We start from the raw sequence: 114,864 nt of genomic DNA on the forward strand, positions 1-114,864 counted from the left end.
CCGCGTCGCCGAAATGGTTGCCGCAATAGGCGCTGTCGGCAAACACCTCGCCGGGATTGTCGGGTAGAGTATCAGGACCGGCCTTGCCGTCGTTGATGTTGGCGGGCGTGACGGCGATCTCCTCGACAAGACACCCGCGCACAGGTCTCATAAGTCGGGGGCTCACGTCAGTACTTTTGTTTTCTGCCAACGCGCCCTCTGTGCTTCTGCAATCCTTTGGCGGCCAGCATTGGAGGTTGGACCAGTAGAAAGTCCGCCATGAAATCTACAGCGTCGCATCCCTGGCACAACCTTGTTGCAGCACGGTGCGCCACGGCGAGTTCGAGCGTCGCAGGTTTTCCTGTCTGCATAAGGAGCAGGGGACCCACCGTCGTCTAGACCAAGCTCCGCAAGTCGTTTGCAGGTTGCAGCCTCACAGTTGCTGCACATGTGTTTCTGGCTGGGATGCCGAGCGGCGGTGAAAGGACACTGGCGGAACCGGGGCACCTGATGGCGCGTCATGTTCATCAGAAGCGGCCGCTCAAACTGCAAATTTGTCTTTCGTTTTGGAAGTGAGGTTTTGTCATGTTGCCTGTAATACCCCATGGAGAGTAGCTCGAGGCTTGGCGGCTCAGTTAATGCGACCGCCAAGTCGAGAAGTCGGGCGATGGAGCTCTTACAATTCGCGACTGCTTGCCAGTTTTTGTCGCGCCTTTTCGACGATGCTAGCTATCACTGTTATACGAGGCGTGTGCAGTTCCTCACAGCTCGGATCCTTGCCCCATACCCTGCAACATTCAGCGTAGAGCTCAGGATCTAGACTCACGTCGATCATGATCCCCAAATCACTTTTCGCCTTAGGGGGCGTATAGGGGGAATATTTACTTGGTATATAGGGAGCGCCATCTTGACGCTCGATCGAGCGCCGTTTTGGCGTTGATTTCTGCCGCCCGGTCGGGCGATTGGACTTACCCTGTTTTTCGGTTTTGGATGACAGCATAATCTCAATTGTCAAAAGATGCATCTTGGCGGGTTCAGTTGCGGTCCGCCGCCGAATTATCCCCGCAGCTTCGAGCTTGTTGATTGCCCGATCCATAGTGCGCAGGCTGGATGGTGTCCTCATTTTCCCAATAATCTGTTTCCGAGTCATGATTGTTGGCTTGTCGTCGTAGAGCTTCGCTATTGCCGTAAGCGCTTCTCTATTGTGGGGACTGAGGCCTCGGATGTTACTAGTGGCTCGAAGGGCATCACCAGACATTGTCGCCCTCCTGACTTTTGCAGAAGGAGGCCCCGCGCGGACGAGAATGGGTGGCAAAGCCAGCACGGCGAGGTGCAGCGTTGCAGAAGGTGATCAGCCGGGATAACCTGTCTCGGCTATAGCTTTGGACAGCAACTAGCTTGGGGCCACCGCAGTTCGTACCTGCGGAGGCCCCTTCAGTTTGGAGGGTCATGGCGACATGCCCTCCTTGATCGATTCAAGATACGCGTCCAGGTCTGCCCGGAGAATGAGCACTCGTTTCCCTGCCTTAAGGCGACGCAACAGCCCCTGAGTGAAAAGCTTGTAGAAGAAGCTCCGAGACAAGCCCGAATAGGCTTGTGCGGCCGGCAATGTCATCGCTGAACGATTGACCTCGCCTTCTCTAGTTGGTCTTTCCTGATTTTTTGATATGGCGCTAGCCATCCCCTGGTCTCCGTCAATTCTGTTTCTGACGGTGCCCATATGAGCTTGGTTGCGGACTGCGGGCTATGAGTGGAAAGTGAGGTGTTAATTCGCATAGAGGGGAGGTTGAAATCGTAACGAATCAACATTTCCAAATATGGGGTTTGCTTGTCATATTTCAGTAGGCGCAAAAAATAGTTCGCAGAGCTGACGAATTGGTCGCCAACTCGCGTGTCGTCCTCAAGTGCAGATGATCCCACCTTTCGCCTTGCCATTTCTTCGGCCAAGCCTCGATCGCTCACCTTCTCCCCCAGCGCAGCTTCCATGATTGCTCGTAGTCGGTTGGCTTGGATCCACCACTCATGCAGATCGGCCTCGATAGTCGGCTCCTCGCTAGGTGGACGTCCTTGGATTGCCTCCTGAACTCCCGCGGCAAAATACGGATGCTGTAGAGAAGCAGCTGCCACAGCTTTAATGATCCAAAACTCATGGTTCGTGTCGATGTCGTTTTGATGCGCAAAGCTCTCGAACATCATCTTTAGATTGAACGGCAGATCGCTCCGTTCCCGTCCATGCTCGAGCCAGCTGGCCCGCAGGTTCGCCGACAGACGCTCAGGCGCACTCTTCTTCGAAGCTGAGCCCCCGATGCCAATCGCGGTTTCTGGAAGCCCGAACACTTCTACTTCAATGCTGAGGCCGACTAACTCAATCAGGTCCATTTCGTCACGTGTCCAGGTCACCCGCTGCATCAGCTCCCTCCCTTTATAAAATTGGCCCAGTCCTGCATCAGCAGGCGCCTTTTCTCCAAGGCATCGGCTCGCCGATAGGCTCGCTCCGTTGCGTCACCGACCACGTGTGCCAGCGCGGCCTCAGCGGTCTCGCGAGCGTGTGCCGTTTCCTCGCCCGCCCAGTCGCGGAACGAGGATCGGAATCCGTGAACGGTAACGTCGGCCACTCGAAGCCGGCGGAGTAACATTTCCATTGCCATGGCTGACAAATGGCGCCCGGCCCTTTGACCGGCAAACACGAACTCTGATGTTCGTGCCTGGTCGAGCCCTCTAATGAGCTCTTGCGCTTGCTTCGATAGTGGCACTCGGTGGGGCCTACCGGCTTTCGTTCGTTCAGCAGGGATTTTCCAGATACCGGCCTCAAGGTCGAACTCTTCCCACCGCGCCCCAAGAACCTCGCCTGATCGAGCAGCGCAGCAGATCAAAAATTCCAATGCTCTTGCGGCCAACGCGTCCGAATGTTGCAGCCGTTCGACGAGCGCAGGAACCTGCCTATAGCCCATCGCCGCATGATGCCCTCGGCTAAGCTTTTGTCGCGGTGGCAGAATGCTTTTCAGATGGCCACGCCAGAGGGCGGGGTTCTCTCCAGTTCGCCAACCCCGCGCTTTGGCGAAGTCGAGCACGCGTTCGACACGCCCCCTGATACGCGAGGCTGTCTCTGGCTTGTTTATCCATATGGGGTTGAGAACCGCGAGGATGTCCTCCGTATTGATATGCGAAACGCGCTTGCCCAGGATGGCCGCGCAGTAGGCATCGCCGAGCGTCATTCGCCATTGCGCACGATGCTTGGCATTGCGCCATTGGGGCTCCATTGACTCCAGAAATTCTTCCGCGCATTCGGCAAAGCTGAGTTCCCTCTGTGGCGTGCGCAATGCCTTTGGATCAGAACCTTCGGCAACGGCCGATCGCAGTTCGATAGCTTTGATGCGCGCCGATGCCAGGCGAATTGCAGGGTAGGGGCCCAGACCCACCGCCTGCCTCTTCCCGCCTCTGGTGAACATGAAGATCCAGCTTTTTGCGCCGCCCGGCTTGACGTTGAGATACAGCCCGCCGCCATCGCTATGGCGGCCTGGTCCCAGCGCAGACTTTGCAAAGGTATCCGAGATTTTATTGAGCGCTCTTGCCATAGTGTGCGCTTCAGGTTGTAGATAACCAGAGCTTATGAAGCACAACTGCGCACACTAGAACGGCTGACGTGCCATAAAGTCAAGGGAATGCGCCATTGTCATGCATAGTGAAGCGCAGTCACGAACGGCAGTACGGCGGACTCCCTCTCCGCCACTAACTCGTTGGTCGATGGTTTATTGTCTCCGATACCACGGAGGCCTAAGCCCTTCAAAGGTCGCGCGTATTTGAGCAGGCTTGGAATGCGCAGTCACCTCGCGCATGACCTATGCCGACAACCTGCTCTGTTTGAGCGGCATGCAGCCCGACCTGAGGTAAGGATGCTGACGACGTAAGCCAGACCAAAAAAAGGCTCGCCGAAGCGAGCCTTGATACCTTGGCACGGTGCCAATATTGCTGAGGCTTTTGGCCCGCTCCGAAGCGAGCCCTCGCCTGAGGCCCTACTAGAGGAGCGTAAGGTTGACAGCAGATTCCTTGCCGTCACGGCCGCTCTCGATGTCGTAGGTAACCTTGTCGTTTTCGTACAGGCCCTGGAGACCCGACTGCTGAACGGCAGAAATGTGCACGAATGCATCCTTGCCGCCGCCTTCAGGCGAAATAAAGCCGAAGCCCTTGGTGGTGTTGAAAAACTTTACGGTGCCGGTAATGGTAGCCATTATATGGTCCTCTTTGTAGCTCGATGCCTTGGCGCGAGCGTTGCCCACTAGCAAAATGCCGTAGGGTAGAAACGTTTGCATTTTAGAGCAGTGAGCCGAAGACCGGAGATGACCGGCAGGGCAGCCGTCGTAGGCTGAAAACGTATGGCCAGTCTTATGCAGGTTTATGGCGTTCAATGCAAGGCTTCGTCCGCTCCTCGCAAAACAGTATCTGTCGGAGCCTCAACTCGAGCTTAGTCGAGTATGTTGATGCTGTGTCAGGGCGTCGTAGAAGTTGCTCCGTAATGTCGAGCATGTGTGCGGCTGTATGCTTGATGCCCTCCCGCAAATGATCGGCAACGAGGTCATCACCGCTGGACCTGGCATCCCTGCCCATGCTGCCCGCCCAATATCGCGAGGCTGGTGACCTCGCTTGGATCGTATGTCTATGCTGTGGCCGACTACGAAATCGCGGTCCACCTCTATTGTGCCAGCGAGGCGGGTCGAATTGGCCAATGGCGCAGGCGCAGGCATGCTGCAAGCCAAAGTCGAGTTCAGCGGATATCTCGGTGGCACTCGCTTTGCCTATTGCAGTACTGCCGATGGTCAGTCGATCGTCGTCGAACATCGCGGCGAGGAAGAACTCGATCATGGCCAAATCGTGCATCTGAAATGTCCGCAAAACCGGCTGTGCCTGTTTCTGAGGCGGGTGAAAGGATCCTCTGAGCCGGTAAGGGTGGACGGACTGTCCGGAACAAACAATGTCACGCTCCGTTCTGACGCTGTTTGAACAGATCGGTCATTGCAGATGTCTCGTCCCACCCAATTTGGCGCTGTTATCGTTGGTGATGGCACACGATTTTCTCTCTGGGCATCAGGGAGCAAGACGGCGGCGGTCGAAATCGAGGGCCATGGCAGCTTCCCTCTTGAACCAATAGGGGGCGGATATTTCGAGGCTCACCTGCGAGGAGTAGGGAAGGGAGCGCTATACTGGTTCCGCCTCGACGACGGCCCGCGGCTGCCCGATCTGGCATCGCGCTACCAGCCCAAGGGCAGCGACGGCCCTTCTGTGGTGGTCGCCAAGGACTTTGCCTGGACCGACGAAAACTGGCGCGGTGTCGAGCCGCGAGATGCCGTGCTCTACGAATTGCATATCGGCACCTTCACCCCTGAAGGCACTTGGTTAGCGGCCAAGGCTAAACTGCGTGAATTGCGGGACATTGGCGTTAGCGTTGTGCAGGTTATGCCAGTCGGCACCTTCAAGGGGCATTTTGGCTGGGGCTATGACACTATACTGCCCTATGCGCCCTTTGCGCCTTACGGCCTTCCCGAAGACATGCGCGCCTTCGTCGACAAAGCGCACGCACTCGGCATCGGCGTCATTCTCGATGTCGTCTACAACCACGCCGGGCTGGGCGATTACTATGGGTCGTATAGCGCACAATATCTCACGGACCGTTATGAGACTGAATGGGGCGCCACCTTCAACTATGATGGAGAGGGGGCAGACGCCGTGCGTCATTTCATCATTGGCAACGCTGTCTATTGGATCGAGGATTTTCATCTCGACGGTCTGCGGATAGACGCTGCCCAAGCCATGCACGACGCCAGTGACGAGCATATCATCGCCGAGCTCACACGCGCCGTGCGGGCGGCCGCTGGCAAGCGAAAAGTCTATGTGGTGGTGGAGAACCAGCCACAGGAACGCAAGATGATCGAGCCGCCCGAGCACGGCGGCTATGGTGTCGATTCGATGGTCAGCGATGATTTCCAGCACGCCGTGCGCGTGGCGGCCACGGGGCATAATGACTTCTACTACCGCGACTATCTGGGGACGCCACAGGAGCTGGTCTCGGCGCTGAAATATGGCTTCCTCTATCAGGGCCAGCGTTCGGACATGCGCAATAAGGCATATGGCACCTATAATCTGGATACGCCGCCGGAGCACTTCGTGCATTTCCTCGAGAACCACGACCAGGTGGCCAATTCGGCACGCGGGTTCCGGCTTTCGACACTTGCTACGCCAGCACGCCTGCGCGCGGTCACCGCACTTTTCCTGCTCGGCCCGCAGACACCCTGTCTGTTTCAGGGCCAGGAATTTGGTGCCACCAATCCATTCCTGTATTTTCGCGGACTGGAAGACGAAGAGGCCCGTGCTGTCGCCGCGGGGCGGCGGGCGTCTCTCACCAACTTCCCTAGCGTTGCAGACCCGGCAATGCAGGCCAGGTTGCCCGATCCTTCGGACGGTACGACGTTCGAAAACAGCAAGCTGGACTGGTCAGAGTCGGAGCGGCACTCGGGTATCCGCGCCTTGTATCGCGACCTCCTCGCCATGCGGCGTGAGGATGCATCTTTCTCGCAGTCCAGCGAACGCAGGATCGATGGGGCCGTTATTGGCGACGCGGCTCTTCTGATGCGCTATTTCACGCCTGATCCAGCGGGACACCGTCTGCTCTTGCTCAATCTCGGCCGTGATCTGCCCATCGGTGCTGTTGCAGAGCCCCTGCTGGCTCCGGCAGATGGACATCGCTGGACCCTTGCGTGGTCCAGCGAGCATCCGGATTATGATGGAGCGGGGCAACGTCCGATGGACCCAAAGGAGTTCTGGATCCTCCCGAGCGACTGCGCCATTGTGCTAAAGCCCGAGTCATAATCCCCCGCGCGCCGAGAGCTATAGCCGAAGACCTAGAACGCATTGCCGTATATCGCCTGGATATCCGAGACCGCCAAGGGGCGTGGATTGTTGTCGATAAGACGTTTGATGGCGAATGCCTCTTCTGCCCAGAGCGACAGATCCTGTCGCTGCGCACCATGTTGCGACAGGCTCATCTCTATGCCAAGGCCCTGGCAATAGGCGTGGCTGGCATCACGGACAGCTTGCTCGCCAGTGTCACCCGAAAGTCCCAGTGCCGACATGATCAAGGCTGTTTTTTCCGGCCGTACCGACGCGTTGAAAGCCAGCATATGGGGAAAAATGATGGCATTGGCCAGACCATGCGGAAGCTTTAGACGGGTGCCGAGCGGATAGGCTAGGGCATGGCCACCGGCGGTGTTTACTGGACCGAGGCAGATGCCGCCATAGTAGGAGGCGAGCATCATGCCGGCGCGGGCTTCGGTGTCGCTGCCGTCGGCAACGGCACGCGCAAGGTACTGGCCGACCAGCGAAATACCCATGCTGGCATAGCCGTCGATCAGTGGATGCGCCTTGATGCTGGTGAAGGCTTCGACGCAGTGGGCCAGTGCATCGACGCCGGTCGCGGCGGTGACCGCGGCGGGCACCGAATAGGTCAGTTCCGGATCGAGCACGGCGATATCGGCCAGCATGAACTGGCTTTCGACGGCCATCTTGGCCAGCGTTGCGGGATTGGTCACCAGCGAGCGAATGCCGGCTTCCGAGCCGGTGCCGGAGGTGGTCGGCACCTGGGCCAGCGCCGTACGGCGACCTTGCACCTTATTGACGCCGACGACGTCGGGCACGGACAGTTCACTGTCCCACAGCACGGCGACCAGCTTGGCGACATCCATCACCGAACCGCCGCCGAGGCCGATCACCAGATCGGGGCGGAAGGCACGAGCGGCGGCCAGTACGGCTTCGACGGCGGGCAGGTCGGGCTCAGGAGGGAGATCGATGAAGGTCTCGACGGTTCCGGACAGGCCGATGCGATCGACGAAGCCGGCGGTCGGGGTCATGGCGACGACAAAGACTCGCTGATAGCCGGCTGCCCATTCGGCGAGACGGGTGACAGCACCGCCGCCGATTTCAAGCCGGGCGGGCTGCAGCAGCGTGATCGGGCGCGCCATCGAGAGGGGGGACTCAGACATTTTCCTGGGCCTCGAGTTCGCTCATCTGGGCCCAGACCTTGTCGATCTCGGTCTGTCCCAGTTCGACCAGCGGCGGGCGGACGCGGGTCCAGCCGGGGTGGTTGCGGCGCTTGGCCAGCATGGCCTTGATGGTGGGGAGCTGGACATAGGCGTTGGAAAGGTCGCGCCAGGCGTTGATGCGGGCCTGGGCCTTGTCGACCAGTGCTGCATCTTCAGGGACATGGGCATGGTCGAAGACCACGCGCAGGTGCTTGCCGATGAGGTTGGAACTGGAGGTGATGCAACCGGCTCCGCCCGAGCGCAACAGCGGCAGCATGAACGGATCGGCGCCAGCAAGCACCGAGAAATCTGCGAAGCTGCTGGCGAAATGCTGCATGCTTTCGAGCTTGCCCGAGCTGTCCTTGATGCCGACGACGACGCCAGGGAAGGCTTCAAGCAACCGGCCGACCAGTTCGACGCTGAGGCCAACCTGGGCGATGGGCGGAATGTGATAGAGCACGACGCGCAGATCGTTGCTGCCGACGCCTTCGATGGCTTCGGCATAGAAGCGAAACAGGCCTTCGTCGCTGACGCCCTTGTAGTAGAATGGCGGCAGCACGACGGTAGCCTTGACGCCGGCGTCGACGGCATGGCGCATCAGCGTCACGGTATCGGCCACGTTGGTTTGCGACGTACCGGGCAACAGGCGCTTGGGATCGAGGCCGGCTGCAATGAGCTTGTCGAGCAGTTGCTGGCGCTGGGCGATGCTGAAGGAATTGGCTTCGCCGGTGGTGCCGAGCAGGGCAATACCGTCACAACCCTCATCGATCAGCGCCTTGGCATGGCTGGCAAACGTGGCGTGGTCCGGCGTGCCGTCTTCGAGAACCGGCGTTGCGGAGGCGCAGAAGACACCGTGGATAGGCAGCTTGGTTGCTGGATTCATGACTTCCTCCCGGCGGCCAGGCGGCGCGCATAGGCGATGGCTTCGTTCATATTGGTGTGGTTGGCCTTGCCGGTGCCGGCAATGTCGAACGCCGTGCCATGATCGACCGAAGTACGGTCGATCGGCAGGCCAAGCGAGACGTTGACCGCGGTGTCGAAGGCGACGAGCTTGATCGGGATGTGGCCCTGGTCGTGATATTGCGCGACGACCAGGTCGAAGGCGCCGTTATAGGCGCGGTAGTAGAGCGTGTCGGCCGAGATGGGGCCTTGCACGTCTATGCCTTCGGCGCGGGCCATGGCGACGGCGGGGACCACCTGCACATCGTCCTCGGTGCCGAACAGGCCGTTTTCGCCGCAATGGGGGTTGATGCCAGCAACGGCGATGCGCGGGTTGGCGTAGCCGATACGCTTCAGATGGTCATTACCGGCGCGGATGGTGGCGAGAATGCGCTCTGGCGTAGCGCGGTCAATGGCGGTCTTGAGTGACACATGAGTCGACACATGGATAACCTTGAGACGCTCGGATGCCAGCAACATGAAGGCCGACTTCTGTCCGGTGAGCGCCGTCAACATGCCGGTATGACCATCGTAATGATGGCCGGCGAGGTTGAGGGCTTCCTTGTTGATCGGCGCGGTGACGACGCAGCCGATGTTGCCTGCTTCTGCGTCACGCACGGCCTTTTCGATGAAACGGAAAGCGGCATCGCCGGCGCGGGGATCGAGCTTGCCCCAAGGCAAGGGACCGCCTTCGATGGGCAGGTCCACGACGAAACCATCGAGGTTGATGTCAGCGCCGGTGGCGGCGACGGCAAGGTCCAGCGTGGCGCGATTGCCATAGATGCGAGTGCGGGCGCGGTCTTCCGGGCTCATTTGCGCCAGGGCGCGAACCGCGATCTCGGGGCCGACGCCGGCCGGGTCGCCCATGGTGATGCCGATAATCTCGCTCAATTGCTCTCTCCGTCGATTGCTCTCTCCGTCGATCCATCCCTTGGGGAGACGGACATATTTGATGGCGCGCCGGAAGTAGGTGTAGGCGACATGGATCGCGCCATCCGGACCTTCCAGCAGGTAGGGGTAGGACAGTTCCTTGTTACGGCCATCGAGCGAATTGTTCGACATGCAGGTGCCGGGACTGTCGTCGATGATCTTGCGCAGCGGGAAGCTGACACCACCGTCGGTTGAAATGCAAAGGGACAGCGGCGCGCGCGGAACGCCCCAGATCGGCGCACAGCCGCCGCCGGCGTCGGGCCGGTCGTCACCCTCCTCGATTTCGTCATAGAGCGAGACGCGGCGGTCGGCGGAGGTGGCGCCCGAGGTCGGATTGCACACCATGGCCAGGCGACCATCGGCGAGGCGCACGACGTTGATCGACGAATTATTGTTGGGCACGTCGGTCGGTTCGGGTGCGGACCAGGTCACGCCGCCGTCGAGGCTTTCTGAGCGGTGCACGAAGTCGGACTGGCGGCGGCGATAGAAAGCTACCATGTGGTCGCCATCGAGCGGCACGATGGTCATGTGGACCGAGCCGATCGAGCCGGGCACTTCGGACAGCGACCAGGTGGCCCCATCGTCGTGGCTGATGGCGACGCCGGCGGTGTCGTGGCTGCCGTTCCAGCGCTGGCCGGGCCGCGAGATGCAGCGAAACACCGGCATCATCCAGGCGCCATCGGTCCGGCGCACGAAGCGGCCGCGCACGAAGGTACCGAGCGGCAGATTGAGCAGGCGCGGCGCGCCGGCGACGAGCGTGCCATGGCCAAGGTTGATGTCGCGGGCGCGCAGCAGGCATTCATCCTGATTGCCGGAAGGCTGCGCGGTATGGACCAGTTGCCAGTTGCCGGCGGCATTGCGCGTCAGCACGGGGTTCTGTTCGCTACGGTCGGGATCATCGCTGAGCCGCACCGAGGTGCTCCAACGATCTGCGCCGGGGGCGAGCGTGGCGCCATAGATCGAGATATCGGACTTGCCTTCGAGCGTGCCGCCAAACCACAGGCAGGCCAGGGAGCCATTATCGAGCAGTTCGATGATGGCGGCATGGTTCTGCACCATCGGTGACGGCAGGTAAGCCTCAAGCACGCCGCCAGTGGCCGCACCAAGCCGCCCTGTCATGCGCTCCGCAATCTCGTCAGGAGTCATGCTCCGCCCCTTCTTTAGTTGGGTGCAAACTTTACAATTACTACAAAGTTGTCAAGTTCTAAAATCCATTTCCGATGCGGCCCTACGGATAGGGAATGATATTTTAGCTATATAATTCAGTTATTTAAGTTTTTAGTTTTGCCGCAAACTCGTCCCGATCCGATTTTTGTTTGACAACTTAATGTTGTAACGAGATAGTGCAGGCCGGCTGGTTACCCATGGAGGGGTCGCCAGGAGGAATTGCATGGGCGCATCGCAGCGCCGCCCGTGCCTCACTGCAAAGCTGTACTGGGAGGCAGAATTGACCTTTAAACATCTTCTGATCGGCGCGCTGCTCGCGTCGACAATCGCCACGCCGGCTATGGCGCAGGCGAACACCGACATTACCGTCGTGCTGAGCGAAGAGCTCGACCTGGTCGAGCCCTGCATGGCGACACGCTCCAATATCGGCCGCGTGATCCTGCAGAACATCAGCGAGACGCTGACCGAGCTGGACGTGCGCGGCGACAAGGGCTTGATGCCCCGCCTGGCCGATAGCTGGGAAGACAAGGGTGACGGCACCTGGCAGTTCAAGCTGCATAGCGGCGTCAAGTTCTCCGACGGCACCACTTTCGACGCCGCTGACGTCAAGCACTCGTTCGACCGCGTCTTCTCCGACCAGCTGACCTGCGAGAGCAAGCGCTACTTCGCCGACACGACATTGACCTTCACAGTGGTCGACGACTTGACCATCGACGTCAAGGCCGAGCCGGCTCAGCCCGTGCTGCCACTGCTGATGAGCCTCGTCACCATGGTTCCCTCGGAAACACCGATGGAATTCGTGCGTGATCCGATCGGCACCGGCCCGTATGTGATGACTGAATGGACCGCCGGCCAGCAGATCGTGCTGGATCGTCGCGCCGACTATTGGGGCGCACAGCCCGAGGTGACCAAGGCCACCTACCTGTTCCGCTCCGAACCTGCCGTTCGTGCCGGCATGGTTGCTGCCGGCGAGGCCGATATTGCCCCGCAGATCACCGCGGAAGTGGCCGACAACAAGGCGACCGATTTCACCTACCTGAATTCGGAAACCGTCTATCTGCGTGTTGATGGCCAGGATGCGCCGACCAGCGATATCCGCATTCGCCAGGCATTGAACGCCGCCATCGATCGCGAGGCCTTTATCGGCACCGTGCTGCCAGCCGGAACCGAGCTTGCAGTAGCCATGGTGCCGCCGACTACCCTCGGTTGGAACCCCGACCTCACGCCTCCCGCCTATGATCCTGAACTGGCCAAGAAGCTGATTGCCGAAGCCAAGGCAGACGGCGTCGATGTCAGCCTGCCGATCGAAGTCGTGGCGCGTACCGAGAACTTCCCCAACGTAACCGAGGTCTCCGAGGCCCTGGTGCAGATGTTCAACGAAGTCGGCTTCACCGCCACGTTGCACATGGTCGAAGTTGCCGAGCACGAGCAGTATTACTCCAAGCCCTATCCCGAGAGCACTGGCACCCGCCTTGTCCTCGCGCAACATGACAACAGCCGCGGCGACCCCGTGTTCTCGATGTTCTTCAAGTATGACAGCAAGGGCACCCAGTCGGGAGTCAACGACCCCAAGGTCGATGAGATGATCGCTGCGGCTTCGGCTGCAACCGGTGACGAACGTGCGGCCCTGTGGTCCGAGCTGTTCAAGTATGTCCACGACGATATCGTCGCCGACGTCCTGCTGTTCCACATGGTTGGCCTCAGCCGGGTCGGCGAACGCCTCGACTTCACGCCGACCATTGCGACCAACCAGCAGCTGCAGTTGGCCGAAATCGGCTTCAAGTAAGACCCTCGCAGGTCCATAACAGGCGATGCCGGGGCGCTCCCCGGCATCGCATTTTTGAACAGATCGGACGATCGTCATGACCAAACTGATCAGCCAGCGCGTGATCGCGAGCCTGCTGTCCCTGCTGGGATTGTTGATCCTGGTGTTCTTCCTGTCTCGCCTCACCGGCGACCCCGCCGTGCTGTTCCTCCCGATCGATGCGACCGAGGAAATGAAGACGCAGTTCCGGGCATTGCATGGCCTCGATCTGCCCATTCTCGAGCAGTTCGGCCGCTATGTCTGGGATTTCGTGCATCTCGATTTCGGCGAGAGCCTGCGCAAGGCGCGGCCCGCCATCGATGTGGTGCTCGAGGCCTATGCCTGGACGCTGCCGCTCGCAGGCATCACCATGGGCCTCGTGGTCGTGGCTGCGATTGTGTTGGGTTCGCTGGCAGCCTTCAATGTCGGCGGGTTCTTTGACCGGCTGGTGTCGATCGTGTCGCTGATCGGTGCCTCGGCGCCCGACTTCTGGATCGCCATCGTCGCCATCGTGGTTTTCGCCATCAACCTGAGCTGGCTACCAACCTCAGGCGTCGGTACGCCCTGGCACTGGGTGTTGCCGATTGCCGTGCTGTTCATTCGTCCGTTCGGGCTGATCGTGCAGGTTGTGCGTGGCTCGATGCTGACGGCGCTGTCGGCGCAATATGTCAAGACGGCGCGGGCCAAGGGCGTCAAGAACCTGCCCATCATCTTCGTGCATACGCTGCGCAATGCCATGCTGCCGGTCATTACCGTGATCGGCGACCAGGCTGCGGCCATGCTCAATGGCGCGGTCATCGTCGAGACGATTTTCGGCTTTCCCGGCATCGGCAAGCTGATGATCGATTCTATCCTGCAGCGCGACTTCAACGTCGTGTTGGCCGCGATCATGGTCACGGCGCTCGCCATTTTCATCATGAACATCCTGATCGACCTGGCCTATGGCCTGCTCGATCCGCGGATCCGGAATTAGGAGCCCGCAATGACCGACGTAACCCTGGTCGCCAAACCCGTGTCGCAAGGCAAATCCGGCTTTTCTGCGCTGCTCTCGATGCTATGGCGCGACAAGCTGGCCTTCGTCTCGGCCGTGATATTGGTGCTGATCATTCTTTGCGCCGTGCTCGGGCCGGCCCTGCTCGGCGATATGGCCAATAGCCAAAACCTGCGCGGACGCAACAGCCCGCCGTTCGATCTGGCGCGCGGCTGGGCCTTTGTGCTCGGCGGCGACTCGCTGGGCCGCCCCATGCTGGCGCGGCTTGTGGTGGCCGCCCGTAGCACCATCATGGTTGCTTCGGGCGCGGTGCTGGTGTCGCTGGCCATCGGCGCGACGCTGGGCCTTGTGGCCGGCTACATGGGCAAAAACATCTCGCAGGTGATCATGCGCCTGGCCGACGTCATCATGTCGTTCCCGTCGCTGCTGATCGCCGTCGTGGTGCTGTATGTGCTGGGACCGTCGATCCCTAACATGATCCTAGTGCTGGCGATCACGCGCATCCCGATTTATCTGCGCACCACCCGCGCGGAGGTGCTCGAAGTGCGCGAGCGCATGTTCGTGCAGGCCGCGGTAGTGATGGGTGCCGGCCATTGGCGCATCATCGCGCGCCATATCCTGCCCGTGGTGGCGCCGACGCTGGTGACCATCGCGACGCTCGACTTCGCTTTTGTGATGCTAGCCGAGTCCTCGCTGTCATTCCTCGGTATCGGCATTCAGCCGCCCGATATCACCTGGGGCCTGATGGTCGCCCAAGGCCGGCCCTACCTGACTACCGCCTGGTGGCTGGCGCTGTGGCCAGGCCTGTTCATCGTCATCACCACACTGGCACTGAACCTGCTGTCTAACTGGATGCGCATTGCCCTTGACCCCACCCAGCGCTGGCGCCTCGAAGCCCGGAGCACCAAAGATGAGTAATGCCCTGCTCGAAGTGCGTAATCTCTCGGTGGATTTTCACACCGCGCGCGGCACCGTTCATGCCGTGAAGAACGTGTCGTGGAGCGTCAATCGCGGCGAAACGCTGGCCATTTTAGGCGAAAGCGGCTCGGGCAAGTCCGTTTCGGCTTCGGCCGTGATGAACATTCTCGACATGCCACCGGCCCATATTGTCGGTGGCGAGATATTCTATGACGGGCAGGATCTGCTCAAGGTCAGCTACGAGACCCATCGCGCCCTCAACGGCAAGAAGATCGCCATGATCTTCCAGGATCCGCTGAGCCACCTCAACCCGGTCTACACCGTGGGCTGGCAGATCGTGGAAATGATGACCGCGCATGGCCGACCGGCCGACATGGCGCGCGCGCGGGCGCTGGAGTTGATCAAGCGCGTCGGTATCGCCGATGCCGAAGCGGCTTTGCACAAATATCCGCACCAGTTTTCGGGCGGACAACGCCAGCGCCTGATGATTGCCATGGCGCTGATGCTCAAACCCGACATTCTGATCGCCGACGAGCCGACCACGGCTTTGGATGTGACCATCCAGGCCGACGTGCTGGCCCTGCTCAAGGAATTGCAGGCCGAAACCGGCATGGGCCTCGTGCTGATCACCCATGATCTGGGTGTCGTGGCCGAGATTGCTGACCGCGTGGTGGTGATGAGCAAAGGCGAGATCGTCGAAGCGGGTACGCCCCGCGATATCTATCACAATGCCCAGCACCCCTATACGCGCCAGCTGATCGGCGCGGCACCGGGAAAGGGCACGATCAAGCTGCTGGACGCCGACGCGCCGCTTCTGCTCGAGACCCGGAAGCTGTGCAAGACCTACGGCGAGTTCACAGCTCTCAAGGACGTGTCGCTTTCGCTGCATCGCGGACAGAGCCTCGCCGTCGTTGGCGAGAGCGGCTCGGGCAAATCGACATTGGCGCGTTCGATCCTGCGGCTCGAAGCCGCCGATAGCGGAGAGGCCCTGTGGAAGGGCCGCAATCTACTAACGATGAATGCCCGCGACCTGCTGGGCATGCGTCGTGAAATCCAGATGGTGTTTCAGGACCCGACGCAGTCGCTCAATCCGCGCATGTCGGTGTACCAGCTGATCTCTGAAGGCTGGGACATCCACAGGCTGATGCCGGACAAGGCCAAGCGCCAGGCCCGCGTTGCCGAACTGCTCGAACAGGTTGGCCTCGCGCCGGAGTATGCCGCGCGATATCCGCACCAGTTTTCGGGTGGCCAGCGGCAGCGTATCGCCATTGCGCGGGCGCTGGCGCTGGAGCCGGAACTGATCATCTGCGACGAGGCGGTTTCGGCGCTCGACGTGTCGATCCAGGCCCAGGTCATCGCGCTGCTCGACGACCTGCGTGCACGGCTTGGCATCTCCTTCCTGTTCATCGCGCATGATCTGGGCGTGGTGCGCGACTTTGCCGATACGGTGGTGGTGATGAAAGCGGGCGAGATCGTCGAACGTGGTCCAACGGCGCAGATCTTTGACGCGCCGCGGCATCCCTATACGCAGCGTCTTCTGGCCGCCAATCTCGATCCTGATCCCGATATGCAGGCGCAGCGCCGACTGGCAGGCGCGCCGGCATGACACGACTGGCCGTGGTTGCCGATGACCTGACCGGGGCGCTGGATGCCTCGGCGCCATTCGCGGCACGCGGCATTGCCACGGTGGTGGCGCTCGGCCTCGATGGTCTCGATGCAGCCTTGGCCAGCGGCGCCGATGTGGTCGGTGTTTCGACCGATAGCCGGGAAATTGCGCCCGATCTGGCCCGGCAGGCAGTTGCGGCCTGCGTCGCCGGGCTGCCGGTGGGCTTGCAGATTTTCAAGAAGGTCGACTCCCGGCTCAAGGGTAATATCGCGGCCGAACTGGACGCCATCGCCTTCGAACGCGCGCTGGTCATTCCCGCTATACCGGCGTTCGGGCGCTGGGTGCGGGACGGAAAACTCGGCGGGTTTGGCGTTGCCGAGCCAATCCATATTGCCGAGCGGCTGGCGCATCACGCCGGGGCCATGGTGGCGCCGGACGCAAGCTCGCAGGCGGACATCGAGAACGCCGTAGCGAACTTGGCACATGATCTGCCGATCGGCGCTCGAGGTCTGGCTGAGGCACTAGCGGCACGGATGGCGCCTGTGGCGAAGAATATCTCCGTATGGTCGATCGATGCGCCGGCGATCTGCATCATTGGCTCGACCGATCCGATCACGCTGGACCAGATCACGCGCCTGCGGGCGCATTGCCCGAAACTAGCCTATGTCGCCGCGCCAGACGGCCGGCTGCCCGATGACTTGCCGGCGGTAGCGCCGCTGACTTTGGTGCAGGCGGTGCTCGGTGAGGGTAATGCCGATCCGGCTGACGTAGCCGCTCGGCTGGGCGAGGGGCTGGTTCGACTGCAGCCACAACCCGGCACCACGCTGGTGATCTCCGGTGGCGCGACGGCACAAACGGTGCTGCGCAGCCTCCATATCGATATGCTGGAGCTTTTGGGGGAGGCACAGCCCGGCCTGCCTATTGCCCGGGCAGGGGGCTTCACGATAATCACAAAGTCCGGGGGGTTCGGTGCAGCCGACGCCCTGGTTGATCTGCTTGGTCACCTCGGTGGTCTGGAACGGGAGGGTAGCGCTTGATCATGTCGGAAACGCTCAATGTACGGCGCAGCCTTTCCGACGCGGTTTTCGACCGTATCCAGCGGGCCATCAAATCGGGCGCCTATGGCGTCGATGAGCGCCTGCCCACCGAACATGCCATGGCCGCCGAATTTCAGGTGTCGCGGCCGGTGGTGCGCGATGCGCTGCAGCGGCTGCGTGACCAGGGCCTGATCTATTCCCGCCGTGGCGCCGGAAGTTTCGTGCGCGAGCAGGGGCTGCGCGAGCCGCTGGGTTTCGGGCAGATGGAAAATCTGTCCGACCTGCAGCATTGCTACGATTTTCGCCTGACCATGGAACCGGAAGCGGCGGCGATGGCGGCGGTGCGTCGCTCGCCCGAGGCGCTGGCCAAGATAAAATCGGCGCTCGGCCTGTTGCGCGACGCCACCAACCGGCAGTCTCACCGCGCCGACGCAGATTTCATGTTTCACCTGAGCATTGCCCAAGCCTCGACCAACCCGTATTTCGCCACGGCGATGCAGGCGCTGGAAGATCACATCGCCGTCGGCATGCGCTTTCACGGCTTGTCGCTGCGCAGCACCAGCGATGGATTGCAGCATGTGTTCGTCGAGCACACCGCGGTTTATGAAGCGATTTCAGCCGGCGACGCCGACAGCGCCCGGAGCCTGATGAAAACCCACCTCACGGGATCGCGTGATCGCTTGTTCGAACCCAAACGACCTATAGGACCATAAAGGCCGTGGCACTTGGGTTCCTGACCGCCCGGCGGCCTAACAAACGGCTATCACCAGATTTTCTGATCGCACGGGATTTCGGGAATAAACTTGCTCTCGACACTCATATCGATAGACTACTAATCCACTAGACATTGTTGATTAAACCTCGGCCAGGAGTAGGCTCTTGGCATGCCGGATCCTAAGCGAGATCCCTGCCAAGAGGAACTTGACGTGTCTCTGATCCCATCGAATGCGCTACGGCGCAAAGTGCAATCGACCTTGGCAGCCGTGCTGCTGACCGGCGTATCGGCCATGGCCGTCGTGGCACAGGAGCGGCCCGTGCAGGGCGGCACGCTGGTCTATCTGGAACAACAGGCCCACACCAATCTCTATCCGCCCGCTGGTGGCTTCTATCCCAACAGCGGTATCCTGAACCAGATCACCGACAAGCTGACCTGGCAAAACCCCGAAACGCTGCAAAACGAACCCTGGATCGCCGAGAGCTGGGAGATCAACGCAGACGCCACCGAATATACCTTCAAGCTCCGCTCAGGCGTGACCTTCTCGGATGGCACGCCGCTCGACGCAGCGGCCGTGGCCAGGAATTTCGATACGTTTGGGCTTGGCAACAAGGAGCTTGGCTACCCGGTGGCCGAAGCTATCAACAATTATGACCACAGCGAAGTGGTCGATGCGCAAACCATCAAGTTCGTGTTCAAGAAGCCGGCTCCCGGCTTCCTGCAGGCCACGTCGGTTATCGGCTCGGGCATAGTTGCGCCAAGCGTGCTCGACCAGCCCTATGCCGAACTCGGTGATGCGACAAAAATCATCGGTTCGGGCGCCTTTGTCATCGAAAGCGAAGTGCTGGGGCAAAGCCTCAATCTCAAGGTGCGCGAAGACTATGCCTGGGGCCCGGCCAATGTCGACCACCAGGGCCGCGCTTATCTTGACGCCATTCAGTACATCGTGACTCCCGAAGACAGCGTGCGTATCGGCGCATTGCTCGCGGGACAGGCCGACATCATCCGCCAAATCCAGGCCTATGACGAGCCGCAGGTGGAAGCACAGAGTTATACAGTGCTCTCGGCCCCGACGCGTGGTGTCAATAATAACGTCTCGTTCCGTCCCGAAAATCCGTTGGTCAGGGACCTTAAGGTGCGCCAGGCGCTGACGGCTGCGACCAATAGTGCCGAGATCGTCTCGACGCTGTTCTCGTCGCATTATCCGCAGGCTACGTCGGTCATCGCGTCGACAGCCTCGGGTTATGTCGATCTTTCCGAGAAGCTGGCCTTCGACCTGGAAAAGGCCAAGGCCCTGCTCGACGAAGCCGGCTGGGTTCCCGGCGCCGATGGCATCCGCGAAAAGGACGGCGCCAAGCTCGAACTCAATGTATACGAATCGCTGCCCCAACCACAGAACCGCGCCACGCTGCAATTGCTGAGCCAGCAATGGGGTGTGGTTGGCGTCAAGCTCAACGTGCTCGCCGGCGATAGCGGTAGTGCCGCCACCGACAATCTCGATCCGCTCAAGACCCCGCTGCGTCCCGCAATGGTCGGTCGTGCCGATCCCGACGTGATCAAGTCCAACTTCTTCCCGACCAACCGGGACTCCCTGCTGCAAAAGGGCGGTTCCAACGCCAATGCAACCTGGGAAGACCCTGAGCTGAATGCGCTGCTGCTGTCGATTGCGTCAGAGCCCAACCCGGAAAAGCGAATCGCACTCACTGGCGACGTTCAGGCCTATCTGCTCGACCAGGCCTATGTGATCCCGATCTTTGAAGAGCCGCAGGTGTTTGCCAGTGCCCCCTACGTGCATGACGTGAGCTTCGATGCGGTGGCCCGCCCGAGCTTTTACAATACATGGCTGTCCGCCCGCTAAGGCGCGGCCATCAAGGCTGTCCGGCCCCCTGTGCCGGACAGCCTATTTTCGACAAGACTGGAGCCAGGCACGTGACACGACTTCTCGTGAGCAGAATAGGGCAGGCGGCCATTGTGCTGCTGCTGGCCTTCACCGCCTCGTTCCTGTTGCTGCAGGCGCTGCCGGGCGATGCCATTCTGATCAAATACCAAAACCCCGAAATGGGCCTGACGCCCGAACAGATCGCCGAAATCCGCGTGCTGTATGGCGCCGATGCCCCGATCTGGGTGCAGTATGGCAATACGCTGTGGAATTTCTTGCAGGGCAGTTTCGGCTATTCGGTGCAGGCCGGCGTGCCGGTCAATCCACTGCTTGCCACCAACCTGCCGCCGACCTTGCGGCTTGCCAGCCTCGGGCTGGTCGTCGCAGTGATCATCGCGGGCGCACTGGCTTTTGCAGCGACCCTGGCGCCGTTCGCCTGGCTGCGGAACCTGCTGCAATCGCTGCCGGCGCTGATGATTTCGGTGCCGGTGTTCTGGCTTGGCATCATGCTGATCCAGATTTTCTCGTTTCGCCTGCGCCTCGTGCCGATCATCAACCCGTCGGAATTCCAGGCGCTGATCCTGCCGGTCGTGACGCTGTCCCTGCCGATTGCGGCGCCACTGGCGCAGATTCTCATTCGCAGCCTCGATGAAGTGCAGACACAGCCCTTTGTCAGCGTCGCCCGCGCCAAAGGGGCGAGCCGGGCGTGGGTGCTGTGGCGCCATGTGCTGCGCAATGCGCTGCTGCCGGTTTTGACCATTGCCGGCGTGCTGTTCGGCGAGTTGCTGGCGGGTGCCGTCGTTACCGAAACGGTGTTTGGCATCAATGGGCTGGGCCGCATTACCGAACAGGCGGTCAGCAATCAGGATACCGCCGTGCTGCAGGCCATCGTCATCCTCGCCGCCGTGGGTTTCGTGCTCATCAACCTGCTGGTGGATCTGGTGGCGCCGCTGATCGATCCACGTCTCAACACCCCGATCGGAGCCAGCGCATGAGCAGTCTCGATCTTTTCACGACGCGCCGACCCGCACTCGGCCTCGGCCGGCTGCGCCAGCTCGATGTGACGCTGGTGCTGTCGTGGGCCATCATCATCGTCGCGATCGCCTGGGCGGTAGCGCCCGGGGCTTTCACGCCGCATAGCGGTACGGTGGGTATTGCCGGCAATCAGCTGCGGGCGCCCGATGTCGCCCATTGGCTCGGCACCGACGAAATCGGCCGCGATGTGCTGGCGCGCATTATCTATGGTTCGATCAATTCCCTGTTCGGCGCGGTGGTGGCCGTGATCGTCGGCTTCGTCGGTGGTACGGCCTTGGGTCTCGTAGCCGGCTCCGTGGGTGGACGGACCGACACGCTGATCATGCGCATCGTCGATGTGCTGCTCTCGGTGCCGGGCCTGCTGCTGCAGCTTTCGATCATCATCATTCTGGGTTTTGGCACGGTCAATGTCGCCATCGCGGTAGGTGTGACGACGGTCGCGAGCTTTGCCCGGCTAATGCGCTCGGAAGTTATCCGGGTGCGACGGGCCGACTATGTCGAGGCAGCGTTTGGCAGCGGCGGACGGTTTGCAGCGGTGCTGTGGCGACATGTGCTGCCAAATTCGCTGGGCACGGTCATCGCCTTTGCGGCGCTGCAGTTCGGCAGCGCCATCCTCGCCATTTCGACGCTGGGCTTTCTTGGCTATGGCGCGCCGCCGCCGACGCCGGAATGGGGCCTGCTGATTTCGGAAGGCCGCAAGTACCTGACCGGGGCCTGGTGGCTGACGGCCTTCCCCGGCATCACCGTCATCCTCATCGTGCTCGCCACCCACCGCATCAGCCAGTCCCTGCGGAGACCGTCATGACCACAATCGCTTTTCCCAATTCCCCACCTGTGCTTGCCGTCGAGGGGCTAAGCCTCTCCTATCGGCATGAAACCGGCTGGCGGCGCGTGGTTGAGGATGTGTCCTTCACCGTCGGTGCGGGCGAAGTCGTGGCGCTGGTCGGTGAATCGGGCTCCGGCAAGACGACGACGGCGCAATCGATCATCGGGCTGTTGCCTGACAACGGCCGGGTCGATGCAGGCAGCGTGCGGCTCAGCGGCACCGATATCGTCGGCTGGTCGAGCCGGCGCCTCGACGCCATTCGCGGCAGTTCGATCAGCCTCGTGCCGCAGGATCCCGGCAGCTCGCTTAATCCGGTGCTGACCATCGGTACGCAGGTCGGCGAAATCCTGCGCCTGCATGGCGAACGCGACGGGCGTCTGCGCAAGACGCGGGTGATCGAGCTGCTGACCCGCGTCGGGCTGAGCGAGCCTGCCTTGCGCTACGACCAGTATCCGCATGAACTTTCGGGCGGCATGAAACAGCGGGTGCTGATCGCTATCGCGGTGGCGCTGCGGCCGGCACTGATCATTGCCGATGAGCCGACCAGCGCGCTCGACGTTACGGTGCAACGGCGCATCCTCGACCTGATCGACGAACTGCGCAGCGAATTTGGCACATCGGTGCTGCTGGTGACCCATGATCTGGGCGTCGCCGCCGATCGTGCCGACCGTATCGTAGTGCTCAAGAGCGGACGCATCCAGGAGCAGGGGCCCGCCGCAAGCTTGCTGGCGCGCCCGAGCAGCGATTATACGCGGCAATTGCTGGCCGATGCACCGTCGCTGGCCCCGGTCAGCCTGCGGCAGGCCCCGGTCAATGGAGCGCCCAGCATTACGGTGTCGGGTCTGGTGCAGGACTTTTCGGTCGCCGGCAAACCGTTCCGGGCGGTTGACGACGTGTCGTTCACGGTCGCCGCCGGCACCACGCATGCGCTGGTTGGCGAATCCGGTTCCGGCAAGACCACGACGGCGCGCAGCGTGGTCGGTTTCCAGCGTCCGACTGCCGGCAAGATAACCATCGGAGGCACCGAGATTTCGGCGCTATCGGGCGAGCCATTGCGCCAGTTCCGGCGCAATGTGCAGCTGGTTTATCAGAACCCTTTCTCCTCACTCGATCCGCGCCAGAGCGTTGGGGACATCATTGGTGAGCCGCTGCGCAACTTCGAACCGATCGGCAAGGCGGAGCGCCTCGAGCGGGTCGCGGCAATCCTGGCCCAGGTTGGCCTGCCAGCCGATACGCAGGGCCGCAGTGCCCGTGCGCTATCGGGTGGGCAGCGCCAACGCGTGGCGATTGCGCGTGCGCTGATCCTCGAGCCACGCGTGCTGGTGCTCGACGAGGCGGTTTCGGCGCTCGATGTGACGGTACAGGCGCAAATCCTGCGGCTGCTCGATACGTTGCAGCAGCAGTTGGGGCTGACCTATCTGTTCGTGACCCACGATCTGGCCGTGGTGCGCCAGATTGCCCATACCGTGACCGTGATGCAGGCGGGCCGAGCCGTCGAAAACGGCGCCGTGGCGGAGGTGTTTACCCGCCCAGAGGCTGCCTACACCCGCGAACTCATCGCCGCCATTCCCTGTCGTCGCCTGCCTCGCAGCGTCCGAACCCTTGAATATGCCGGAGCTGCAGAATGACCGATAATCGCAAACGCCTTGGCTTTTTCACGCGCCTGCTGGACGACGTCGGTCCCGCCGAGCGCTATCGTCTCGCCGCCCAGCAGATCATCAAGGCCGAAGAGCAGGGCTTTGATTCCGCCTGGGTGGCGCAGCATCATTTCAGCCACGATGAAGGCGGCTTGCCGTCGCCCTTCGTATTCCTCAGCCACGTCGCGGCGCGCACGCACAGCATTCGGCTCGGCACCGGCATTGTGACGTTGCCGCTCGAAGCACCGTTGCGCGTGGCCGAAGACGCCGCGGTGTTCGATCTGCTGAGTGGCGGCCGGCTGGAACTTGGCGTCGGCAGCGGCGGCACGCCAAGCTCGTTTACCGCCTTCGGGCTCGACAGCGCCCAGCGCGGCTCGATCCATGGCGCCAATCTGGCGACGGTGCGGGAGGCTCTGGCCGGCGATGACGTGGGCGGCGGCAATCAGCTGTATCCCGAAGGCAAGTCGCTGTTGAACCGCATCTGGCAGGCCACTTTCTCAGTGGAGGGCGGCCACCGAGCCGGTGCGGCAGGCGATGGCCTGATGCTGTCGCGTACCCAGCCGCGCAGCAAGGACAATCCGCATGCGACGCTGGCCGAGCTGCAAAATCCGATCATCGATGCCTATCTGGCAGCGCTTCCTTCAGGCGTTGAGCCGCGCATCCTTGCCTCGCGCACGCTGTTTGTGGCCGATGACCGCGCAACGGCGCTGGAATGGGCCGATATTGGCCTGCGCCGCGTCGCCGGCAAGTTTGCCGCCTCTGGGCATGTGCTCACCGGCGACCGGTTGGACGACCTGATCCGCAATCTCGATACCCATGTCGGCGATGCGCAGGATGTCATCGCCAGCCTTGCCGAGGATTCAACCCTCGACCGGGTCAGCGACATCTCGTTCCAGGTGCATTCCGTCGATCCCCCGCATGCGCTGATCCTGCGCTCGCTCGAACTGATCGCCAGCGAGGTCGCTCCGGCATTGGGCTGGCGCGACAAACCAACCACTCCACGCATCGCTATTGCTCGCTAATCAACCAGAGGAGCGTCTCATGAGCGCCCAGCATACCGACCTTATCGACCAGGTTCTGTCCATCACTCCCGGCTCGCGTCTCGACGGATTGCGGCGTCACCGCGAAGTGGCACGGGACAATATCCAGAGCGCCTATCTCGCGCTGTTCGAGCCAAGGGATGTGACGCAGGTCACCCTGCTCGAACGTCTCGCCGTGGCGAGCTTCGTGGCTGGGCTGCATGGCCAGATCGTTCTTGCCGACCATTATGCCCATCGCCTGTCGCTGTCCCAAGGTGGTCCGGTGCTTGCAGCGCTGCTTGCGGCCGAGATCGACGCCGGCGAGGCCAAGGGCCCTTATGGGATCTATCCTGCAGGGCCGCTTTCGGCTGAAAACCAGGCCGGACCGCATTACCGGGTGGGTGCTGATAGCCGCAGGCTGATCGGCGCTAAACTCAGCGCGGCGCTCGAACACGCTCATCTTCTGGTGTTCCGCCCGCGTGACGCCAGCCGCGAAGCGCTGCAGGCCCTGCTTGATGCCGGCTGGAGCACTGCCGCAATCGTGACGCTGTCGCAGTTGGTGGCCTATCTGGCGTTCCAGGTCCGCATCGTGAGTGGCCTGGCCGCTTTGGCCAGTTCCAGCGAACAACCTGTCGCCGCCAATTCAGACGCCACATTTACCGCCGCGCTTGCCGCTGGCGTCAATTCGTGAGGATCCGTTCATGACCACGACGATTTCCTACCCCGAGAGTGTGCCGCCGGCTGTGTTTACCCAGGACGAACTGGCCTGGGCGCCATGGCTTGAGCCATTGACCGAGGCCGATCTCACGGATCGTCACTGGGCGGGTCTGGTCGATGCATCGCGTTCCAAGTCGCCTTATTTCATGCTGCTGGCGCATGACCCCGAAGTGCTTGAAGCCCGCACCAAGGCCGACAAGGATATCTTCTACAACCCAAATGGCGGCTTGCCGCGTGCCGAGCGGGAGCTTTCGGCAACCGCGACCTCGCGGCACAATGGCTGCATTTTCTGCGCCTCGGTGCACTCGCGTTTCGCCTCGACCCACTCCAGGCGCCGCGACGACGTGCAGCGCCTTCTCGAGGACGGTCTCAGCGCCGACCTCGGCCCGCGCTGGAATGCCGTGAAGGACGCGGCAGTCGCCCTGACTGATACACCAGCACAGTTCGGCCAGGACGAGATTGTCGCCTTGCGCGCGGCGGGTCTCAATGATTTCGAGATCACCGATGTCATTTCGACCTCGGCCTTCTTCAACTGGGCCAACCGCCTGATGCTATCCCTCGGCGAACCGGTCTCGGCAAAAGCCGCATAATCGAGCGACCGAAGTCAGATCAGTTGGCCCGTTCTCCTGCAGAGCGGGCCAACTTTTGTTCGGTATTCGTGGTGATCACGATGCGGCTGGTGCAGTGATGTCGCTGGGGTGGAACAGGGAGAGGGGGCGGATTTCGTAGGAGCCTACGCCCGGGTTGGCTTTGGCGAGGTCTTTGGCGAAGGCGAGGGCGTCGTCGAGGGTGTCGCAATCGGCGAGGTAGAAGCCGAGGAACTGTTCTTTGGTTTCGGCGAACGGGCCGTCGATGATCAGGGGTTCGCCCGAGGTCTTGCGCAGGGTAGTGGCGGTCGTGGTGGGCTGGAGCCGGACGACGGGGCCGAGCTTGCCCTTGGCCTTCATGCCGTTCTGAACCACCATGAGGCGGGCCATGCAGGCGTCGTCTTCCTCTTTGGTCCAGTTGGAGACGGCGTTTTCATCGTTGTAGCAGAGCAGGGCATACAGCATTTGGGTCAACTCCCGTTTGGGGCGAGTATGCCGCAAAACTGAGTTGAGTGAAGCGGTTTTAAGCCACCGGGGGCGGCATGTTGCGGGCGATGGTCACAGTGGCGCCCAGCGAGGCGAGGATGATGGCGATGATGCCGCCGAGCTGCCAGGGCGTCAGGCTTTCGTGCAGGATGAGGAAGCCGGAGAGGGCGCCGAGGGCAGGCTGGCCGCTCATCAGGATACCGAACAGGCGCGCGGGGATATGCGGCAAGGCCACCATGTCGAGCGCATAAGGGATGGCGCTGGAGAGCAGTGCGACGCCCAGCGCGATGGGCAGGATGGCGGGATTGAGCAAAGCGGTGCCGGCGGTCGCAATGCCAAACGGCAGTGCAATGACGGCGGCGATAGTGACGCCAAGGGCGGTGATATGGGGGCCGCCACCGGTGCCGGCGCGCTGGCCAAAGATGATGTAGCCGGCCCAGCAGGCGCCTGCGGCGAGAGCCAGCAACACGCCGGTGATGCCGATTTGGCCCGAGGATTGGCCGAGCGGCAGCAGCAGGGCAAGGCCGACGACTGCCAACAAAATCCAGGCAAAATCCAGCGGCTTGCGCGAACCGGCGAGGGCCACCGCCAGAGGTCCGGTGAATTCCAGCGCAACGGCAACGCCGAGCGGAATGGTCTGCAGCGCGGCATAGAAGAACAGGTTCATGGCACCCATGACGGCGCCATAGGCGAACACCGCGCGCCATTGGCGGCGGTCGAGCTTTTGCCGCCACGGCTGGAAGATGGCCAAGAGGACAATCGCCGCGAGGGTGAGGCGGAGCGTGGTGGCGCCGGCCGCGCCGACGGCAGGGAACAGGCCTTTGGCGAAGGAGGCGCCGGTCTGGGTGAAGACCATGCCGAGCGTAACGAGGGCGACGGAAAAGACAACGGATTGCGGCCGCACGGGAGGGCTTTCGAGGTGAGGCCGGTGCCGGTGCTGTAACAGGGTTCCGAGTGGTTTCCCACTACTGGAATGTTGGAGTCCTCCCGGACATCCTGCCCAAACCACCCCCACCCTTGATCCCTCCCCACAAGGGGGAGGGAGACGATGAACACGGACTGTTGCGCTAGCGCCTCCCTCCCCTTGATGGGGAGGGATTGAGGGTGGGGTGATGGCCGCAGGGCAACTAGATCGACCGCGGCATTGACCCGACTCTCAATGCGCTTTAGCCCTGTTGCGGCGAGAACAAAGGAGGAATGGCAAATGGAATATCGCTATCTGGGTCGGTCGGGCCTCAAGGTGTCGACGTTGACCATGGGCACCATGACCTTCGGCGGCTCGGAACAGGTCGGCAATACCGGCCAGGTCGATGCGACGCGGCAGATCGACATGTGTCTCGATGCGGGGATCAACCTGCTCGACACGGCCAATGTTTATAATGCGGGCGTGTCGGAAGAGATGATCGGCGTGGCGCTGTGCGAGAATGGCCGCCGACAAAGGGCGCTGGTGGCCACGAAAGTCCGGTTCAAGATGGGCGAGGGTCCCAACGAGATCGGACTAAGCCGGCATCACATCATCGAGCAGTGCAAGGCGAGCCTCAAGCGGCTGAAGACCGATGTGATCGATCTCTATCAGGTGCATGAATGGGACGGCATGACGCCCATCGAAGAGACGATGGAGGCGCTGGACACGTTGGTGCGGCATGGGCATGTGCGCTACATCGGCTGTTCCAATTATTCGGGCTGGCATATTTCGAAGGCCCTGGCGGCTGCCAAGGAGCGGGCCGGCGAGCGTTTCGTGAGCCAGCAGATCCACTACACGCTGCATTCGCGCGAAGCGGAATATGAATTGGTGCCGATCAGCCAGGACCAGGGACTGGGTATATTGATCTGGTCGCCGCTGGCGGGTGGATTGCTGTCGGGCAAGTATCGGCGGAACAGCGGGCCGGATTCGGGGCGGCATGTCGGTGGCTTCCGCGAGCCGCCGGTGCCGAACTGGGATCGGCTATACGACATCGTTGATGTGGTGGTGGAAATTGCCGAGGCGCGCGGTGTTTCCGGGGCGCAGGTGGCGCTGGCCTGGGCATTGGGTCGGCCGGGCGTGATATCGGTGATCATTGGCGGGCGCAGCGATGCGCAGTTCAAGGATAACCTGCTGGCGGCGGAGCTGCAGCTAAGCGATGACGAGCGTGCAAGGCTCGATGCGGTAAGTCAGCCGCCTTTGCTCTATCCTTATTGGCACCAGACCTTTACTGCCAATGACCTGCTGGGGCCGGTCGATCGTGATCTCCTCGCCCCCTATGTCGAGGAGTTCAAGCGTGGGTGATTATCTGTTCGAGCCGCATGCGCCGGTATCCATTCCGATTGCGCGCGGCGGGCTATTTGCGGTGCGCCGGGTATATTGCGTCGGCCGCAACTATGCCGAGCACATCAAGGAAATGGGCAATGACGTGCGCGATGCGCCGTTTTTCTTTGCCAAGCCGGCCGACGCCGTTGTGGTGGGTGGCGCGAGCATTCCCTACCCGCCGCAGACCAGTGATTTCCAACACGAGATCGAGCTGGTCGTAGCTATCGGCAAAGAGGGCAGCGATATCGCCGTCGGCGATGCGCTGGACCATGTGTATGGCTATGCAGCCGGGCTCGACATGACGCGGCGCGACCTGCAGGCGGTGGCCAAGAAGGCCGGACGTCCGTGGGAAATGTCGAAAAGTTTCGATCATTCCGCGCCGATCGGCACTATCGAGCCCGCCAGCACGATCGGTCATCCCGATAAGGGTGCTATTCGTTTCAGCGTCAATGGTACGGTGCGGCAGACCGGCAATCTCAACGAACAAATCTGGAGCGTGGCGGAATCCATCGCCTATCTCAGCCAGTTCGTGACGCTGAAAGCCGGCGACCTGATCATGACCGGCACGCCTGCGGGCGTCAGCGCGGTGATGCGCGGCGATGTGCTGGAAGGCAGTATCGAAGGCGTTGGCAGCGTAAAGACGACGATAATCTGATGCCAGTCTGGTCGCCCCAGCAGGACGCTGCGCTGATCGCTGTTTCGGCCTGGCTCAAGGACAAGAACGGACCGCAGGTGTTCCGCCTGTTCGGCTGGGCCGGCACCGGCAAATCGACGCTTGCAGTGCACCTGGCCCAGGATATCCGCAGCGTTAAATACGCGGCGTTTACCGGCAAGGCGGCGCTGGTGATGCGCAAGCGCGGCTGCAAGGGCGCCCAGACCATCCACAGCCTGATCTATACGCTGGTCAGCGAAAACGATGGCGAGCCGCGCTTTGTGCTGGATGACGAAAGCCCGGCGGCTGATGCGGACCTGATCGTGATCGACGAAGTGTCGATGGTGGACGAGCAGCTCGGCCGCGACCTGCTGAGCTTTGGCACCAAGGTGCTGGTGCTGGGCGATCCGTTCCAACTGCCGCCGGTGCAGGGCGCCGGGTTTTTTACCGCCGACGAGCCGGACATGATGCTGACAGAAATCCACCGGCAGGCGGCCGACAATCCGATCATCCACCTTTCGATGCAGGTGCGCGAGGGCGGGTTCCTGGAGCGCGGTACTTATGGCGAGTCCGTCGTGGTCGGGCGCGAGGACGTTGACCGCAATGCGGTGCTAGAGGCCGACCAGGTGCTGGTGGGCCGCAACAAGACGCGGCTGCAATATAATGACCGGCTGCGCGAGCTGAAGGGCCTGCCGTTCCACGAGCCAGTTCTGGGCGACCGCATGGTTTGTTTACGGAACAATCCGCGCAAGAAACTACTTAACGGGCAGATATGGATGGTCACCGAGGCCACGAGGCGCAGCAATGGCAAGTGGAGCCTGTTGCTGGGTGCCGACGAAGGCAAGGGCGAGGCGAAGGTTTTGACGCATAAGGCCTTCTTTGCAGGCGAGGAAGACGCGATGAGCTGGCCGGAACGGCGGCAGTTCGACGAGTTCACTTTTGGATATTGCCTTACCGTCCACAAGGCGCAGGGCAGCCAGTGGGACAATGTCTATCTGTTCGACGAGAGCTTCGTGTTCCGCGAGGAGCGGGCGCGCTGGCTGTATACAGGCATCACCCGCGCCGCTGAAAAGATCACGGTCGTATCGTGACCCTGCTCTCGGTGCGGCACGAGACCGTCTATCGCTATGAGCGCCCTGTGCAATTCGGCGATCATCGCATGCTGCTGCGGCCGCGCGACAGCATGGAACAAACGCTGGAGAGTTTTGGGCTGGCGATCCGGCCCAAGCCGGCAAGCCTGCGCTGGATCCACGATGTGTTCGGCAATGGTATCGCGATCGCCAGCTTTGACGAGCCGGGGGAAGAATTGCGCATTGTGGCGACCATGGTGCTGGACCATACGCCGGAGCTGACGCCGGCCTTCGAGATCGAGACACGCGCCAAGACCTATCCGTTCGACTATGGCGATGTAGACGCGATCGACCTGGCGCCAAACCTGCGGCGGCAGTTTCCCGAGCAGACCGAGGTCGATGCCTGGGCGAAACGCTTTCTCGATCCGCGCGGAGTGACGCAGACGGGGCACCTGCTGGCGACGATGACGCTGGGGATCAAGGAAAGTTTCAATTATCTGCGTCGGCCCGATCCCGGCACGCAGAAACCATCGATGACGCTATCGACGCGGGCCGGAACCTGCCGCGATTTTGCGCTGCTGATGATCGAAGCCGCGCGTTCGCTAGGTTTGGCGGCGCGGTTTGTGACGGGGTATTTGTATTCGCCGGCGCGCGACGGCAATCATCGCGGTGGCGGCGCGACGCATGCCTGGTGCCAGGTGTATCTGCCGGGTGCCGGGTGGGTGGAGTTCGATCCGACCAACGGGATTATCGGGACGCGGGATTTGATCCGCGTGGGCGTGGCAAGGGAACCAAGACAGGCGATCCCCATTTCGGGGACGTTCATCGGCAAGAAAGACGATTATCTCGGCATGGAGGTCGAGGTGGTGGTGGAGCGGGTTGTCTCACCGCAAGACAGTATGGGGTAGGTCCGGCCGATATTTTGCTGACGCTGGCCTGCGAATGCCGGTTTTCCGCGCTTCCTGTCCGGTTCTCGTGCCCCAGCATTTTCGTCTCAGCCTGAGCTGAATCTCGATCGGTCCTTGGTGCTTCAGCGCTCGCTCCCACGAACGAGCCGCGCCACACGTCAGTCCCGCGTGACGCTCACGGCGTCCGTGGTCCATTCTTCGGCTTTGTCGCCATTGATGGCTTCGCTCCAGACACGGATGGGGAGGGGCATAACTTGGCCATAGATGGTGGCGAAGGCGGTATCGGCGGCGTCGCGGCCGACGCCGATACGGACCATGCCGTCGAGCGCCGCCATGCGGGTGGCGTCGAACAGATACCAGCGGTCGCCGAGATAGGCTTCGAACACCGCGTGGAAATCCTGCGGTTTAAGCTGCCAAGCGTAGCAGGAAACGAAGCGGGCCGGGATGCCGAGGGCGCGGCAGAAGGTGATGCCGAGATGGGCGAAGTCGCGGCAGACACCAGCGCGCAGCGAGAAGGTGTCGGCGGCGGTGGTGGTAGTGTCGCTGGTGCCGAACAGATAATCGACTTCGCTATTGATCCAATTGCAAATTTCAACGACGCGGCCGAAGCCGGGCTCAATATTGCCGAACTGGCGGTTGGCAAAGCGCGCCAGCTGGTCGGACGGGCAATAGCGCGATGGATTGAGGAAGGGCAAAGTGTCCAGCGGCAGCGTGGCGATCGGTACTTCGTGGATCACCGCGGGAGCCCGGTGCAAGGCATCGAGCTCGATCTGGGCCTCGTAGCGCAACTGGACCACGCCCTGTGGCACGGTGAGGCGGAGGTAGCGGTTGCCGCTTTCCTCGGAGGTTTTCTCGTCGGCGGGCAGGTTGGGCGTGATGGTCAGGCGTTCGCTAACGACGCGCTGGCGGCCGCCTCGCATGGCTTCGATGTTGAAAATCAGCGTCGCCTGTTGGGCGACGTCATAGCCAATCTCGCAGCCTACGGAAAATATCATATGCGCCCCTTTAGTCCAGTCTGCCACAACCCCGCCATATGCGGTAAGTTCCGTTTACAGGACTAAGGACACAGCGCCATAACAAAGACAAACTTGGCCCGCCTTTGAGAAAATGAAGTGTTGCGGCCAACTTGGCCAACTTGGCCGAATTGCCGAGATTTTTGACCTGGCCGCTGCTTGCGCTTCACACGGCCGTGTATCAATCTTGGCGATTGCGATTTTTCGGCAAATCCTGTTCCAGCCCAAAGCGGAGGCAATATGCACCACGATACCCCCCTGATCACAACAATCGTCGCGGGTCTGGTGCTGGCCTATATTTTCGGCATGATCGCCAACCGGCTTCGGATGCCGCCGCTGGTTGGTTATCTGTTTGCCGGTATCCTGGTGGGGCCGAACACCCCCGGCTTTGTTGCCGACCAGGCGCTGGGCGCCGAACTGGCCGAGCTTGGCGTGATCCTGCTGATGTTCGGCGTGGGCCTGCATTTTTCCCTCAAGGACCTGATGAGCGTAAGGGCGCTGGCCATTCCGGGCGCCCTGGTGCAGATCGCATTTGCGACGCTGCTCGGGCTCGGGTTGGCGATGCTGCTCGGTTGGGGCCTTGGCGCTGGACTGTTGTTTGGCCTGGCGCTCTCGGTCGCATCGACCGTGGTGCTGCTCAAGGCGCTGCAGGATCGGCGCTTGATCGAGACCGAGCGCGGACGCATTGCCGTCGGCTGGCTGATCGTCGAAGACCTCGCCATGGTGTTGGCGCTGGTTTTGATCCCGGCTATTGCGAGCCTTAATGGCACCGATACAGGCATCCATGACCCGTTCGTGTCCTTCGTCGAGCGCATTCTAGGCGGTTCGGTGGGTATCTGGGGCGTGTTGGCACTGACGGTGGTCAAGCTGGCCGCCTTTGTCGGTTTCATGCTGATCGTCGGACGCCGCGTCATCCCCTGGGCGCTGCATGGAACGGCGCATACCGGGTCGCGCGAGTTGTTCCGCCTGGCGGTGCTGGCGATTGCGCTGGGCGTAGCGCTCGGCTCGTCAGTGCTGTTCGGCGTGTCGCTGGCGCTGGGTGCGTTCTTTGCCGGCATGATCCTTTCGGAAAGCGAGCTGTCTCATCGTGCGGCGCAGGAAACACTACCGCTGCGCGATGCTTTCGCGGTGCTGTTTTTCGTATCGGTCGGCATGCTATTTGACCCCAGCATTATCGTCACGAATCCGCTGCCGGTTATAGCGACCGTGTTCATCATCGTGGTGGGCAAGTCCCTGGCGGCCTTTGCCATCGTGCTGGTGTTCAAGCGACCGGTGGGGACGGCGCTGACAATCTCGGCTTCACTCGCGCAAATCGGCGAATTTTCCTTCATTCTCGCCAGCTTGGGCGTGTCGCTGGCCATACTGCCGCCCGAGGGGCAGGACCTGATCCTTGCCGGTGCGCTGATTTCTATCGTGCTAAATCCAGTAGTGTTCTTCGCGTTGGATTTGCTGAAACCTCGCTTCGAGGCCAAGGCGGCGCAGCGACGGGACGAGGTGCCGGTGGCTGATCGCGTGCGGATCGAGCCGGGTGAAATTAGCGCGGCGGCCAAGGGGCCTATCACCACAAATGTGCCCGGAGATGCGGCGATCGACACCGGTGCGCATGGGGCCGACGACGATGTGGATACGCCGAGCAAACTCACCGATCACACCGTGCTGGTGGGATATGGCCAGGTTGGCCGCGTGGTGGCCGATGGGCTCAAGGCCCAGGGCACGCCGCTGCTGGTAATCGAGGATTCCGATCATGACGTAAGGGCGGCGCGCGAGGCAGGGCTCGACGTGCTGTTCGGCAACGCGGCGAGTAGCAATGTGCTCAAGCTTGCGAACCTGACGCACGCGCGCTCGCTGATGGTGGCGATTTCCAACGGCTTCGAGGCTGGATCGGTATGCGAGAGCGGCCGCAAGCTCAACCCGTCGATCCGCATCATCACGCGCGCCTATTCGGAAGAAGAGGACACCTATCTGCGCGGGCTGGGCGCCAATATCGTGATCCGCGGCGAGCGCGAAATCGGCATGGGCATGCTGGCCTATGCGCTTGGCGAACGGATTGACGAGACCGCCGTGGAAGTCGCGCCGGTCGAGGCGAAGCTGCCGCAAGGCGAGAATTTGCTGGAGAAGGTGGCGGCTGCGCCGGTGGCTGAGGTTGTCACAGTGGCAACTGCCGTTGCGGTGAGCGATGCCTTGGTGGCTGAGCCGGAGGCGGTTGCGGTGTTTGAGCCGGTGGCGGTGGTTGAGGCTGAGCCAGTGGCGGAACCGGCTCCCGAAGCTATCGTGGCTGAGGTGCCCTCTAGTGAGTTGGTCGTGACCGAAGTGCCGGCCGAGCCGGCAGTCGGACTGGCGGCCGATCCGGTGGTCATTGAAGTAGTTGAGTCTACCGCTGCGCCCGAGACGGTCATTATATTGCCGCCGCCGAAAGTTGTGGTTGAAGATGCGGCCGGGCTTGAGAGTGTTGTGGCGACGCCGACCGTCGGCGAAGCGCCGGCCGAGATCGACGAGGTTGTGGTGACGCCAGTTGCCGCAGAGCCTGTCGAGACCGAGACCGAGACCGAGACCGAGACCGAGACCGAGACCGAGACCGAGACTGAGACTGAGACTGAGACTGAGACTGAGACTGAGACTGAGACTGACGAGCAGGAAGAGGCCGAGGTCAATGAAGGGGGCATTGCGCCCCCGGACGAGCTTGAGGTCGAGCCTGCTGCGGATGAGAAGCGGGTGGTGCCGCCTGTTGTGCCGGAGCCGAAGATCTAGCCCTTGTCAAAAATTTAGGGTCCGGTGCATAGAGTTTTCGCGGCTGCGCCAGAAGGGCGGCCGGGGGTAGACCAGGTCGATGATTTCGCAAAAAGCCAAATATGCGCTGCGGGCGCTGGTATCGCTGGCCCGGAGCGGGCGCGACCAGTCGATGATGATCGGCGAAATTTCCAAGCAGCAGGCCATCCCCAAGAAGTTCCTCGAGCAGATATTGCTAGAGCTGAAGCGGGCAGGTTTTGTGGCCAGCCGGCGCGGACGGGCGGGCGGCTATGTGCTGCTGAAGGCGCCGGAAGAAATCATTTTTGGCGAGGTGTTGCGGCTGATCGATGGGCCGATAGCGCCGCTGCCGTGCCTGTCCAAAATTGCCTATCGCAAATGCGAGGATTGCCGGGACGAGGCAAGTTGCGAAATCCGGCATGTGTTTGAGCGGGTGACGCTGGCAACGCGAGCGGTGCTGGATACGACGAGCCTGGCGGATTCGTTAAGGCTGGAGGATTTGCCGGTTTAAGGGTGGCGGTAGCTTCGCCGGGTTTTGCCAGCGGGTACCCCCACCCAGCCTCCCCCTGATAGGGGGAGGAATCTCATAGAGTTTCGGTACGATTTAGTCCAATTCGCCGGCCAGATCCCTCCCCCTTTTCAGGGGGAGGCTAGAAGGGGGTATTCTTCCTACCCAAACACCACAGTCTTCTTGCCATTCAACATCACCCGACTTTCCAGGTGCAATTTGACGGCCCTTGCCAGCACGCGGCTTTCGATGTCGCGGCCGGCAGCGACTAGGTCTTCGGCGCTCATGGCGTGGGTGACGCGGGCGGTTTCCTGCTCGATGATCGGGCCTTCGTCGAGGTCAGGGGTCACGTAGTGGGCGGTGGCGCCGATGATCTTGACGCCGCGTTCGTGGGCCTGGTGATAGGGCTTGGCGCCCTTGAAGCTGGGGAGGAACGAGTGATGGATGTTGATGACCTGGCCGAACAGGCGGGTCGACAGATTGTCGCTCAGCACCTGCATGTAGCGGGCCAGCACGACAAGATCGGCGCCGGTTTTTTGAACCAGCGCAAGGATTTGCTCTTCCTGTTGCGCCTTGGTGTCCTTGGTCACCGGCAGCAGGTGGAAGGGGATGCCGGCGTCCTCGGCAATTTTTTGCGTGTCCGAGTGGTTGGAAATGACGGCGGCGACCTCGGCGTCGAGCCAGCCGACGCGGATCTGATATAGCAGGTGCAGCAGCGTGTGGTCGAACTTGCTGACCAGGATGGCGATGCGGCGCTTGCGGCTTTCGTCGGTCAGGGCAGTCTTCATCGAGAAGCGCTCGATGGGGGACTTGAGAGCCCGTTCGATGGCGTCGCGGCTGACGCTTTCGGGCGCGGTGAAGGCCAGGCGCATGAAGAAGCGGCCGGTTTCCTTGTCCCAGAACTGGTTGGATTCGGCGATGTTGGCATTGAGCGCCGCCAGTTCAGTGGTGACGGCGGCCACAATGCCGGGCCGATCGACACAGGACAGGGTGAGGACGTAATTGGCCGGGGACATTCTCGGAACTCCAACGCTTTTGCTGCGCGTTTCCGAACCGGAAAACCGGTGCCCACTTTTCCTGGAAACGCTGCTCGCCCAGCGGTATCAATGGCTTGAGCGGCGGCGTCAAGGGCGCAACAAAAAGGGCCATCCCATGAGGACGGCCCTTCCTGAGTATTTCGACCTCGAGGGCCGGGGGAGGCGTGTGCTAGCCGAGATCACTCCCGCTCTGCACTACAAACCCAGGACCATCTTCGAGCGCCGTAATCTCATAAGACATTGGATCACCTCCTTTACATTGGTTGAACATGCCGATGATGGTGCGCTGATTTTTTCGGTCTGTCCAGAGTGCCGTGCGAGGTCGTGATGAACGGATTCTGAACGGCTAAGGCCTTGCTCTTTTTGGCTTGGAGCGCAGCTGGATCAGGGTGGCGATGAGGACGCCGGTAGCGACGATGGCGACGATGATGGTGGCGAGGGCGTTGACGTCTGGAGAGACGCCGAGCTTGACCTTGGAAAAGATCACCATGGGCAGGGTGGAGGAGCCGGGGCCGGAGACGAAGCTGGCGATGACCAGGTCGTCGAGCGACAGGGTGAAGCCGAGCAGCCAGCCCGAAACCAGCGCCGGGGCGATGATGGGCAGGGTGATGTCAAAGAAGGTGCGGAGCGGCGAGGCGCCGAGGTCCATCGCGGCTTCCTCGACGCTACGGTCGAAATCGGCAAGGCGGGACTGCACCACGACGCAAATGTAGGCCATGGCGAAGGTCGAGTGGGCGATGACGATGGTCAGCATGCCACGACCGGCGGGCCAGCCCAGGAGACTTTCCATGGCGACGAACAGCAGCAACATTGAAAGGCCGGTGATGACGTCTGGCATCACCATGGGCGCCGAGACCATGCCGGAGAACAGGGTGCGACCGCGGAAGCTGCGGAAGCGGACCAGCGCAACGGCGGCGAGGGTGCCGAGCACCAGCGCGATGGTGGCGCTGATGGCGGCGATCTGCAGGCTCAGCCAGGCGGCGCCCAGCATTTGCGGATCGTTGAACAGCTCGCCATACCATTTGGTCGAAAATCCTGACCAGACGGTGACCAGGCGGTTCTCGTTGAACGAGAACACCACCATGGAAATGATGGGTGCGTAGAGGAAGGAAAAGCCAAGGGTTGCCGCAATGGGCAGGAACCAGCCACGGCGCATGTTACTTCTCCACCATGGCGTTCTGGGCTTTTTGCAACAGCATGATCGGGACCACGACGACGGCCAGCATGGCCACCGCGACGGCGGAAGCGCGTGGCCAGTTGGTGGCGCCGAAGAACTCGTCCCAGAGCACTCGGCCGATCATCAGGGTTTCGGGGCCACCCAGCAGAGCCGGGATAACGTATTCGCCGACGGCGGGAATGAACACCAGCAGCGAGCCGGCGATAATGCCGGGCAGCGAAAGCGGCAGGGTGATCGACATGAAGGTCTGCCACGGACGCGAGCCGAGATCGGCCGAGGCCTCGATCAGCGCAACGTCGAGCTTTACCAGCGTGGTGTAGAGCGGCAAGATCATGAAAGGCAGGTAGCTGTAGATCAGGCCGACATAGACCGCGAAATCGGTCTGCATCATTACAAGGGGCTCGATGCCAAACAGCCCGAGAAACTGGTTGATCAGGCCATTGCCACGCATGAAGCCGGTCAGTGCATAGATGCGCAGCAGGAACGACGTAAAGAACGGCAGCACCACCAGCATCAGCAGTACATTGCGCCACGGATCGGGCGCGCGGGCGATGGCATAGGCCATGGGATAGCCGACGATCAGCGTGATGACCGTGGAGATGAAGGCGATGCGGATCGAGGACAGATATGCGGCGACATAGAGGTTGTCACTGAACAACTTGATATAGTTGCTGAGGTGCAGGGTCAGTTGCACCGTGCCATCCTCGGTGGTCAGCAGCGGCGAATATGGTGGGCGACCGAACTGCTTGGTGGCGAGGGAAATGCCGAACACCAGGGCCAGCGGAATGAGGAAGAAGACGAGCAGCCACAGCACCGGCGCGATCAGCACCAGCGCCTTGCCGGAAATGCCGACCTTGGCGAGACCGCGCTCGACGGCCTTCCACGGCTTGAGCCGGCGCGGTGGGGGGAAGGAGGGGTCCGAGCTAAAGTTAGCCATGTGACATTCCCAAAAATGGGCTTAGCCGCGCTTCGCCTCTGCCTTTGGGGGAGAGGTGAAGACGGTCATGGCCTGACATTGACGCGATCATACCGTCAGCACCGAGCCGGAGGTGTCGTTCCAGGTGACGTAGACCGGTTCATCCCAGGTGATGGCGTCGGGATTGCCGCGGACGGTGTTGGTCTGGGTGACGCGCAGGCGTTTGCCGCTGTCGAGCAGGACTTGATAGACGCTCATGTCGCCGAGATAGCCGATATCCTCGACTACGCCTTTGGTGACATTGGCGTCGAAGGGTGCGTCGGGCTTGTCGCGGCTGAGCATCACCTTTTCGGGGCGGATGGCCCAGGACAGGATCTGGTCGGGGGCGCACTCGACGCCGTGGCCGACATAGATGTCACAGCCCATCTCGGCCGAGCGGAGGCGCACATGGCCGGGCTCGTCTTCGGTGACGACGCCTTCGACCATGTTGACCGAGCCAATGAAGCCGGCAACGAATTTGGAATTGGGGAATTCATAAATGTCGGTGGGCTCGCCGATCATGGCGATTTCACCCTGGTTCATCACGCCGATGCGGGTGGCGAGCGACATGGCTTCTTCCTGGTCGTGGGTTACCACAATGAAGGTGACGCCGAGGGTTTCCTGGATCTTGACCAGTTCGAACTGGGTTTCCTCGCGCAGCTTCTTGTCCAAGGCGCCAAGCGGCTCGTCGAGCAGCAACAGCTTGGGGCGCTTGGCGAGCGCGCGGGCGAGCGCGACGCGCTGGCGCTGCCCGCCGGAGAGCTGGTGCGGCTTGCGGGCGCCGTAATCCTGCAGCTTGACCAGGGTCAGCAACTCGGCGACGCGGTCGGCGATTTCGGGTTTGGGCAGGCCGTCGCGCTTGAGGCCATAGGCGATGTTCTGCTCGACATTCATATGCGGGAACAGCGCATAAGACTGGAACATCATGTTGACCGGCCGGTTGTAGGGCGCGACGTGGGTCATGTCCTGGCCGTCGATCTCGATGGTGCCCGAGGTGGGCGTCTCGAAGCCAGCCAGCATACGCAGCAAGGTCGACTTGCCCGAGCCCGAGCCGCCGAGCAGGCAGAACAGTTCAGACTTGAATATATCGAGCGACACGTCATGCACCGCCGCGACGTCCCCGAATTTCTTGGTGATGTTGCGGATGCGGACGAAGGGCGTCGCGGACGGATCGCGCCAAGGACGGGTGTCAGCGGCTATCAAAGGCTTTTTTGCCATCAGATGTTCCTGGCGGGCACGTTGGGCGAGGAGGCACGATCGGTACCTCCCCCTTGACGGGGGAGGCTAGGAGGGGGTGTTGAGAGCCCCGATATCGGGACCAAACACCCCCCTCCCTGACCCTCCCCGCAAGGGGGAGGGTGTCGACTGCGGCATATGACATAGACTTTTACTGGCCGGTTTTGATGCGGGTCCAGGTGCGGGTCAAGACTTCTTCGAAATCTGGGCTGTGGGCCTTCATGGTGAAGGCGTTGGCCAGGGTTTCGGCGGTCGGGTAAATGCTGGGGTTGGACTTCACGGCTTCATCGACGAAGGCGAGGGAGGCCGGATTGGGGTTGGCGTAGAACACCGTGTTGGTGATAGCGGCGACCACTTCGGGCTGCAGGATGTAGTTGATGAACTTGTGGGCGTTATCCGGATGCGGTGCATCGGCGGGAATAGCGAGGAAGTCGAACAGCGTCGGGGCGCCTTCTGCGGGGATCAGATAGGCAACTTTGGTGCCTTCGGCGGCATTGTCGGCGGCGATGAACATGTCGCCCGAATAGCCCATGGCGAGGCAGATTTCGCCGTTGCCGAGGTCGTCGATATACTGGCTGGAGTGGAAGTAGCGGATCGAGGGCTTGATGGAATTCATCAATTCCTCGGCCTTTGCGAGGTCTTCTTCGCTTTCGGAATTGGGGTCGAGGCCAAGATAATGTAGCGCCGCGCCGATGACTTCGGAGGGACTATCCATCACGGCGACGCCGCAGGAAGCCAGCTTGGCCACAGTTTCCGGGGCGAACAGCAGATCCCAGCTGGTGGGCGGAACATCGGTGCCGAGGGCTTCGGCGACCTTGGCGGTATTGTATCCGAGGCCGATGGTGTTGAGCATGTAGGGCACGCCATTGGCATTGTCTGGATCGACGATGGCCGCAGTCGCGAGGGCGGCCGGATCGAGATTGACCAGGTTAGTCAGTTTGGACTTGTCGAGCGGAAGGATCAGGCCGGCCATGATCTGGCGTTCGAGGAAATTGCCCGAGGGCACTACGATGTCATAGCCGGCGCTGCCGGCGAGCAGCTTGGCGTCGACGATCTCGTTATTGTCATAGACGTCGTAATTGACCTTGATGCCGGTCTCCGCCTCGAAATTGGCGATGGTGTCCTCGGCAATATAGTCGGACCAGTTATAGACGTTGAGCACGGCCTCTTCCTGGGCCAGCACGGGGCTGGCGACCAAGAGGGCGCCAATGGCAAGGGCGAGCGACTGCTTCATCTGATGGGCTCCTGTGCGGATGGTCTGGTGGTTTTTTAGTTGGCGCAACGCCGGGCGCTGCAATGAGATGCGTTATAGGCGTGGACGGTCAGGCGCTCATCTTGGAGTGCCCGTGGCGGGTCTGTCCTGAAATGCTGGTGCACAAAAGGAGCGCTCGGAAGCGCTGGGCAAATCAACTGAACTGGGCCCCGATCGGGGCGCGTATCGACCGGCGCAGAGCGCGCGATCAACAAGGGTAGTTTGCAGCGAAGTGCCCTTTCCACGCTGGCGTTACGAGGGCAACCTAGAGCCAAAATTCCGCACCGACAAGCGCTGTCGGCCAAGTTTTCTAAAGGGTTGACGCCCTGCGGCAACAAGGCGCAAAACCCGGGCCAACAGGGCCGGGACGGTCCGCAACCATATTGCATGAGCGAGTGATAAAATGAGCGCCAAGTCCTATCTTTCGATCAGCCCCGAGGTGAAGAAGGCGCTTGCCGAGGGCAAGCCGGTGGTGGCGCTGGAATCCACCATCATCACCCATGGCATGCCCTATCCGCAGAACCTGGAAATGGCGACCAATGTGGAACAGGTGATCCGCGACAATGGCGCGGTGCCGGCGACCATCGCCATCATGGATGGCCGCTTCTGCGTCGGCGTTTCGGGGGAAGATCTCGAGCGCCTGGCGCAGACCGGCGGCACGGCGGCCAAGGCAAGCCGGCGCGACGTTTCGGCGCTGCTGGTCAAGGGCGAAATTGCCGGCACGACGGTGGCGACGACGATGCAGATCGCGTCGCTGGCGGGCATTCATGTGTTTGCCACCGGCGGCATTGGTGGGGTGCATCGCGGCGCCGAGGATACGTTCGATATTTCGGCAGACCTCGAAGAACTGAGCCGGACACCGGTTTGCGTGGTTTGTGCCGGCGCCAAGTCGATCCTCGATATCGCCAAGACGCTCGAAGTGCTGGAGACCAATGGCGTACCAGTGCTGGGCTATGGCACTGACGATTTCCCGGCGTTCTGGGCGCGCCAAAGTGGCCATAAGGTGGACCACCGTTTCGATGACGTGGCCGATATTGCCAAGGTGGTCGCCATGCAGGCGGACCTCGGGATGGGCGGCGTGCTGGTGGCCAATCCCATCCCCGAAGCCGATGCGCTCGATCCCGCAGCGATCGAAGCACGCATCGCCGAGGCCATTCGTGGTGCCGAACAGGAAGGGATATCGCGCAAGGCGCTGACGCCGTTTTTGCTCAAGCGCATTTTCGAGCTGACCGACGGCAATTCGCTGGTGGCCAATATTGCGCTGGTGGAGAATAACGCCAAGGTGGCCGCAGGGATCGCCGTGGCTTTGGCCGCGCGCAATTCAGCCAAGCCCGCCACCTACCGCGCATGAGCGCAAGGGTTCTCGTCGTCGGCGACGTGATGACCGATGTCATCGTGATGCCGGAAGGGCCAATCGTCAAAGGCAGCGACCGGCGGGCAAAAGTGCGCAGCCGGCCCGGCGGCTCGGGCGCCAACCAGGCGGTGTGGCTTGGCGCCATGCAGGCCGAGGTGGTGTTTGCGGCCAGGGTCGGCGCCGACGACCTGCATATGTATGAGAACTATTTCCGCGGGCTCGGGGTGATTCCGATGCTGGCGGGCGACCGCGAACTGCCGTCGGGCGTGCTGGTGACCATTGTCGATCCGGACGGCGAGCGGAGCTTCCTGACCGACAGGGGTGCCAATCTCAATCTCAGCTCGGCGGACCTGCCGGGCAGTCTGCTCGACGGGATCGGCATGGTGATGGCGTCGGGCTACAGTTTCTTTGCGCCGGGCCCACGGGCCGCGGTGCAGGCACTGTTTGCCGAGGCGCGGGCGCGCGGCATTGCGGTGGCGGTCGATCCGGCGTCGGTGGGGTTTCTGGTCGAGGTCGGGCCAGCGGCGTTTCTCGACTGGACGGCTGGTGCGACGGCGATTTTTTCCAACGAGAGCGAGGCCGAGGCGCTGACCGGCGTGGTTGGCTACGCGGCGCAGATGCGGGCGCTGGGCAAGCGGTTCGAGACGGTGCTGATCAAGCGCGGAGCGCTAGGGGCAGCGATCGGCGGGCGGGATGGAGTGCGGGTCGAGTTGCCGGCGCCGCGTGTCGATGTGGTGGATACGACCGGGGCGGGGGATGCGTTTGCCGCCGGGTTTATTGCGGCGCAACTGGCAGGGGCGGATGAAGCGGGGGCCCTGGCGCGCGGGATCGCGGCGGGCGCCAAGGCAGTGCAGTCAATCGGCGGACAGCCGGGGTAGAGTCTGCCGCATCCCTGCTGCAATCTGGTTTATTCTGGGCGATCTGAGGAGAACCGCCATGAACCGATTTATTGCCGCCAGCGCGCTTTGTCTTGGTCTTGCCACGCCGGCCCTCGCCGATGGCAAGGTCTATGTGCAACTGCCGGACCTGTCGTCCTATGCCAACAAAGAGGCTGAGGACTTCCTCCACCAAGTGGTGCTGGCCAATGTGGTGTCTTCCAATTGTCCGGGTTTTGAGGTGACGGATGCGGAATGGTCGCTGCTGACGGATTCGGCGGACCTGTTGGCCTATGGCCAGCTCAAGCTCAGCGTCGATGATTTCGACAACCTGTTCTACAAGCCGGCATTTGGTGCACTGGATGATGCAACAACCTGCAAGACGGAAGGGCCTGCGGTGGAGACCATTCTCGCCGAGCTGGTGGCTCAGGGCGGTTCGCGCGAGCCTTTGGCTGACCAGGAGGCCGCCTACACGGAGTGGCGGGCGCTGATGGATAGTTTACAGTCTGGTCCAGCGGCGGACGAGAGCGTCGCGCCAACCGGAAAGACCAAGACCAAGTGAACCTGATCGCCAGCATTCTCATCGGCCTCGTGGCGCTGCTCCACGTCTACATCATGATTCTTGAGATGTTCCTGTGGACCGGGCCGCGCGGCCAGAAAGCGTTTGGGCTGACGCCGGAATTTGCATCGTCGACCAAGGTGCTGGCGGCAAACCAGGGGCTGTATAATGGATTCCTGGCGGCGGGGCTGTTCTGGTCGGTGCTGCATCCGAACCCGGAATTTGCCTGGCAGATTGCGGTGTTTTTTCTGGTCTGCGTCGCCGTCGCTGGCATTTATGGCGCTGCGACGTCGAGCCGGAAGATATTGTTGATCCAGACCGTGCCGGCGGTGATTGCGCTGCTGGCGGTGATTTTTCTGTAACAGTCAAAGCTACCGACCATCACCCTCGGGTCAGGCCCAAGGGTGACGATTTGTCGGTGAGGCGCGACTGCTACGCCGCCAATGCCGCGAGCACCCGCACCCAGCTGCGGATGCCGCGGTGGTAGCTGGCTAGGTCGTATTTCTCGTTGGGGCTGTGGATCTGGTCGTCTAGCTGGGCGAAGCCGATCAGCAGCGTGTCGAGGCCGAGGATACGCTTGAAATCGCCGGCGACGGGGATCGAGCCGCCCGAGCCGGTGATGACGGCGGGCCTGCCCCATTCGGCTGAGAGGCCGCTCAAAGCCTGGCGCAGATGGACACCGTCGTCGGGCACTGTGATAGCCGGCGAGCCGCCGTGGGGGTGGAAGGTGACCGAGCAATCGGCCGGGATCAGCGCCTCGACATGCTTGCGGAAGGCGGCGCGGATCTTGTCGGGCTGCATGCCAGACACGAGGCGGAATGAGATCTTGGCGCTGGCTTTGGCGGGAATAACGGTCTTGAAGCCGTCGCCGGTGTAGCCGCCGATCATCCCGTTAATTTCGCAGGTCGGGCGGGCCCACAGCATTTCGAGCACCGAACGAGATTGTTCGCCAGCCGGCACCGAAAGACCCGCCTCGCCGAGGAATTCGGCCTCATCGAAGCCGAGGCCGGCCCATTGGGCCTTCAGCGCCGGGCTGATTTCGGCAACGTCGTCGTAAAATCCCGGCAGGGTGACCGAGCCATCGGGGGCGCGCAGGCTGGCGATGATTTCGGCCAGCAGCTGGTTGGGATTGCGTGCGGCATTGCCGAACATGCCGGAATGCAGGTCCTTGTCGGCGCAAGTGATGGTGATTTCTTCGGCGACGAGGCCGCGCAGCATGGTGGTGATCGACGGCGTCTCGCGGTCCCACATGTCGGTGTCGCAAACCAAAGCAATATCGGCCGCAGCGAGTTCGGCGCGGTTGGCCTCCATGAAGGGGGGCAGGTTCTTGCCGCCGCTTTCTTCCTCGCCTTCGAGCATGAAGGAGACCTTGATGGGGAGCGAGCCGGTGACGCTCTGCCAGGCGCGGCAGGCCTCGATGAAGGTCAGCATCTGGCCTTTGTCGTCGGACGCGCCGCGGGCGACGATGATCTTGCGGCCCTTGTCATCGGTCTTGATCTGGGGATCGAACGGATCGGAATGCCACAGCTCGATCGGATCGACCGGCTGCACGTCGTAATGCGCGTAGAACAGCACATGCGGGCCGGCCCGGTCGGGGCCATGAGCGACAACCACCGGATGACCCGGCGTGGGGCGAGCGGCGGCGTCGAAGCCGAGAGCCTGTAGCTCGGCGACGATCCAGTCGGCGGCCCTTTGACACTCGGCGGCATAGGTCGGGTCGGTCGAGATGGACTTGATGCGCAGCAGTTCGTAAAGGCGCTCGAGGCTCTGGTCGAGCCTGGCATCGACGCTGGCAAGCACGGCGTCGATCTGGGAGGCAATTTCGGTCATGGGGATGATTCCTTTTGGCGGCTAACCTCGCCAATGACAGTGCCGGTGTCCAGCGTCGCGACGGCCGGCGTTATTGTAATACTTATGGTGCCATGCTTAGGTCTGGCCGCATCAGCAGGGGGCGAGCGCATTGGCGGTACGGCAGGATCAGGACAGTACGACCGTGGATCTGATTGCCTCGATCGCCGGGCGCGTGCCGTCGCGTAACCTGCATTCGCTGGTGCTATGGCAATTGGGCGTGGCCATCGTGCGCGGAGATTTTGCCGAGGGCGCCATTTTGCCATCGGATATGGAATTGCTGGCCAAGTTCTCGGTGTCGCGCACCGTGTTGCGCGAGGCGCTGAAGACGCTGGCGGCCAAGGGCATGATCGAGGCGCGGGCGCGGATCGGAACGCGGGTATTGCCAAGGGCGCGCTGGAACCTGTTCGACGCCGACGTGCTGGCCTGGCATTTCGAAGCCGGTCCAAATGTGGATTTCCTGCGTAGCGTGGCCGAAGTGCGTATCGGCATCGAACTTGAATCGGCAGCTCTGGCAGCTGAGCGGCGTAGCGATGAGCAGGCCGCGCAACTGGTGGCGCTGGCGGGCGCCATGGGTGACGCGACGACCGCCGAAGAGTTTGCCCGGGCCGACCTCGCCTTTCATCGCGCGGTGGCTGAAGCCTCCAACAACCCCTTCATGGCCTCGATCAGCACCCTGGTCGAAGTGGCGCTGACGGCGGTGTTCACCATCAGCTCGCCGGTGAGCGACAAGATGAAGCTTGCCGAAACCGCGGCAGCGCACGGCGCCATCGCCGAAGCGATCCGGGTGCGGGATGCCGCCGCGGCGCGCGACACCATGCGCGCGGTGATCAGTGACGGCTTTGCACGGTCGGCCGAGCGGATGGGCGCCAAGTAGCGTGCGTCAGTCTCCCGGAACGATTACCACCTTGCCGAAGACGCCGCGGGCTTCGGCCAGTTCCATGGCTGCCTGTGCCTGATACAGCGGGAAGGTGGCGGCAATGATCGGCTTGATCGCGCCGGACGCCATCAGGTCGAGCACTTTCGCCAGATCCTCACGGCGCCGGCTTCTGGAACCTGCCTTGTCGACCAGCATGCCGCCCCAGAAATCGTAGAATGAGGCGCCCTTGCCGTTGGGCAAGGCGTTCCACAGCACGACGCGGCCGAGAAGGCCGATGAAGACCGGCACCAGCGCGGTGGACTTGTCCAAGTCTACGGCAATGCCGTAGACAACCAGCGCCCCGCCGGGAGCGAGCAGTGCAAAACTCTTTTTGGCGCTATCGGGGCCGAGGTGGTCGAACACTGCATCGACGCCACGCGGCGAGAGTTGGCGCACTCGCGCCGACAGGTCGGGATCGGCATAGTCGATCGGCTCGACGCCCATGGCGCGCAGGGCCGCGTGATGCCGGGGCGAAGCCGTGCCGATGACCCGGATGCCATCGTTGATGGCGATCTGCGCCAGCGTAGTGCCGACGCCGCCGCTGACGCCCAGCACCAGAATGGTCTGTCCCGACCTGGCCCGGGCCTTGCGATACAGCATTTGCCAGGCGGTGACGCCGTTGACGATGACGGTTTCCGCATCGGCGGCAGAGACGCCGGCTGGGACAGGCACGACCTCATCAGCGGGCGCCAGCAGGTGCGTAGCCCAGCCACCGATCTTGAGGCTAGCGGCGACGCGCTGGCCGATCAGGGCGCGATCGACGCCGTCGCCTGCGGCGATTACCGTGCCCACGGCATCATAGCCGGGGGTGAAGGGGAATTTGGGCTGACCGGGATAGCGGCCGCGGCGCATGGATTTCTCGGCAAAAGAGACGCCGGTTGCCTCCATGCGCAACAAGACTTGGTCGGCGCCGGGGACGGGTTGGGGAACCTGGCGAAGCTGCAGGCCGGATGGCTCGACAATTCCGGGGAGGACGATTTCAGTGGTGAGGTTCATGGTCATGGCTATAGCTTTCATGTTGAGTGAGTAGTCCCTCACTTTTGAGGTGTATAGATGTGCGGTGGCGACGAAAAGCGAACTACGGGTGGCGGATACCGGCGGTGATGAGGCTGGCCCAATCGGGGGGATTATGGTCGAGGCCGGTGACGACGATGAGGTGGCATAGCTGGCCATAGGCGATGAAGCGCTGGACTGCCTCGTCACAGGCATTGGAGCGGGATTTAGCGAGCAGCGTCGTTGCCCGTAGGCCTTTGCGGAGTGCGGCGCCGATCTCCGGCACGGAGGCGGCAGACTGGGCGTGTACCTGCAGCATGAGCAGCGAACGATCGCCAATCAACTCGGCATAGGCGCCGCCCATCGCATACAGCATGGCGTCCGGCGACTGGTCCGGGCTGGCCGCAGCGCCCCGCTCCAGCGCCGCAAGCACCAGGTCAAAGCAATGCTCCAGCGTGGTAACAAACAGCAGTTCCTTGCTGGGAAACAGCTTGAACACATAGGCCTGCGAAATCCCGGCATGCTCGGCAATAGCCGCCACCGAAGTGCCCAAATAGCCGCTGCCGGCAAACATGGTGACGGCGCTTGCGACAACGGCTTCACGGCGGACATCGGCGGTGGAGAGTTTGGTGGTATTCATGTGAGTGACTATACACTCACCATCTGTAGTGTCAACTCGAAGGGTTGGGCTGAAAGAGCAGCCACCATGACAAAGTAAATCCTGCAGGCCGGTCGAAGGCCGAGAGCTGCCATCAAGCGGGAAGGCCAAGCGACCGCTACTGACCTGCAGATGGCAATGATGGGGTGGGATGGTGACGGTCTGCTCATGGGTTATCCGGTTGAATCGTTTGGCATCGGCGACGGCATCGTAAGGTCTGCAACGGTGCCCCTTACGACCTCAATGGACTCGTTATCGTCCCCATTGATGAGATGTCGGGCCAAGACCCCCGCCCCAGTCGAAGCCCTAACCCTGATGGCCTTGATAACCATGGCGTTGCCGTCCTAGCAGTGCTTAAGCATCGTTGCGGGCCTGGGCGATATCGGCAGCGAGGCCGGCATCGGCGCCGGTGCCGATGCGCGCCTCGATCTGGTTGATATGGCGGCGAAGGCCGGCAACGCAGACGCGGCCTTCTTCCGACAACGGCTCTGGCATGCCCGAATATGCCCGCAAGGCTCGGCGCAGGAGTTCGGATACCGTGATGCCCTTGTCCAGAGCCATTGTCTCGGCGGCATCCTTTTCCCGAGCGGGAAGGCGCATCTCGAACCTTTTGTCACACGAACGCATCGTCCACCTGCCTCGCCTTTGGGGTGCATGGGGCCAAGCCCCTGCCAAGCTGCTGCCGGACCGGCAGCATGACTGGCTCCCCGCTCTTGAGTAGCACCCATAGTAAATGGGGTATTATAATACCACAATAGCTGCGTACGTACAAATCGACAAATCCGTGCGCCAGCACTCCATCGGCAGGTCAATCCTGCCGGCGGGGCGTGGGCCAGGAGCAGTCATCAAGCGGAAGGCCAGCGGCCCTGCCTACGATGCCGCAGGTGGCGATGATGGACGCCAACTCACGCTCCAATGCCGGCCTTTCGACTGGACAATTACCGCTAAAAAGCCGGCAAGCGTGGCTACCGTAGGGCTTCGACTATGCACCTGTGCAGATGAGCCTCATATTGGTCGCGTTGCAAGGCTCACGCCTATGCGGGCCGCGCTATGTCATCGGTTCGCGGCCTTGATGATCGAAGAAGCAGCGCACCCACCGCTGCCGATAGGATCGACCCCAACAGCACGCCGATCTTGACCTCATGCTGAAGGGTGACCGATTCAGGAAAGGCTAGGAGCCCGATGAAGAGCGACATGGTGAAACCGATACCGCACAGTAGGGCAACGCCGTAGAGCTGCCGCCAGGACGCATACATCGGCAGCTCAGCCCACCCCGCCCGAATGACCAGCACCGATGCCGCGAACACGCCGACCTGCTTTCCGATAAAAAGGCCGGCGGCGATGCCCAGCGGGACGGGATCGGTGAGCTGGCCGATCGACATGCCAGCAAAGGACACCCCGGCATTGGCGAACCCAAAGATCGGAATGATCAGGAACGTCACCCATGGCTGGATAGCATGTTCCAGCTTGTGCAGCGGCGACGCCATGTTATCGGGCTGGGTCGGGCTCTTCTTGAGCGGGATCGTCAACGCCAGGATCACGCCGGCCAGCGTGGCATGGACGCCCGATTGCAGCACCAGGAACCAGAGTATCGCACCAAGGACGAGATACGGAACGAGGTTGCGGACGCCAAACCTATTCATAGCCACCAGCGCCACGATGACGGCTGCGGCGCCTGCCAAGGCCATGGCGTTGATCGAGCTGGTGTAGAAGAGCGCGATGATCACCACGGCACCAAGGTCATCGATGATTGCCAAGGCAGTGAGGAACACCTTGAGCGACATTGGCACCCGGGAACCGAGCAGCGACAGCACGCCCAGCGCAAAAGCGATGTCGGTCGCCGCTGGGATGGCCCAGCCGTTCGGATGCCCGCCGTCGCCCATGTTGAAGGCCAGGAAGACCAAAGCCGGACCGATCATGCCGCCAAGTGCTGCACTGCCGGGAAGGATGCGACGGGACCAGGTGGACAGCTGGCCATCGACGACCTCGCGCTTGATCTCGAGGCCCACCATCAGAAAGAACACGGCCATCAGGCCATCGTTGATCCAGTGCAGCACAGATAGGCCGCCGACATAGGCGTGAAGCGTATCCGCATAGATGGTCCCAAGCGGCGAGTTGGCGACGACCAGCGCCAAGGCTGCCGAGAACATGAGGACGATGCCGCCGGAAGAGGCATTGTCGAGGAAGGCACGGATGACGGACGTGGGTCGACCCTGGGTCGAGTGAGACGAAGACATGCTTCGGCCTCCTTGTGAGAGGTTACAACATTCTCCGTGGTTTTAGGGGTTATCCCATGGCGCACGCAGCACGCGCCTGTGCCACGATCATAGCCGATCATGCGCTATTGTGAACCCTTTCGCGCCCGTTTTCGGGTACTGCATGGCTCGTTCCCGCCAGCTTTGCCTTGCCATGCAGGCCATTTTCAGCCAAAGAGCCGTTATTCAAATGGACCCGGTGAAACCCCGGGTGGCTCTTCTGGCCGCCAATCCGCCAGACACTCCAGAAAAACGCACCATGTCTCCGTCCGCACCGAGTGGACCGCAACATCCTGTCGTCTGGACCTCAATGACAACAATAGAAAAACTTCGCCTTGACTGGCTCTCCAACGTTCGCGGCGATCTCCTCGCCGGCATCGTCGTCGCCCTTGCCCTCATTCCCGAGGCCATAGGCTTCTCCATAATCGCCGGGGTCGACCCCAAAGTAGGGCTCTACGCCTCCGTGATCATCGCCATGGTCATCGCCATTACCGGCGGTCGCCCGGCCATGATCTCGGCTGCCACTGCTGCCACTGCCGTACTCTTCGGCTCCCTGGTCCGCGAGCACGGCATCGAATACCTCCTGGCGGCCACGATCCTCGCCGGCGTCATCCAGGTCGCTGCCGGTTTCGCCCGCGTCGGCTACATCATGCGGTTCGTCAGTCGATCGGTTATGACCGGCTTCGTCAACGCGCTCGGCATCCTGATCTTCATGGCGCAGCTGCCGGAAATCATCGGCGTCTCCTGGCAGTCGTATGCCATGATCGCCGCTGGCCTTGCGATCATCTACCTATTCCCCCGCGTCACCCGCGTTATCCCCTCACCGCTGGTCTGCATCCTGGTTTTGACGGTGGCGGCCATGATCTTCAACCTCGACACCCGCATCGTCGGCGATCTTGGCGAACTGCCAAATGCGTTGCCGTCTCTGCTGATGCCCAACATTCCGTTCACCCTTGATACGTTGTGGATCATCTTGCCGACGTCCATCGCGGTTGCGGCGGTCGGTTTACTTGAAAGCCTGCTCACTGCCTCGATCGTCGACCAGATGACTGACACTGGCAGCGACAAGAACCGTGAGTCCATCGGCCAGGGGATCGCCAACATCGCCTCCGGCTTCTTCGGCGGCATGGCAGGCTGCGCGATGATCGGTCAGTCGGTCATCAACGTAAAGTCCGGCGGGCGCACACGCCTCTCCACTTTCGCCGCAGGTGCCATCCTGCTGTTCATGCTGCTGGTGCTGGGCGACTGGGTTGGACTGATCCCGATGCCGGCGCTCGTCGCCATCATGATCATGGTCTCGATCGGCACCTTCAGCTGGTCGTCGCTGCGCGATCTCGTCCATCATCCCCGCCGCTCCAGCATCGTCATGCTCGCCACCGTGCTGACCGTGGTCGGCACGCACAACCTGGCGCTGGGCGTCGGGGTCGGTGTCCTGCTGTCCGGCATTTTCTTCGCCTGGAAGGTCTCCCAGATATTCCGCGTCACCTCATCGTTGGAAGATGAGGTCCGCACCTATCGCGTTGAAGGGCAGCTGTTCTTCGCCAGCGCCGAGGACTTCCTCAAGGCAATGGTTTTCGAGGAGCGCGTTTCGCGTGTTCGCCTTGATCTCAGCACTGCCCACCTTTGGGACCTGACCGGCGTCAACGCCATCGACATGGCAGTTCTCAAGTTCCGTCGCGCCGGCGCCGAGGTTGAGGTGATCGGCATGAACGAAGCCAGCGCCACGATAATGGACAAGCTGGCCGTGCATGATCAGCCAGGGGCGATGGAGCGCGTGCTGGGGCACTGACGCTAATATGTCGGCACTGCTTCACGCGGTGCCGGCAGGCTTGTCCGTCGCGTCGGACACTCTGACCTAGGCCCTTTGAGGCACTAACGTTGCTGTGGAAATGGGTACGCACCGTGGGTACGCTATTGGGTACGCAAAATTCTAAGCCCCATCTCTAAACCATTGAGGCATATCTAAATATATCTCTGAACATCGGAATGGTGGAGCTGAGCGGGAAATCCACCGGCTCTTTCGAAGCCCCATAAAACCTAGGTATTTCCGGTTGTGTTACCAACAATGTGTAGCAGAAATGTGTGACACTCGAAAGAGAAATTACGCATGGGCTTAGAGAGATGCCGCCGAACCAAAGAGCTCCACCTTGAAAACGGCGGGGGAATTGATGGGGCTTCGTACGCGTATCATTCCAGGTGACCTTCTCGCGGAAACAAGAGACCGGGCAGCAGCTTTGATCATTTTCTCAACTGTGGCGCTGCGCGGCTTGGGACGTGATCCGGCAATCGCCGCACTCACATAGAGATGGGGGGTATGGTTTTGAATGCGCACTACATCGTCCGCAGTTGGAAGCATGGCGCTTCCTATGGTCCATGGTGCGATAATCGATAGAGGCGAAGGTTCAAGCATTCCATCCCAGACTTTCTCATGATGAGCCGTGACGGAACCGTGATGGGGTATTTTGAATAGATTGGCCTTCGACCTGGGGCGGCCACTCGCCGTGAGAGCCGCAGACCAACCTGTTTCAGGGTTACCTTCTTCTTCTAGGTCCGCCCCCAACAACACCACGACGCCGCCAACGGTGAGATGAAGGGCTACAGAAAGATCGTTGTTCAGCCGGCGCACTGCAACTCGCCGGGTCTCAACGCTTGCAGCGTCCGGAAATTGGCCTGCTGCCCACATTAGAAAATTGTCCACCTCAAATTGTGCGGGCGACAACGACCACAGTTCGAAGTTCCTACAGTGGGACATTGCTATGTCCTCGGGCGAAAAGATGCGTGTGGACTGATCTACTCGCCGTACGGTCCTTTTGGAATTCCCAAGTTCATTTAGAACCTCAGCGATTTCCTCCACCCCGGATTTGTTCTTGCCCGGGAACGGCTCGTTGTAAGCCTTCACGTAGGCGATAAATTCATCTCGACCGAGTGCTCCAGACATGCAAAATTTTGCGTTTTCGCAACGTCTTACTATGGAGCTCAACCCATTGATGTGGTCATTGTCCCAATGAGTGGCAATTACCGCCACGACGTCGTCGGGAGCTGCAGAAATATCTTCTAGATACTGCAGAGAAGCAGGTTCAGTTCTTTGAGGAAATCGGCAACTGTCTATCAGTACCCATTTTCCGTCGCCGATGTGTGCAGCGACCGCCTCGCCATAACCTGGTCCGAAGAGAACGAGCTCAAACTCATCGGCCCGTGGACCGGTTAGATATTCACTCCCATCGAATAGAGTTGGCAAGCTCACGTGCCTCTATTTTATTGCGAGCTAATGTCGCCTTGCGCCACGCGGGAAGCCGCCGAAATATTAAGCTGGAGGACTTTTCCGTTCGTCCGGTAGAAAATGTCCGATACCCAAGTACCCAGCGGAACACCCCACCGACGCGAACAAGTTCGTAGTCGTCGCTGGCAACATCCGTCAAATCAAACTCTCCGACTTCAAAACTGTCATCGGGGTTCGTTTTGTCAGTTAGTCGGGCCGTGAAGGTATCATTACCTTCCACGATTTTTTCAACGTAACCTTCCCACTCTTGGAGAGCGACAAACTGAGAAGATGGGCCTTTCTCTTCCCGATTAGCTCGCACATGCGCATACAAGGTGTGGGCTTTACGCCATGCCAGAGATTTGCCGACCGATGGCCGTGACAGGCCTGCTTCATCGATCCAAGTCGCGTTGACAATATTGTCCGATGCCTTCCAACTGGCGCCTTGCCAGGGGGTCGGAACCGATAGGTCAGTCTCGCTCACAGGTGCTTCCAAAAGTCTCTCATCATGGAGCCCATGCGAAATGTCTTCCAGATAGTCGTTCCACACAGAGGTGCCTTTTGCAGCTTCGCTAAATTGCATTAGGGTGCCACAATGCTGTTGGTAAACACGGCGGCGCGCTGCATAGATTTTTCCCAGTTCTCGTCGATTGTTTTAACTGCGGTTAACGCTGGAGGGACATTGCCTTTCGACGCCAAGTAATAGTGATCGTTTACACCGATCTTGGTGGAATAAGTGTCATCCTGAAGTGCTTCAGCAGTAACGCGGATGTAGCCCGGCATACCATCGGGTCGTACACTCAATTCCATGGTTATGGCACGGAGCCCGCCGGTTCTCTCGGACTTATTCTTTGATTGACTAAGAGAAAGCAGACTTTCCCACGGCCCTTTTGGCGCTAGCCGATCCCCGAGCTCATCCCACTGGGCCCTATTTGCTGCAAGATAAGTTACCTCGTAGTTGATGCCCAAGGCCGACACCGGTGTGTGCTCCAAAATAGTAAAGCTGCCAACGACGAAATCCTTCGCTCGAATTAGCGGATCCTCTTGTGCAGAAACTATCATACGCTGCGTCTCGATTACTACCCGCATCGAGCTGAGATTAATTATTGAGATATCAGGCGTCATCACTTCAATGCCGCTCTGAATTGCAGCATCAGCCTCCTGGGCACCAATTATTCCTTTTGATCGGAGCCACTCTGGGTGGAAGATCAGAGGATTAAAGTTGCCCAGCAACACAACCGTAGCGGAGGTCTGTCGCACTTGCATCAATGGCGCTCACTGCTTGGAATGCGTTCAACTGGTTCGTAGCGCATTATCATGGGTATGTCTTTACGGTTGATGCTAGCAATCCGGTGGGGGCGGCCGGATCACCGCCATCGTCTGATCGAAAGCAGACCGAGTTTGCCTATGCCTGACAGAGGGCTACGCATACCGCCGCAGCACGAAATCCCAGACTTGTTCCACCTTGCTATCCCACAATGCCTGCGGATACGGATTTTCAGGCAACTCATTGAGACGCTGCCTGATCTCAGTCCAGACCGTTCCTCGCGTTTCCTGCCCACGAACCCAGTCTATTGCGCCAGTGAGGTCGTCCAACTTCCCCAATAGGGATCGCGCCACACGCTTGACTTCCATCTCTTCTGCTTTGGTGAGCTTCGGTTCCGGGTTAGTCAGAAGATCGAAGATCGCCAACTCCTCCTCCGTCAACTCTTCGCGTGCCGCGCGCTGCTCCTCCGCATCCATTTCTCCGATAAGCGATTTCAGCGCCTCAAAGAACTGTTCAGCATCGACCGAGCCGGTGTTGTACTCGGCAACCAGCTTTTCCAGCCGTTCCACTAAATGTTGCCGAGTGGGATTGGCTGCCGCAAGTTCGCGGGCCTTTCTCTCTGCGCCATCCCGCAATTTCTCAGTGGTGACTTTGGGGCTGGTGGCAAAAAGATCGGCAAGCTTGTCGAAGTCGATACCAGAAAGGTCCACGCGACCTTTAGCGGTGTCGCCTTCTACTATGGGCGTAAGGATGGCAACGCCTTCCAGCTTCTCGTCAAGCAGTTCGGCGATGCGGGCAGAGATCGCGGATATATCGACCGGACCAAGCCTTGCCTTCACCGCGTCAGACAAGGTGTGGAACACGGCAACAGGCTTAAGGTAGGGCGCGGCACGCTCATCAGGGAGCAGAGCCTTATAGGCTTTGGTCACGGCAGCGGTCAGTCGCACGAACTCGCGGCGGCGATCATCAGGCGAAATTAGGACTTCAATGGCCTGATTTATAAGTCGAAGCCGTTCGAAATCGCGGACCGCCGTGATGGCATCTGCGTTCACGCCCAGCGGTTGGACGAAGGCCCGTGCCGAAATTAGGGCCTTTTCAAGAGTGGCGACAAGCGCTTCCTTGTCCTTGATCGGGCTTTCCTCGCCCCCATCGCCCGCATAGATGGCGAGTGCCTTCTGGAGGTTCTGGAACACGCCGACATAATCTACGATGACGCCGGATGTCTTGCCTTCCGCCCTGCGATTGGCGCGGGCAATGGTCTGCATCAGCGTGTGGTTCTTCATCGGCTTGTCGAGATAAACGGTGCCGATAGTGGGCACGTCAAAGCCAGTAATCCACATGGCGCAGACAAACACCAACCGAAGTGGATCGTTGGGGTCTTTAAACTTGGCCTCAAGGTCTTCACGGTGCATCCGCTCGCGGTGCCGCAGGATGTCGAGGCCCTTCTTGCGCAAGTCATCGATCTCGTTCTGGCCTTGGCTCACCACCACCGCGATGTCGAGCTCGCGCAACCACATCAGTCGTTCGGCAATGGTCGCGCCTTCCGCCTCATAGGCAGATTTTAGGCGCTCCTCATCTTGTGCGATCAGGCGCGCGATGGCGGCCTTTACCCTATCATGCATGGCCACGGCGGTCGCCTTGTCGATGGCGACGAACATCGCCTTTCCACGATACCCGCGCATGGCAAAGTGCAGCGCCAAATCTTCTGCCACCTTGTTCAGCCGGTCTGGCGCTGTGATGAGCGTATATTGCCGCCCAAACTGTTGGGTGAGTTTCTTTTCCTGCTCTTCGTCCAGCATAGCGTCATCAAGTAGGGCATCCAACTCTTCGCGCAATTCATCGACGTTGAGCTGCAATTCGGGCCTTCTGGCCTCGTAAAAGAGTGGGACCGTCGCGCCATCTCGCACGGACTGGGCGAAGTCGTAGACTGAGACGTAGTCGCCGAACACTTCGCGGGTGCGGCTTTCTTCGCCATGTATCAGTGGCGTTCCAGTAAAGCCGATGAAGGACGCATTGGGCAGCGCGGCGCGCATGTTGGCGGCAAGCTGGTCATATTGGCTCCGGTGAGCTTCGTCGGTCATCACGATAATGTCCGAGCGCTCGGACAACACCGGCATGGGTTCACGGTCCGCCGTGCTGAATTTCTGGATTAGCGTGAACACATAGCGCTCATTGCCCGCCAGAAGCTCTTTTAGATGAATGCGGCTTCCCGCCTGCGCCTGCTGAATATCCTTGGTCAGCGCACCAGCAGAGGCGAACTGCCCCGCAATCTGACCATCCAGCTCTGTGCGGTCTGTTACCACGACGAAGGTGTAATTCCCGCCCAGCCGCCGCAAGACCTTTTCCGCGAACATCACCATAGAAAGGCTTTTGCCCGATCCCTGCGTATGCCAGAACACGCCTAGCCGACCACGATTGCTTTCGATGTGGCGAACGGCCTCAATGGCGCGGTTGACCCCCAGCACCTGATGATATTTACCGACCACCTTGCGCAACCCGCCGCGCGCCTCGTCGAACAGCACAAAACTTTCGATCAGGTCGAGAAACCGGGCAGGTTCACATGTCGCGCGCAAAAGCGTTTCAAGGCTAGGATCATCGGGCAAATCTTCTTCCAACCGTTTCCATGGTGCAAAGATCTCATAGGGGGCACCCGCCGGCCCCATCACTGCCTCCAGGCCGTTGGACAGGATCACAAAACCATTGGCCGGAAACAATTGCGGGATGGTGTCAAGGTAATCTCGCAAATTATTGTCATAGGCTTCAGCCAACGGGCACGCAGGGGCTTTCCATTCGGCCAGCAGCAGGGGCAGGCCATTGACGAAGCCGATTGTGTCGGGTCGCCGCCGGTGCAGCACCCCGTTGATCCAAACCTGACTGGCGACAAGAAAATCATTCGCGGCAATATCCCGCCAGTCGATCACTCGCACCAGAAAATCGGTGATTTTTCCATCATCGCGGCGCATCTGCACCGGCACACCGTTGCGGATCAACGATAGCACTTCTCGGTTTGCGGCAACCGGAAGCATGGCCGAACGGTCGCGGGTGACTTCCATCTCTGCATGTAACAGCGCTTCGGGGGGCAAGTCTGAGTTTAGCTTGCGTAGAGCAGCCCTTAGACGCGCGGGCAGAAACGCCTGCTGGAAGCTGGTGCGCCCCGTTGGATTGCCAGGCCCCGGCACTTCACCATGCAGATTGACATGCTGCCATCCCAACGTCTGCAACAAGGCCAACGCAGGTTTTTCCACGATGCCGTCCTCTGAAGCAACTAGACCCGTGATCGACGGCGCCATGTTAAGCTGCCTCTTTTAACGTGCGTTCCACTTCGTCCATGGAGAGCTGACCGGAGATCAGGCGTGGCAAAAGGAGATCGCGCGCGGCAGCGAGGTTGGCAATCTGTTGCGCATATGTGTGCGAAGTTAAGCCGAGCAAGAACCCTATCTGCTTCCGATAGTTGGCTGTCTCAAAGGGCAAAATACCGTCGCGGACAAAAAGAGTAGTTTGAAAGTTCGCGATACCGTTAGCGGCCACGACCTGGTAGCGAACAATTTCGCCGCTGGCATGGAGATTGCGACACCACATATGGAAAACGGCGGCGTCCTCTGGGCGCGCAAACTGAAAAACGCGGCAGAAGCTAGCGGCAATAACGCTGCCACCCAGGGCCTCGATTAGTCCGTGAGTGGCAACTATTGTCGACCCCGCAGCCCGCGTTTTGGCATTGATGGAGTTTTCCAGAAGCACATCGTATGGCTTCAGCAACCGCTTATCAGCACTGGACCGTGTTATGAAGCGCGTCGGGCACGAGCCAAAATCGCCACTTTGTAGCCTTGAAAAGTCGGTTCCACGAACCACCCGAACTTCAACTGTGTGATCTGCGTCAGGTTCGTCTAATCCCCAGTCACCTCCGAGGGTTTTTACGACAAGTTCGCTAAGTGGCAAATCGCCATGAGGGTTCGTCTGGCTGTCGTGCATCAATTCTTGGAATAGCCCCTGCGCCATCGCTTCCAGCACCGTGATCCGCCGCCGGTTGACCTCGATCAGATCGTCATATGCTCCAAGGATCGAAGAGATGCGGCGCTGGTTGGGGAGCGGAGGAGCGTCAATCTCGACATCAGAGAAGGCTGTTTTGTTTATGATTGGCGTGGCCGCGCCTCCGGCACGGGCCATCAGTTCATCAGCTTTTGTTCGCAACGCGTAGTAGACGAACCCTGTGTCAAAACGTGCTTGATCTACGATCACACTGTTAACTTGCTGATTGGTCTGAGAGGGTGTGCTCGACATGCAAATTTTGCCGATGGTCGCGCCAATGCAGACGACGCATACTGAGCCTTCAGGTAGCAACGTACGCTTTCTTCTATCCCAATCAGTTGAAACGAAACGGTCAGTCGAGATATGCCTGCAGTCGAAGGACATATTGCTCGGGGTGATGAAGGGAATAGTCCCATCGAACAACTCCGGCGATGATGATGGAGGCGTTTTGCCCGTAACAACACGCCCGAGATCGGCAATCCGGTATGTTTGCCACCCGGTCACGCTAGCACCTCGGCGACATTCGCCGCGACTACGCCCTGCAAGCGCAACGCTTCGGCGTTGAGCACTTCCAGTTCCTCCTGCAAGGCCTCTAACCGCTCGCGGAAATCCCCGTCCTCTACCTGTTCGCCCAGAGCGACACCCACATAGCGACCGGGGTTCAGGCTCCAGTCTTGCACAGCGATCTGAGCGCGGGTGGCGACTTTGCACAGGCCGGGTACGTCCTTGTAACCAACGTCCCCGAAGGTTGCGGTCGTCTTCGGGCCGCTGCCAGCCGCTACCTCACTCGCTTCGCCACGCCACCGACGTACAATATTGCCGATAAACTCAATCTGGTCCGGCGAGAAATCCCGTTGAGCGCGGCTGACTTGACGGAAAATTTGGCGCGCGTCGATGAACAGCACCTCGTCCGCCCGCGGGCCCCTCGTCTTGCCCTTGTCCAGGAACCAAAGGGCTACCGGGAGGGTGACAGTGAAGAACATGTTGGGTGAGGTGCTGACGATCACATCCACCACGCCCGTTTCGATCAGCTTGCGGCGCATCTCGCGTTCTGACCCGCCCGCGCCGGACGCGGAATTTGCCATTACAAAGCCCGCGCGCCCTTTTTCATTGAGCGCGGCGTTGAACAGGCCTATCCACAGATAATTGGCATTGTTTACCGTTGGGACGCCTAGCGAAAAGCGCGCCTCTACATGCCCGGCATCGTTGACTATCCGCGAACGATCGACTTCTGACTGATTGAACGGCGGGTTGGCCATCACAAAATCAAACGCACCCACCATACTGTGTGGGTCTTCATAATAGCTGTTGGCGACCTGAACATCGCCCGACAGCCCATGCACCGCCAAATTGAGGCGGCACAGCTTCTGCGTGTCCTCCATCTTTTCAGCCCCATAAATGCTGATCTCACGGCTGGGATTTTTATGGTGCCGCTTCACGAATTCAGCGGAATGGACAAACATGCCACCGGAGCCGCAGGCGGGATCGAATATCTTGCCGTGATAGGGTTCGATCACCTCAACGATTAGCTTTACGATGGAACTGGGTGTGAAATATTCACCGCCCTTCTGCATAAAGGCCGAGGCGAATTCGCCCATAAAATATTCAAAGATTAGCCCATAAGCATCGCCCTCAATCTTGAGCGGAGCCAACAGTCGCAGAATTTCCCGCAGCACGCTGTTGGGCAATGCGCCATATCCCCGTGGCAGGACGCCAGCAAGATCAGGATTGTGCTCGGTGATGGTCTCCATCGCCTCATTCAGCGCGTGAGCCAGATTTTCCGTTTCCGGCAGGCTTAGGAGGTGAGAAAAACGCGCATGGTCGGGTAGGAACACCGCGCCATGCCCGTGATAATCCTGGGGCGTGGGTTTCAAGCGACCGGTGAAGGTTTTTAACAATTCAGCGTGAACCACGTCAAACCGCGTTTCCATCTGACGCAGGGCAATAAGGGCAAGGACGGGCTGGGCATATTGGTCGGGCCGCAATGTGGTATTGGTCCAAAGCTGATCAGCTGTTTTGAACAGACGCTTTGAGAGGTCCTGAAGATCGACTGACAATATGTGCCCCAGACATTTAGCAAAAGTACCACTGGCCTTGTTATGTCTTCGCCAGATGCTGCTTGTCGAGACATATCGGGGTGGTGGTCATTCCCTTGCCACCTGTAATGCCTGGTATCCGGTCCATAATGCTCAAAGATGACCCGTGATAATAGAAGATTATCACGGGTTAGAATTATTCTTGAAGATAAATAAGCTTGGTCCAAGCGTCTTCCGATCCGTTTCCATCAGATCGAAACAGCCTTGCGAGTACAAACTCGCTGTCGACGTCAGAACGACCGATGACAAGTAACTTGTCCCCCTTATCAATTAGCCAGCAGCTGTCGCGTTGGTAGGTGCCTAAGGCATTGGCCTCTAGAAGCTTATATTTGGCGATTGCGTCTACGAGCTGGCCGCAGACGATCGCTTCCCGAGCGGCGTAAACTGGTCCGTCCATTAGCTGTTCAGGAGGAGACTGGTTAGCCGCTACGCTTGGGACGACGCGGGCAGGGATTAGGCTGGTCAAGAAAATCAGTCCAATAAAACCGCATAGAATGGTGCCTACGACCCACGCCAGTTTTCTTTGAGATTTGGCTCGCACCAAGCGCCCCTTTTGCCAATCTTCTGACGTAAGGGGTTGTCCGCACTTTGGGCACGTTGTCGCGCTGGGCGAAATTGGTTGCTGGCAGTTTGGGCATGGTTCAATGGCCATTCGTGGTCCTCCAATAAGATAAATATCCGATTTTTGGATAATCGGAAATTCGAAATACGCAGTGCTGGTCAGGACCAGTTATGCGAAAATCCATTCGTTCAAAGCGCCATGAGATGGTGGCTCAAGCCATCGGCGAGCAGCGGATACGCGCTGGTTTTACCCAGTATGAGGTAGCTAGACGGCTAGACCGACACCAACCTTTTATGGCGAACATCGAAAGTGGCGATCGCCGTATCGACGTGGTTGAATTGCTAGATATTGCGGAGATTATTGATCTCGACGTTCCGGCCCTTATCGGGCGTTTGCGCGCAACTCGCTAAAGAACTGCGCCCGCCGCATTGCCGACCCACATTTCACCATCTCGGATATACCGCGCCAGCATGGCGTCTGAAGCATGTCCGGTCTGGCTTCTAATCTTCCAACTGGGAACACCGGCACGCGCCGCACTCGTTGCCAATCCGGCCCGTAGACTATGTCCCGAATATATTGAGGGCTCTAAACAAGCGGTGACGGCATGTTGACGGACAACTTCACAAACGGCTTCTCCAGACAGCCGGTGAGGTGAGATATTTCCGTGGCGATCTATTCGTCGGAAAGCGGGCCCGGTGCCATGTTCTAATAAAGCCTTCCAGGCCAGGAACGCTCTCACTGGACACAGCGTGGGGCGACCATATGGAATACCTATTTTGCGCCCCTCCCCGAACTGGTCGGTCTTGGAACGTCTGATGGTTATGATCAGGCCTTCCTCCACGAGGACAATATCCTCGTGGTCCAGTCCAACCAATTCAGAGCGGCGAAACCCACCAGCGAAGCCGATCAGCAACAACGCCTTGTCGCGCACCTGCTTAGGCCGATCCGTGAACGCCCCAGTCATTGCGAGCAGGTTGGCGCGTGTGATTGGCGTAGCTCGTCGCTGATCGCTCCCATATGTGCGCCGAATGCCGCGCATTGTCGCTCGAACAAGCTCACTAGAAGTAGGACTATCGTAACCTCCTATGCGGTGAGCTTTTGATATTGACGCAGTCCAGCGAGCCAAAGTAGCCGGCTTATGGGTTGTTGCGTGTGCGGCCAGAAAGTCAGCGATTATACCTGCTGTTGCAGGGACCGTCCCACCCCAGGCGAAGAACTGATCAAGATCAGAGCGAAATGCGCGCTGAGATGCCTCTGCCATTGAACTTCTGACAAAATCTTGGGTGGTCCGCGCGACCACAGGGATTTGGTCTTGCAATTGTGGAGCTAGGATGGACATTTTACCGGTTACAGGCATTGAAACGCACCTCCTGGAAGGACTTGAAATCGGCCTTGAGAAGCCGAAGTGGTTCACTTGCATCCGCGCAGTCGCCGCCATTTCCACCAAGTTCTGCAAGTGATTTCAGCAAGTCACCGGTTGCCCATCGCAGGCGGCGGTCAACTGCACCGCCTTCTACGCGAAAGAGAAGATTGCCAAGAAACGACAGCCGATCACCTTCAGCGATCTCCTCTCTTATCCATCGGGCTATGTCGGTAGAGCCACCTAGGAACGACCGAAGAGCTGCCTTTCCCTCCCGAGAGTACTGGTCAAAGGCCCATGCAGGAACACCACTAATCAGCTGCTCGTCTGCAAGCTCGTCGGGAACGATCGTGGAGACTTGGTTGGCTATGTCCCTGGACAGCAGCAGCACGAAGGGGGCCAATACCTCTCCAGTCCGTTTGAAGCCCACCCTACATACTTCGACTAGCGTGTTTGGCCAACCAGCCTCGAATAGGGTGTTGAAGACTGCGTCCGGGTTACCACGTTGATAGGTAAGGTGTTTCGACGGTCGGCGGTCTGTCCCGAGCGCGTACCACATCGCCAACGCTCGAATTTGAACTGGGTCCGTGCCAATCACCACGTCTAGCAACTGGGGTATCGACAACTCTACCAGCACGGTACGAACCTGGATAAATTCGGGGTGAGTGTCGGCGGTCATCAGCAGGTCATCAGCAGCGCGGCATTTAACCGATTGGCAGAGCTGCTCCACCAGATAGCTTGCCACCTGCCACTCGCCACCGAATGTTTGACGGACACGCTTGCCAGCCATGGCGGCGGTCACAAGTGGCAACAGCGAGAGATTTCCAAGACCAATATCTTCGAAAGCTGCGCCACCCAAACGTCGCCAGAGTTTATCGGGAGCGTCTCGTAAGAGGGTCGCGGCAGCGGCAAGCGCAAAATCTGTGCGGCCTCTACGAATGGCCTTGTGAAGTAGGCTCATTGCGATCCAAGGCGATACTGCTGTTGGACTGGGTATGGGTACCGTTCGCATAAGCGTCTGGTCTGCAAGGTCGCGGTAGATGTGTTGGAATATTTCGGGCGTGTTCATCGACAACTCCTAGTTGTGGGAGCCGCAGAACTTCTTGCCTCTTATAGAATAGCCCAGACACCGGCGCAGTAAAGAGAATTAGCATTTATACCGGAGGTTTGCGTCGATTTGACCATCTCAAATACTTCCCCGCCTCTTACGACCTCAGTTACTGAATGCGCTGCGTTTATTCACGCGTTCTCGTCGCCAATTTTCCACCAATTTTTTCCGTGCTAGGCAGCGTTTTCAATGGCCCAATGCGGAGCCGGAAACAGAATTCACACGGCAATTCCTGGTCATCAAAAATGGTCTGCGTTACGCATCGAGCATGACGGGTGCAATGCCGGGTACCTCTTGAAATGGAGCATTCTACTATCCCCCGCGAACCTGGTGGGGAGGTGGGCTATGGCAGCATCTCTTGGAGCTTTGATAGTGCAACCGAGTTGCATCACGTGTGTCCCCACCACTGTCCCTAAGACCCGATGGGACACTTTTTTGTCTCTACGGCAGTAATAACTCTGAGCCGTCAAGGTAGGCAGCCCACCCCGACCAGTTGCTAGAGAGGGACCACCAGCCGGGCGGGTTGGCTGCCAGTTGCTTCTTGTACTTTGGGCGTGCCGTACCCGCTTCTAGCAGCATCAGCGCGCCTTGAACCCCGCGCACCTGACAACTGTCCATGAACATATCCCACTTGCGTTGCTCCACGCCGGGCGGCGGCCCGCAGCGAGTGGAAATTGTGACTGCGGGGAACGGGTCATCCATGTCATATAGCGCTGAGATTGGAAGCCCATTCAATTTATTCATGCGCCGTTCGATGCGAACTGTTGGCGGGTCATTCCATATATGTCCTTTGGCGACACGCTCGTTGCCCTTGTCGTAAATGATGCTGCGGTTCGTTTTGCCTGTTCCGAAAGTCAGCGTCTCCAGATTTGAGCCTCTGCCAAACTCCCGCATCCAGGACAGATTAGTCGGGAAAGTAAGGAAATCGCTCATCGTTACTCCTTGAACGTCAATGGCGATGTCCACACGGGTCAGATGGCCATTTTTTAGGGCATACTCCCACCCCTCCATCATAGTGCCCACCCACGACTTGAGTTCGGTCAGGCCACTCGCCCCGAGGTGGGTTGGATTGAACTCTAGGCGCAGTCTAACAGCCTCGTTTCCCGAAAACCGATATGAGAACCGGGGGCTGTCTTGTTCAAAGCCACTGATGTTCAGCCACTTTGACACCTGGAAGCCCATCGTGTTGGTTTTTGCAGTTTGAAACTCGGGTTGGTCGAACGCCGAGCATATGCCCTTATGCATTGCCAGGGCATCACCCTTGGTATGAGGCTTCACAATGAGCGTGAGTTTGTCGATGAAGGGATTGGATGCTGTGATTAGCTTAGGCTGACTGACGGAGCTTGGAGAGGGGATGTCATCAAAATTAGGGGCTTTAGGGGACTTGTTAGAACCAAGCGGGATTTTAATGAGCATTGCTCTACCTGCTATCGGGCCTTACGACCGTGAAACCGGGACATTTCTATCCAAATGTGGACTTGCTCGCTGCGGTAGAAAAACTGCCGGTGACGCCAGTAACGAGGTGGTAGCAGGCCCTTAGCTTGGTCACGACGCAGCGTCTTGACGTTCACACCTGCTAGGTCGGCGAATTCTTCTATGGTGATGAACTCAACCCCCCTGGCGCGGAGCACCGCCATACTGCCTTCGACAAATGATATGGGCAGGTCGCAAAGAGACTTGATGTGCACGATGTCCATCCTCGGAACTTAATGGCATTCGTTTGGATCAAATGGCGGAAAGTCAGTCGGAAGTGCTACTGTGCCGGTTGTGCGCCGCCCACTCGATGAGCTCCACCTCGCCATAAATCACTCGACGCCCCAACTTTATGAACTTCGGTCCCCCACCGCGGACGCGGAGCTTGTTCAGCCAACTCGCGCTTACGCCCAGACGAGCTGCTGCATCGTTGACGTTCAGGAACTGAATGGGAATGGAAGAATTCATGGTTGCCTCGTGGTATCGGCGCTGACCAGCGCGGGTGAACGAGGCTCTTATAAATAGCCATAAATGGCCGGCGTAAACCAGATTTTGGCGCACCTAATTCGGCTATTTGGTATGCTTCTTTTTCTGGAAAAGCAGCTTTTTGCCGGCGCGCCGGTAGGCCTTCTCTACCGAAGCGTCAGATACCCCTCGCTGCTGCGCTACTAGGTAGATTGCGGTCTTGCGGTTCTTACCGGCGGCTTCCCAACCCCTGACAGCGTTGCGAACAGCCAGGTCTTCCTCAAGACGAGAGAATGCCGGTAGGCGTGGTTTACCCGCGCCAGCGCGAGACACAACCTCGAGACGATAAGGGTGCATCGACGAATACGATTTATCCTCATCGAGCAAGTCGCGGAGGAGAACAACGTCCTGCGGCCCCAGGAACTGCACATCATTAAGAAGTTTTAACGCGGCCGCACGATCTCCTTGGTCAATGGCCTCGACTACAGCAACAAATTTGCTCGACTGTACTACCGTTCCACTCTCCTCAAATTCTTCATCGGCATCATCAGCCATTCAATTCGACCTAATAGTGACGCTACAAAACCGTCGATTTCGGTGACTTCGGGTACAGCTTGGTCAAATCGACGCCAGGGTAGGAAACCTGATCAATCCATTTGGACTGGTAGTCTGGATTGGTTCTGTCCCCGTAGTCGCTGCTGGTTTCCGAATGATCTGCCCAGCCTCCCAACGCGCGAAGGGTATCGTTTGGGGCGTCGATCTGTCGGAGAGCGTCTCTGAAAGAATGGCGAAGACTATAGAGGGCCTGGTCTTCTGCGAGTTCCATGGCGTCGGGCAGAAACCGCTCGTTGAAGCGCCTGGCGGGATAAGTTGCGTAGTTTCCGTATGCCTTGGGTGCGAGAGTAGGGAACAGCTGCAAGTCACCAGCCTTGCGTCTATCTTCGACCAACTCCAGCAGACCCATTTTAATCAGGACAGGATGCACCGGCACCTTCCGGATGCTGTTGCGCGTTTTCACGCTTTTTTGCGCCAACTGATCCGCGTTGTCGCCGCTCTCTTCACTGGTCACGTCAATATACTGGACACCGTTCTTCGTGGCCTTGAAGTCCGCCAGGCGCAGTTGGCACACTTCGTTCGGACGCATGCCGGCGAACAGCATGATTAGCGGCAGCCAGAAACGCCAACCGCCGTTGGTGTCACCACGGTATGGCACTGGCAGCGTCGCACAGTGCAAGTAGAAGGCCCCGGAGAAAAGCTGCCTTATTTGATCGGGAGAGAATGGTTTACGGCGATCGCCATCGCTGACGGTGTCTGCCTTCAATGGCTTTAAGTCATTCGCAAAATTGTGACTGATGATCCGCTTCTTGACCGCCAAATCCAGGATTAATCGAAGCTGAGACGCATAGTCATATTGTGAGAGATAGGAGAGGCGAGCCTTGTTGGCCTTCCGAGCCAGCTCAATCGCTTGGTCGATGGATTTGCCAGGAAAGAGCTTGTTTCGATTAGCGGGGAGGCGGTCTAGCGTGAGCTGAAAGCCTTTCACTGTATCGAACGAAATGGCATCCACACGCGTATCGCCGCCAATCATTTCTATGACGGTGGCGACCAGCGCTGCCTTCTTCTCTGAGGTGTGGCGGCGGCGGTTGTTAGCTTCCGCCTCATCGGCGTCGTACTTTAGGTACAAGTCTGCGACTTGTTTGAATGTTGTCTGGTGTTCCAAAACTGGGCCAAACGCCGGATCGAAATAGGGTCGGGCATATCCGTGATGGATACGGTCGAGCTTTCGATTTCTGATCTCGATAAGTGCACGCTGCACAAGGTCGGCAGCCCTTGGATGCGGCTGCGTTAATCCCGTGGCGGTAGGATAAGCTCTGCTGATCAGCTCCTGCCCGAACGGATCATCGGTAGTTGCAAGGTTCTGGATCTCAATCTCGATGTTCTCAATGGCGTCGCCCCGTTCCTGCTCGGTATAGTCAGACACAAACTCATCGTTTGCTTTAGCGTCCCGCATCATCACGAACTCCCGGACCCGAGCTCGAACTTCAGCTTCTAGGATACCAGTTTCGGCACTGGTCGGCGCTGGGGTCGGTTGCTCATTAGCCCGTGCGGCGTCGACGCGCGCATGAAACATGATGTCCTGGAGTGCTCGCTTGCCTTCCGCCTCTTTAAGACTGCGGGTTTCTAAAGACACCTGATACATGCCACCGCCAAACGCCTCTTGGGCGAAAGACGGAACGCGGCGCTTGTAGTAATAAACGCCCTTTCGGACGATCAAATGGAGGGTCTTTGACATGTCGGCCATCCTCAAAGTGTAACATTGATGTGTGACACCGGGAAGATCCTAAGCACCTGCAAAATATGAAGCTTATAAAATTTAAGCCCTTAGATCGGCTAATGGTGGAGCTGAGCGGGATCGAACCGCTGACCTCGTCATTGCGAACGACGCGCTCTCCCGACTGAGCTACAGCCCCCCGTTCCGGTACTTTAGATATGGCGATATCCGGGGGCTGCAGCAAGGGGCCGGATCAGACCAGTTTGTGCTCGACGAGGCTATGGCCGGTAGCGATGGCGGCGTCGCTGGCAGTGATGAGGGGGCGACCGAGGCGCTCTGCGCCGCGGTGGCCGTCGAGCCGTTTCATGGCGCCCATTTCGTGCATGTTGTCGCGCACATCGCGGTCGAACAGAGCAACGACCCGCAGCAGCAGGGTGGGAAGTTCAGCGGTGGGGATGCGGCGATGCGGGAAGGCCGGGCGCAGCATGCGGCCCATGTCGCTCATCCAATAGGTCCCCTCCGAAGCGATGCAGCGCTGGCCGGCTGCGGCGGAGTTGGTCATGGCGTCGACCTGGAGGGCCGCGACATCGCGGACATCGACCACCGACATTGCCAGCTTGGGAACGGCGGGCAACTTGCCGTCAAGCAGGCGCCGGACCAGCATCGAGGAAGTACCGGGATCCTCGTCGAGCAAGGGGCCGAAGATGCCTGCGGGGTTGATGACGGCAAGGTCGTCGTGGCGACCCGCCTGGTCCACCAGCCGCCAGGCTTCGTGCTCGGCGAGCGTCTTGGATCTGGGGTAGGCGCCGGTAGAGGGGCTGTCGAGATTGGTCCAGTCGGCCTCTGTCAGCGCCCGGGAATAATCGGCATGGCCATATTGGATGGCGGCAATCGAGGAGGTCAGCACGATCCGCTCGACCTGGCTGGCCAGCGCCGCAGTGATGGCGCGACGGGTGCCGTCGACGGCGGGGCGGATGAAATCATCGGGATCCTTGGGCGTTTCGAGGGCGAAAGGAGAAGCGGTATGCTGCAGATAACGCACGCCGTCCATTGCTTCGGACCAGCCGGCGTCGTCGAGCAGGTCGAGGGCAACGAATTCGACGCGGGAAATGTCTGCGCCAGCCTTGCCAAGCGTGTCGCGAACCTTGTCGGCCTTGCCGAGGTTGCGCACACTACCGCGAACGGTGTAGCCAGCACTGAGCAATTGCAGGGCGACGTGGCCGCCGAGAAAGCCGGATATTCCGGTGACGAGGACGCGGTCGGACACGGTGATCTCCTTTACGAATTGAACGATAGATATTATATTCGTTCAACTGCTTCAAGGTGGATTGAAAATTTGAGCGACACAGCCGACGACAGGACCCGTGAAAAGCGGCGGCGCATTGTCGAGGCAGCGCGTTTTCTCGTGCTGCGCAATGGTTTGCGCGGCACCACGATGGAAGCTATCGCCCGCGAAGCGCGGATCGCCAAGCCAACGCTCTATGCCCAGTTCCCCGATAAGGATGCCATTTTTGTCGGCATCGTCGATGCCATGATGGACGATTTGCTTGCCGCTTACGATAGCGGCATGCGCGGGGACGGAAATATCTCCGAGCGTGTCGGCAATGCCCTGGCCGGGCAATATGCGGTGCTGGCGCAGACCCTGGCGGGATCGCCGCATGCCACCGAGCTGATGAGCGAGCACAAGCGGGTCGGAGCGCGGTTCCGCGAGAAGGACCTGCGGGCGGAAACCGAGATTGCCGCGGAGTTGCGGGCATCCGGCGTTGCAGAGCCCGAGGCGCTGACCAAGGTTATCTGCGCGGCAGCCTATGGCGTGGCGCTCAAGATCACCGATGAGGCGGAGATGGTGGCGGGCGTCAGATTGCTGTGCCGGCGGATGATTGAGTCTGAGATCAAATAGGTCGCACCACTAACGCGCCCTTTCTCGAAGTCATGCCCCGCGAAAGCGCAAACCCCGGCCTTGGGGAGCGAGGGGGCGCCTTGCGGCGTGGCTGAGATGCAGGCGCTGCCTCTCAGTGTGGTTGTTCCACGTCGGCGACGCCGTGGAGCCAGTAGCCGGCGGCTCGGATGTAGTCAGGGTTGAAGCTGCGGGTTTCGATGAGGTGGGCTTTGACGGCTTTGCTCATGGAGCTTTCGCCCGCGATGTAGGCGTGGGCGACGCCTGCGGGGAAGCTGGCGGATTTGATGGCGTCGAGGATGAGGCTGGTGGTGCCGGCGGGGCGACCGTCGCGGTAGAGGTAGGTCAGCGACAGGTTGGCTTTGGTCTCGAAAGCTTGTCCCTCGGCGAAGCTGTCGACTTCGATGATGGCCAGGACTTTGCTGCCGGCGGGGAGTTCCTCGATGCGGCGGCCGAGGGCGGGCAGGGCGGTTTCGTCGCCGGCCAGCAGATACCAGTCATAGGTGGGTGGGACGACGAGCGAGCCGCGCGGGCCGGCGATGAGGAGCTTTTGGCCGGCGGCGGCCTGCGCGGCCCAGCTTGAGGCGGGGCCATCGCCGTGCAGCACGAAGTCGAGGTCGATCCAGCCTTCGGCGATGCTCCAGAAGCGGGGCGTGTAGTCGCGCATTTCGGGGCGTTCGCCATCGGTAAATTCGGCGCCGCGCTCGCCGATGGGGACGATTTTCGGCTCGACGTTGTCGGGGAAGATGAAGACCTTGATGTGATCGGCGTGGCCGACGGAGGCGAAGCCCTCCATGTCGCCCTTGAGGCGGATGCGGCGCATCAGGGGGGTGATGTCGGTGACCGAGATGACCTGGAGCAGGCGCATGCGGGTTTCGTGACGGACGCGTTGCGCGGCGCGGGGATCGAGGGTTTCGGACATGGCTGGGTATTCCTGATTGGTTTGATCAGGAATTAATGCGGCTGGGGGAAGATTGCAAGTTACGGGGTGGTAAGGTCGCCAACTGATGAAACACACAAACGCAAAGTCATTCCGGAGAAGGCCGGAATCCATTTTGAGAGGACTGGGCTGTCAGTGTCGTGGGGTCTATCTCAGGATGGGTTCCGGCCTTCGCCGGGATGACATCGTGAGCGGGTGAGTATCGCGCCCTACACCACCAGGCCGAGCATTTTGTCCTGCTCGCGCCTGATGGCCCAGAGGCGGGTGGAGGTGTCGGGTTGGCTGTTGGCTGTGGTGAGGAGCTCGCCCTTTTTGATCGGACCGGTCACCTTGCCGCCTTCGAGCAGGCCGACGGGGACGGCGTGGGCGGCGCGGCTGTCCACAATGGTCATGGTGTAGCTGCGATAGCAGGTTTCGCCGATGGCATCGAAGGTTTCGCCGGGGAGCATGTCGCGCTTGGCGACGGCGCAGACTTCGGCGACGGGGCGCGGCAGCGGCACCATGTCGGGCTTGCCATAGAGCATGATGCGCGCGGCGGTCAGCGGCACTTCGAGGCTGGTGAGGTGGTAGGGGCGGAAAAAGCTATAATAGGGGCCGTGGCCGATATGGAGGTCATCCATGCGCTCGATGATGCGCGGGTGTTCGGCCTTGACGATGACGAAGACGCCGGGGGCGACGCCCTTGCCGACGGTGAAATCGACGACGCCCATCTTGTTGAGGATGCCGCCGTCTTGCTTGGGGATGAGGATCTTGGCCATGTCGTCGCGGTCGGCCTTGGGGCCGTGCATGCCGGGCACGTCGGGGACGAGGCCGGTGGCATTGGCGATGGCGCACATTTCGACCATTGTCTTGGACCCGTCGACGAACTCGACGAGCATGCGCGGGTTCATGTTGCGGCGCGTGGCTTCCTCGCGATAGTCGTCGGGGACGGCGTCGTGCCAGAGCGGGTTGTTCTTGCCTTTGCCGGCGGCAACGATGGGCAGGCCGAGGGCCGAGACGAACTCGATCAGTTCCATGCAGGAGCTTGGCTCGTCGCCAGCGCCGACGGAATAGATCACGCCAAGCCGGTCGGCCTGGGCCTTGAGATAGGGGCCGATCGTGACGTCGGCTTCGACATTCATCATCACCACGTGCTTGCCATGCTCCATGGCGGTAAGCACGAAATCGGCGGCCACGCCGGGCTTGCCGGTGGCGTCGATGACGACGTCGATATTAGGCGTGGTGACCAGGGTTTCGGCAGAGGTGATGGCGATCCTGCCGGCTTCGATAGCGGCGGTGGCCTGACCAGGCGTATGGGCTTCGCGACCGTGGCTGTCGTCGCCATAGGCGATGGTCATGGCGGCGAGCGCGGTCTGGGGCCGGCGGGTGGCGATGGCGGCCATTTCAATGCCAGCCATCAGCGACATCTGCGTCACCAGATCGGTGCCCATTTCGCCCGAGCCGATGACCCCGACGCGGATCGGCTTGCCGCTTTCGGCGCGGGCAGCGAGGTCGCGGGCGATGCCGGTCAGGGCGATGGAAGGGGGCATGGATGGGTCCGATCAAATATGCTCAATGGGGGTTATCCCTCCCCCCGCCTATCCTGCAAGAGGGCAAGCGCCAGATCGTTCCAGCTAAAAAAGAAAAGCTTCGAAGTCATGCAACGCGAAGTATTGCAGAAGCTGATCAAGGTTAGCACTTCTTAAACCGTTCCCATGGAGACTGGCGCCTGGAGAAAACTCCGGGGGCACGCATTCGTCATGGTCACCAAGACCAAGAAATCAGTCGCACTACCAGCGATCATCGATCTCGACTCACTAGACAATATTCGCGACAGCCTGATCGACTTGGTCGAGGAAGGCCCGGTCACCGTGACTGCGGATGCCGTGGAGCGCGTGTCGACCAATGCGCTGTTCATGCTGATCAGCGCTGCCGATAGCGCCCGGAAAAACCAATTTGAATTTGCTATCGAGCAGCCGAGCGCGGCGATGACGTCGGCGATCGAGCGACTGGGTCTGGCCGCCCAGTTTTCGGGGATGATGAGAGGATGACGATCTTGCGGGTTCTGACGGTGGACGATTCGAGGACCATCCTCGCCATGCTGCACCACACGTTGAGCAATGCCGGATTCGAGGTGCTGCAGGCCGAGGACGGCAAGCAGGGGCTCGAGGTGCTCAAGACCGAGCATGTCGATGTGGTGATCACCGACATCAACATGCCGGTGATGGACGGTATCGAATTCATCAAGAATGTGCGGGCAACCGGTAATCACCAGAGCCTGCCGATCCTGATCCTGACCACCGAAACCAGCCAGGACAAGCGCGACCAAGGCAAGGCCGCTGGTGGCACGGGCTGGATCGTCAAGCCATTCGACCCCGAAAAACTGATCTCCGTCATCCACCGGGTCGTGCATTAAGCCTCAGTAAGCCCAGAAGGGTTAGACGTGTCCGCATGAGCGATCTCGACGATTTCAAAGCTACCTATTTCGACGAGTGCTCCGAGCTTCTCAACGAGCTGGAAGAACAGTTCGCGGCGATCGAGGCGGGCGAGCGCGATGCGGACCGGCTCAATGCCGTGTTCCGCGCCATCCATTCGGTCAAGGGCGGCGCCGGTGCCTTCGGGTTCTCGGCGCTGGTCGGCTTTGCCCATGCCTATGAGACGCTGCTCGACTATGTGCGCGACGGGCGCATCGAGATGAGCGACGACGTGGTCAACCTGTGCATCCGCGCCAACGATATCGTGGCCGATCACGTCAAGGCGGCCCAGACGGGCGACGCCCTGCCGGCCGATTATGGCATGGAAGAAAAAGACCGCTTCGACGCGCTGGCCCGTGGCGAGCGTGACGACTCCGACGACGACGAAGGCGGCGACCCGATCGACGATTTCGATATCGAATTCGTGCCGGTGATGGTCAATCTGGGTGGGTACCAGCCCGCTGCAGAGACCTCAAGCGGCGTAGAGGCCGACGATGTGTTCGACGCGCTGCCGATGCAGGTGGAGCCCGGGCACTGGGAAATCCGTTTCACGCCGCACCGGGCGCTGTATGCCCGTGCGAATGACCCGTTGCTGCTGTTCCGCGAACTGGCGGTGCTGGGCGACATGCATGTGCGCGCCGTGCTCGAAGAAATCCCGGCCCTGGTCGACTTCGAGCCTTTCGCGGTTTATTGCTCTTGGGAAATTACGTTGGTTTCGCCTTCGATCACCGAGGCGATGATCCGCGAAGTGTTCGAATTCGTCGATGGCGACTGCGATATCGCAATTGCCCAGCTCGGCAATTCGATCGCCTTTGACATTCCTGCCCCGGCACCGGCCGTTGCCAAGCCTGCGCCGAAGCCGGCAAAGCTGACCGCCGAATCCGATCGGGCTGACCTGCTTGCCCTGGCCGATGACGAAGTGGCCGATTTGCTCGACTTCAGCCGTGATAGCGACGTGGCCGTGGTGCCTGCATTGACTGCAGAAAAGCCCAGCTTCACACCCGAGCCGGAAGCGCCGGCCATTACCGTGCAGGACACGTTCGACGAGGCGCCGAGCCTGAGTTTTGCCGAACTGGCCGAAACCATTGCGCCAAGCCCGATCCCGAAGCGCGCGGCATCAACCGCGGTGACGCCATTGCGCGCCCCAGCGCCGGCCGCGTCGAGTGACGGCGAAGAGAGCAGCAGCGGTGGCAACCGCAGCGTTGGCGTGCAGTCGATCCGCGTCGATCTCGACAAGGTGGACCGAGTGGTCAACATGGTGGGCGAGCTGGTGATTACCCAGTCGATGCTCACCCAGCAGATGGATGAGACGCTGCGCGCCCGCTACACCGAACTGGTGCGCGGCCTCGAAGTGCTGGCGCAGACCACGCGCGGACTGCAGGATTCGGTGATGGCGATCCGCGCCCAACCGGTCAAGACTGTATTCTCCAGATTGCCGCGCCTGGTGCGCGAACTGGCGACCAAGACCGGCAAGAAGATCAAGCTCGAAACCGTGGGCGAGAACACCGAAATCGACAAGACGGTGATCGAGCAATTGTCCGACCCGCTGACCCACATGGTCCGCAACTCGGCCGATCACGGCATCGAAAGCCCGGAAACGCGCCTGGCGCGTGGCAAGCCGGAAATCGGCACTATTCGTTTGTCGGCCGAACAGGCAGGCGGCAATATCCTGATCATCGTCGAGGATGATGGCGGTGGCATCAACCGCGAGCGCGTGCTGCAGGTAGCGCGCGACAAGGGCGTGGTAGCGCCGGACGTCAATCCGACCGACGAGCAGATCGACCAGTTGATCTTTGCGCCGGGCTTTTCGACGGCTTCGGAAGTCAGCGACATTTCCGGCCGCGGCGTTGGCATGGACGTGGTGCTGAGCAACATCAAGAAGATCGGCGGCTCGGTGCATGTCCGTTCTTGGACCGGCAAGGGCACGCGCATGACCTTGCGCCTGCCACTGACGCTGGCAGTGCTGGACGTCATGCTGGTGAAGGTTGGTGTGTCGCCCTATGTGGTGCCGCTTTCTTCGATCGTCGAGACCATCCAGTGTTCGCGCGCCAGCTTCGAGCGGGTGCCGAGCGGTGGCCAGGTACTGCAGGTGCGTGGCGAATATGTGCAGGTCATCGACTTGGCACAGCGCTTCGAAATGGTCAGCGAGACCGAGCCGGAAAACCGCTTCGTGGTGCTGTGCGAGGCCGAAGGCTCGGCCAAGGTGGCGTTGATCGTCGATGACATTATTGGCCAGCAGCAGGTCGTGATCAAATCGCTGGAAGAGAATTTCGAACGTGTCGAAGGCATTGCCGGCGGTACGATCCTGGGCGACGGCAATGTCGCGCTGATCGTCGACGTGCAGAGCCTCAAGACCACGATCGTCCATAAAAACGCGGCCTGAACGTTGCGTGCTTAAGAATGCCGCGTCGCGGCCTGTAGTTTTGCGTAGCCGCCCAGAACAGGCGGAAAGAAAGGCATAGAATGGAAGCGCTCGGTTTTCGCGACGATATGGCCGACAAGTCCGCCGTCGCCGCCCAGAATTCACTGCAGTTGATCGCTTTTTCGATCGGCGAGCAGACTTATGGGGTGGAGATCACCACAGTGCGCGAAATCCGCGCCTGGAACGGTGCGACGCCGCTGCCCAACACCCGCGAGTTCGTGCGCGGCGTGATCAACCTGCGCGGCACCATCGTGCCGATCTTTGACCTGCGCGCCCGTTTCGGCGATGGCCCGACCTCGCCCACCAAGAACCACGTCGTGGTGGTGATGAGCGTGGGCGACAAATGGGTTGGAATCCTGGTCGATGCGGTGAGCGACATTCTAACGGTGTCGCGCGACGACATCCACAATGTACCGGAAGGCAATTCGATCGATACCGAACTGCTCAACGGCATCGTGACCCACGAAAGTCGCATGGTCGGGCTGATTGACCTGCATGCCGTAGTTTCCGGCGCGAAAATGGACTCCTAAGGACCGACCAGCCGATATCAACTGATGTTGGGATGCAATGCCTGTCTTCTGCGTACGCTCCGGCTCGTGAAGCCAAGCATTTTCGTCTCAGCCCGCGTTGAATCTCGACCGGTCTGGAGCACTGCAATATTTCAAGTCAAGGGCGCCGCGAGGCGCCTTTTTATTTGCCGAGGTCTCGTTGCAACCGGATGGGCTCCGACGCATTTTGCCAGGCGGCCTTGCATGTACCTGCCCCGCCATTGGACGATGCAGTGGTCGATGACGTTGTCTTTGACGTGAACCAGACGCCGCGCGCCGATTGGGTGCGTAAATAAAAAAGACGCCCTGTGGCGCCTTTGGGTCGTTCATCGGTCGAGACATTAGAATAGGTCGACGTCGCCGTGGCTTTGGTGGGCTGCGATGCCGGACAACGATGGGACGCGGAGTTCGTCGAGCGTCAAGCTGGACCAGATTTCGTCATAGACACTGTCTGGTGCCGAATGGGGCAGCAAGGCAAACTGGCGGACAGCGAGTGCCATATTGTGGCAGCGCTGCTCGATGCGATCCTGGCCCTGCAGGGCTGTCACGATCATCTGCACGGCTTCGCGGATGGTCGGGTCCTTGCTCAGATTTCTTTCGGCCAGGATTTGAAGCGCTTCCGTGATGCCTTCTAGCATCGAAGATGTTTGGCGCGCCGTCTCATCGAGTTCTCTCGCGAGTTTCTGCAGTGACATTTAGTATGAAATCCTAGTCCCGTTCAAAACACCCTATCTGACTATTTCTAAAGCTCTTCTTGCTGTTTCCGGACCGTGTAACGTCCCTCGCGCATCGTGGTTAGCAATTGGCTAACGAGTTCTCCGATACCCTCTGGTTTAGTGGCGCTCCAGAGTTCGAGACTATTGATGGGACTGCAGAATTCTCTACCGCCCGAGTTTGATCGCGGAGTGGTTACAACCGTGCATCAAGGTGACTGCCACGTTTCCAACGAAAGCGACCTGACGTATTCGACAGTGCTCGGATCGTGCGTCTCGGCCTGCGTCCGCGACCGGGTGGCCAATGTAGGCGGCATGAACCATTTCCTGCTCGCCGAACAGTCAGGTTCCGCCAAGGATCGCTATGGTGCATCGGCGCGCTATGGCGCCTTCGCCATGGAGCAGTTGATCAACAAGGTGCTGACCAAGGGCACCGGCAAGAAATCCAACCTCGAAATCAAGGTGTTTGGCGGCGGCAAGATCAATTCGGCTCTCGACGATGTGGGCCTCAAGAATATCGAGTTCGTCCGGCAGTTCCTGGCTGATGAAGGCTATGTCGCCACCAGCGAAGACCTGGGCGGCAACTATGCGCGGCGCGTGCTGTTCAAGCCGCATTCCGGGCGTGCCTTCGTCAAGCGCCTGGATAGCGATGTCGGTGCCAATGTGGCGCGTGACGAAGCCGCCTTTGCCAAGCGCCGCGTCGTAATACCAGCGCCAATCGACGATATCGAACTCTTCTAGAATTTGCTTCGGTGATCGTCGTGGGCTGGCCTGCAAGCCGGCATTGCTCTCTGCTCCGATGCTCACCTGCATTGGCAGGCTGCGCTTCGGTGCTCGAGCGCTACTGCCTTTCGACTCAGCTCATGACGACCACCTTCGCAAATTGCGGTGGTCTCAAAAGATAGGCGGCTGCGTTAAATGTTGTTCCAGATGGGGACTGTTGTTCATTATTTGACAACAAGGCTTATCAAAGTCTTACCCGACTCTCGCCGTTTATAGATTTGGTTAACCATTGTCGGGCAGTGTTCCGGTTATGTTGAACTCTCTCCTGCTGATTTGCGGATCAGGCGCTCCATGCCCAATCTGCGGCTAGCACTGATCGCCGCTATTCCCTGGCTTGGCGCCGTCGCGCTGGCGGCCGGCCTGCTGCCCGCCCTCGGTTCGGGCATGGTCTGGCTGGCAAGCGTTGCCGCGCTGATGCTGATCGCGCTGTCGGTCATGTTGGCGATGGCAGTCCGACGCAGCCGGCAGGACGGCGAAATGCTGGCCGCGCTGGCCCTGGCAGCCGGATTGAGCGAGCGGGCCGGGGAAGCGCTGACCATCGACGCCATTATCATCCGGCTCGAAAGACGGCTGGAAAAGGCGCATCTTTTCAAAAGTACCATAGCGAGCCTGAACCAGCCGGCGCTGCTGGTGGATGGGCAGGGCAGCATTTTGGCCGTGAGCCAGGGCGCGACCACGCTTGCCAAGGGCGCGGTCGAAGGCGCGACGCTCGATGCATTGTTTGGTCCCGGCTATCTCAGTAGCGGCGGCGGGGCGGCCAAGGAAACGATGATGACACTGGGCGATGCCCGTTTCATCGTGAAACGCCAGGACGTAGCACAGGGTCGCTACCTGCTCGAACTGGTGCCGGCGGGGATGTATATCGAGGATGACGATCTCGATGCTTTTGCCGCGGCCTTGGCGGGTGGGCAGACGGGTTTCCGTTTTACGACGGCGCTTGCAGCGACGCGTCCGGTGCTGGCTGCGCTCAACAAGGGCATGGCATCGATCGACCAGGGGTTGCGCCAGCTCGAGGGCGTGGCGGCGGGCGATGGCGATTTGCCCGACGCACTGGATGGGCCGCTGGGCGCGCTGGCTGTGCGGCTCGATGACTTTACGCGCGCTATGGCCGAACAGCTGGAAGACGAGCGCGACCTGCGCGGCAGTCTTGAGCAGCGGCTGGGCAAGGTTGGGCAACTGCTGGACAATTTCGAGCAGCGGGCGGCGCATTTCGGATCCCAGAGCGATGCCAATCGCGCTGACGCAGGCATGACCGGAAAGGCGCTGGCGGATGGCACCGGACGGCTGCGTCAGACCCGGGTGATCGGACGCGCGGCGCAGGACCTCGCGGGCGAGCTGGATCTGGCGGCGCGACGTACCCACACATTGGTAGACGAAATCGACCGGATGACCCAGGAAATCGACCAGATGGTGCAGGCCATCGAGGATGTTTCCTTCCGCACCAATCTGTTGGCGCTGAATGCTGCAGTTGAGGCGGCGCGGGCCGGCGAGAAGGGGGCAGGCTTTGCCGTGGTGGCCGATGAAGTGCGCCAACTGGCACAGATTACCAACCGTTCGGCTAAGGATATCCGTGCCGTCGTCAAGCGCGGACGGGCGCAGTCCGAGACCGGCGCAGTGGAAGCAATGATGCTGCAAAAAATGATTGCGGGTCTCGACAGTCATTTACGCAATCTAAGCAATGAAACCGATACCATTGCTTTGACACTGGACGAAGGTGAAGTAGCGCTGCGGCGTCTCACCGGGCGGATGGCGTCGTTCGGCGATGTGGTGGAGCGCAAACCAGCTCCCCTGACGAAGCGTGCGACGGCCTGATTCCCAGTCTTCGGAGCAGTTGGGAATTGGGGTGCATCGTATGGAACAGGGAGAAATTTCCCTCAGCGACCGCGAGTTTTCGCGGATCAAGAGCCGGGTCTACACTGTAGCCGGCATTTCGCTGAGCGATGCAAAACGAACATTGGTGATTTCGCGTCTGAGCAAGATCGTGCGGGCCCTCGGCCTGCCGGGCTTTGACGCCTATGTCGATTATCTCGAGCGCGGCGGCAGTGCCAGCGACGGGCAGGACTTCGTCAACGCGCTGACCACCAACCTGACGCGTTTTTATCGCGAAGATCATCATTTCGAGCATCTGCGCAGCTATGTCGGCGCGCTGATGGTCGAAAAACCGCGGGGCACCCGCCTGCGCATCTGGTCGGCGGGTTGCTCGACGGGGCAGGAGCCCTATACGATCGGCATGGACCTGCTGGCCGCATTTCCAGAACTCAAGCGCTGGGACTTCAAGATCCTGGCGACCGATATCGATACGGCGGTGATCGCCAAGGCGTCAGCTGGTGTCTACACCGAAAATGAACTCAATGGGCTGAGTGCCGACCGGGCGCGGCGGCTCGAAAAGGCCGACGACGGCTCGATCCGCATTCCCACGGCGGTGCGCGAACTGGTGTCGTTCAAGCCATTGAACCTGATCGGGCCTAGCTGGCCAATGAAGGGTCCGTTCGACGCCGTGTTCTGTCGCAATGTGGCAATCTATTTCGACAAGCCCACGCAGGGCGAGGTGTTCTCGCGGCTTGGCAAGATGCTGGCGCCGGAAGCCTTTCTCTATATCGGGCATTCCGAAAATCTCGGCGCTGGCGGTGACGGATTCCGCCTGGTCGGCAAGACGGTCTACCAATCCAAGCAGAAACTGAACAAACGGGAAGCAGCATGAGCATCAAGGTCCTGGTGGTCGACGATTCGGCGCTGATCCGAGAAGTCCTGTCACGCATGCTGACGCGAGACGGCGATATCGATGTGGTGGGCACGGCCAAAGATCCGATAGATGCGCGCGAGAAGATCAAGACGCTGAACCCCGATGTCGTGACGCTCGACATCGAAATGCCCAATATGAACGGGCTGCAATTCCTTGAGAAGCTGATGCGGCTGCGGCCCACGCCGGTGGTGATGGTGTCGACGCTGACCAAGAAGGGCGCCAGCGAAACGCTCCTGGCACTCGAACTGGGCGCGGTTGATTTCGTGGCCAAGCCGAGCGCGGAATTCGAAGGCGGACTCGATGGTTTCGGCGCAAACCTGCGCGACAAGATCCGCGCGGCGGCCAAGTCTGACGTGCGTGGCCGCTCGGCCGGGCGCGCCGATGCACCCAAGGTGCCGCTGAAGACGGCGGCCGCACCAAGCGGTGCGCTGATTGCGATCGGCGCTTCGACCGGCGGGGTCGAGGCGATCCGCACCGTGCTGAGCCTGATGCCGACAGATTGCCCGCCGATCGTCATCGCGCAGCATATGCCGCCGGGCTTTACCGCGCGCTTTGCCGCGCGCCTCGATGAGGTGTGTGACCTGACAGTGGTAGAAGCGGACGACCGCATGGTGCTGTTGCCGGGACATGCCTATGTTGCCAAGGGCGATTATCACCTGCGGGTGGAGCGCTCCTCGGGCCAGCTCAAGACCCGGCTGACCCATGACGAACTGGAAAGCGGACATCGTCCCAGCGTCGATGTGTTGTTTGAATCGGTCGCCAGGACAGTCGGTGCGATGGCCGTCGGGGCGATTCTGACCGGCATGGGGCGCGACGGTGCGCGCGGTCTCAAGATGATGCGCGATGCCGGTGCCTACACGGTTGGACAGAGCCAGGGCTCGGCCCTGGTGTATGGAATGCCGCGCGTTGCCTTCGAAGAGGGGGCCGTGGTGGAACAGGCGCCCATCGAAGCCATCGCAGGCCGCCTGGCCAATGCGTTGGTCCGCCTTAAATCTGCGGCCTGAAGCACGGTCACAGACAATGCAGGGCAGCAGGTTGAGAGATTTGTAACCCTTGCCCGCTTAGTGTTCCAGCGAAGTCCGTGGTCAGAAGACCTCGAGCGCCAAGAAGGTAAATACGACATGCCAAAAGCCAGCGCTGTCAGCGTCCTCATCGTTGATGACCAGCAGTCCATGCGTGGTATCTGCAAGTACATCCTGACCCAGCTTGGATTCAAGGACATCATCGAAGCCAAGAGTGGCCGCGATGCACTCGGGAAGCTGGAAAAGGCCAATGTCGATCTGATCATTTCCGACTGGAACATGGAAGATATCGACGGGTTGACCCTGCTCAAGGTGATCCGCAAGCACCCGCGCACCCAGGCCATGCCGTTCATAATGGCGACCGGCCGTTCCGACAAGGAACAGGTCAAGGAAGCCATTTCCTTCGGCGTTAACAACTACATCATCAAGCCGTTCGACGCTTCCACCATGAAGAAGCGTATCGAGGCGGTGATTGGCGCGCTGAGCTAAAGCAAGCGACGCCAAGCAGTTTCAAAAGGGCCACTTTCGAGTGGCCCTTTTTGTTTGTGGCGACGAAAATATTACAGCCGGCATTCATCCGTAAGGAGTAGTTAATCGGCCGGATGTATCGTTTGCACTGCTGGTTCATTCCGGCAGCTTGGGAGGGCGATCGCTGCGAGCCGCGCTGTAAAGAGCGCGGCGTTCTCATGCCGTCGACAGATGGCATCGCGGCGATCCGGGAAGGTTGGAGGACCTTATGGTATTTCGGTTGAAGATTGCTCAGAAGCTGCCTTTGGCGCTGGTGGGCTCGGCGCTGCTTGTCAGCGCGGGCGTGGGCATTGCCAGCTACCTGATCGGGTTGAGTACCGTGCAGGAGCAGCGCAACCAGTCGATGGCCGCCTCCCTCACTACTGCCGTGGCTCTGGTCAGCGACTATTACTCCAGCGCAGAGGTCGATCTCAGGCTGTTCGTGCAGCGCTCCGATACCGTGACCGCCATGAAGAACTTGACGCGATCGCTTGACGAGCTGCGGATGGGACTGGCCGAGCGCGCCGCGCTGCAACTGCAAACAGCCTATGTGACGGAAAATCCCGATCAGACAGATCGTGCGGCGCTCGACAGCGCCAATGGCAAGGGCGCGACCTATGACGCGCCGCACAAGCGGTTCCATCCCGGTTTCCGTACGCTGGTGCAGGAACGCCATTATTCGGACGTGCTGTTGATCAGCACCGCCGGCGACGTCGTCTATTCGGTGGCCAAGAACTCTGACTTTGCGACCAATGTCATGACCGATGCGACAGCGGCATCGGGCGGGCTGGGCCAGGCCTTTGCCGCAGCCAAGGACCTGCCGGAAGGGCAGGCCGTGTTCATCGACTATTCCAGCTACGCACCCACTGGCATTGCCGAAAGCTTCATGGCCATGCCGGTGTTTGAAAAGGAAGAAAGCACCGGCGTGATGGTGCTTTCCATTCCCACCGACGTGCTTAGTGCCCGGGTTTCGGCGCTGTCTGGCCTCGGGCTGACGGGTGAAGTGGTGGTGGTGGGCTCCGATGGCCTGCTGCGCACTGAATCGCCGCGCACCGAGGCGCCCGATGTGTTGCAGTCCACACTGACCTCGGACGTACTGACGCGCGCCTTTGCCGGCGAGACCGGCGAGGGCATCAGTACCGACTATCGGGCTGCGCCCATGGTGGTGCGCGCTGGCCCGGTCAGCGTCGGTGGCGTCAACTGGGCAGTCGCGGCCGTGCAGCCGGAAGCCGAAGTCTTCGCGCCGGTCAACAATATGCGCAACATGACGCTGCTGGTTGGTGGGGCATTGCTCGCCGTCGCGGCCGTGGCCGGGTATTTCTTTGCCCGCTCGGTGAGCCGCCCGATCAGCCGCCTGACGTCGACGATGGAAGCGTTGGCCGATGGCGATCTAGATGTCGAGGTGCGCGGCGCCGATGGCAGGGACGAACTTGGTGCCATGGCGCGCGCCGTCGAAGTGTTCCGCGAAAACGGTCTCAAGGTGGCGCAGATGACCGAAGCGGAAGCGGCCCAGATCATCCGCAACCAGGGCGAACGCGCCGCCATGATGCAGGATTTGCAGCGGGCATTCGGTGCGGTGGTCGATGCGGCGATTGCCGGCGATTTCAGCCGCCGAGTCGAAGCCGAATTTCCCGATGATGAACTCAACACGCTGGCCCGCTCGGTCAATAACCTCGTGGCGACGGTGGATCGCGGCGTCAGCGACACGGGCACGGTGCTAGCCTCGCTGGCCGATACCGACCTGACCAAGCGCATGGAAGGCCAGTATCACGGTGCCTTCGCCCAGCTGCAGGCCGACACCAATGCGGTGGCCGAAAAGTTGACCGATATCGTCGGACAGCTCAAGGATACCTCCGGTACGCTGAAGACCGCGACGGGAGAAATTCTCAGCGGCGCCAACGATCTGAGCGAGCGCACTACCAAGCAGGCGGCGACGATCGAAGAGACCTCAGCAGCGATGGAGCAGCTTGCTTCGACGGTGCTGCAGAATGCCGAACGCGCGAGGGAAGCTAGTGCGGCTGCCTCGACGGTGACGCGAACGGCGGAAGAGGGCGGGCAGGTGATGCTGCAGGCGACGGAAGCCATGGAGCGCATTACCCAGTCTTCGGGCAAGATCTCCAATATCATCGGGCTGATCGACGATATCGCCTTCCAGACCAACCTGCTGGCACTGAATGCCTCGGTCGAGGCGGCCCGGGCTGGCGATGCAGGCAAGGGCTTTGCCGTGGTGGCTGTCGAAGTGCGGCGGCTGGCACAGTCGGCCGCCAATGCCTCTTCGGAGGTCAAGGTGCTGATCGAGCAGTCGGCGGGCGAGGTCAAGGGCGGCTCGCGCCTGGTGCTCGATGCGGCGGCCAAACTTGAATCCATGGTTGCGGCCGCGCGCTCGTCGAACGAGTTAATGAACGGCATTGCCAAGGAGAGCCGTGAGCAGGCCGGGGCCATCGAAGAGGTCAATACGGCCGTTCGCACCATGGACGAAATGACCCAGCACAATGCGGCGCTGGTCGAGGAGATCAATGCGGCGATCGAGCAGACTGAAGCCCAGGCGACCGAGCTCGACCGCATCGTCGATATCTTTGCTATTGGCGGCGGCCCGACAGCTGCACGCCAACCCCGCCTAATCGCATTGGCGCCCGTCAAGGCGGTTGGGGCGCGCGGCCTGCAAAGCAAGCTCCAGACAGTCGCTAAATCCTATCTCAGCCGGGGCAATGCCGCGGTGGATAAGGACTGGAGCGAATTCTAGTCGCACTCGTCGTCTCGAACATCAGAGGACGCCTTTTGGCGTCCTTTTCTCCATCAGTTCAAAATAGCCGCAGTCATGCCGTTAATCGCTCGTGCGGGCGATTTCGATGCCGTCATGCACAAGAGTCGGTTAACTGCTCTACCGTAAATTCTTCCCGAATAGTCCAATGGCGCGCGCTGAGTCAGTGCGCCCGGACTTCTGGGGGAACAATTCATGCACAAGCTCGCCGCCGTCTTCGGCAATATCAGAATGACCACGTCGATTGCCGCGCTGGTCCTGGTTTCCATTATCGGGTCCATCGCCGCCGTGTCCGGCGCGATCTACATGAACCTGCATGCCCGCTCGATGGCGGACAGCACAGTGCAGCAGGGAACCAACCTGGCAGTTGCGGCGACGATCCTCGAACGCCGCATTTCCGGTTCGGTACTGAACTGGACTCCCGAGGGCACTATGGATGCCTTCCAGAGCTGGGCGGTGCCGCCCTTCTACGATACCGAAATAATCGACTCGGTGACCCGGGTTACCAAGCAGGATGCGACGATCTATGTGCTGGACAATGCCACCCAGACGCTGGTGGGCAAGACCACCAGTATCGCCGCGGCAGACGGGACCCGAGTAGCGGACCTGGCGATCGATGCCAGCAGCCCGGTGTTTGAGTCGCTGATGGAGGGCGAAGCCTATATGGGATCGCTGCCGATCAATGGCGTCGACTATTTCGGGGCGTTCCAGCCGATCGAGAAGATGAGCGGCGAAGTCATGGGCGCCATTTTCGTCGGCACGCCCATGGCCGACATCGAGGCCGCAGCTAATGGCGTGGTCGGACTGATCCTGGTGGTGGGTGGTGCCGTGGTTGTGGCGCTGGGCCTCGTGGGCCTGTTTCTGTCGCGGCTTATTACCAAGCCGATCCCAAAGCTTGCTCATTCGATGGAGACGATTTCCGAGGGCAATTTCGATACCGAAGTGCCCTATACCAGCCTCGGCAATGAAGTGGGCGGCATGGCGCGCGCCGTGGAAGTGTTCCGCCAGAACGGGCTGCGTGTCAGCCAGATGACCGAGGCGGAGGCGGCGCGCATCATCGGCGATCAGGAAGATCGCCAGAAGATGATGAGCGAGTTGCAGTCGGCATTCGGCGAAGTGGTCGATGCGGCGGTGGCTGGCGACTTCACCAAGCAGGTGATGGTAGAATTCCCCGACCCCGAGCTGAATGCCCTGGCGGCCGGCATCAACAACCTGGTCTCGACGTTTAACCGCGGCGTGACCGAAATCGGCCAGGTGCTGGGCGCAATGGCCGACACCGACCTGACGCAGCGCATGGAAGGCGACTATGAAGGGGCTTTCGCGACGCTCAAATCCGACATCAATGCGGTTGCTGATAAGCTGACCGAAGTGATCGGCCAGTTGCGCCATACTTCGGGCTCGCTGAAGACCGCGACCGGGGAAATCTTGTCGGGCGCCAACGATCTTTCCGAGCGCACCACCAAGCAAGCCGCGACCATCGAAGAGACATCGGCGGCCATGGAACAACTGGCTTCGACCGTGCTGCAGAACGCCCAGCGCGCCAAGGATGCCAGCGTTGGCGCCATGCAGGTGACCCGAACTGCAGAAGAGGGCGGGCAGGTGATGGATGCTGCAACGGCGGCGATGGAGCGGATCACACAGTCATCCGCCAAGATATCCAACATCATCGGCATGATCGACGACATCGCCTTCCAGACTAACCTCCTGGCACTGAACGCTTCGGTCGAAGCGGCGCGTGCTGGCGATGCAGGCAAGGGCTTTGCCGTGGTTGCCGTCGAAGTGCGGCGCCTGGCTCAATCGGCGGCGCAGGCATCAAGTGAAGTGAAGGTGCTGATCGAGCAGTCGGCCGTCGAGGTCAAGACCGGCTCCAAGCTGGTTGGCGACGCCGCCGGCAAGCTCAAGGTGATGCTGGAGGCGGCGCGCGGCAATAACGGCCTGCTCGAATCCATCGCCAATGACAGCCGCGAACAGTCGTCGGCGATCGATGAAGTCACCATTGCCGTGCGCACCATGGACGAAATGACCCAGCATAATGCGGCGCTGGTGGAACAGACCAACGCGGCCATCGAGCAGACCGAAGCACAGGCCAGCGAGCTTGACCGCATCGTCGAAGTGTTCCGCATCAATCAGCAGGAGGCGCCGGCCCGCTTCGAACGGGCGCCCGTGCGCCCGGCGACCGCACGCGGCTTGCAGCAAAGGTTGGCCTCGGCGACCGCCAGTCGGACCCATGGCAATGCCGCCGTGGCAGTAGACTGGAATGAATTTTAGCGGCCAATAGGCCGCTTGCTCGCGGCCGACTGGTTTGAATTCAGGCATTCGCAGGTAAATACTAGAAGTAAAAGGGCGCCGGGCGGCGCCCTTTTTTATTTGTAGTCAGCAGTTTAGTATTTTACCGCAGATTAACCAACATCGGACAATGTCCATCTCGGACGCATCAGTAAATACGTTGGCCACGCCGGGAATCGGGGTCGTTCGGGGGTGTCGTGTCGTCCATCAATCCATTCTTCTGGCTATTCATGGCCGCGGAGCGGGGCAGTCCTTGCCTGCCGCAACGTCTGTTGCGCGCGTGCCATCTTTGTCAGATCAACTCGAAGCGTCGTTTGGAGCTCTGCCGTGACTAACCTTTTCACCGGCAGCATAGCCCGGCGCCTCTATGCATTGATCGTCATCTTCGCCATCGGCTTTGCCAGCGTGCTGGCCTTTCAGCTGTATACTCTGCGCGAGAACCTCGACAGCTTCAAGCGTACGGAACTGCAGAGCGTGGTGCAGGCCGCGACCAGCATCGTGCAGAACTACTATGAGCGCTCTCAGGCAGGCGAGTTCACCGAGGAACACGCAAAGTCGCTGTCGCTGGAATCGCTGCGGGGCCTCCGCTACCAAGGCGGCGAATATGTGTTCATCGACACCTATGACATGATCAATCTGATGCATCCGACCAAGCCGGAAAAACAGGGCAGCGACCGTGGGGTCGAGGCGGACGGCCGCGGCAAATTCTACATCAAGGAAATGGTCACCAATGCCAGGGCGAATGGATCGACTTTCGTCCAATATCTGTTCAAGACGCCGGATGGTGGCGACTTCGACAAGATCAGCTATGCGCAGGCCTTCGAGCCATGGGGCTGGACTATCGCTTCGGGTGTCTTGACCACGCAGGTGGACGCGATCTTTGCAAAGGCTGCCATGATCAGCGGCGCGATTGCTTTCGGCGTGACGCTGCTGCTGCTGCTCGTCGGCGTGCTTATCGCACGCTCGATCAGCAAGCCGATTGCCAAGCTGAACAATGACATGGACCGCATCGCGGCCAATGACTTCGACGTGGTGCCGCAGGGCATGGCGCGTCGCGACGAAATCGGCGACATGGCACGCTCGGTGGAAGTTTTCCGCGAGAACGGGCTCAAGGTCAGCCAGATGACCGAGGCGGAAGCCGCTCGCATCATCGCCGATCAGGCCGCTCGCCAGCAGATGATGAGTGAATTGCAGGGTGCGTTCGGGCAGGTGGTGGATGCGGCGATTGCCGGTGACTTTACCCGCCGGGTGGAGACCGAATTCCCTGATGCCGAACTCAACGGCTTGGCGCAGAGCGTCAATAGCCTCGTGGCTACCGTGGATCGTGGTCTCGATGAAACCGGCCGGGTACTGACCGCGCTGGCGAACACCGACCTGACCAAGCGCATGGAGGGCGAGTATCACGGTGCCTTCGCCGGCCTCCAGGCCAATACCAATGCGGTGGGTAACAAACTGAGCGAAGTGGTGACGCAGTTGCGCGACACGTCGCGTTCGTTGCGGCTCGCAACCGGCGAAATTCTGGCTGGAGCCAATGACCTGAGCGAACGCACGACCAAGCAGGCCGCGACGATCGAAGAGACATCGGCGACCATGGAACAACTGGCGACTACCGTGCTGCAGAACTCGCAGCGCGCCAAGGATGCCAGCGTCAATGCGGCCCAAGTTACCCGCACCGCCGAAGAAGGTGGCCAGGTGATGGAAAAGGCCAATGCTGCGATGGCCGCGATCGAAATGAGCTCGGGCAAGATTTCCAATATCATTGGCATGATCGACGATATCGCATTCCAGACCAATCTGCTGGCACTGAACGCTTCGGTGGAAGCGGCGCGGGCTGGCGATGCCGGCAAGGGCTTTGCCGTGGTGGCCGTGGAAGTGCGGCGCCTGGCGCAGTCGGCGGCGTCGGCATCGGCAGACGTCAAGGTCCTGATCGAGCAGTCGGCTGGCGAAGTGGGCCTTGGCTCGCGTCTGGTGTCGGATGCGGCGGCACGCCTTGCCGCCATGCTCGACGCCGCTCGTGCCAATAACCAGTTGATGGACGGCATTGCCCGCGAAAGCCAGGAGCAGGCCTCGGCTATCGAAGAGGTCAATATCGCGGTCCGACAGATGGACGAGATGACCCAGCATAACGCGGCTCTGGTCGAGGAAATGAATGCCTCCATCGAACAGACCGAGGCTCAGGCCGGCGCGCTGGACGACATCGTGACCGTGTTCAATACCGGCAGCCAGCGCGTTGTCGCCCCATCCCGCGCCAGCCATGTCGCTTCGGCGCCCAAGCCGGCCGTGAAACGCGCGGCGCAGGCCTATCTCAGCCACGGCAATGCCGCGGTTTCGACCGACTGGAACGAGTTCTAAGCTGAAATTACGTTCGGGGGCCCGCTTCGGTGGGCCGCTGTTACTTCCTCTAGAGCGTCGGAAGCGGTTCATTAACCATATGCTTTCTATGCTGGCTGCGCACATGACCGCGGAACAGGGGCTGCGGGCATGCCTTGTCAAAAGGCTGTAGTGCCTCAACTCCGAAAGCCGAGCATGACCAGCCAGCTCAAACTTGCCTTCAAACTGCCAGCCATGGTGGTCGCAATTGCGCTGGTCACTGGGGCGAGCCTGGCGCTTGCAGCCTATTTCGCCAGCAGCAGCATCGTTACCCGACAGGCCGAACAGCGGCTGACCGCAGCGGCGGCCAATGCCACCTCAACGTTGAATGCCTATCTCGGCGAGGTCGCCGAAGACCTGACGCTATTTGCCGGGCGCTCTGAAATCGCCAGCGCAATCGGCGTCTTGTCGGTCGCAATGCGCTCGATGAAGGAGCAGGGCGATCCGACTGAGCTGATGCAGGACGCCTATATCACGCAAAATCCGAATCCGGCCGGCGAGCGCTTGTTGCTCGATACGTCCGACAAGTTGCCGGCGTATGACCTGCACCACCGGACATTGCACGCGGACTTCCGGGACCTGTTGATGAAGCGCGGCTATTACGACATCTTCCTGTTCGATGCCGATTTCAACAATGTCTACACGGTGTTCAAGGAAGCCGATTTCGCAACCAATTTTGCCCAAGGCGGCGGGCCGTGGGCCGATACCGACCTCGGCAAGGTGGTGCGTTCGGCCATGGCGGCGAAAGAGGGGGAGCTGTTTCTGTCCGACTTTGCCGCCTATGGCCCGAGCGCCGGCGCTCCGGCTAGTTTCATTGCCGCACCAGTTTATGACCAAGGCCTCGTGATCGGCGTGCTGGCCTTCCAGATGCCGACGGCACTAATCGGGGAAGTGCTCGACCGGACCCAGGGGCTGGGCGACAGCGGCGAAACCTATCTGGTGGGCCAGGATGGCCTCGTTCGCAATGACTCCCCCAAAACCTCCGACAATGACGTGCTGAACCTGTCGCTGCAGGGCGAGGCCGTGACGGCGGCGCTGGCCGGCACTGCCGGGCTTGATCGCCTGTCTCATCACGACGGCGAGGACTACGTCGCCGCTAGTGAACCGCTGTCGTTTGGCGGTGTCGACTGGGCCGTGGTTGCCCTCGAAAGCGAAGCTGATATCTCCGCGCCTTCAGCCGGCCTACGCAATACTTTGCTGATCATCGGCGCCATCTTGCTGGCTTTGGCGGCAGTGGTCAGCGTGCTGATCGCGCGGACCATTACGCGGCCAATTTCGCGGCTGACCGATGCTATGGCCGAAATTGCCGGCGACCGGCTCGACCTGACTGTGCCGGGCCTAGAGCGCTCGGATGAGCTGGGGTACATGGCTGAAGCCGTGGAAGTGTTCCGCAGCAATGGGCTGAAGATGCGTGATCTGCGCGCCGCCGAGCTCGACATGAGTGCCGAGCGCGCCAGCCAGGTCAGCGTGATCGAGGGGTTGCAGAGGGACATCGGCAGTGTGGTTGGGGCCGCTATCGAAGGCGACTTCACGGGCCGGGTCGGGACCAACCTCCACGATCCCGAATTGCGCCATCTGGCGCAGAACGTCAACGACCTGGTGGAATCGGTCGATCGCGGGTTGACCGAGACCGGCAGCGTGCTGGCGGCACTGGCGCGGGCCGATCTCAGCCAGCGCATGCAGGGTGACTACAAGGGTGCCTTTGCCCAGCTCAAAGCCAATACCAATAGCGTGGCCGAGCAGCTCGGGCAGATCGTGACGCAGTTGCGCGGCACCTCGGGTGCGTTGAAGACCGCAACCAGCGAAATTCTCTCCGGCGCCAACGATCTCAGCGAACGCACGACGCGACAGGCGGCGACGATCGAGCAGACCAGCGCGGCCATCGAGCAGCTCAGCCGCACCGTCGTCGAAAATGCCGGTCATGCCGAGCAGGCCAGCCAGAAGGCGCGTGCGGTATCAACCGAGGCTGAGGCCAGTGGCGCGGTGATGGTCGAGGCGACGGCTGCGATGGACCGGATCACCGCGTCGTCGTCCAAGATTTCCAACATCATCGGGCTGATCGACGATATCGCCTTCCAGACCAACCTGCTGGCGCTGAACGCCTCGGTGGAAGCCGCGCGGGCTGGCGATGCCGGCAAGGGCTTTGCCGTCGTTGCTGTCGAAGTCCGGCGCCTGGCGCAATCGGCGGCTTCGGCTTCGGCCGATGTGAAGGCGCTGGTCGAGCAGAGCGCCAATGAAGTACAGGGCGGCACGCGGCTGGTGGCCGACGCCGCCGAGCGTATCGCTGGCGTGCAGACGGCAATCCGGGGCAATGCCAGCATGCTGGATGGCATTGCCCGGGCCAGCCGCGAGCAGGCGGCCTCGATCGACGAGGTGACTGTCGCGGTGCGCCAGATGGATGAGATGACCCAGCACAATGCGGCGCTGGTCGAACAGACCAATGCCGCCATCGAGCAGACCGAGGCACAAGCCAGTGAACTCGACCGGGTGATTGGCGTGTTCACGCTCGGCTCGTTCGAGGCGATGGCGACGGATCGGGCGACGGGTGAACGCGGCATGATCGACGGGTTGCGGTCGATGGCAGGCGCTTATTTGAAGCGGGCCTAAAGCGGCGGTGAATTAACTGCGCGTTCACCATGCTTCGGTCTCGGTGCGCGTAGTTTGATCCATGTCGCGGCCCGGCTATCGGGAGAGTGGTCAACACCCTTTCCGCCTGTAGCCGTGGGCGTCCTTATGTCCCCGCCGAATTCCGCCGATCTGCAATCGCGCCTCGATTTCATCGGCCTCGACGACACTGCACGGCAGCGGCAGGCGCGGCTGAAGGGCCATGTCGACAAGCATCTGGGCAAGAAGGCAGCTTCCCCAGAAGATGTCCTGGCGGCGGCTGACGAGATGGCGCTGGCGCTCGGCAGCCTGATCAAATCGACCTTGCTCGACATCGATATTGGCGTTTCGGCCTAGTTCGACAAGCTGACATCCGATCCCAAGGCGGCCGATGAGGTGGCCAAGGAGAAGATTACCCGTGCGGTGACGCTGACCGGCGACGTGCTCAAGGAAATGGCAGACGGCAATCTCACCAGCCGGATCACTGCGGAGTTTGAGCCGGAATTCGACCAGATCAAGCGGGATACCAATGCGGTGGCGGATCGGCTGAACGGCATTATCGGCCAGTTGCGGCAGACGTCGCGCTCGCTCAAGACGGCGACGGGAGAAATCCTTGCCGGTGCCAATGACCTGGCCGATCGCACCACAAGGCAGGCGGCGACCATCGAGCAGACGTCGGCTTCGGTCGAGCAGTTGGCGACGACCGTGGTCGAGAATGCGCAGCGCGCGGCGACGGCCAGCGGCAAGGCAAACAGCGTGGCGCAGAGTGCCATGCAGGGCGGCATGGTGATGGCAGAGGCCAATGAAGCGATGTCAGAGGCCAATGAAGCGATGTCAGCCATCCAGACCAGCTCGGCCAAGATTTCCAATATTATCGGGCTGATCGACGATATCGGGTTCCAGACCAACCTGTTGGCGCTCAACGCCTCGGTGGAAGCGGCGCGGGCGGGAGACGCCGGCAAGGGCTTTGCCGTGGTGGCAGTGGAAGTGCTGCGGCTGGCGCAGTCGGCGGCGCAGGCCTCGAGCGAGGTCAAGGTGCTGATTGAAGCCAGTGCCAATGAGGTCACGGCGGGCTCGCGGCTGGTCGGGCAGGTGGCCAGCAGGCTGCAGGATATTTTGGCCGGTGCGCAGGAGAGTTCGACGCTGATTGAGGCGATTGCGCAGGCCAACAGGGAATCCTCGTCGTCGCTCGAAGAGGTATCGGTCGCGGTGCGATTGATGGACGAGATGACCCAGCACAATGGGGCGCTGGTGGAGCAAACCAATGCGGCCATCGAGCAGACCGAGGCGCAGGCGAGCGAGCTCGATCATATCGTCGACATCTTCAAGATCGAGGCGGCGGTTGCAGTATCGGTTGCCAAGCGACGGGCCGTGCCGCCAAAGCCAAGGCGGCCGGCACTGCGGGCGGTTAGCAGCGCCGCGGTGGCGCAGGACTGGGCAGAGTTCTAGGGCGGATGGCTTCCCCTGACCGGTTCGGGCAAGAGGTTCCTCCCCTCGCTGTCCGGAGCATGCGGGTTCTCCTGACTCCTCCTGTCAGCAGAACCGGAGATGGTGGCGCTGCGTAAAAGCGGGGCCACCATCATGCTCATTTCAGTCGTCGATCCAGTTTATTCTAAAACCTTCGCGGAGCTGATCGCGCCGTTTCCCCCGCCGGTGCGGGAGCTCACGGCGCGGCTGGTGGCCCTGGTCGCAGCGCATCCGGGCATTAGCGGCAAGGGGATGACCGGCTGGAAGTCGGTCAATTTCCGCCATGCCAGCGCCGGCCATGTCTGCTCGGTGTTTCCACAGCAGGACCGGGCCTTGCTATATTTCGAGCATGGGCTGCGGCTGGTGCATGGCGAAGGGCTGTTGCAGGGCGAAGGTCTCAAGCGGGGGCGCTACCTGCGGGTGCAGCCGGGCGACGATATTCCGCTTGATCGGATCGGCATGCTGTTGGGCGAGGCGATTGCCCTGTTTGCCTGACCATGCTTGAAAGCCATGGAGAACGGGGAGGGTAGCATGGCGCGCATCGGGCTGGTGGCTCACGACGACAAGAAGGACGAGCTGTGCATCTGGGCCGAGCACCACAAGCACAAGCTGGGCCAGCATGAACTCTGGGGTACTGGAACCACCGGCAGCCGGGTCATGGCTGCGACCGGCATGGAAGTGACGCGGCTCAAGAGCGGTCCGCTGGGCGGCGACCAGCAGCTGGGCGCGATGATCGCCGAGGGAAAGCTCGACGTGCTGATCTTCTTCATCGATCCGCTTTCGGCGCAGCCGCATGATGTGGACGTCAAGGCGCTGACCCGGCTGGCGACGCTTTATGACGTGCTCTTTGCCAACAACAAATCCACAGCTGACGCGGTGCTTGCCTACCTTTGACCGTGCCATTCTCAGCGCCGGTTGCCATTCGAGCGCAGCTCTCATGGCCTTCTCCCCTAAAATTGCTCCACCGGAGCAATTTGCGCCGAGGGGCGCCGGGTCGAAGAGTTGACCCTTGCGTCACCTTATGAGCAGATGCCTCAAAATAGCCCGGATAATGAACCGGGCATAAATGGCATTAGGAAACGGGACAGCTTTGGTCTCCTCTGACTTGGTTATCGACGTTCGCAACGTCAGCAAACGCTTTGGCGGTCTTACCGCCGTCAACAATTGCTCGCTCTCGGTGCGACGCGGCTCCGTCACGGGGTTGATCGGACCGAATGGCGCGGGCAAGTCCACGCTGTTCAACATCGTGGCCGGCAATATCGTGCCCGACGAGGGTGCGGTTATTTTCGACGGCAAGGACGTGACCGGCTTCAAGCCGCATCAACTGTTCCGCACAGGCATGCTGCGGACCTTCCAGATCGCGCATGAATTCTCCAACATGACGGCGCTGGAAAACCTGATGATGGTGCCGGGCGACCAGCCGGGCGAAGATCTCGGCAATGCCTGGTTTCGGCCCGGGCTGGCGAAATCGCGCGAGACCGAGGTGCGCAAGAAGGCGCTGGACGTCATCGACTTCCTGAAGCTCGGCCATGTGCGCAACGAGCTGGCCGGCAATCTTTCGGGCGGCCAGAAGAAGCTGCTCGAACTCGGCCGCACTATGATGGTCGATGCCAAGGTGGTGCTGCTCGACGAGGTGGCGGCGGGCGTCAACAAGACGCTGCTCAACGACCTGGCCTCCAATATCGAGCGGATGAACACCGAGCTGGGCTACACGTTCTTCGTCATCGAGCATGACATGGACCTGATCGGCCGGCTGTGCGATCCGGTTATTGTGATGGCGCAGGGGGAAAAGATCGCCGAAGGCTCGATGGAAGAAATCCGGGCCAATCCTCAAATCGTCGAAGCCTATTTCGGCACCCCGGTCGAGGTGGCTTAGATGCGGGTCTCCTTGTCCAAAAACCGGCTTCCACTTTTTGGGGAGACCCAATAATGGCGTTGCTTGAACTGAAACACGTCGTTGCCGGTTATGGCGGCGCACCGATCCTCAATGGCGTCAATATGGCCATTGACCAAAGCGATATCGGCGTCATCGTCGGGCCGAATGGCGCCGGCAAGTCGACGACGCTGAAGGCCATTTTCGGCCTGCTCAAGGTGACCGGCGGCACGGTGGAATTTCTTGGCGAAAGCATAGCCAATTCGCTGCCCGACAAGCTGGTACCCAAGGGCCTCAGCTTCGTACCGCAGGAAAAGAACGTCTTCACCTCGATGACCGTCGAGGAAAACCTGGAAATGGGTGCCTTCACGCGGCGCGATGATTTTTCCGAGACCATGCAATGGGTCTATGAAATGTTTCCCGTGCTGGCCGAGAAGCGCCGGCAGCCGACAGGTGAGCTTTCCGGCGGCCAGCGCCAGATGGTCGCTATGGGCCGCGCGCTGATGAGCAAGCCAAAGCTGCTGATGCTGGACGAGCCCTCAGCCGGCCTGTCGCCGCGCTATGTGATCGAGATTTTCGAGACCATCGTGCGTGTTAACCAGGAGGGCGTCGGTGTGCTCATGGTCGAGCAGAACGCACGCCAGGCGCTAGCGTTTGCCTCCAAGGGCTTTGTGCTTGCACAGGGCCAAAACCGCTTCACCGGCACGGGCGCCGAGCTCATCGCCGATCCCGAAGTCGCCAAAAGTTTCCTCGGGGGCTGAGCCGTGACCGAACTCGTATTTTTCATCAACCAGGTGGTCATTTCCGGCGCGGTGCTGGGGTGCATTTATGCGCTCGGCGCGGTCGGCATCACGCTGATTTTCGGCATCCTGCGCTTTGCGCATTTCGCCCATTCCGAGCTGATGACTTCGGGCGCGTTCTTTGCCTTCATGTTGGCCGCACTTTTTGCCAGCTGGGGCATCGTGACGCCGATTCCGCTGGGCTTCGTGGTGCTGCCACTCGCCATGGTGATGTCGGCGATCTTTGCGCTGGGTATCGACAAGGGCTTTTACGCGCCACTGCGCAAGCGTGGCGCCAAGCCGGTTATCCTGCTGATCGCCTCGATCGGCGTGACGCTGATGGTGCAGGGGCTGATCCGGCTGTTCTTCGGCGCCGGCAGCTATTCGTTCTTCGAGAATGAGACCAAGGACATTTTCCGCATCGACCTGGCCTTCCTTGGCTCGACGCGGCCGCTGGTAATCACCGAGCCACAACTACTGATGATCATCGTGACAGTGGTGTCGGTGCTGGCGCTGCACTTCTTCCTGACGCGGTCGCGGCTGGGCAAGGCGATGCGTGCCATGGCTGACAATCCAGACCTGGCGCAGGTCTCGGGCATCAACACGGCACTGGTGGTGCGGGTGACCTGGATCGTTGCCGGCGCACTGGCATGCATGGCGGGCACCATGCTGGCGCTGGACGTGACGCTGAAGCCAGACTTGGCGTTCAATATCATCATTCCCATTTTTGCCGCGGCCATCGTCGGTGGCCTGGGTCAGGCCTATGGCGCCATCGCCGGTGGGCTGCTGATCGGCTTCGCGGAATCGCTGGCGGTGTTCAACTGGACCATGGTGCTGCGGCCGCTCAATGCGGTGCTGCCGGAATTTGCACAGTTGCCGGCGACGCTGTCGCTGGTTCCGACCGAATACAAGCTCACCGTGGCTTTCGTCATCCTCGTGGTGGTGCTGCTGGTTCGGCCTACTGGTATCTTCAAGGGAGCTTCGTCATGATCCGACGCTCTTTGACGCTGTTTGCCGGCCTGTTCGTGCTGATCCTCGTGATGGGCTGGGCCATGGGCCTGCCGTTCACCTCGTCGCGCCTCGTCGAAGCGACGGCCTATGCGCTAATCGCGCTGGGGCTGAATATTCAGTGGGGCTACGGCGGGTTGTTCAACTTCGGCATCATGGGCTTCCTGATGCTGGGCGGCTTTGCCGTGACATTCATTTCCTATCCGGTCAATCCGCAGTTCTGGGGCTCGGATGGTCCCTGGATGCTGGGGCGGGCGCTGATCGCTTTTGGGGCGGGTGCGCTGCTGGTTTATGGCGCGCGCAACAGCGACAAAATCGGCATTCGCGGTGGCTGGAAGACCTTTGTCACCGTGCTCGCCTGGTTCGTGGGATACTGCGTCTATCGCAGCCAGATCGACCCGGCGGCGGCCTATATCGAGGCTAATGCGGGATTTGTCGGTGGTCTCGGGGGGCATCCGGTACTGGGCTGGCTGTTCGGCGGTGTGCTGGCGGCAGGCGTCGCCTTCATCGTCGGCAAGATCGCGCTCGGCCTGCGCACCGACTATCTGGCTATTGCGACGATCGGCATCTCAGAAATCATCCGTGCGTTGATCAAGAACATGGACTGGCTGACCCGCGGTACGCTGACGGTGTCGCCAATCCCGTGGCCGACGCCACTGCCGCAGGCCTATCAGGCGAGCGGCTCCGACCAGTTTTCGTCGCTGCTGCTGGCGCGCGGTGGTTTCCTGCTACTGGCGCTCCTGGTGCTTGGCATTGCCCTGTGGCTGATTTCGCGCGCCTATGCCGGACCATGGGGCCGCATGATGCGCTCGATCCGGGACAATCACATCGCGGCGGCCTCGATGGGCAAGAACGTCACCGCGCGGCAGCTGGAAATCTTCGTCTTCGGCTCGGTGCTGATGGGCATTGGCGGCGCCATGCTGGTCAGCTTCACGCAGATTTTCGATCCGTCGAGCTACCAGCCGATCAACCACACCTTCCTGATCTGGGTGATGATCATCGTCGGCGGCGCTGGCAACAATTGGGGCGCCGTGTTCGGCGCCGTGCTGATCTGGCTGGTCTGGGTGGTCAGCGAACCGCTGGCCCGGGTGATCTTCGACTTCGCCAGCAACTGGTCGACCAATTTCGGCTGGGGCGCCATTCCCGAGATCGAGTCAAGATCGGCGCAGATGCGAGTGTTCGTGCTGGGCCTCGTGATCACCATAGCGCTTCGATACGCGCCCAAGGGACTGCTGCCCGAAGTGGTGCGGCGCGACGCCTAGACGGGTTACGCGATACTCGCCAGCAATGCTTTGACCGTCCGCGCGAGATCGCGGGCGGGGTCGATGCGCAGGTGGGCAAATTCGGGGCGGGCCAGCACTGCCTGAGCGGCGGGCGACGAATGTACGCTGGGCCACAGCCCGGCGATCAGTGACCCGGTCATGGCGATGGCCCAGCCGCAATCGGCAGGTGTCGTGCCGGGCAGCCGGACCAGCAGGGCGGCGACGATGTGCTCGTTCTGCGCGCTCAGATGGGCCTTCAATTCACAGATCTTGGCTTCCGACACATTCTGCTCCAGTGTGCTGGAGAGGATGGCAATCAACTGGCAGCAGCGGGGGCGCGCCAGGAACCCCGCGGTAATTGCCTCGGACAGCGCCGAGACGTCCCCCGTTGGTTGTGCGGTTATTGCGGCCTCGAGGCTATCCACCAGCCCGACGAACTCGTCGCGGAACAATGCCAGCAGCACGTCTTCGCGGCTTTCGAAATAGCGATAGACGTTGGATTTGGTGAAGCCGGCCTTGGCAGCAATGGCGTTGAGACCGGCGCCGGTTGGGCCTTCGGCATCGAACAGCTCAGCCGCCGCCGCGAGCAGTTGTTCGCGGCGGAGATTGATTTGCTCGGGCTGGCGGGCACGCAGGAACGTCATGCGGCAACAGGTGTCCGAGGCGCCCCTGCGTGTCAAGCCAGCGCCTTCTGGGCGGCATAGGTGACGCCGGTTAGTTTCTCGGAAACCTCCCACAGGCGGCGGGCCACATCGTCGTCCTTGGCGCGGCGCGGGAAGCGGGCGGGCTTGGGCGGCCCCCTCATCTCCATCATCTTGCTGGGACCATAATAGTCCAGCTTTTGCACGTAGGGCGCTGTCGCCACCAACACGGTGGGGATGGCGCCGCCGGTGGCGTCGTGTGAGGCGAAATTTTCAAGCAGCGCGCTGCCGATGCCAGCAAAGCCCGTCATGGTGCCGGGGCCATTGGCGATCAGGTCGGTTTGGGCGAAGCCGGGATGGGCGGTCGCCGAGAGCAGGTTCCAGCCCTGCAGGTCGCTGCGGCGCTGCAACTCGCGGGCAAAAAGCAGGTTGGACAGCTTGGAAGCGCCATACGAGCGCATTGGGCGATAGGCCTGCTCAGACTGCAGGTTGTCGAAGTCGATCTTGCCGATGTGCGCGGCGCCCGATGAAATGGTCACCACGCGCGGCGCTCTGGCGGCGGTGAGCAGGGGCAGCAGTTCACCGGTCAGCGCAAAGTGGCCGAGGTGATTGGTGCCGAACTGCAGCTCGAAACCATCGCTAGTGGTCTTACGCGTCGGCGGAGTCATGACGCCGGCATTGTTGACCAGGATGTCGATAGGAGTGCCAGCAGCGCGCATTCGGCTGCCGAAAGCGGCAATGGAGGCGAGGCTGCCCAGATCGACCAGTTCGAATTCGATGTTGGCGGCGGAGGCCTTGGCGCGAATGCGGTTGAGGGCGCTTGCACCCTTGTCGGCATTGCGGCCGGCCAAGATGACACGGGCGCCGTGCTCGGCCAGCATGCGGGCCGTTTCAAAGCCCAGGCCGCCGGTTGCGCCGGTGACAATGGCAGTTTTGCCGGAAAGATCGGGAATGTCGCGTTCGGTGAAGCTCATGGCGCATCTCCTAATTAGAAACCAATGGTCTCTAATTAGGAGAACGATGGTCTGCTGTCAAGGTACGGCAGGTTTTTGAGCGTGAAGCCAAAGCCAGCGCGTTGGCTGGTTGTCGTAGCCGGAGCCTTCGTGCTGCGTGATTTCGACTGTCGCCCATGCAGCCGCGTCATTCACATGTGCCCGTAGTTCATCGGCGTCGGGGTAGTTGTAATAACGCCCCAGAGCATCACGACCTTCGCTGTCACCGGCCTTGAAGCTGGCCATCAGGTGCCCGCCAGGACGCAAGGCGCGGAAGATATGTTCGAGGTCGTCGGTCAGCTCGTCGCGCGGGGCATGGAGCAGCGCCGCGCAGGCCCAGACGCCGTCAAAAAGCGCGACGTCGTCGAGTTCGTGGAAGGCCATGATGCGGACGGGAAGTCCAAGGCGCGCTTGTGCTTCGGCGGCGAGTTCCGGCGAGGCGTCGGAGGGGGTGACTTCAAAGCCTGCGGCCAGCATCGCCGCTGCATCGCGACCGTTGCCGGTGCCCAGTTCAAGCACAGTGCCGCCCGGCGGCAGATGTGCCAGAAATGCTTGGAGCTGCCGCGATGGCTTTTGCGCATGCAGGACGTAGTCAGCGGCGTTGTCGGCATAGAATTTGAGCGTGGCGGCATCGGGCATGGCGTCCTCGAATGAAAAAGGCCCGGGATTGCTCCCGGGCCTTCATATTATCCGGAGCTGACAAGCGTTACTTGATCAGGCCCTTTTCGACGAACTTGCCGCCTTCGACGGCGAGTTCGACGATGATGCCGTCAACGTCGCCGGCTGCGTCGAAGTCGAGAGCACCACCGGCGCCTTCATAGTCGATGTCGGTGCCAGCCTTGATCAGCTCGACAGCCTTGGTCCATTCGCCGGGCAGGATCTTCTCGCCGGGAGCGGAAGAAACGTCACGCAGGGCAGCCGAGAGGCCGTCACGCGAGGCCGAACCGTTTTTCTCGATGGCCAGAGCCAGCAGGAAGGCGGCGTCATACGCCTGAGGGGCGTAGGTGGCAGTGGCTTCAAGACCAGCAGCCGTAGCCAGATCGGTGTATGTGGTGGTTGCAGCGCCTTCAGGAGCGCCGGCGCGGGTGGCGATCAGGCCTTCCACGGCAGCAGCGTCGATGCCGGAAAGCAGATCGTCGCCAACCATGCCATCACCGCCAACGTAGGTGGTGAAGTTGCCGCTTTCGACGGCCTGGCGCAGGATGGTATTGCCCGAAGCATTGGCATAGGCCAGCACGACGAGGTTCTGCGAAGCGGTCAGGTTGCCCAGCTCGGCGCGGTAGTCGGCCTTGCCTTCTTCATGAGCGACATTGGCAGCAATGGTGCCGCCGCCAGCAGTGTAGGCAGCCGACAGTGCGTCGGCGAAGCCTTTGCCATAGTCGTTGTTTACATAGGTGATGGCGATGTCCTTGAGGCCCTTGGAGAGCAGCAGGTCAGCCAGCTTGACGCCCTGGAGCGCGTCGGACGGGGTGGTGCGGTAGACGAGGTCATTGTCTTCGAGTGTGGTCAGGGTCGGGGCTGACGAAGCTGGGGAGATGAACACAACATTGCCCGACAGGCCCGAGCCGTTGAAAGCGCCGATGGTTTCGCCGGTGCAGAGTGCGCCGACCACGGCCGTGACGTTGTCGGAGTTGATGACCTTGTCGGCAGCGGCAGCAGCAGCCGTCGCGTCGCAGGCGCCGTCAGCGGAGATGAGCTTGAGCTCGCCGCCCAGAATGCCGCCCTGCTCGTTGACCTGCTTCACGACCAGCTCGGCGCCGGCAAAGATTGGCGGGGTCAGGGATTCGATCGGACCGGTGAAGCCGCCGATGAAGCCGATGGTAGCGCCGGTATCCTGAGCGATGGCGGGCGCTGCGACGACGAGCGTCGAAACGGCAACGGCCAGAGCCAAGGTGTTCTTGAGATTGAGCATGTATGTCCCTCTGCTGGGTCGCACCGTCGAGAGGCCCTTGCCCGAGCCAGTCTTTCGTACGATACGACACGATATGGAGGCGCAACCCGCGCCTCGCTGGACGGGACTGTTGCACATTTGTCAGGCCGGAGTCACCGGGAATTGATATGGAAATCAGGCCTCCGCTGCTGTTGCTTAACGCCGGGGTGTTTTGCATAGATTGGGTGCGGTTGATGAGGAGAAACGGGCCATGACGGCAAGACTTTGGCGCTTGGCGGCGATGATGGCCGTGGCTCTTTCGGTCGGGCCGGCTGTCGCCCAGTTCACCGTGCTGGATCAGACCCAGGACGGAGAGACCGCGCAAAGACAGGAGACTGCGCCACCGCCACCGATCTGCGGCACGCAGCCAGTGACTGTAGCCAAAATGGCTTGGCCGTCGGCCGAACTGCTGGCTGAAATCCATGTTCGGCTGTTGCGCCAGGAGTTTGGCTGCGACGTTAGCATTACGCCGGGCGACCTGGCCGCGACTGGCTCGTCGATGGGGTCGACTGGCCAGCCTGCCGTGGCGCCGGAAATGTGGGTCACCCGGATTGCCGATGTGTGGAACGCGGGGATCGAGGCGCAGATGCTGCGACCGGCAGCGTCGAGCTATGTCGAGAGCCAGTTCGAAGGCTGGTTCATGCCGGACTATCTGGCGGCCGAGCACCCGGAACTAAGGGTAGCCAGCAATTTAGCGGACGGACTGTCGGCTGTCGCTGCCAAGGAAAAGCTGCGGTTCATTTCCTGCCCTGTGGACTGGGCCTGTGCGGTGATCAACCGCAACCTTATCACGGCTTTGGGGCTGACCGACCTAGTCGAGCTGGTCGAGCCGGCCAATCGCTTCGAGATGGACACGCTGATAGCCGAAGCTGTGAACCTGCGGCAGGCGGTGCTGTTGTATTACTGGCAGCCCAATGCGGTGCTGGCGCAGCTCAACTTCGTGCCGCTCGATATGGGCGCCTATGACCAAGAGGCGGCGCGGTGTCTTGCGCAAGTGGTGTGTGCCAGTCCCAAGCCAAGCGCCTTTGCCAGCGAGACTGTGGTCGTGGCCCTTGCCGAATGGGTGTTCACCGACATTCCCGCCATCGCAGCTTACTTCCAGCGCAGCAGCATGCCGCTGGAGGTGATGAATGGCTTGCTCGCCAAGCTCAGCGAGCCGGGCGCCACGGCCGAGGGCGTGGCGGAGCGGTTCGTAGCGGGTCAAGAAACTGTATGGCGAGCGTGGGTCGGTGCAGGCGCCGGCTGAACCGCAACAGATGATTAACCCTTCAGCGAAAAGCCAGAGCCGGTGTCACGTGCCTGTCATATCGGATGGATAGCCGGGCCTCGATCAAACCTCTCCTAAGCGATTGTTTAATATGAAGTTTCGCATGACGTTTACGCCACGTTCAGAATTTTGAGCGCTAGAGTGTAAGCATAGTCACTGACCTGAGCGAAGCATGCGCCGCGATCCAAACTTTGCGTCGATCCTCGATGGCTACCGCCGCATAGCGACTGCGCTGGTGGTGCTGGTGCTTTTAACCGTCACCTTCAGATTGCTGGCGTTTTTCAACATGTTGGGCGCGGAAGCGCTGGCGGCCATGCCGGCGGCGGCCCTTATCGTGGGTTTCCTGCTGTTGGCAATTCTGGCCTATGGCCACCGCTGGTTGTCGCAGCGACTGAAGGTAATTTCCAAGGAAGCCCGGCAGGCGCGGGACAAATCGGACCGCGACGCGCTGACTGGCGTTTATAACCGGGCCTATTTCCTCGAAGCGCTGTCCGACGAGGTGTTCCATGGTGCAGAGCGACCGGTGGGCTACCTGCAGCTCGACATGGACAACCTCAAGGTACTCAACGACAGCGCAGGCCATGCGGCAGGCGACGCGGCGCTGGTGCATCTGGCACGCACCATCGAGACGGTGATTCCCGGCGGCATTCTGGGCCGGCTGGGTGGCGACGAGTTTGGCGTGATCATCCTCGGGCATGACAACAAGCCCGCCTTGCGCCGACTTGGGGAAGAATTGCTGCGGCAGTTGGATCGGCCGGTCAATATCCTGGGACGTTCGGTGCGACTTTCCGCCTCGATCGGGGTGGCGATATCGCCGCTGGATACGGTGGATGCGACGGACCTGATCTCGAAGGCCGACCTGGCGCTCTATACCGGCAAGAAAAATGGCCGCCACGCGGTGGTGTGCTTTGATGCCGACATGCTGGGCGACGAGCGGCATCGACGCTTCGTTGAGCGAGACCTGCGCGCCGCGTTGATGATGAACGAGCTGGAACTGCATTATCAGCCGGTGTTCGGCAGCGACCTGCAAATCCGGTCCTATGAAGCGCTGGTGCGCTGGCGCCATCAGGTGCGCGGCATGATCTCGCCAGCCCACTTCGTGCCGATCGCCGAGGAAAGCGATCTGATCGACAAGCTGGGCGAATGGGTGCTGCGCCGGGCCTGCGCCGATCTGTGCGATCTTGGCGGCAAGCCGGTGGCGATCAACGTCTCGCCCATGCAGTTGCGGCATGTCGATTTTGCCAAGCGCTTTGCGGCGACACTTGTGGAACTACATGTCGATCCGCGGAGGATCATCGTCGAGATCACCGAGACGGTGCCGCTCAACGCGCGGGCTGCTGAGCTGGATAATCTCGATGCCCTGCGGGCCCTCGGTGTGCGCATTGCGATCGACGATTTCGGCGCCGGGCATGCGAGCCTGCAATATCTGCGCGGCTTTGCCTTCGACATCATCAAGATCGACCGCAGCTATGTGATGAATCTGGGCGAAAGTCGGATCGACGGCATGATCGTGACGGCGATCTGCGATATCGCGCGTTCGCTGCCAGTGGATGTGATCGCCGAGGGTGTCGAAACGCAGGAACAATTCCGGCACTTGAAGCTGGCCGGCTGCACCGGCTTCCAGGGCTTTCTGCTTGGGCGGCCAGAGCCATTGCGCAAGATGGAAGCGATCGCTGCTGCATGACAGACTGGTGACAGCTATTCGTCAGTCGCAGTTGCGTCCGGCGTGACCGGACGGATATAAGAGTCCCTGGGAAGCCAGTTTGTGGCAGCGGGAGTAGTGACTTGGATTTGAAGCGGATCAACGAACACGTCAGCGTTTCGGGGCAAATTCAGCCTGAGGACATTGCCGCGCTCAAAGAGGCCGGCTTTACCGCCATCATCAACAATCGCCCCGATGACGAATCGCCTGACCAGCCAGCGAGCGCCGAAATCGAAGTCGCGGCCAAAGCAGCCGGGCTTGATTACTATGCCATTCCACTGGGCCGTGAAGGGGTTTCTCCCGACATGGTCGAAAAGACCAAATCGGTGCTCGAGGGGAGCGCCGGTCCGGTCTTCTGCTTCTGCCGTTCGGGGGCGCGCTCGACAACCTTATGGGCGCTGAGCCAGGCAGGAGACATGGATGCAAGCGAGATCATTTCGCAGGCGGCAGAGGCCGGCTACGACATGAGCCATCTCGCAGGCCATCTCAGCCGCTAGTTATTGATTTGGACGGTTGGGCGGGCAACCGCCTCATCCGTTGCCGACCACCTGAGCCGGACCCTCCACAAGGGTCCCCACTCCCTCCTGCTCGGATATGCAATCGATGCCAATCAAGAAAATCCTCGTCGCCAATCGCAGCGAAATCGCCATTCGCGTATTTAGGGCGGCCAATGAGCTGGGGCTCAAGACGGTGGCGGCATATGCCGAAGAAGACAAGCTGGCGCTGCATCGGTTCAAGGCCGACGAGGCCTATCTGATCGGCAAGGGCAAGGGTCCGGTCGAGGCCTATCTGCAGATCGACGAGTATATCCGCATCGCTCGCATTTCGGGCGCCGATGCGATTCATCCCGGCTATGGCCTGCTGTCGGAAAGTCCGGAATTCGTCGATGCCTGCGAGGATGCGGGGCTGATCTTTATCGGCCCCCGCGCACAGACCATGCGCGACCTCGGCAACAAGGTTGCCGCGCGCAACATGGCGATCGCCAACAATGTCCCTGTGGTTCCCGCCACCGACGCACTGCCCGACGATCCCGAGCAGATCAAAAAGCTGGCGGCCGAGGTTGGCTATCCGCTGATGCTCAAGGCAAGCTGGGGCGGCGGCGGGCGCGGCATGCGTCGCATCATGGACGAAAGCACGCTGCTATCGGAAGTGTCGGAAGGCAAGCGCGAGGCCAAGGCGGCGTTCGGCAAGGACGAGATGTATCTCGAAAAGCTGGTCGAGCGGGCCCGCCATGTCGAAGTGCAACTGATCGGCGACGACCACGGCAACCTGGTGCATCTATATGAACGCGACTGCTCGGTTCAGCGCCGCAACCAGAAGGTAGTGGAGCGCGCTCCGGCGCCCTACCTGTCGGCCGAAGTGCGCAAGGAGCTGACTGACGCCGCGGTTCGCCTCGGCAATGCCGCCAACTATCGTGGTGCCGGCACCGTCGAATTCCTGATGGATGCCGATACCGATAAATTCTATTTCATCGAGGTCAATCCGCGCATCCAGGTGGAGCATACCGTCACCGAGGAAGTGACCGGCATCGACATCGTCAAGGCGCAGATCCATCTGCTCGACGGCGCTGTCATCGGCACTCCGGAATCCGGCGTGCCGCTGCAGGAAGATATCCATCTCAACGGCAATGCAATCCAGTGCCGGGTGACCACGGAAGACCCCGAACAGAACTTCATTCCGGACTATGGCCGCATCACCGCCTATCGCGGTGCGACCGGCTTTGGCGTGCGGCTCGATGGCGGCACGGCTTATGCAGGCGCGGTGATCACGAGGTTTTATGATCCGCTGCTGGAGAAAGTCACCTGCTGGGCGCCGAGTGCCGAGGAAGCCATCGCCCGCATGCACCGCGCCTTGCGCGAGTTCCGCATTCGCGGCGTCTCGACCAATCTTGCATTCCTCGAGAACATCATCACCCATCCCGACTTCGTGCAGAACCGCTATACGACGCGGTTTATCGACACGACGCCGGAGCTGTTCAACTTCAAGCCTCGCAAGGATCGTGCGACCAAGCTGCTCAGCTATATCGCCGACGTGACCGTCAATGGTCATCCCGAAGTGCGCGACCGGCCACGGCCGCCAGCGGCCGCCGCAGCGCCAGTGGTGCCGGAATTCCCGGCGCTCAGCGTCATCGAAGGCAGCCGTCAGGTTCTTGAGCGTGAAGGCGCTGCCGGGCTGGCGCGCTGGATGAAGCAGCAGAAGCGCGTGCTGTTTACCGACACGACGATGCGCGATGCGCATCAATCGCTGCTGGCGACGCGGATGCGCTCGTTCGACATTACCCGCATAGCGCAGGCCTATAGCCGCGGCCTGCCGAACCTCTTCTCGCTCGAATGCTGGGGTGGCGCGACGTTCGACGTGTCGATGCGCTTCCTCAACGAGGACCCGTGGGAGCGGCTGGCCAAGGTGCGCGAAGGCGCGCCGAACATCCTAACGCAAATGCTGCTGCGCGGCAGCAACGGCGTTGGCTACACCAATTATGCCGACAATGTCGTCAAGTTCTTCGTCAAGCAGGCCGCAGCCGGCGGCGTCGATGTGTTCCGCGTCTTCGATTGCCTGAACTGGGTCGAGAACATGCGCGTCTCGCTCGATGCGGTGATCGAGGAGGGCAAGGTCGCCGAGGGCGTCATCTGCTACACCGGCGACCTGTTCGATCCCGACCGCGCCAAATATGACCTGAAATACTATGTCGGACTGGCGCAGGAGCTGGAAAAGGCTGGTGCGCATGTGCTGGGCCTCAAGGACATGGCGGGGCTGCTGAAGCCTTCCGCGGCCAAGAAGCTGATTGCCACGCTGCGCAACGAGACCAACTTGCCGATCCACCTCCATACCCACGACACCTCGGGCGTTGCTTCGGCCACCGTGCTGGCGGCCGTCGAAGCCGGCGTCGATGCCGTTGATGCGGCCATGGATGCGCTGAGCGGCACCACCAGCCAGCCGACGCTGGGCTCCATCGTGGCCGCGCTGCAGGGCGATGAGCGCGATCCGGGGCTTGATGCCAAGGCGATCCGCCAGATTTCGTTCTATTGGGAAGCGGTGCGGACGCAATATCGCGCCTTCGAGAGCGATCTCAAGGGCGGTGCATCCGAAGTCTACCTGCACGAAATGCCGGGCGGCCAGTTCACCAATCTCAAGGAACAGGCGCGCTCGCTGGGGCTGGAAACCCGCTGGCACGAGGTCGCGCAGACCTATGCCGACGTCAACCAGATGTTCGGTGATATCGTCAAGGTGACGCCGTCGTCCAAGGTGGTCGGCGACATGGCACTGGCCATGGTTTCGGCAGGCCTGACGCGGGCCGACGTAGAAGACCCCAAGCGCGACATCGCCTTCCCGGACTCGGTGGTCGGCTTCTTTGCCGGCGATCTGGGCCAGCCGCCCGGCGGTTTCCCCAAGGCACTGCAGGCCAAGGTTCTCAAGGGCAAGACGCCGCTGACCGAACGGCCGGGCTCTTATCTCCAGCCGGTTGACCTGGAAGCCGAACGCAAGAAGATCGCCGACGAAGTCGGGCATGAGATCGACGATCTCCGGCTCGCGTCCTACCTGATGTATCCCAAGGTCTATTCGGATTTCGAAAAGACCCAGGAGCGCTACGGCCCGACCGAAGTGCTGCCGACGCCGGTGTATTTCTATGGCCTGTCGGAAGGCGATGAACTGTTCGTCGACATAGAGAAGGGCAAGACGCTGGTGCTGCAATATCTCGGCCGCGCCCCAACCAATGAAAAGGGCGAAGTGCGGGTGTTCTTCGATCTCAATGGCCAGCCACGCACAATTCTCGTTCCGGATCGCCTAAAGGTCGGCGAGATCAAGGTTCGCGCCAAGGCAGCGCTCGGCGATGCCAAGCAGGTCGGCGCGCCAATGCCGGGGGTGATCTCGACGCTCAACGTCAAGCAAGGCCAGAAGGTCAGCGCCGGCGACGTGATCTGCTCGATCGAAGCGATGAAGATGGAGACGGCAATCCACGCCGAAGCCGATGGCGTGATCGCGGAGCTCTTGATCAAGCCGGGCGACCAGATCGACGCCAAGGATTTGCTGGTCCGGTTCGAATAGCAAAAGGCCCGGAGCGATCCGGGCCTTTTGTTTCCGCTACACGCGGCGCGCGCGGCCGTCGATGGTTTGGCCGTTGCGTTCGCGCATGTCGGCTCTGACGGGGACCGGCAGGCGGCTGACGATCCAGCCTACCATCATGGGGACCAGCACGATGTCATCGATCCAGCCCGCAAGCGGGATGAAATCTGGAATGATGTCGATCGGGTTGACCAGATAGAAAGCCACAAACAGCGTTGCGGCCTTCAACATGATTGGCGTTTCCGGCGCGAAGAATGCCTTCCAGAGCTGGACGACTTCTTTGCGGAAGAGGACGAGGCGGGGGAGGAGCATCTTTATCATGGACGAGAGATGGCCCCTATCTCGCCAGGTTCAAGAGGCCACCCATCACAATCTCTAGTCAAGCGCACTGCGTTCGCGCAGCAGTTTGACGATGGCCATGGCGTGGCCGTGACCCAGGCCGTAATCGGCCTTTAGCCAGTCGGTGATGGGGGTCGCCTTGGTGCCTGGCTTGGTCAGGCCCTTCTTGGTGGCCAGCCTGACAAATTCGTCCGGGCTGACCCCTGTCTGTTTTTCGATATTGGCCAGATAGGCGGCAAAACTCATGGCAATCCTCCGGTTTCGCGTTTCATGCTACATGACGAACAAGAAGGCGCCAGTTCGACACAATCGAGAAGCATTGCGCCGGTAGTGTGGGAGGACTATTTCTCCCTCAATGGTTCGAGGTGTTTGATGGCCGGTGCTCTGGCGCGTAGAAATTCGGTGGGTGTGAGCGTCGGCGGCGTGATGGTCGGCGGTGGGGCGCCCGTCGTCGTGCAGTCGATGACCAATACCGACACCGCCGATATCGACGCGACGGTGAAACAGGTCATGCAACTGGCGCGGGCCGGCTCTGAAATCGTGCGCATCACGGTGGATCGCGACGAGAGCGCCGCCGCCGTACCGATCATCCGCGATCGGCTGGCCTTTATGGGTTATGACGTGCCGCTGGTTGGTGACTTCCACTACATTGGCCACAAGCTTCTGACCGATCATCCGGCCTGTGCAGAGGCTTTGGCGAAATATCGCATCAATCCGGGCAATGTTGGCTTCAAGGCCAAGCGCGATACGCAGTTTTCAACGCTGATCGAGATTGCCAACAGGTACAATAAGCCGGTGCGTATCGGGGTGAACTGGGGTTCTCTCGACGAGGAACTGCTCACCAGATTGATGGATGAGAACGCCGTGTCGGCCGCGCCGATTTCGGCTGCCGCGGTGCAGCGCGAGGCGATCATCCAGTCCGCTTTGCTCAGTGCCCGCCGTGCCGAAGAACTCGGCATGGGGCGCGACAAGATCATCCTCTCGACCAAGGTGTCGGATGTGCAGCATCTGATCGCGGTCTATCAGGACTTGGCGGCGCGCTGCGATTATGCGCTGCATCTGGGGCTGACCGAGGCGGGCATGGGCACCAAGGGTGTCGTCGCCTCGTCGGCGGCCATGGGCATTTTGCTGCAGCAGGGCATTGGCGACACCATCCGGATTTCATTGACGCCCGAGCCGGGTGGCGATCGCACCACCGAGGTCAAGGTGGCGCAGGAACTGCTTCAGACTATGGGCTTCCGCCAGTTCCTGCCGGTGGTCGCCGCCTGCCCCGGTTGCGGCCGCACGACGTCCGACACGTTCCAGCATCTGGCCAAGGATATCCAGGATCACCTGACGGCCTCGATGCCGGACTGGAAAGAGCGCTATCCCGGCGTCGAAACGCTGACGGTGGCCGTAATGGGCTGCATCGTCAACGGCCCCGGCGAGAGCAAGCATGCCAATATCGGGATATCACTGCCAGGCACGGGAGAGTCACCGGCCGCGCCTGTGTTCATCGATGGCCAAAAAGCAGTGACGCTGCGCGGGGCCGATGTAGCCGACCAGTTCAAGGTGATGGTGGCGGATTACATCGAGCGGAAATTCGGGCAGGGGCAGAAGGCGGCGGAGTGAGCGGGCGCAGTAACACTTGTGCCTTGCACCGGACGACAGCATATTAAGTCCATGACCACACTTTTGGATGAAGCGATTGAACGCGCGCGTGCCCTGCCACAGCGTGCCCAGGACGATCTTGCACGCGTCGTCCTGCAGCTGACCGAAGCAGAGCAGTCGATCTACCAGTTGTCTGTGGACGAGCTTGCAGCGTTGGCGCCGTCCATGATCGAGGCCGATGCGGGCGTCTATGCCAGCGATGCACAAGTTGCAGCCGTCTGGGCCAAGCACAGCCAGTGAAGGTTCGCTTCACGCCGCGGGCCTTGGCCGAGCTCGCTGCAATACTGGATTTCGTGGCGGAGCGGTCGCCAACGGGCGCTCGCCGCATACAATATCGCATCAGGACCCTGATCGAATTGCTGCCGGACTTCCCGCATTCCGGGCAGCTGACCAGCGTAGAGCGGCTTCGGCGCCTCGTGGTGATCCCGTTTCCCTACGTGATTTTCTATCGGCCTGATGCAGACGATATTGTCATCGTTTCCTTGCGTCATACGGCTCGTGAGCCAGAGCTGCGTCCGTGACGATGCAGTTCAGGGAAACTGGATCACCTCGCCCGGCGGTACACACGCATCGACCCATTTGTTGCCGCAGAGTTCGGCGAGGCGAGTGACGCTGAGGCGGACCGAGGCGTGGGTGTCGCCGCCAGCCGGGATCATTAGTTCATACACCTTGATCGAAACGTCGAGATAGATCGGCAGGGGAGACGGCAGGCCGAAGGGGCAGACGCCGCCGACCTGATGGCTGGTGAGGCGCAGCACGTCTTCGGCGCCAAGCATGCGCGGGCGGCCACCGAAGGCAATCTTGGATTTCTGGTTGTCGAGCCGGGCATCGCCGCGGGTCACCAGCAGGATTTCCTCATCTCTGACGCGAATGCACAGCGTCTTGGCGATCTGACCGGGCTCGACGCCATGCACTGCGGCGGCCAGTTGCACCGTGGCGGTCGAGGCGTCGGTGACCTCGACGGCAAGATCAGGCGCGCGGGCGGCGAGGTCGGCTTGGACGGACGCGAGGGACATGGATCGCTTTCAGATCAGGCTGGCGAGGTTGTCTTCGTATTTGAAGCGTGTCTTCTCGCGGATGGGTGTGGTCAGCGCGCGGCGCATGAAGCCGGGGTCGATGTCGCGCTTGCCATCGAGCGCCATCAATTCGCTGACGGTGACGCGTTCACCGGCAAAGTGGGTGTAGGTGAGCGCCATGCCGGGTTCGACCGTGCCCGGGGTTAGCACGCGGCAATAGGCCCCGGGGCGGCCGGCGCGGTGGAATTTTTTCACCCACATCGGGTCGCTCATCAGCGCCGAAAAAGTCATGCAGGGGGTGCGGTGGTAGGTGACCTCGAGCAAGATCTGGCCAATGGCGAAGCGATCACCGATAGCAACACTGCGGCCTTCGACGCCACTGATGGTGAGGTTGTCACCGAACCAACCCGGTTCGATGCGCTTGCCGAGCTGGTCGGCCCAGAACTGATAGTCATCGGCAAAATAGATGTAGATGGCCTGGTCGACGCCACCATGATGCTTGCGGTCGCAGACGGCGTCATTGGCCAGGCCCATGCGGTCGATCTGGGCATTTGGCACGGGCGTCTTGATGATGCCAGTGAGCGGCTTGTAGCCGGGGATATGCCGGCCTGTACCCTGGTTGACGCTGAGCAGGCTCGGCATTTCAGTTCTCCCGGCTGGCAAAATAACGGGCGGTGGCGCGCAATCCGTCAGCCTTGGGGCCGAAGGTGCGGAGGGCCGAGAGCGCGTCATTGACGGTCTGGGCGAGGCGGACCTTGGCGCCGTCGAGGCCGAGCTGGGCGACGAGGGTCTGCTTGCCGGCGTTCGCATCCTTGCCGGTGGCCTTGCCCATGGCTTCAGGCGTGGCGGTGACGTCGAGGATATCGTCGGCAAGCTGGAAGGCGCGGCCGGCAGCCTCGGCATAAGCGGTGACCACGGAGAGCGCGCGGGCATCGGCGCCGCCGAGGATAGCGCCCATGCGGACGCTGGCGCGGATCAGGGCGCCGGTTTTCATCGCTTGCATGGTGGAAATCTGGTCGCCGGAAAATCCGCCCTGTTCGCCTTCGATATCGCGCATCTGGCCGCCGACCATGCCGCCCGCGCCGGAGCCGGCGACCAGTTCGGTGACAAGGGCAATGCGCACCGACGGATCGGGGTGGCAGATTGGGTCGGCGAGCAGGCCGAAGGCGTGCGTCAGCAGCGCGTCGCCGGCAAGGATTGCGGAGGCTTCGTCGAAGGCCTTGTGCACGGTGAGTCGGCCACGGCGCAGGTCATCGTCGTCCATGGCGGGCAGGTCGTCGTGGATCAGCGAATAGCAGTGCACCATTTCGACGGCGAGGCCGGCGGTCAGGGCGTTGGCCGGAGATACATTGAAGATGGCGGCGGCCTGGCGCACCAGCAGCGGGCGCAGGCGCTTGCCGCCATCGAGTGCCCCATGCCGCATGGCTGCAACGACACGCTCGGCGGCGGGGCCGGGGCCCGACAGACGCGCGACATCGAGATGCTGCGCGAGACCCGCTTCCACGTCTTTGGCACAAGCGGCAATGTCGGCGGCGAAATCATGCATATGTCGTTGCTAGCCGGTTTGAGGCAGTGGCGGCAAGAACTAGCTTTAGAGCTACCAAACCCATCCCTACAGATCGTCACCCTCGGGCTTGACCCGCGGGATCATGCCAAAGGTTCAGCTAGAGTAACGCCCTCGGGTCAAGCGTGAGGGTGACGCGTGGTGGACGTGATGCTGTTGGTTGGCTATTGAGCCTGCCATGGCACGACGCAGCACAGCAAAAGGCATCTGGCGGATCATCCGCTCCATCGCGCTGGTGCTTGGCGTGCTGATCGCCATTCCGGTGGTGCTGACGCCGATCTATCTGGTGGTGCACCCGGTCTCGGTGCCGATGCTGGAGCGTTATGTCACCGGGCGTCCGGTCGATCGGCAATGGCGCGATATCGGGCAGATTTCGGATCGCCTGAAAGCCTCGGTGATCCTGTCGGAAGACGGGCAGTTCTGCCGGCATTGGGGCGTCGATTTCGGCGCATTGCGTGAAGAGGTCGAGCGCTACATGGATGGCGAGGATGCGCGCGGCGCCTCGACCATCACCATGCAGGTGGCGCGAAACCTATTCCTGTGGAACCAGCAGAGCGTGGTGCGCAAGGTTCTCGAAGTGCCGCTGGCGCTCTATATCGACCTGATCATGCCCAAGCGGCGGATTATGGAAATTTATCTCAACATCGCCGAGTGGGGTCCGGAGGGGCAGTTCGGGATTGGGGCCGGGGCGCAACGGGCGTTTGGCTTCGAGCCGCAACATTTGGACTGGCGC

At 60.9% G+C, this 114,864-nt stretch carries 106 protein-coding genes, 1 tRNA gene, 3 pseudogenes and 1 other annotated feature (1 of these 111 only partly in view); of the genes and pseudogenes, 58 read left to right on the top strand and 52 right to left on the bottom strand.

Annotated features, from left to right (window positions below):
- Positions 1–162: 162 nt before the first annotated feature.
- The 6 genes from WH91_RS26125 to WH91_RS12240 all read right to left on the bottom strand — a co-directional run bounded on the left by WH91_RS26125 (position 163) and on the right by WH91_RS12240 (position 4,208).
- A complete protein-coding gene (locus WH91_RS26125) occupies positions 163–585 on the bottom strand; it encodes an HGGxSTG domain-containing protein (protein WP_425285339.1) in 423 nt (140 codons plus the stop codon).
- A gap of 70 nt (positions 586–655) precedes the next feature.
- On the bottom strand, positions 656–1,237 hold the full coding sequence (locus tag WH91_RS12225; protein WP_046171295.1) for a hypothetical protein: 582 nt from the start codon (positions 1,235–1,237) through the stop codon (positions 656–658).
- Positions 1,238–1,426: 189 nt separating this feature from the next.
- On the bottom strand, positions 1,427–1,699 hold the full coding sequence (locus tag WH91_RS26130; RefSeq protein WP_082102138.1) for a helix-turn-helix domain-containing protein: 273 nt from the start codon (positions 1,697–1,699) through the stop codon (positions 1,427–1,429).
- A complete protein-coding gene (locus tag WH91_RS24265) occupies positions 1,591–2,388 on the bottom strand; it encodes a hypothetical protein (RefSeq protein ID WP_046171296.1) in 798 nt (265 codons plus the stop codon). The genes WH91_RS26130 and WH91_RS24265 overlap by 109 nt, the downstream gene beginning before the upstream one ends.
- Positions 2,388–3,554, bottom strand: a complete 1,167-nt coding sequence (locus tag WH91_RS12235) for a tyrosine-type recombinase/integrase (protein WP_046171297.1) — start codon at positions 3,552–3,554, stop codon at positions 2,388–2,390. Before WH91_RS12235 ends, WH91_RS24265 begins: the two co-directional genes overlap by 1 nt.
- A gap of 441 nt (positions 3,555–3,995) precedes the next feature.
- The gene (locus WH91_RS12240) at positions 3,996–4,208 is read right to left on the bottom strand and encodes a cold-shock protein (protein ID WP_046171438.1); all 213 of its coding nucleotides are present in this window, start codon (positions 4,206–4,208) and stop codon (positions 3,996–3,998) included.
- 487 nt (positions 4,209–4,695) lie between these two features.
- On the opposite strand from WH91_RS12240, the gene WH91_RS23475 reads away from it, so the two are divergent.
- The gene (locus WH91_RS23475) at positions 4,696–4,977 is read left to right on the top strand and encodes a hypothetical protein (protein WP_342028106.1); all 282 of its coding nucleotides are present in this window, start codon (positions 4,696–4,698) and stop codon (positions 4,975–4,977) included.
- A gap of 18 nt (positions 4,978–4,995) precedes the next feature.
- Positions 4,996–6,840: a malto-oligosyltrehalose trehalohydrolase gene (gene treZ / locus WH91_RS12250; protein ID WP_046171299.1), complete on the top strand. Its 1,845-nt coding sequence runs from the start codon at positions 4,996–4,998 to the stop codon at positions 6,838–6,840.
- A 32-nt stretch (positions 6,841–6,872) separates the two neighbouring features.
- Here treZ and WH91_RS12255 read toward each other — a convergent pair whose 3' ends face one another.
- The 4 genes and pseudogenes from WH91_RS12255 to WH91_RS12270 form a co-directional block, all read right to left on the bottom strand.
- Positions 6,873–8,009 carry an iron-containing alcohol dehydrogenase gene (locus WH91_RS12255; protein ID WP_046171300.1) on the bottom strand — a complete coding sequence of 379 codons (1,137 nt, stop codon included), beginning with the start codon at positions 8,007–8,009 and terminating at the stop codon, positions 6,873–6,875.
- Positions 8,002–8,931 (bottom strand): dihydrodipicolinate synthase family protein, encoded by a 930-nt coding sequence (locus tag WH91_RS12260; protein ID WP_046171301.1) that lies wholly within the window; start codon positions 8,929–8,931, stop codon positions 8,002–8,004. Before WH91_RS12260 ends, WH91_RS12255 begins: the two co-directional genes overlap by 8 nt.
- Positions 8,928–9,878 carry a 4-hydroxythreonine-4-phosphate dehydrogenase PdxA gene (pdxA, locus tag WH91_RS12265; RefSeq protein ID WP_046171439.1) on the bottom strand — a complete coding sequence of 317 codons (951 nt, stop codon included), beginning with the start codon at positions 9,876–9,878 and terminating at the stop codon, positions 8,928–8,930. The genes WH91_RS12260 and pdxA overlap by 4 nt, the downstream gene beginning before the upstream one ends.
- A gap of 12 nt (positions 9,879–9,890) precedes the next feature.
- Positions 9,891–11,063 (bottom strand): annotated as a pseudogene (locus WH91_RS12270) (sialidase family protein); the annotation flags it as partial.
- A 361-nt stretch (positions 11,064–11,424) separates the two neighbouring features.
- Between WH91_RS12270 and WH91_RS12275 the strand changes: the two are divergent.
- From WH91_RS12275 to WH91_RS12335, 13 genes are all read left to right on the top strand, one after another.
- Positions 11,425–12,870 carry an ABC transporter substrate-binding protein gene (locus WH91_RS12275; protein WP_244542356.1) on the top strand — a complete coding sequence of 482 codons (1,446 nt, stop codon included), beginning with the start codon at positions 11,425–11,427 and terminating at the stop codon, positions 12,868–12,870.
- A 76-nt stretch (positions 12,871–12,946) separates the two neighbouring features.
- Positions 12,947–13,861 (top strand): ABC transporter permease, encoded by a 915-nt coding sequence (locus WH91_RS12280; protein ID WP_046171303.1) that lies wholly within the window; start codon positions 12,947–12,949, stop codon positions 13,859–13,861.
- Positions 13,862–13,870: 9 nt separating this feature from the next.
- The gene (locus tag WH91_RS12285) at positions 13,871–14,797 is read left to right on the top strand and encodes an ABC transporter permease (protein WP_046171304.1); all 927 of its coding nucleotides are present in this window, start codon (positions 13,871–13,873) and stop codon (positions 14,795–14,797) included.
- A complete protein-coding gene (locus WH91_RS12290; RefSeq protein WP_046171305.1) occupies positions 14,790–16,403 on the top strand; it encodes an ABC transporter ATP-binding protein in 1,614 nt (537 codons plus the stop codon). The genes WH91_RS12285 and WH91_RS12290 overlap by 8 nt, the downstream gene beginning before the upstream one ends.
- Entirely contained in the window at positions 16,400–17,440 is a 1,041-nt protein-coding gene (locus WH91_RS12295; RefSeq protein WP_046171306.1) for a four-carbon acid sugar kinase family protein, read from the top strand. Before WH91_RS12290 ends, WH91_RS12295 begins: the two co-directional genes overlap by 4 nt.
- A 2-nt stretch (positions 17,441–17,442) precedes the next feature.
- Positions 17,443–18,153 (top strand): FadR/GntR family transcriptional regulator, encoded by a 711-nt coding sequence (locus WH91_RS12300; RefSeq protein WP_046171307.1) that lies wholly within the window; start codon positions 17,443–17,445, stop codon positions 18,151–18,153.
- A gap of 294 nt (positions 18,154–18,447) precedes the next feature.
- Positions 18,448–20,013 carry a TIGR04028 family ABC transporter substrate-binding protein gene (locus tag WH91_RS12305; RefSeq protein WP_082102154.1) on the top strand — a complete coding sequence of 522 codons (1,566 nt, stop codon included), beginning with the start codon at positions 18,448–18,450 and terminating at the stop codon, positions 20,011–20,013.
- 71 nt (positions 20,014–20,084) lie between these two features.
- Complete coding sequence (locus WH91_RS12310) at positions 20,085–21,029, top strand: ABC transporter permease (RefSeq protein ID WP_046171308.1); 945 nt, start codon at positions 20,085–20,087, stop codon at positions 21,027–21,029.
- Positions 21,026–21,874: an ABC transporter permease gene (locus WH91_RS12315; RefSeq protein WP_046171309.1), complete on the top strand. Its 849-nt coding sequence runs from the start codon at positions 21,026–21,028 to the stop codon at positions 21,872–21,874. Before WH91_RS12310 ends, WH91_RS12315 begins: the two co-directional genes overlap by 4 nt.
- Complete coding sequence (locus WH91_RS12320) at positions 21,871–23,523, top strand: dipeptide ABC transporter ATP-binding protein (RefSeq protein ID WP_046171310.1); 1,653 nt, start codon at positions 21,871–21,873, stop codon at positions 23,521–23,523. The genes WH91_RS12315 and WH91_RS12320 overlap by 4 nt, the downstream gene beginning before the upstream one ends.
- Complete coding sequence (locus WH91_RS12325) at positions 23,520–24,554, top strand: putative FMN-dependent luciferase-like monooxygenase (RefSeq protein ID WP_046171311.1); 1,035 nt, start codon at positions 23,520–23,522, stop codon at positions 24,552–24,554. Before WH91_RS12320 ends, WH91_RS12325 begins: the two co-directional genes overlap by 4 nt.
- Positions 24,555–24,573: 19 nt before the next feature.
- Positions 24,574–25,242, top strand: coding sequence for a CMD domain protein (locus WH91_RS12330; RefSeq protein WP_046171312.1), 669 nt, complete (start codon positions 24,574–24,576; stop codon positions 25,240–25,242).
- A 10-nt stretch (positions 25,243–25,252) separates the two neighbouring features.
- On the top strand, positions 25,253–25,858 hold the full coding sequence (locus WH91_RS12335) for an alkylhydroperoxidase domain protein (RefSeq protein WP_046171313.1): 606 nt from the start codon (positions 25,253–25,255) through the stop codon (positions 25,856–25,858).
- Positions 25,859–25,933: 75 nt separating this feature from the next.
- Here WH91_RS12335 and WH91_RS12340 read toward each other — a convergent pair whose 3' ends face one another.
- On the bottom strand, positions 25,934–26,320 hold the full coding sequence (locus WH91_RS12340) for a YciI family protein (protein ID WP_046171314.1): 387 nt from the start codon (positions 26,318–26,320) through the stop codon (positions 25,934–25,936).
- A gap of 58 nt (positions 26,321–26,378) precedes the next feature.
- A complete protein-coding gene (locus WH91_RS12345; protein WP_046171315.1) occupies positions 26,379–27,245 on the bottom strand; it encodes an EamA family transporter in 867 nt (288 codons plus the stop codon).
- 300 nt (positions 27,246–27,545) lie between these two features.
- On the opposite strand from WH91_RS12345, the gene WH91_RS12350 reads away from it, so the two are divergent.
- Genes WH91_RS12350 through WH91_RS12365 form a run of 4 tightly spaced genes read left to right on the top strand, consistent with a single transcriptional unit; the run spans position 27,546 to position 31,258 of the window.
- Positions 27,546–28,607, top strand: a complete 1,062-nt coding sequence (locus WH91_RS12350) for an aldo/keto reductase (protein WP_046171316.1) — start codon at positions 27,546–27,548, stop codon at positions 28,605–28,607.
- On the top strand, positions 28,600–29,283 hold the full coding sequence (locus WH91_RS12355) for a fumarylacetoacetate hydrolase family protein (RefSeq protein WP_425285337.1): 684 nt from the start codon (positions 28,600–28,602) through the stop codon (positions 29,281–29,283). The genes WH91_RS12350 and WH91_RS12355 overlap by 8 nt, the downstream gene beginning before the upstream one ends.
- Positions 29,283–30,371 carry an ATP-dependent DNA helicase gene (locus WH91_RS12360; RefSeq protein WP_046171318.1) on the top strand — a complete coding sequence of 363 codons (1,089 nt, stop codon included), beginning with the start codon at positions 29,283–29,285 and terminating at the stop codon, positions 30,369–30,371. Before WH91_RS12355 ends, WH91_RS12360 begins: the two co-directional genes overlap by 1 nt.
- Positions 30,368–31,258, top strand: coding sequence for a transglutaminase family protein (locus tag WH91_RS12365; RefSeq protein WP_046171319.1), 891 nt, complete (start codon positions 30,368–30,370; stop codon positions 31,256–31,258). Before WH91_RS12360 ends, WH91_RS12365 begins: the two co-directional genes overlap by 4 nt.
- Before the next feature lie 158 nt (positions 31,259–31,416).
- On the opposite strand, the gene WH91_RS12370 is transcribed toward WH91_RS12365, so the two are convergent.
- Positions 31,417–32,253 (bottom strand): transglutaminase-like domain-containing protein, encoded by an 837-nt coding sequence (locus tag WH91_RS12370; protein WP_046171320.1) that lies wholly within the window; start codon positions 32,251–32,253, stop codon positions 31,417–31,419.
- Between the two features lie 258 nt (positions 32,254–32,511).
- On the opposite strand from WH91_RS12370, the pseudogene WH91_RS12375 reads away from it, so the two are divergent.
- Both WH91_RS12375 and WH91_RS12380 read left to right on the top strand, forming a co-directional pair.
- Positions 32,512–34,296, top strand: a pseudogene (locus WH91_RS12375) (cation:proton antiporter domain-containing protein); the annotation flags it as partial.
- Between the two features lie 802 nt (positions 34,297–35,098).
- Positions 35,099–35,527 carry an RrF2 family transcriptional regulator gene (locus WH91_RS12380; RefSeq protein WP_046171321.1) on the top strand — a complete coding sequence of 143 codons (429 nt, stop codon included), beginning with the start codon at positions 35,099–35,101 and terminating at the stop codon, positions 35,525–35,527.
- A 158-nt stretch (positions 35,528–35,685) separates the two neighbouring features.
- Here the strand turns inward: WH91_RS12380 and purU are convergent, their stop codons facing one another.
- The 5 genes from purU to WH91_RS12405 all read right to left on the bottom strand — a co-directional run bounded on the left by purU (position 35,686) and on the right by WH91_RS12405 (position 41,163).
- Positions 35,686–36,540, bottom strand: coding sequence for a formyltetrahydrofolate deformylase (purU, locus tag WH91_RS12385; protein WP_046171322.1), 855 nt, complete (start codon positions 36,538–36,540; stop codon positions 35,686–35,688).
- A 367-nt stretch (positions 36,541–36,907) separates the two neighbouring features.
- Entirely contained in the window at positions 36,908–37,717 is an 810-nt protein-coding gene (locus WH91_RS12390) for an ABC transporter permease subunit (RefSeq protein ID WP_046171323.1), read from the bottom strand.
- A 1-nt stretch (position 37,718) separates the two neighbouring features.
- Complete coding sequence (locus WH91_RS12395) at positions 37,719–38,675, bottom strand: ABC transporter permease subunit (protein WP_046171324.1); 957 nt, start codon at positions 38,673–38,675, stop codon at positions 37,719–37,721.
- A gap of 87 nt (positions 38,676–38,762) precedes the next feature.
- Complete coding sequence (locus WH91_RS12400) at positions 38,763–39,911, bottom strand: ABC transporter ATP-binding protein (protein WP_046171325.1); 1,149 nt, start codon at positions 39,909–39,911, stop codon at positions 38,763–38,765.
- A 169-nt stretch (positions 39,912–40,080) separates the two neighbouring features.
- The gene (locus tag WH91_RS12405) at positions 40,081–41,163 is read right to left on the bottom strand and encodes a polyamine ABC transporter substrate-binding protein (protein ID WP_046171326.1); all 1,083 of its coding nucleotides are present in this window, start codon (positions 41,161–41,163) and stop codon (positions 40,081–40,083) included.
- A gap of 421 nt (positions 41,164–41,584) precedes the next feature.
- On the opposite strand from WH91_RS12405, the gene WH91_RS12410 reads away from it, so the two are divergent.
- From WH91_RS12410 to WH91_RS12425, 4 genes are read left to right on the top strand one after another with little or no spacing between them, the layout of a single operon-like run.
- A complete protein-coding gene (locus tag WH91_RS12410) occupies positions 41,585–42,532 on the top strand; it encodes a pseudouridine-5'-phosphate glycosidase (protein WP_046171327.1) in 948 nt (315 codons plus the stop codon).
- Positions 42,529–43,413: a carbohydrate kinase family protein gene (locus tag WH91_RS12415; protein ID WP_046171328.1), complete on the top strand. Its 885-nt coding sequence runs from the start codon at positions 42,529–42,531 to the stop codon at positions 43,411–43,413. Before WH91_RS12410 ends, WH91_RS12415 begins: the two co-directional genes overlap by 4 nt.
- A 58-nt stretch (positions 43,414–43,471) precedes the next feature.
- On the top strand, positions 43,472–43,972 hold the full coding sequence (locus WH91_RS12420; protein WP_052952809.1) for a hypothetical protein: 501 nt from the start codon (positions 43,472–43,474) through the stop codon (positions 43,970–43,972).
- Between the two features lie 2 nt (positions 43,973–43,974).
- A complete protein-coding gene (locus WH91_RS12425) occupies positions 43,975–44,331 on the top strand; it encodes a DUF1304 domain-containing protein (protein ID WP_171910557.1) in 357 nt (118 codons plus the stop codon).
- A gap of 70 nt (positions 44,332–44,401) precedes the next feature.
- Here WH91_RS12425 and WH91_RS12430 read toward each other — a convergent pair whose 3' ends face one another.
- Complete coding sequence (locus tag WH91_RS12430; protein ID WP_046171330.1) at positions 44,402–45,799, bottom strand: M20/M25/M40 family metallo-hydrolase; 1,398 nt, start codon at positions 45,797–45,799, stop codon at positions 44,402–44,404.
- Positions 45,800–45,962: 163 nt separating this feature from the next.
- Here WH91_RS12430 and WH91_RS12435 point away from each other — a divergent pair, with 163 nt between their 5' ends.
- Positions 45,963–46,694 (top strand): FadR/GntR family transcriptional regulator, encoded by a 732-nt coding sequence (locus WH91_RS12435; RefSeq protein ID WP_046171444.1) that lies wholly within the window; start codon positions 45,963–45,965, stop codon positions 46,692–46,694.
- Positions 46,695–46,700: 6 nt separating this feature from the next.
- Here the strand turns inward: WH91_RS12435 and WH91_RS12440 are convergent, their stop codons facing one another.
- From WH91_RS12440 to nhaA, 4 genes are all read right to left on the bottom strand, one after another.
- Entirely contained in the window at positions 46,701–47,738 is a 1,038-nt protein-coding gene (locus tag WH91_RS12440) for a medium chain dehydrogenase/reductase family protein (protein ID WP_210165777.1), read from the bottom strand.
- A gap of 76 nt (positions 47,739–47,814) precedes the next feature.
- Positions 47,815–48,369, bottom strand: a complete 555-nt coding sequence (locus tag WH91_RS12445) for a TetR/AcrR family transcriptional regulator (protein WP_046171331.1) — start codon at positions 48,367–48,369, stop codon at positions 47,815–47,817.
- 372 nt (positions 48,370–48,741) lie between these two features.
- Complete coding sequence (locus WH91_RS12455) at positions 48,742–48,987, bottom strand: ubiquitin family protein (RefSeq protein WP_074797395.1); 246 nt, start codon at positions 48,985–48,987, stop codon at positions 48,742–48,744.
- Between the two features lie 434 nt (positions 48,988–49,421).
- On the bottom strand, positions 49,422–50,624 hold the full coding sequence (nhaA, locus tag WH91_RS12460; RefSeq protein ID WP_046171334.1) for a Na+/H+ antiporter NhaA: 1,203 nt from the start codon (positions 50,622–50,624) through the stop codon (positions 49,422–49,424).
- 207 nt (positions 50,625–50,831) lie between these two features.
- Positions 50,832–50,887, top strand: a sequence feature (sul1 is cis-regulatory element that is thought to sense ions involved in sulfur or methionine metabolism; They are found in Alphaproteobacteria).
- A 65-nt stretch (positions 50,888–50,952) separates the two neighbouring features.
- Between nhaA and WH91_RS12465 the strand changes: the two genes are divergently transcribed.
- Positions 50,953–52,431 carry a SulP family inorganic anion transporter gene (locus tag WH91_RS12465; RefSeq protein WP_046171335.1) on the top strand — a complete coding sequence of 493 codons (1,479 nt, stop codon included), beginning with the start codon at positions 50,953–50,955 and terminating at the stop codon, positions 52,429–52,431.
- A gap of 324 nt (positions 52,432–52,755) precedes the next feature.
- Here the strand turns inward: WH91_RS12465 and WH91_RS12470 are convergent, their stop codons facing one another.
- The 8 genes and pseudogenes from WH91_RS12470 to WH91_RS26135 form a co-directional block, all read right to left on the bottom strand.
- Positions 52,756–53,880 (bottom strand): MBL fold metallo-hydrolase, encoded by a 1,125-nt coding sequence (locus WH91_RS12470; RefSeq protein ID WP_074797398.1) that lies wholly within the window; start codon positions 53,878–53,880, stop codon positions 52,756–52,758.
- Positions 53,855–54,484, bottom strand: coding sequence for a hypothetical protein (locus WH91_RS12475; protein WP_046171337.1), 630 nt, complete (start codon positions 54,482–54,484; stop codon positions 53,855–53,857). The genes WH91_RS12470 and WH91_RS12475 overlap by 26 nt, the downstream gene beginning before the upstream one ends.
- Entirely contained in the window at positions 54,484–55,167 is a 684-nt protein-coding gene (locus WH91_RS12480; protein WP_046171338.1) for a hypothetical protein, read from the bottom strand. Before WH91_RS12480 ends, WH91_RS12475 begins: the two co-directional genes overlap by 1 nt.
- 156 nt (positions 55,168–55,323) lie before the next feature.
- A complete protein-coding gene (locus WH91_RS12485) occupies positions 55,324–58,458 on the bottom strand; it encodes a type I restriction endonuclease subunit R (protein WP_046171339.1) in 3,135 nt (1,044 codons plus the stop codon).
- 1 nt (position 58,459) lies between these two features.
- Positions 58,460–59,698 (bottom strand): restriction endonuclease subunit S, encoded by a 1,239-nt coding sequence (locus WH91_RS12490; RefSeq protein ID WP_074797400.1) that lies wholly within the window; start codon positions 59,696–59,698, stop codon positions 58,460–58,462.
- Positions 59,695–61,251, bottom strand: coding sequence for a type I restriction-modification system subunit M (locus tag WH91_RS12495; RefSeq protein WP_046171341.1), 1,557 nt, complete (start codon positions 61,249–61,251; stop codon positions 59,695–59,697). Before WH91_RS12495 ends, WH91_RS12490 begins: the two co-directional genes overlap by 4 nt.
- 175 nt (positions 61,252–61,426) lie before the next feature.
- Positions 61,427–61,756 carry a hypothetical protein gene (locus WH91_RS12500; RefSeq protein ID WP_074797402.1) on the bottom strand — a complete coding sequence of 110 codons (330 nt, stop codon included), beginning with the start codon at positions 61,754–61,756 and terminating at the stop codon, positions 61,427–61,429.
- A gap of 111 nt (positions 61,757–61,867) precedes the next feature.
- A pseudogene (locus WH91_RS26135) lies at positions 61,868–61,942 on the bottom strand (zinc-ribbon domain-containing protein); the annotation flags it as partial.
- A gap of 80 nt (positions 61,943–62,022) precedes the next feature.
- On the opposite strand from WH91_RS26135, the gene WH91_RS12505 reads away from it, so the two are divergent.
- Positions 62,023–62,262 carry a helix-turn-helix domain-containing protein gene (locus tag WH91_RS12505; protein WP_046171343.1) on the top strand — a complete coding sequence of 80 codons (240 nt, stop codon included), beginning with the start codon at positions 62,023–62,025 and terminating at the stop codon, positions 62,260–62,262.
- On the opposite strand, the gene WH91_RS25935 is transcribed toward WH91_RS12505, so the two are convergent.
- The 9 genes from WH91_RS25935 to WH91_RS12545 form a co-directional block, all read right to left on the bottom strand.
- Complete coding sequence (locus WH91_RS25935) at positions 62,259–63,290, bottom strand: site-specific integrase (RefSeq protein WP_342028105.1); 1,032 nt, start codon at positions 63,288–63,290, stop codon at positions 62,259–62,261. The two genes, WH91_RS12505 and WH91_RS25935, sit on opposite strands and share 4 nt — an antisense overlap.
- Positions 63,193–64,281 carry a hypothetical protein gene (locus WH91_RS12510; protein ID WP_046171344.1) on the bottom strand — a complete coding sequence of 363 codons (1,089 nt, stop codon included), beginning with the start codon at positions 64,279–64,281 and terminating at the stop codon, positions 63,193–63,195. Before WH91_RS12510 ends, WH91_RS25935 begins: the two co-directional genes overlap by 98 nt.
- Positions 64,282–64,761: 480 nt before the next feature.
- On the bottom strand, positions 64,762–65,736 hold the full coding sequence (locus WH91_RS12515) for a hypothetical protein (protein ID WP_046171345.1): 975 nt from the start codon (positions 65,734–65,736) through the stop codon (positions 64,762–64,764).
- A gap of 11 nt (positions 65,737–65,747) precedes the next feature.
- Positions 65,748–66,008: a MerR family DNA-binding transcriptional regulator gene (locus tag WH91_RS12520; protein WP_143078079.1), complete on the bottom strand. Its 261-nt coding sequence runs from the start codon at positions 66,006–66,008 to the stop codon at positions 65,748–65,750.
- Positions 66,009–66,060: 52 nt separating this feature from the next.
- Complete coding sequence (locus WH91_RS12525) at positions 66,061–66,261, bottom strand: helix-turn-helix transcriptional regulator (RefSeq protein WP_046171347.1); 201 nt, start codon at positions 66,259–66,261, stop codon at positions 66,061–66,063.
- A 102-nt stretch (positions 66,262–66,363) separates the two neighbouring features.
- A complete protein-coding gene (locus tag WH91_RS12530) occupies positions 66,364–66,813 on the bottom strand; it encodes a hypothetical protein (protein ID WP_046171348.1) in 450 nt (149 codons plus the stop codon).
- Between the two features lie 22 nt (positions 66,814–66,835).
- On the bottom strand, positions 66,836–68,551 hold the full coding sequence (locus WH91_RS12535; RefSeq protein ID WP_158409560.1) for a site-specific integrase: 1,716 nt from the start codon (positions 68,549–68,551) through the stop codon (positions 66,836–66,838).
- A 102-nt stretch (positions 68,552–68,653) separates the two neighbouring features.
- Positions 68,654–68,729, bottom strand: a tRNA-Ala gene (locus tag WH91_RS12540).
- Between the two features lie 54 nt (positions 68,730–68,783).
- Positions 68,784–69,797, bottom strand: coding sequence for an SDR family oxidoreductase (locus WH91_RS12545; protein WP_046171350.1), 1,014 nt, complete (start codon positions 69,795–69,797; stop codon positions 68,784–68,786).
- A gap of 69 nt (positions 69,798–69,866) precedes the next feature.
- On the opposite strand from WH91_RS12545, the gene WH91_RS12550 reads away from it, so the two are divergent.
- Positions 69,867–70,430: a TetR/AcrR family transcriptional regulator gene (locus WH91_RS12550; RefSeq protein WP_046171351.1), complete on the top strand. Its 564-nt coding sequence runs from the start codon at positions 69,867–69,869 to the stop codon at positions 70,428–70,430.
- 112 nt (positions 70,431–70,542) lie between these two features.
- Here WH91_RS12550 and WH91_RS12555 read toward each other — a convergent pair whose 3' ends face one another.
- Both WH91_RS12555 and WH91_RS12560 read right to left on the bottom strand, forming a co-directional pair.
- Positions 70,543–71,349, bottom strand: a complete 807-nt coding sequence (locus tag WH91_RS12555; protein ID WP_046171352.1) for a siderophore-interacting protein — start codon at positions 71,347–71,349, stop codon at positions 70,543–70,545.
- A 227-nt stretch (positions 71,350–71,576) separates the two neighbouring features.
- Complete coding sequence (locus tag WH91_RS12560; protein ID WP_046171353.1) at positions 71,577–72,896, bottom strand: NAD(P)H-dependent oxidoreductase; 1,320 nt, start codon at positions 72,894–72,896, stop codon at positions 71,577–71,579.
- A 210-nt stretch (positions 72,897–73,106) separates the two neighbouring features.
- On the opposite strand from WH91_RS12560, the gene WH91_RS12565 reads away from it, so the two are divergent.
- From WH91_RS12565 to WH91_RS12580, 4 genes are all read left to right on the top strand, one after another.
- On the top strand, positions 73,107–73,397 hold the full coding sequence (locus WH91_RS12565) for an STAS domain-containing protein (RefSeq protein WP_046171354.1): 291 nt from the start codon (positions 73,107–73,109) through the stop codon (positions 73,395–73,397).
- On the top strand, positions 73,394–73,762 hold the full coding sequence (locus WH91_RS12570) for a response regulator (RefSeq protein ID WP_046171355.1): 369 nt from the start codon (positions 73,394–73,396) through the stop codon (positions 73,760–73,762). Before WH91_RS12565 ends, WH91_RS12570 begins: the two co-directional genes overlap by 4 nt.
- Before the next feature lie 35 nt (positions 73,763–73,797).
- On the top strand, positions 73,798–76,203 hold the full coding sequence (locus WH91_RS12575; protein ID WP_046171356.1) for a chemotaxis protein CheA: 2,406 nt from the start codon (positions 73,798–73,800) through the stop codon (positions 76,201–76,203).
- A gap of 80 nt (positions 76,204–76,283) precedes the next feature.
- Positions 76,284–76,772, top strand: coding sequence for a chemotaxis protein CheW (locus WH91_RS12580; protein WP_046171357.1), 489 nt, complete (start codon positions 76,284–76,286; stop codon positions 76,770–76,772).
- Positions 76,773–77,131: 359 nt separating this feature from the next.
- Here the strand turns inward: WH91_RS12580 and WH91_RS12585 are convergent, their stop codons facing one another.
- Positions 77,132–77,485, bottom strand: a complete 354-nt coding sequence (locus WH91_RS12585) for a hypothetical protein (protein ID WP_143078081.1) — start codon at positions 77,483–77,485, stop codon at positions 77,132–77,134.
- 168 nt (positions 77,486–77,653) lie between these two features.
- Here WH91_RS12585 and WH91_RS12590 point away from each other — a divergent pair, with 168 nt between their 5' ends.
- The 17 genes from WH91_RS12590 (at position 77,654) to WH91_RS12670 (ending at position 98,968) form a co-directional block, all read left to right on the top strand.
- Positions 77,654–78,244 (top strand): chemotaxis protein CheD, encoded by a 591-nt coding sequence (locus tag WH91_RS12590; RefSeq protein ID WP_046171359.1) that lies wholly within the window; start codon positions 77,654–77,656, stop codon positions 78,242–78,244.
- Positions 78,245–78,577: 333 nt separating this feature from the next.
- Positions 78,578–80,098 (top strand): methyl-accepting chemotaxis protein, encoded by a 1,521-nt coding sequence (locus tag WH91_RS12595; protein ID WP_046171360.1) that lies wholly within the window; start codon positions 78,578–78,580, stop codon positions 80,096–80,098.
- A 40-nt stretch (positions 80,099–80,138) separates the two neighbouring features.
- On the top strand, positions 80,139–80,987 hold the full coding sequence (locus WH91_RS12600) for a CheR family methyltransferase (RefSeq protein ID WP_046171361.1): 849 nt from the start codon (positions 80,139–80,141) through the stop codon (positions 80,985–80,987).
- Positions 80,984–82,033, top strand: a complete 1,050-nt coding sequence (locus WH91_RS12605; RefSeq protein ID WP_046171362.1) for a protein-glutamate methylesterase/protein-glutamine glutaminase — start codon at positions 80,984–80,986, stop codon at positions 82,031–82,033. Before WH91_RS12600 ends, WH91_RS12605 begins: the two co-directional genes overlap by 4 nt.
- A gap of 117 nt (positions 82,034–82,150) precedes the next feature.
- A complete protein-coding gene (locus WH91_RS12610) occupies positions 82,151–82,540 on the top strand; it encodes a response regulator (RefSeq protein ID WP_046140872.1) in 390 nt (129 codons plus the stop codon).
- Between the two features lie 247 nt (positions 82,541–82,787).
- Positions 82,788–85,301 (top strand): methyl-accepting chemotaxis protein, encoded by a 2,514-nt coding sequence (locus WH91_RS25410; RefSeq protein ID WP_052952811.1) that lies wholly within the window; start codon positions 82,788–82,790, stop codon positions 85,299–85,301.
- Between the two features lie 213 nt (positions 85,302–85,514).
- Positions 85,515–87,587 (top strand): methyl-accepting chemotaxis protein, encoded by a 2,073-nt coding sequence (locus WH91_RS12620; RefSeq protein WP_052952812.1) that lies wholly within the window; start codon positions 85,515–85,517, stop codon positions 87,585–87,587.
- A 345-nt stretch (positions 87,588–87,932) separates the two neighbouring features.
- Positions 87,933–89,957: a methyl-accepting chemotaxis protein gene (locus tag WH91_RS12625; RefSeq protein ID WP_052952813.1), complete on the top strand. Its 2,025-nt coding sequence runs from the start codon at positions 87,933–87,935 to the stop codon at positions 89,955–89,957.
- 174 nt (positions 89,958–90,131) lie between these two features.
- Positions 90,132–92,582 carry a methyl-accepting chemotaxis protein gene (locus WH91_RS25415; protein WP_052952814.1) on the top strand — a complete coding sequence of 817 codons (2,451 nt, stop codon included), beginning with the start codon at positions 90,132–90,134 and terminating at the stop codon, positions 92,580–92,582.
- 126 nt (positions 92,583–92,708) lie between these two features.
- A complete protein-coding gene (locus tag WH91_RS12635) occupies positions 92,709–92,936 on the top strand; it encodes a hypothetical protein (RefSeq protein ID WP_074797406.1) in 228 nt (75 codons plus the stop codon).
- Between the two features lie 39 nt (positions 92,937–92,975).
- The gene (locus WH91_RS12640; RefSeq protein WP_052952815.1) at positions 92,976–94,028 is read left to right on the top strand and encodes a methyl-accepting chemotaxis protein; all 1,053 of its coding nucleotides are present in this window, start codon (positions 92,976–92,978) and stop codon (positions 94,026–94,028) included.
- A 132-nt stretch (positions 94,029–94,160) separates the two neighbouring features.
- A complete protein-coding gene (locus WH91_RS12645; protein WP_143078082.1) occupies positions 94,161–94,541 on the top strand; it encodes a DUF1801 domain-containing protein in 381 nt (126 codons plus the stop codon).
- Positions 94,542–94,577: 36 nt separating this feature from the next.
- Positions 94,578–94,940: a methylglyoxal synthase gene (locus tag WH91_RS12650; RefSeq protein ID WP_052952816.1), complete on the top strand. Its 363-nt coding sequence runs from the start codon at positions 94,578–94,580 to the stop codon at positions 94,938–94,940.
- 172 nt (positions 94,941–95,112) lie between these two features.
- On the top strand, positions 95,113–95,922 hold the full coding sequence (locus WH91_RS12655; protein WP_046171366.1) for an ABC transporter ATP-binding protein: 810 nt from the start codon (positions 95,113–95,115) through the stop codon (positions 95,920–95,922).
- Between the two features lie 53 nt (positions 95,923–95,975).
- Positions 95,976–96,680, top strand: coding sequence for an ABC transporter ATP-binding protein (locus tag WH91_RS12660; protein WP_046171367.1), 705 nt, complete (start codon positions 95,976–95,978; stop codon positions 96,678–96,680).
- Positions 96,681–96,683: 3 nt separating this feature from the next.
- Positions 96,684–97,688, top strand: coding sequence for a branched-chain amino acid ABC transporter permease (locus WH91_RS12665; protein ID WP_046171368.1), 1,005 nt, complete (start codon positions 96,684–96,686; stop codon positions 97,686–97,688).
- The gene (locus tag WH91_RS12670) at positions 97,685–98,968 is read left to right on the top strand and encodes a branched-chain amino acid ABC transporter permease (protein WP_046171369.1); all 1,284 of its coding nucleotides are present in this window, start codon (positions 97,685–97,687) and stop codon (positions 98,966–98,968) included. Before WH91_RS12665 ends, WH91_RS12670 begins: the two co-directional genes overlap by 4 nt.
- Before the next feature lie 5 nt (positions 98,969–98,973).
- On the opposite strand, the gene WH91_RS12675 is transcribed toward WH91_RS12670, so the two are convergent.
- The 4 genes from WH91_RS12675 to WH91_RS12690 all read right to left on the bottom strand — a co-directional run bounded on the left by WH91_RS12675 (position 98,974) and on the right by WH91_RS12690 (position 102,513).
- Entirely contained in the window at positions 98,974–99,612 is a 639-nt protein-coding gene (locus WH91_RS12675) for a TetR family transcriptional regulator (RefSeq protein ID WP_046171370.1), read from the bottom strand.
- 32 nt (positions 99,613–99,644) lie between these two features.
- The gene (locus WH91_RS12680; protein ID WP_046171371.1) at positions 99,645–100,583 is read right to left on the bottom strand and encodes an SDR family oxidoreductase; all 939 of its coding nucleotides are present in this window, start codon (positions 100,581–100,583) and stop codon (positions 99,645–99,647) included.
- Positions 100,584–100,640: 57 nt separating this feature from the next.
- Positions 100,641–101,240: a class I SAM-dependent methyltransferase gene (locus WH91_RS12685; RefSeq protein WP_046171372.1), complete on the bottom strand. Its 600-nt coding sequence runs from the start codon at positions 101,238–101,240 to the stop codon at positions 100,641–100,643.
- Between the two features lie 67 nt (positions 101,241–101,307).
- Positions 101,308–102,513: an ABC transporter substrate-binding protein gene (locus WH91_RS12690; protein WP_046171373.1), complete on the bottom strand. Its 1,206-nt coding sequence runs from the start codon at positions 102,511–102,513 to the stop codon at positions 101,308–101,310.
- A gap of 229 nt (positions 102,514–102,742) precedes the next feature.
- On the opposite strand from WH91_RS12690, the gene WH91_RS12695 reads away from it, so the two are divergent.
- From WH91_RS12695 to pyc, 4 genes are all read left to right on the top strand, one after another.
- Positions 102,743–103,777, top strand: coding sequence for a glycine betaine ABC transporter substrate-binding protein (locus tag WH91_RS12695; protein WP_046171374.1), 1,035 nt, complete (start codon positions 102,743–102,745; stop codon positions 103,775–103,777).
- Between the two features lie 193 nt (positions 103,778–103,970).
- Positions 103,971–105,482, top strand: a complete 1,512-nt coding sequence (locus WH91_RS12700; protein WP_046171375.1) for a putative bifunctional diguanylate cyclase/phosphodiesterase — start codon at positions 103,971–103,973, stop codon at positions 105,480–105,482.
- 101 nt (positions 105,483–105,583) lie between these two features.
- Positions 105,584–105,997 carry a protein tyrosine phosphatase family protein gene (locus WH91_RS12705; protein ID WP_046171376.1) on the top strand — a complete coding sequence of 138 codons (414 nt, stop codon included), beginning with the start codon at positions 105,584–105,586 and terminating at the stop codon, positions 105,995–105,997.
- 106 nt (positions 105,998–106,103) lie between these two features.
- A complete protein-coding gene (gene pyc / locus WH91_RS12710) occupies positions 106,104–109,544 on the top strand; it encodes a pyruvate carboxylase (RefSeq protein WP_046171377.1) in 3,441 nt (1,146 codons plus the stop codon).
- Positions 109,545–109,580: 36 nt separating this feature from the next.
- On the opposite strand, the gene WH91_RS12715 is transcribed toward pyc, so the two are convergent.
- The gene (locus tag WH91_RS12715) at positions 109,581–109,883 is read right to left on the bottom strand and encodes a YkvA family protein (RefSeq protein ID WP_046171378.1); all 303 of its coding nucleotides are present in this window, start codon (positions 109,881–109,883) and stop codon (positions 109,581–109,583) included.
- Between the two features lie 54 nt (positions 109,884–109,937).
- Positions 109,938–110,147, bottom strand: coding sequence for a DUF4287 domain-containing protein (locus WH91_RS12720; protein ID WP_046171379.1), 210 nt, complete (start codon positions 110,145–110,147; stop codon positions 109,938–109,940).
- Positions 110,148–110,273: 126 nt separating this feature from the next.
- On the opposite strand from WH91_RS12720, the gene ispG reads away from it, so the two are divergent.
- From ispG to WH91_RS12735, 3 genes are read left to right on the top strand one after another with little or no spacing between them, the layout of a single operon-like run.
- Positions 110,274–111,512, top strand: coding sequence for a flavodoxin-dependent (E)-4-hydroxy-3-methylbut-2-enyl-diphosphate synthase (gene ispG, locus WH91_RS12725; protein WP_046171380.1), 1,239 nt, complete (start codon positions 110,274–110,276; stop codon positions 111,510–111,512).
- 51 nt (positions 111,513–111,563) lie between these two features.
- Complete coding sequence (locus WH91_RS12730; RefSeq protein ID WP_046171381.1) at positions 111,564–111,791, top strand: hypothetical protein; 228 nt, start codon at positions 111,564–111,566, stop codon at positions 111,789–111,791.
- Positions 111,788–112,072, top strand: a complete 285-nt coding sequence (locus WH91_RS12735) for a type II toxin-antitoxin system RelE/ParE family toxin (RefSeq protein WP_052952817.1) — start codon at positions 111,788–111,790, stop codon at positions 112,070–112,072. The genes WH91_RS12730 and WH91_RS12735 overlap by 4 nt, the downstream gene beginning before the upstream one ends.
- Before the next feature lie 9 nt (positions 112,073–112,081).
- Here the strand turns inward: WH91_RS12735 and WH91_RS12740 are convergent, their stop codons facing one another.
- From WH91_RS12740 to WH91_RS12750, 3 genes are read right to left on the bottom strand one after another with little or no spacing between them, the layout of a single operon-like run.
- Positions 112,082–112,567, bottom strand: coding sequence for a YbaK/EbsC family protein (locus tag WH91_RS12740; protein WP_046171383.1), 486 nt, complete (start codon positions 112,565–112,567; stop codon positions 112,082–112,084).
- A gap of 9 nt (positions 112,568–112,576) precedes the next feature.
- The gene (locus WH91_RS12745; RefSeq protein ID WP_046171384.1) at positions 112,577–113,209 is read right to left on the bottom strand and encodes an MOSC domain-containing protein; all 633 of its coding nucleotides are present in this window, start codon (positions 113,207–113,209) and stop codon (positions 112,577–112,579) included.
- A 1-nt stretch (position 113,210) separates the two neighbouring features.
- Entirely contained in the window at positions 113,211–114,113 is a 903-nt protein-coding gene (locus WH91_RS12750) for a polyprenyl synthetase family protein (protein ID WP_046171385.1), read from the bottom strand.
- Between the two features lie 196 nt (positions 114,114–114,309).
- Between WH91_RS12750 and WH91_RS12755 the strand changes: the two genes are divergently transcribed.
- On the top strand, positions 114,310–114,864 hold the 5' portion of the coding sequence (locus WH91_RS12755; protein ID WP_046171386.1) for a transglycosylase domain-containing protein. Its footprint extends 162 nt past the window's final position; the window shows 555 of its 717 coding nt (coding positions 1–555); it begins with the start codon at positions 114,310–114,312; its stop codon lies beyond the right edge, outside the window.

This window comes from Devosia psychrophila (assembly GCF_000971275.1).
In the GTDB taxonomy this organism is placed as follows: domain Bacteria; phylum Pseudomonadota; class Alphaproteobacteria; order Rhizobiales; family Devosiaceae; genus Devosia; species Devosia psychrophila.

Bases quoted from the DNA above. Each gene is read 5' to 3' on its own strand.
- WH91_RS25410 (WP_052952811.1), top strand. From the start codon at position 82,788: ATGGTATTTCGGTTGAAGATTGCTCAGAAGCTGCCTTTGGCGCTGGTG.
- WH91_RS12415 (WP_046171328.1), top strand. From the start codon at position 42,529: ATGAGCGCAAGGGTTCTCGTCGTCGGCGACGTGATGACCGATGTCATC.
- WH91_RS12580 (WP_046171357.1), top strand. From the start codon at position 76,284: ATGGAAGCGCTCGGTTTTCGCGACGATATGGCCGACAAGTCCGCCGTC.
- WH91_RS12420 (WP_052952809.1), top strand. From the start codon at position 43,472: ATGAACCGATTTATTGCCGCCAGCGCGCTTTGTCTTGGTCTTGCCACG.
- WH91_RS12590 (WP_046171359.1), top strand. From the start codon at position 77,654: ATGGGACTGCAGAATTCTCTACCGCCCGAGTTTGATCGCGGAGTGGTT.
- WH91_RS12440 (WP_210165777.1), bottom strand. From the start codon at position 47,738: ATGACCATGAACCTCACCACTGAAATCGTCCTCCCCGGAATTGTCGAG.
- WH91_RS12255 (WP_046171300.1), bottom strand. From the start codon at position 8,009: ATGTCTGAGTCCCCCCTCTCGATGGCGCGCCCGATCACGCTGCTGCAG.
- WH91_RS12315 (WP_046171309.1), top strand. From the start codon at position 21,026: ATGAGCAGTCTCGATCTTTTCACGACGCGCCGACCCGCACTCGGCCTC.
- ispG (WP_046171380.1), top strand. From the start codon at position 110,274: ATGGCCGGTGCTCTGGCGCGTAGAAATTCGGTGGGTGTGAGCGTCGGC.
- WH91_RS12530 (WP_046171348.1), bottom strand. From the start codon at position 66,813: ATGGCTGATGATGCCGATGAAGAATTTGAGGAGAGTGGAACGGTAGTA.
- WH91_RS12280 (WP_046171303.1), top strand. From the start codon at position 12,947: ATGACCAAACTGATCAGCCAGCGCGTGATCGCGAGCCTGCTGTCCCTG.
- WH91_RS12750 (WP_046171385.1), bottom strand. From the start codon at position 114,113: ATGCATGATTTCGCCGCCGACATTGCCGCTTGTGCCAAAGACGTGGAA.
- WH91_RS12635 (WP_074797406.1), top strand. From the start codon at position 92,709: ATGTCCCCGCCGAATTCCGCCGATCTGCAATCGCGCCTCGATTTCATC.
- WH91_RS12690 (WP_046171373.1), bottom strand. From the start codon at position 102,513: ATGCTCAATCTCAAGAACACCTTGGCTCTGGCCGTTGCCGTTTCGACG.
- WH91_RS12295 (WP_046171306.1), top strand. From the start codon at position 16,400: ATGACACGACTGGCCGTGGTTGCCGATGACCTGACCGGGGCGCTGGAT.
- WH91_RS12340 (WP_046171314.1), bottom strand. From the start codon at position 26,320: ATGCTGTATGCCCTGCTCTGCTACAACGATGAAAACGCCGTCTCCAAC.
- WH91_RS12575 (WP_046171356.1), top strand. From the start codon at position 73,798: ATGAGCGATCTCGACGATTTCAAAGCTACCTATTTCGACGAGTGCTCC.
- WH91_RS12675 (WP_046171370.1), bottom strand. From the start codon at position 99,612: ATGACGTTCCTGCGTGCCCGCCAGCCCGAGCAAATCAATCTCCGCCGC.
- WH91_RS12275 (WP_244542356.1), top strand. From the start codon at position 11,425: ATGGCGCAGGCGAACACCGACATTACCGTCGTGCTGAGCGAAGAGCTC.
- WH91_RS12740 (WP_046171383.1), bottom strand. From the start codon at position 112,567: ATGTCCCTCGCGTCCGTCCAAGCCGACCTCGCCGCCCGCGCGCCTGAT.
- WH91_RS12650 (WP_052952816.1), top strand. From the start codon at position 94,578: ATGGCGCGCATCGGGCTGGTGGCTCACGACGACAAGAAGGACGAGCTG.
- WH91_RS12475 (WP_046171337.1), bottom strand. From the start codon at position 54,484: ATGCAATTTAGCGAAGCTGCAAAAGGCACCTCTGTGTGGAACGACTAT.
- WH91_RS12325 (WP_046171311.1), top strand. From the start codon at position 23,520: ATGACCGATAATCGCAAACGCCTTGGCTTTTTCACGCGCCTGCTGGAC.
- WH91_RS12715 (WP_046171378.1), bottom strand. From the start codon at position 109,883: ATGATAAAGATGCTCCTCCCCCGCCTCGTCCTCTTCCGCAAAGAAGTC.
- WH91_RS12335 (WP_046171313.1), top strand. From the start codon at position 25,253: ATGACCACGACGATTTCCTACCCCGAGAGTGTGCCGCCGGCTGTGTTT.
- treZ (WP_046171299.1), top strand. From the start codon at position 4,996: ATGTCTCGTCCCACCCAATTTGGCGCTGTTATCGTTGGTGATGGCACA.
- WH91_RS12405 (WP_046171326.1), bottom strand. From the start codon at position 41,163: ATGAAGCAGTCGCTCGCCCTTGCCATTGGCGCCCTCTTGGTCGCCAGC.
- WH91_RS12305 (WP_082102154.1), top strand. From the start codon at position 18,448: ATGGCCGTCGTGGCACAGGAGCGGCCCGTGCAGGGCGGCACGCTGGTC.
- WH91_RS12445 (WP_046171331.1), bottom strand. From the start codon at position 48,369: ATGAATACCACCAAACTCTCCACCGCCGATGTCCGCCGTGAAGCCGTT.
- WH91_RS12290 (WP_046171305.1), top strand. From the start codon at position 14,790: ATGAGTAATGCCCTGCTCGAAGTGCGTAATCTCTCGGTGGATTTTCAC.
- WH91_RS12555 (WP_046171352.1), bottom strand. From the start codon at position 71,349: ATGTCCGAAACCCTCGATCCCCGCGCCGCGCAACGCGTCCGTCACGAA.
- WH91_RS12600 (WP_046171361.1), top strand. From the start codon at position 80,139: ATGGAACAGGGAGAAATTTCCCTCAGCGACCGCGAGTTTTCGCGGATC.
- WH91_RS12660 (WP_046171367.1), top strand. From the start codon at position 95,976: ATGGCGTTGCTTGAACTGAAACACGTCGTTGCCGGTTATGGCGGCGCA.
- WH91_RS12585 (WP_143078081.1), bottom strand. From the start codon at position 77,485: ATGTCACTGCAGAAACTCGCGAGAGAACTCGATGAGACGGCGCGCCAA.
- WH91_RS12485 (WP_046171339.1), bottom strand. From the start codon at position 58,458: ATGGCGCCGTCGATCACGGGTCTAGTTGCTTCAGAGGACGGCATCGTG.
- WH91_RS26130 (WP_082102138.1), bottom strand. From the start codon at position 1,699: ATGGGCACCGTCAGAAACAGAATTGACGGAGACCAGGGGATGGCTAGC.
- WH91_RS12745 (WP_046171384.1), bottom strand. From the start codon at position 113,209: ATGCCGAGCCTGCTCAGCGTCAACCAGGGTACAGGCCGGCATATCCCC.
- purU (WP_046171322.1), bottom strand. From the start codon at position 36,540: ATGTCCCCGGCCAATTACGTCCTCACCCTGTCCTGTGTCGATCGGCCC.
- nhaA (WP_046171334.1), bottom strand. From the start codon at position 50,624: ATGTCTTCGTCTCACTCGACCCAGGGTCGACCCACGTCCGTCATCCGT.
- WH91_RS12595 (WP_046171360.1), top strand. From the start codon at position 78,578: ATGCCCAATCTGCGGCTAGCACTGATCGCCGCTATTCCCTGGCTTGGC.
- WH91_RS12610 (WP_046140872.1), top strand. From the start codon at position 82,151: ATGCCAAAAGCCAGCGCTGTCAGCGTCCTCATCGTTGATGACCAGCAG.
- WH91_RS12695 (WP_046171374.1), top strand. From the start codon at position 102,743: ATGACGGCAAGACTTTGGCGCTTGGCGGCGATGATGGCCGTGGCTCTT.
- WH91_RS25935 (WP_342028105.1), bottom strand. From the start codon at position 63,290: ATGGCGGCGACTGCGCGGATGCAAGTGAACCACTTCGGCTTCTCAAGG.
- WH91_RS24265 (WP_046171296.1), bottom strand. From the start codon at position 2,388: ATGCAGCGGGTGACCTGGACACGTGACGAAATGGACCTGATTGAGTTA.
- WH91_RS12605 (WP_046171362.1), top strand. From the start codon at position 80,984: ATGAGCATCAAGGTCCTGGTGGTCGACGATTCGGCGCTGATCCGAGAA.
- WH91_RS12410 (WP_046171327.1), top strand. From the start codon at position 41,585: ATGAGCGCCAAGTCCTATCTTTCGATCAGCCCCGAGGTGAAGAAGGCG.
- WH91_RS12300 (WP_046171307.1), top strand. From the start codon at position 17,443: ATGTCGGAAACGCTCAATGTACGGCGCAGCCTTTCCGACGCGGTTTTC.
- WH91_RS12480 (WP_046171338.1), bottom strand. From the start codon at position 55,167: ATGCAAGTGCGACAGACCTCCGCTACGGTTGTGTTGCTGGGCAACTTT.
- WH91_RS12680 (WP_046171371.1), bottom strand. From the start codon at position 100,583: ATGAGCTTCACCGAACGCGACATTCCCGATCTTTCCGGCAAAACTGCC.
- WH91_RS12455 (WP_074797395.1), bottom strand. From the start codon at position 48,987: ATGCGCCTTCCCGCTCGGGAAAAGGATGCCGCCGAGACAATGGCTCTG.
- WH91_RS12670 (WP_046171369.1), top strand. From the start codon at position 97,685: ATGATCCGACGCTCTTTGACGCTGTTTGCCGGCCTGTTCGTGCTGATC.
- WH91_RS12350 (WP_046171316.1), top strand. From the start codon at position 27,546: ATGGAATATCGCTATCTGGGTCGGTCGGGCCTCAAGGTGTCGACGTTG.
- WH91_RS12430 (WP_046171330.1), bottom strand. From the start codon at position 45,799: ATGACCGAAATTGCCTCCCAGATCGACGCCGTGCTTGCCAGCGTCGAT.
- WH91_RS12570 (WP_046171355.1), top strand. From the start codon at position 73,394: ATGACGATCTTGCGGGTTCTGACGGTGGACGATTCGAGGACCATCCTC.
- WH91_RS12515 (WP_046171345.1), bottom strand. From the start codon at position 65,736: ATGCTCATTAAAATCCCGCTTGGTTCTAACAAGTCCCCTAAAGCCCCT.
- WH91_RS12685 (WP_046171372.1), bottom strand. From the start codon at position 101,240: ATGCCCGATGCCGCCACGCTCAAATTCTATGCCGACAACGCCGCTGAC.
- WH91_RS12260 (WP_046171301.1), bottom strand. From the start codon at position 8,931: ATGAATCCAGCAACCAAGCTGCCTATCCACGGTGTCTTCTGCGCCTCC.
- WH91_RS12560 (WP_046171353.1), bottom strand. From the start codon at position 72,896: ATGCCCCCTTCCATCGCCCTGACCGGCATCGCCCGCGACCTCGCTGCC.
- WH91_RS12395 (WP_046171324.1), bottom strand. From the start codon at position 38,675: ATGGCTAACTTTAGCTCGGACCCCTCCTTCCCCCCACCGCGCCGGCTC.
- WH91_RS12285 (WP_046171304.1), top strand. From the start codon at position 13,871: ATGACCGACGTAACCCTGGTCGCCAAACCCGTGTCGCAAGGCAAATCC.
- WH91_RS12400 (WP_046171325.1), bottom strand. From the start codon at position 39,911: ATGGCAAAAAAGCCTTTGATAGCCGCTGACACCCGTCCTTGGCGCGAT.
- WH91_RS12465 (WP_046171335.1), top strand. From the start codon at position 50,953: ATGACAACAATAGAAAAACTTCGCCTTGACTGGCTCTCCAACGTTCGC.
- WH91_RS12225 (WP_046171295.1), bottom strand. From the start codon at position 1,237: ATGTCTGGTGATGCCCTTCGAGCCACTAGTAACATCCGAGGCCTCAGT.
- WH91_RS12235 (WP_046171297.1), bottom strand. From the start codon at position 3,554: ATGGCAAGAGCGCTCAATAAAATCTCGGATACCTTTGCAAAGTCTGCG.
- WH91_RS12360 (WP_046171318.1), top strand. From the start codon at position 29,283: ATGCCAGTCTGGTCGCCCCAGCAGGACGCTGCGCTGATCGCTGTTTCG.
- WH91_RS12620 (WP_052952812.1), top strand. From the start codon at position 85,515: ATGCACAAGCTCGCCGCCGTCTTCGGCAATATCAGAATGACCACGTCG.
- WH91_RS12505 (WP_046171343.1), top strand. From the start codon at position 62,023: ATGCGAAAATCCATTCGTTCAAAGCGCCATGAGATGGTGGCTCAAGCC.
- WH91_RS12380 (WP_046171321.1), top strand. From the start codon at position 35,099: ATGATTTCGCAAAAAGCCAAATATGCGCTGCGGGCGCTGGTATCGCTG.
- WH91_RS12320 (WP_046171310.1), top strand. From the start codon at position 21,871: ATGACCACAATCGCTTTTCCCAATTCCCCACCTGTGCTTGCCGTCGAG.
- WH91_RS12730 (WP_046171381.1), top strand. From the start codon at position 111,564: ATGACCACACTTTTGGATGAAGCGATTGAACGCGCGCGTGCCCTGCCA.
- WH91_RS26125 (WP_425285339.1), bottom strand. From the start codon at position 585: ATGGGGTATTACAGGCAACATGACAAAACCTCACTTCCAAAACGAAAG.
- WH91_RS12535 (WP_158409560.1), bottom strand. From the start codon at position 68,551: ATGTCAAAGACCCTCCATTTGATCGTCCGAAAGGGCGTTTATTACTAC.
- WH91_RS12720 (WP_046171379.1), bottom strand. From the start codon at position 110,147: ATGAGTTTTGCCGCCTATCTGGCCAATATCGAAAAACAGACAGGGGTC.
- WH91_RS12700 (WP_046171375.1), top strand. From the start codon at position 103,971: ATGCGCCGCGATCCAAACTTTGCGTCGATCCTCGATGGCTACCGCCGC.
- WH91_RS12510 (WP_046171344.1), bottom strand. From the start codon at position 64,281: ATGAACACGCCCGAAATATTCCAACACATCTACCGCGACCTTGCAGAC.
- WH91_RS25415 (WP_052952814.1), top strand. From the start codon at position 90,132: ATGACCAGCCAGCTCAAACTTGCCTTCAAACTGCCAGCCATGGTGGTC.
- WH91_RS12565 (WP_046171354.1), top strand. From the start codon at position 73,107: ATGGTCACCAAGACCAAGAAATCAGTCGCACTACCAGCGATCATCGAT.
- WH91_RS12390 (WP_046171323.1), bottom strand. From the start codon at position 37,717: ATGCGCCGTGGCTGGTTCCTGCCCATTGCGGCAACCCTTGGCTTTTCC.
- WH91_RS12330 (WP_046171312.1), top strand. From the start codon at position 24,574: ATGAGCGCCCAGCATACCGACCTTATCGACCAGGTTCTGTCCATCACT.
- WH91_RS12655 (WP_046171366.1), top strand. From the start codon at position 95,113: ATGGCATTAGGAAACGGGACAGCTTTGGTCTCCTCTGACTTGGTTATC.
- WH91_RS12370 (WP_046171320.1), bottom strand. From the start codon at position 32,253: ATGATATTTTCCGTAGGCTGCGAGATTGGCTATGACGTCGCCCAACAG.
- WH91_RS12645 (WP_143078082.1), top strand. From the start codon at position 94,161: ATGCTCATTTCAGTCGTCGATCCAGTTTATTCTAAAACCTTCGCGGAG.
- pyc (WP_046171377.1), top strand. From the start codon at position 106,104: ATGCCAATCAAGAAAATCCTCGTCGCCAATCGCAGCGAAATCGCCATT.
- WH91_RS12525 (WP_046171347.1), bottom strand. From the start codon at position 66,261: ATGAATTCTTCCATTCCCATTCAGTTCCTGAACGTCAACGATGCAGCA.
- WH91_RS12240 (WP_046171438.1), bottom strand. From the start codon at position 4,208: ATGGCTACCATTACCGGCACCGTAAAGTTTTTCAACACCACCAAGGGC.